The sequence below is a fragment of the Microvirga sp. TS319 genome, assembly GCF_041276405.1.
In the GTDB taxonomy this organism is placed as follows: Bacteria; Pseudomonadota; Alphaproteobacteria; order Rhizobiales; family Beijerinckiaceae; genus Microvirga.
On record NZ_JBGGGT010000002.1, the window covers coordinates 595001 to 710343 of the forward strand.

General features: G+C 64.9%; 96 protein-coding genes, 1 tRNA gene, 1 rRNA gene, 2 pseudogenes and 1 riboswitch (2 of these 101 running past the window's edge). Of the genes and pseudogenes, 52 read left to right on the forward strand and 48 right to left on the reverse strand.

Translation table 11 applies throughout. The annotated features are described in order from the left end of the window. Positions 1-997: ribosomal RNA gene (locus tag AB8841_RS12220) — 16S ribosomal RNA — on the reverse strand (it extends 490 nt beyond the left edge of the window). Between the two features lie 2180 nt (positions 998-3177). On the opposite strand from AB8841_RS12220, the pseudogene AB8841_RS12225 reads away from it, so the two are divergent. Beyond that, positions 3178-4692: pseudogene (locus AB8841_RS12225) on the forward strand (DNA translocase FtsK); the annotation flags it as partial. 503 nt (positions 4693-5195) lie between these two features. On the opposite strand, the pseudogene AB8841_RS12230 reads toward AB8841_RS12225, so the two are convergent. Further along, positions 5196-5706 (reverse strand): annotated as a pseudogene (locus AB8841_RS12230) (chemotaxis protein CheB); the annotation flags it as partial. 155 nt (positions 5707-5861) lie between these two features. Here AB8841_RS12230 and AB8841_RS12235 point away from each other — a divergent pair. Together AB8841_RS12235 and AB8841_RS12240 are read left to right on the forward strand one after the other, a co-directional pair. Continuing rightward, positions 5862-6011 (forward strand): hypothetical protein, encoded by a 150-nt coding sequence (locus AB8841_RS12235; protein WP_370436117.1) that lies wholly within the window; start codon positions 5862-5864, stop codon positions 6009-6011. A gap of 317 nt (positions 6012-6328) precedes the next feature. Next, complete coding sequence (locus AB8841_RS12240) at positions 6329-7066, forward strand: Crp/Fnr family transcriptional regulator (protein ID WP_370436118.1); 738 nt, start codon at positions 6329-6331, stop codon at positions 7064-7066. A 237-nt stretch (positions 7067-7303) separates the two neighbouring features. Here AB8841_RS12240 and AB8841_RS12245 read toward each other — a convergent pair whose 3' ends face one another. Both AB8841_RS12245 and AB8841_RS12250 read right to left on the reverse strand, forming a co-directional pair. After that, on the reverse strand, positions 7304-7522 hold the full coding sequence (locus tag AB8841_RS12245) for a hypothetical protein (RefSeq protein ID WP_370436119.1): 219 nt from the start codon (positions 7520-7522) through the stop codon (positions 7304-7306). A gap of 150 nt (positions 7523-7672) precedes the next feature. Further along, positions 7673-8029 (reverse strand): lysozyme inhibitor LprI family protein, encoded by a 357-nt coding sequence (locus AB8841_RS12250; RefSeq protein ID WP_370436120.1) that lies wholly within the window; start codon positions 8027-8029, stop codon positions 7673-7675. A gap of 234 nt (positions 8030-8263) precedes the next feature. Here AB8841_RS12250 and AB8841_RS12255 point away from each other — a divergent pair, with 234 nt between their 5' ends. From AB8841_RS12255 to AB8841_RS12310, 12 genes are all read left to right on the forward strand, one after another. Continuing rightward, positions 8264-9496: a 3-methyl-2-oxobutanoate dehydrogenase (2-methylpropanoyl-transferring) subunit alpha gene (locus tag AB8841_RS12255; protein WP_370436121.1), complete on the forward strand. Its 1233-nt coding sequence runs from the start codon at positions 8264-8266 to the stop codon at positions 9494-9496. A gap of 3 nt (positions 9497-9499) precedes the next feature. Next, positions 9500-10513, forward strand: coding sequence for an alpha-ketoacid dehydrogenase subunit beta (locus AB8841_RS12260; RefSeq protein ID WP_370436122.1), 1014 nt, complete (start codon positions 9500-9502; stop codon positions 10511-10513). Further along, entirely contained in the window at positions 10514-11824 is a 1311-nt protein-coding gene (locus AB8841_RS12265) for a dihydrolipoamide acetyltransferase family protein (protein WP_370436123.1), read from the forward strand. A 5-nt stretch (positions 11825-11829) separates the two neighbouring features. After that, positions 11830-13227 (forward strand): dihydrolipoyl dehydrogenase, encoded by a 1398-nt coding sequence (lpdA, locus tag AB8841_RS12270; RefSeq protein ID WP_370436124.1) that lies wholly within the window; start codon positions 11830-11832, stop codon positions 13225-13227. A gap of 120 nt (positions 13228-13347) precedes the next feature. Then, positions 13348-14724: an ABC transporter substrate-binding protein gene (locus AB8841_RS12275; protein WP_370436125.1), complete on the forward strand. Its 1377-nt coding sequence runs from the start codon at positions 13348-13350 to the stop codon at positions 14722-14724. Beyond that, positions 14721-16625 (forward strand): ATP-binding protein, encoded by a 1905-nt coding sequence (locus tag AB8841_RS12280; protein WP_370436126.1) that lies wholly within the window; start codon positions 14721-14723, stop codon positions 16623-16625. The genes AB8841_RS12275 and AB8841_RS12280 overlap by 4 nt, the downstream gene beginning before the upstream one ends. Next, positions 16622-17968 (forward strand): sigma-54-dependent transcriptional regulator, encoded by a 1347-nt coding sequence (locus AB8841_RS12285; protein WP_370436127.1) that lies wholly within the window; start codon positions 16622-16624, stop codon positions 17966-17968. The genes AB8841_RS12280 and AB8841_RS12285 overlap by 4 nt, the downstream gene beginning before the upstream one ends. Positions 17969-18170: 202 nt before the next feature. Then, entirely contained in the window at positions 18171-19493 is a 1323-nt protein-coding gene (locus tag AB8841_RS12290) for an ABC transporter substrate-binding protein (RefSeq protein ID WP_370436128.1), read from the forward strand. Positions 19494-19564: 71 nt separating this feature from the next. Continuing rightward, positions 19565-21307, forward strand: coding sequence for an ABC transporter permease (locus tag AB8841_RS12295; protein WP_370436129.1), 1743 nt, complete (start codon positions 19565-19567; stop codon positions 21305-21307). A 29-nt stretch (positions 21308-21336) separates the two neighbouring features. After that, a complete protein-coding gene (locus AB8841_RS12300; protein WP_370436130.1) occupies positions 21337-22434 on the forward strand; it encodes an ABC transporter ATP-binding protein in 1098 nt (365 codons plus the stop codon). Between the two features lie 187 nt (positions 22435-22621). After that, positions 22622-23290, forward strand: a complete 669-nt coding sequence (gene gph, locus AB8841_RS12305) for a phosphoglycolate phosphatase (RefSeq protein ID WP_370436131.1) — start codon at positions 22622-22624, stop codon at positions 23288-23290. Between the two features lie 59 nt (positions 23291-23349). After that, a complete protein-coding gene (locus AB8841_RS12310; RefSeq protein WP_370436132.1) occupies positions 23350-23979 on the forward strand; it encodes a histidine phosphatase family protein in 630 nt (209 codons plus the stop codon). A 218-nt stretch (positions 23980-24197) separates the two neighbouring features. Here AB8841_RS12310 and AB8841_RS12315 read toward each other — a convergent pair whose 3' ends face one another. The 7 genes from AB8841_RS12315 to AB8841_RS12345 are packed head-to-tail and all read right to left on the reverse strand — an operon-like array spanning position 24198 to position 30828. After that, positions 24198-25250 carry a polyamine ABC transporter substrate-binding protein gene (locus AB8841_RS12315; RefSeq protein WP_370436133.1) on the reverse strand — a complete coding sequence of 351 codons (1053 nt, stop codon included), beginning with the start codon at positions 25248-25250 and terminating at the stop codon, positions 24198-24200. Next, the gene (locus tag AB8841_RS12320) at positions 25247-26422 is read right to left on the reverse strand and encodes an NAD(P)/FAD-dependent oxidoreductase (RefSeq protein ID WP_370436134.1); all 1176 of its coding nucleotides are present in this window, start codon (positions 26420-26422) and stop codon (positions 25247-25249) included. Before AB8841_RS12320 ends, AB8841_RS12315 begins: the two co-directional genes overlap by 4 nt. After that, positions 26419-27795: an NAD(P)/FAD-dependent oxidoreductase gene (locus tag AB8841_RS12325; protein WP_370436135.1), complete on the reverse strand. Its 1377-nt coding sequence runs from the start codon at positions 27793-27795 to the stop codon at positions 26419-26421. The genes AB8841_RS12320 and AB8841_RS12325 overlap by 4 nt, the downstream gene beginning before the upstream one ends. Next, positions 27792-28082 (reverse strand): (2Fe-2S)-binding protein, encoded by a 291-nt coding sequence (locus tag AB8841_RS12330; RefSeq protein WP_370436136.1) that lies wholly within the window; start codon positions 28080-28082, stop codon positions 27792-27794. The genes AB8841_RS12325 and AB8841_RS12330 overlap by 4 nt, the downstream gene beginning before the upstream one ends. An 11-nt stretch (positions 28083-28093) precedes the next feature. Then, on the reverse strand, positions 28094-28888 hold the full coding sequence (locus AB8841_RS12335) for an ABC transporter permease (protein WP_370436137.1): 795 nt from the start codon (positions 28886-28888) through the stop codon (positions 28094-28096). 5 nt (positions 28889-28893) lie between these two features. Next, positions 28894-29754 carry an ABC transporter permease gene (locus AB8841_RS12340; protein ID WP_370436138.1) on the reverse strand — a complete coding sequence of 287 codons (861 nt, stop codon included), beginning with the start codon at positions 29752-29754 and terminating at the stop codon, positions 28894-28896. Between the two features lie 9 nt (positions 29755-29763). Further along, positions 29764-30828: an ABC transporter ATP-binding protein gene (locus AB8841_RS12345; RefSeq protein WP_370436139.1), complete on the reverse strand. Its 1065-nt coding sequence runs from the start codon at positions 30826-30828 to the stop codon at positions 29764-29766. 177 nt (positions 30829-31005) lie between these two features. On the opposite strand from AB8841_RS12345, the gene AB8841_RS12350 reads away from it, so the two are divergent. Continuing rightward, positions 31006-31818, forward strand: a complete 813-nt coding sequence (locus AB8841_RS12350) for an IclR family transcriptional regulator (RefSeq protein ID WP_370436140.1) — start codon at positions 31006-31008, stop codon at positions 31816-31818. A 153-nt stretch (positions 31819-31971) separates the two neighbouring features. Here AB8841_RS12350 and AB8841_RS12355 read toward each other — a convergent pair whose 3' ends face one another. Then, positions 31972-33510: a sulfatase gene (locus tag AB8841_RS12355; protein ID WP_370436141.1), complete on the reverse strand. Its 1539-nt coding sequence runs from the start codon at positions 33508-33510 to the stop codon at positions 31972-31974. 292 nt (positions 33511-33802) lie between these two features. On the opposite strand from AB8841_RS12355, the gene AB8841_RS12360 reads away from it, so the two are divergent. The 6 genes from AB8841_RS12360 to AB8841_RS12385 all read left to right on the forward strand — a co-directional run bounded on the left by AB8841_RS12360 (position 33803) and on the right by AB8841_RS12385 (position 39090). After that, complete coding sequence (locus AB8841_RS12360; RefSeq protein WP_370436142.1) at positions 33803-34582, forward strand: helix-turn-helix domain-containing protein; 780 nt, start codon at positions 33803-33805, stop codon at positions 34580-34582. A 193-nt stretch (positions 34583-34775) separates the two neighbouring features. Continuing rightward, on the forward strand, positions 34776-35510 hold the full coding sequence (locus AB8841_RS12365; protein ID WP_370439256.1) for an ABC transporter permease: 735 nt from the start codon (positions 34776-34778) through the stop codon (positions 35508-35510). Continuing rightward, positions 35507-36292 carry an ABC transporter ATP-binding protein gene (locus AB8841_RS12370; protein ID WP_370436143.1) on the forward strand — a complete coding sequence of 262 codons (786 nt, stop codon included), beginning with the start codon at positions 35507-35509 and terminating at the stop codon, positions 36290-36292. Before AB8841_RS12365 ends, AB8841_RS12370 begins: the two co-directional genes overlap by 4 nt. Before the next feature lie 34 nt (positions 36293-36326). Then, positions 36327-37298 carry an aliphatic sulfonate ABC transporter substrate-binding protein gene (locus AB8841_RS12375; protein ID WP_370436144.1) on the forward strand — a complete coding sequence of 324 codons (972 nt, stop codon included), beginning with the start codon at positions 36327-36329 and terminating at the stop codon, positions 37296-37298. 104 nt (positions 37299-37402) lie between these two features. Next, the gene (locus tag AB8841_RS12380; protein WP_370436145.1) at positions 37403-38332 is read left to right on the forward strand and encodes a sulfite exporter TauE/SafE family protein; all 930 of its coding nucleotides are present in this window, start codon (positions 37403-37405) and stop codon (positions 38330-38332) included. Then, complete coding sequence (locus tag AB8841_RS12385; RefSeq protein WP_370436146.1) at positions 38329-39090, forward strand: TIGR02186 family protein; 762 nt, start codon at positions 38329-38331, stop codon at positions 39088-39090. Before AB8841_RS12380 ends, AB8841_RS12385 begins: the two co-directional genes overlap by 4 nt. Positions 39091-39148: 58 nt before the next feature. On the opposite strand, the gene AB8841_RS12390 is transcribed toward AB8841_RS12385, so the two are convergent. Then, a complete protein-coding gene (locus AB8841_RS12390) occupies positions 39149-40675 on the reverse strand; it encodes a DHA2 family efflux MFS transporter permease subunit (protein ID WP_370436147.1) in 1527 nt (508 codons plus the stop codon). Positions 40676-40684: 9 nt separating this feature from the next. Continuing rightward, positions 40685-41851: an efflux RND transporter periplasmic adaptor subunit gene (locus AB8841_RS12395; protein WP_370436148.1), complete on the reverse strand. Its 1167-nt coding sequence runs from the start codon at positions 41849-41851 to the stop codon at positions 40685-40687. Between the two features lie 494 nt (positions 41852-42345). Here AB8841_RS12395 and AB8841_RS12400 point away from each other — a divergent pair, with 494 nt between their 5' ends. The 5 genes from AB8841_RS12400 to AB8841_RS12420 all read left to right on the forward strand — a co-directional run bounded on the left by AB8841_RS12400 (position 42346) and on the right by AB8841_RS12420 (position 62006). After that, complete coding sequence (locus AB8841_RS12400) at positions 42346-44739, forward strand: EAL domain-containing protein (protein ID WP_370436149.1); 2394 nt, start codon at positions 42346-42348, stop codon at positions 44737-44739. Positions 44740-45154: 415 nt separating this feature from the next. Continuing rightward, the gene (locus tag AB8841_RS12405) at positions 45155-46852 is read left to right on the forward strand and encodes a peptidase domain-containing ABC transporter (RefSeq protein ID WP_370436150.1); all 1698 of its coding nucleotides are present in this window, start codon (positions 45155-45157) and stop codon (positions 46850-46852) included. Continuing rightward, on the forward strand, positions 46849-49038 hold the full coding sequence (locus tag AB8841_RS12410; protein ID WP_370436151.1) for a peptidase domain-containing ABC transporter: 2190 nt from the start codon (positions 46849-46851) through the stop codon (positions 49036-49038). Before AB8841_RS12405 ends, AB8841_RS12410 begins: the two co-directional genes overlap by 4 nt. Continuing rightward, on the forward strand, positions 49035-50459 hold the full coding sequence (locus AB8841_RS12415) for an HlyD family type I secretion periplasmic adaptor subunit (RefSeq protein WP_370436152.1): 1425 nt from the start codon (positions 49035-49037) through the stop codon (positions 50457-50459). The genes AB8841_RS12410 and AB8841_RS12415 overlap by 4 nt, the downstream gene beginning before the upstream one ends. Positions 50460-50468: 9 nt before the next feature. Further along, positions 50469-62006 (forward strand): Ig-like domain-containing protein, encoded by an 11538-nt coding sequence (locus AB8841_RS12420; protein ID WP_370436153.1) that lies wholly within the window; start codon positions 50469-50471, stop codon positions 62004-62006. Positions 62007-62133: 127 nt separating this feature from the next. Here AB8841_RS12420 and AB8841_RS12425 read toward each other — a convergent pair. Next, a tRNA-Ser gene (locus AB8841_RS12425) sits at positions 62134-62223 on the reverse strand. Positions 62224-62440: 217 nt separating this feature from the next. On the opposite strand from AB8841_RS12425, the gene AB8841_RS12430 reads away from it, so the two are divergent. Continuing rightward, positions 62441-62740, forward strand: coding sequence for a PetM family of cytochrome b6f complex subunit 7 (locus tag AB8841_RS12430; RefSeq protein ID WP_370436154.1), 300 nt, complete (start codon positions 62441-62443; stop codon positions 62738-62740). A gap of 87 nt (positions 62741-62827) precedes the next feature. After that, positions 62828-63487 (forward strand): peptide-methionine (S)-S-oxide reductase MsrA, encoded by a 660-nt coding sequence (gene msrA, locus AB8841_RS12435; protein ID WP_370436155.1) that lies wholly within the window; start codon positions 62828-62830, stop codon positions 63485-63487. Between the two features lie 43 nt (positions 63488-63530). On the opposite strand, the gene mepA is transcribed toward msrA, so the two are convergent. Both mepA and AB8841_RS12445 read right to left on the reverse strand, forming a co-directional pair. Beyond that, the gene (gene mepA / locus AB8841_RS12440) at positions 63531-64457 is read right to left on the reverse strand and encodes a penicillin-insensitive murein endopeptidase (protein ID WP_370436156.1); all 927 of its coding nucleotides are present in this window, start codon (positions 64455-64457) and stop codon (positions 63531-63533) included. Positions 64458-64611: 154 nt separating this feature from the next. Next, positions 64612-65784 (reverse strand): SDR family oxidoreductase, encoded by a 1173-nt coding sequence (locus AB8841_RS12445; protein ID WP_370436157.1) that lies wholly within the window; start codon positions 65782-65784, stop codon positions 64612-64614. Positions 65785-66267: 483 nt separating this feature from the next. On the opposite strand from AB8841_RS12445, the gene AB8841_RS12450 reads away from it, so the two are divergent. The 6 genes from AB8841_RS12450 (at position 66268) to AB8841_RS12475 (ending at position 71618) form a co-directional block, all read left to right on the forward strand. Next, on the forward strand, positions 66268-66678 hold the full coding sequence (locus AB8841_RS12450) for a PRC-barrel domain-containing protein (protein ID WP_370436158.1): 411 nt from the start codon (positions 66268-66270) through the stop codon (positions 66676-66678). A 120-nt stretch (positions 66679-66798) separates the two neighbouring features. After that, on the forward strand, positions 66799-67608 hold the full coding sequence (locus tag AB8841_RS12455) for a hypothetical protein (RefSeq protein WP_370436159.1): 810 nt from the start codon (positions 66799-66801) through the stop codon (positions 67606-67608). A 515-nt stretch (positions 67609-68123) separates the two neighbouring features. Beyond that, complete coding sequence (locus tag AB8841_RS12460) at positions 68124-68990, forward strand: DMT family transporter (protein ID WP_370436160.1); 867 nt, start codon at positions 68124-68126, stop codon at positions 68988-68990. Beyond that, the gene (locus tag AB8841_RS12465; RefSeq protein WP_370436161.1) at positions 68987-70078 is read left to right on the forward strand and encodes an ATP-dependent RecD-like DNA helicase; all 1092 of its coding nucleotides are present in this window, start codon (positions 68987-68989) and stop codon (positions 70076-70078) included. Before AB8841_RS12460 ends, AB8841_RS12465 begins: the two co-directional genes overlap by 4 nt. A 94-nt stretch (positions 70079-70172) precedes the next feature. After that, entirely contained in the window at positions 70173-70346 is a 174-nt protein-coding gene (locus tag AB8841_RS12470; protein WP_370436162.1) for a DUF1328 domain-containing protein, read from the forward strand. Positions 70347-70529: 183 nt separating this feature from the next. Then, complete coding sequence (locus AB8841_RS12475) at positions 70530-71618, forward strand: TRAP transporter substrate-binding protein (RefSeq protein ID WP_370436163.1); 1089 nt, start codon at positions 70530-70532, stop codon at positions 71616-71618. A 68-nt stretch (positions 71619-71686) separates the two neighbouring features. Here AB8841_RS12475 and AB8841_RS12480 read toward each other — a convergent pair whose 3' ends face one another. Beyond that, positions 71687-72520 (reverse strand): lytic transglycosylase domain-containing protein, encoded by an 834-nt coding sequence (locus tag AB8841_RS12480; RefSeq protein ID WP_370436164.1) that lies wholly within the window; start codon positions 72518-72520, stop codon positions 71687-71689. Positions 72521-72658: 138 nt separating this feature from the next. On the opposite strand from AB8841_RS12480, the gene AB8841_RS12485 reads away from it, so the two are divergent. From AB8841_RS12485 to AB8841_RS12500, 4 genes are all read left to right on the forward strand, one after another. Then, a complete protein-coding gene (locus AB8841_RS12485) occupies positions 72659-73315 on the forward strand; it encodes a hypothetical protein (protein WP_370436165.1) in 657 nt (218 codons plus the stop codon). A 299-nt stretch (positions 73316-73614) separates the two neighbouring features. Next, the gene (locus tag AB8841_RS12490; RefSeq protein ID WP_370436166.1) at positions 73615-74970 is read left to right on the forward strand and encodes a sensor histidine kinase; all 1356 of its coding nucleotides are present in this window, start codon (positions 73615-73617) and stop codon (positions 74968-74970) included. After that, positions 74961-75386, forward strand: coding sequence for an arsenate reductase (glutaredoxin) (arsC, locus tag AB8841_RS12495; protein WP_370436167.1), 426 nt, complete (start codon positions 74961-74963; stop codon positions 75384-75386). Before AB8841_RS12490 ends, arsC begins: the two co-directional genes overlap by 10 nt. A 70-nt stretch (positions 75387-75456) precedes the next feature. Further along, on the forward strand, positions 75457-76236 hold the full coding sequence (locus tag AB8841_RS12500; protein WP_370439257.1) for an SDR family oxidoreductase: 780 nt from the start codon (positions 75457-75459) through the stop codon (positions 76234-76236). Positions 76237-76247: 11 nt separating this feature from the next. On the opposite strand, the gene AB8841_RS12505 is transcribed toward AB8841_RS12500, so the two are convergent. The 4 genes from AB8841_RS12505 to hrcA form a co-directional block, all read right to left on the reverse strand. Continuing rightward, positions 76248-77498 carry an MFS transporter gene (locus AB8841_RS12505; protein ID WP_370436168.1) on the reverse strand — a complete coding sequence of 417 codons (1251 nt, stop codon included), beginning with the start codon at positions 77496-77498 and terminating at the stop codon, positions 76248-76250. Positions 77499-77746: 248 nt separating this feature from the next. Continuing rightward, positions 77747-79552, reverse strand: coding sequence for a translation elongation factor 4 (lepA, locus tag AB8841_RS12510; protein ID WP_370436169.1), 1806 nt, complete (start codon positions 79550-79552; stop codon positions 77747-77749). Positions 79553-80035: 483 nt separating this feature from the next. Beyond that, complete coding sequence (locus AB8841_RS12515) at positions 80036-80440, reverse strand: hypothetical protein (RefSeq protein ID WP_370436170.1); 405 nt, start codon at positions 80438-80440, stop codon at positions 80036-80038. 205 nt (positions 80441-80645) lie between these two features. After that, positions 80646-81737, reverse strand: coding sequence for a heat-inducible transcriptional repressor HrcA (gene hrcA / locus AB8841_RS12520; RefSeq protein ID WP_370436171.1), 1092 nt, complete (start codon positions 81735-81737; stop codon positions 80646-80648). 145 nt (positions 81738-81882) lie between these two features. Between hrcA and rph the strand changes: the two genes are divergently transcribed. Beyond that, positions 81883-82596, forward strand: coding sequence for a ribonuclease PH (gene rph, locus AB8841_RS12525; protein ID WP_370436172.1), 714 nt, complete (start codon positions 81883-81885; stop codon positions 82594-82596). Then, a complete protein-coding gene (gene rdgB / locus AB8841_RS12530; RefSeq protein ID WP_370436173.1) occupies positions 82593-83240 on the forward strand; it encodes an RdgB/HAM1 family non-canonical purine NTP pyrophosphatase in 648 nt (215 codons plus the stop codon). Before rph ends, rdgB begins: the two co-directional genes overlap by 4 nt. A 285-nt stretch (positions 83241-83525) precedes the next feature. Here rdgB and AB8841_RS12535 read toward each other — a convergent pair whose 3' ends face one another. Together AB8841_RS12535 and AB8841_RS12540 are read right to left on the reverse strand one after the other, a co-directional pair. Next, the gene (locus tag AB8841_RS12535) at positions 83526-84002 is read right to left on the reverse strand and encodes a DUF2852 domain-containing protein (RefSeq protein WP_370436174.1); all 477 of its coding nucleotides are present in this window, start codon (positions 84000-84002) and stop codon (positions 83526-83528) included. A gap of 133 nt (positions 84003-84135) precedes the next feature. Further along, the gene (locus tag AB8841_RS12540) at positions 84136-84801 is read right to left on the reverse strand and encodes a TetR/AcrR family transcriptional regulator (protein WP_370436175.1); all 666 of its coding nucleotides are present in this window, start codon (positions 84799-84801) and stop codon (positions 84136-84138) included. Between the two features lie 204 nt (positions 84802-85005). Here AB8841_RS12540 and hemW point away from each other — a divergent pair, with 204 nt between their 5' ends. Further along, positions 85006-86166 (forward strand): radical SAM family heme chaperone HemW, encoded by a 1161-nt coding sequence (gene hemW / locus AB8841_RS12545; protein WP_370439258.1) that lies wholly within the window; start codon positions 85006-85008, stop codon positions 86164-86166. Between the two features lie 87 nt (positions 86167-86253). On the opposite strand, the gene gshB is transcribed toward hemW, so the two are convergent. Further along, the gene (gshB, locus tag AB8841_RS12550) at positions 86254-87201 is read right to left on the reverse strand and encodes a glutathione synthase (RefSeq protein ID WP_370436176.1); all 948 of its coding nucleotides are present in this window, start codon (positions 87199-87201) and stop codon (positions 86254-86256) included. A 3-nt stretch (positions 87202-87204) separates the two neighbouring features. Next, complete coding sequence (locus AB8841_RS12555) at positions 87205-87456, reverse strand: hypothetical protein (RefSeq protein ID WP_370436177.1); 252 nt, start codon at positions 87454-87456, stop codon at positions 87205-87207. Between AB8841_RS12555 and AB8841_RS12560 the strand changes: the two genes are divergently transcribed. After that, complete coding sequence (locus AB8841_RS12560) at positions 87455-88324, forward strand: lipid kinase (RefSeq protein WP_370436178.1); 870 nt, start codon at positions 87455-87457, stop codon at positions 88322-88324. The two genes, AB8841_RS12555 and AB8841_RS12560, sit on opposite strands and share 2 nt — an antisense overlap. A gap of 111 nt (positions 88325-88435) precedes the next feature. On the opposite strand, the gene AB8841_RS12565 is transcribed toward AB8841_RS12560, so the two are convergent. Continuing rightward, entirely contained in the window at positions 88436-88654 is a 219-nt protein-coding gene (locus tag AB8841_RS12565; RefSeq protein ID WP_370436179.1) for a DUF1127 domain-containing protein, read from the reverse strand. 103 nt (positions 88655-88757) lie between these two features. Between AB8841_RS12565 and AB8841_RS12570 the strand changes: the two genes are divergently transcribed. Next, positions 88758-89630 carry a LysR family transcriptional regulator gene (locus AB8841_RS12570; protein ID WP_370436180.1) on the forward strand — a complete coding sequence of 291 codons (873 nt, stop codon included), beginning with the start codon at positions 88758-88760 and terminating at the stop codon, positions 89628-89630. A gap of 125 nt (positions 89631-89755) precedes the next feature. Here AB8841_RS12570 and AB8841_RS12575 read toward each other — a convergent pair whose 3' ends face one another. Both AB8841_RS12575 and rsmI read right to left on the reverse strand, forming a co-directional pair. Then, positions 89756-90133: a YraN family protein gene (locus tag AB8841_RS12575; RefSeq protein ID WP_370436181.1), complete on the reverse strand. Its 378-nt coding sequence runs from the start codon at positions 90131-90133 to the stop codon at positions 89756-89758. 89 nt (positions 90134-90222) lie between these two features. Further along, entirely contained in the window at positions 90223-91161 is a 939-nt protein-coding gene (gene rsmI, locus AB8841_RS12580; RefSeq protein ID WP_370436182.1) for a 16S rRNA (cytidine(1402)-2'-O)-methyltransferase, read from the reverse strand. Positions 91162-91298: 137 nt separating this feature from the next. On the opposite strand from rsmI, the gene AB8841_RS12585 reads away from it, so the two are divergent. Next, on the forward strand, positions 91299-92615 hold the full coding sequence (locus AB8841_RS12585; protein ID WP_370436183.1) for a penicillin-binding protein activator: 1317 nt from the start codon (positions 91299-91301) through the stop codon (positions 92613-92615). A gap of 9 nt (positions 92616-92624) precedes the next feature. On the opposite strand, the gene AB8841_RS12590 is transcribed toward AB8841_RS12585, so the two are convergent. From AB8841_RS12590 to AB8841_RS12605, 4 genes are all read right to left on the reverse strand, one after another. After that, positions 92625-93134 (reverse strand): OsmC family protein, encoded by a 510-nt coding sequence (locus AB8841_RS12590; protein ID WP_370436184.1) that lies wholly within the window; start codon positions 93132-93134, stop codon positions 92625-92627. A gap of 15 nt (positions 93135-93149) precedes the next feature. Further along, entirely contained in the window at positions 93150-93938 is a 789-nt protein-coding gene (locus tag AB8841_RS12595; protein ID WP_370436185.1) for an ABC transporter ATP-binding protein, read from the reverse strand. Then, positions 93938-94690 carry an ABC transporter permease gene (locus AB8841_RS12600; protein ID WP_370439259.1) on the reverse strand — a complete coding sequence of 251 codons (753 nt, stop codon included), beginning with the start codon at positions 94688-94690 and terminating at the stop codon, positions 93938-93940. Before AB8841_RS12600 ends, AB8841_RS12595 begins: the two co-directional genes overlap by 1 nt. A gap of 125 nt (positions 94691-94815) precedes the next feature. Next, positions 94816-95784 carry an aliphatic sulfonate ABC transporter substrate-binding protein gene (locus AB8841_RS12605; RefSeq protein ID WP_370436186.1) on the reverse strand — a complete coding sequence of 323 codons (969 nt, stop codon included), beginning with the start codon at positions 95782-95784 and terminating at the stop codon, positions 94816-94818. Between the two features lie 42 nt (positions 95785-95826). Beyond that, positions 95827-95904, reverse strand: a riboswitch (SAM riboswitch). Positions 95905-96043: 139 nt separating this feature from the next. Here AB8841_RS12605 and AB8841_RS12610 point away from each other — a divergent pair. Then, entirely contained in the window at positions 96044-98791 is a 2748-nt protein-coding gene (locus tag AB8841_RS12610) for a [protein-PII] uridylyltransferase (protein WP_370436187.1), read from the forward strand. 62 nt (positions 98792-98853) lie between these two features. Next, positions 98854-99477: a nucleotide exchange factor GrpE gene (grpE, locus tag AB8841_RS12615; RefSeq protein WP_370436188.1), complete on the forward strand. Its 624-nt coding sequence runs from the start codon at positions 98854-98856 to the stop codon at positions 99475-99477. 150 nt (positions 99478-99627) lie between these two features. Here the strand turns inward: grpE and AB8841_RS12620 are convergent, their stop codons facing one another. The 11 genes from AB8841_RS12620 to AB8841_RS12670 all read right to left on the reverse strand — a co-directional run bounded on the left by AB8841_RS12620 (position 99628) and on the right by AB8841_RS12670 (position 109022). Then, positions 99628-100569 (reverse strand): hypothetical protein, encoded by a 942-nt coding sequence (locus AB8841_RS12620; protein ID WP_370436189.1) that lies wholly within the window; start codon positions 100567-100569, stop codon positions 99628-99630. 250 nt (positions 100570-100819) lie between these two features. Next, positions 100820-101485: an alpha-ketoglutarate-dependent dioxygenase AlkB gene (locus AB8841_RS12625; RefSeq protein WP_370436190.1), complete on the reverse strand. Its 666-nt coding sequence runs from the start codon at positions 101483-101485 to the stop codon at positions 100820-100822. A 115-nt stretch (positions 101486-101600) separates the two neighbouring features. Beyond that, the gene (locus AB8841_RS12630) at positions 101601-102221 is read right to left on the reverse strand and encodes a 2,3-bisphosphoglycerate-dependent phosphoglycerate mutase (RefSeq protein ID WP_370436191.1); all 621 of its coding nucleotides are present in this window, start codon (positions 102219-102221) and stop codon (positions 101601-101603) included. Positions 102222-102270: 49 nt separating this feature from the next. Beyond that, positions 102271-103077, reverse strand: a complete 807-nt coding sequence (dapB, locus tag AB8841_RS12635) for a 4-hydroxy-tetrahydrodipicolinate reductase (protein ID WP_370439260.1) — start codon at positions 103075-103077, stop codon at positions 102271-102273. Between the two features lie 113 nt (positions 103078-103190). Then, on the reverse strand, positions 103191-103496 hold the full coding sequence (locus tag AB8841_RS12640; RefSeq protein ID WP_370436192.1) for a DUF1330 domain-containing protein: 306 nt from the start codon (positions 103494-103496) through the stop codon (positions 103191-103193). 3 nt (positions 103497-103499) lie between these two features. Further along, positions 103500-103787, reverse strand: coding sequence for a DUF1330 domain-containing protein (locus tag AB8841_RS12645; RefSeq protein WP_370436193.1), 288 nt, complete (start codon positions 103785-103787; stop codon positions 103500-103502). Between the two features lie 55 nt (positions 103788-103842). Further along, entirely contained in the window at positions 103843-104577 is a 735-nt protein-coding gene (gene pyrF / locus AB8841_RS12650) for an orotidine-5'-phosphate decarboxylase (RefSeq protein ID WP_370436194.1), read from the reverse strand. Next, entirely contained in the window at positions 104574-105197 is a 624-nt protein-coding gene (locus AB8841_RS12655; protein WP_370436195.1) for a class I SAM-dependent methyltransferase, read from the reverse strand. Before AB8841_RS12655 ends, pyrF begins: the two co-directional genes overlap by 4 nt. 66 nt (positions 105198-105263) lie before the next feature. After that, the gene (gene dnaJ, locus AB8841_RS12660) at positions 105264-106409 is read right to left on the reverse strand and encodes a molecular chaperone DnaJ (RefSeq protein ID WP_370436196.1); all 1146 of its coding nucleotides are present in this window, start codon (positions 106407-106409) and stop codon (positions 105264-105266) included. 212 nt (positions 106410-106621) lie between these two features. After that, entirely contained in the window at positions 106622-108544 is a 1923-nt protein-coding gene (dnaK, locus tag AB8841_RS12665; RefSeq protein ID WP_370436197.1) for a molecular chaperone DnaK, read from the reverse strand. 232 nt (positions 108545-108776) lie between these two features. After that, positions 108777-109022, reverse strand: coding sequence for a hypothetical protein (locus AB8841_RS12670; RefSeq protein WP_370436198.1), 246 nt, complete (start codon positions 109020-109022; stop codon positions 108777-108779). A 43-nt stretch (positions 109023-109065) separates the two neighbouring features. Here AB8841_RS12670 and AB8841_RS12675 point away from each other — a divergent pair, with 43 nt between their 5' ends. Both AB8841_RS12675 and AB8841_RS12680 read left to right on the forward strand, forming a co-directional pair. Continuing rightward, positions 109066-109356 (forward strand): helix-turn-helix domain-containing protein, encoded by a 291-nt coding sequence (locus AB8841_RS12675; protein ID WP_370436199.1) that lies wholly within the window; start codon positions 109066-109068, stop codon positions 109354-109356. A gap of 300 nt (positions 109357-109656) precedes the next feature. Next, positions 109657-109914: a helix-turn-helix domain-containing protein gene (locus AB8841_RS12680; RefSeq protein WP_370436200.1), complete on the forward strand. Its 258-nt coding sequence runs from the start codon at positions 109657-109659 to the stop codon at positions 109912-109914. Between the two features lie 155 nt (positions 109915-110069). Here the strand turns inward: AB8841_RS12680 and AB8841_RS12685 are convergent, their stop codons facing one another. Both AB8841_RS12685 and AB8841_RS12690 read right to left on the reverse strand, forming a co-directional pair. Beyond that, on the reverse strand, positions 110070-110978 hold the full coding sequence (locus tag AB8841_RS12685; protein ID WP_370436201.1) for a methylated-DNA--[protein]-cysteine S-methyltransferase: 909 nt from the start codon (positions 110976-110978) through the stop codon (positions 110070-110072). A 146-nt stretch (positions 110979-111124) separates the two neighbouring features. After that, positions 111125-111637 (reverse strand): DUF2244 domain-containing protein, encoded by a 513-nt coding sequence (locus AB8841_RS12690; protein ID WP_370436202.1) that lies wholly within the window; start codon positions 111635-111637, stop codon positions 111125-111127. A gap of 20 nt (positions 111638-111657) precedes the next feature. On the opposite strand from AB8841_RS12690, the gene nth reads away from it, so the two are divergent. Then, positions 111658-112401, forward strand: a complete 744-nt coding sequence (gene nth / locus AB8841_RS12695) for an endonuclease III (protein WP_370436203.1) — start codon at positions 111658-111660, stop codon at positions 112399-112401. A 64-nt stretch (positions 112402-112465) separates the two neighbouring features. Here nth and AB8841_RS12700 read toward each other — a convergent pair whose 3' ends face one another. Both AB8841_RS12700 and AB8841_RS12705 read right to left on the reverse strand, forming a co-directional pair. Next, a complete protein-coding gene (locus AB8841_RS12700; protein WP_370436204.1) occupies positions 112466-112723 on the reverse strand; it encodes a hypothetical protein in 258 nt (85 codons plus the stop codon). A gap of 3 nt (positions 112724-112726) precedes the next feature. Beyond that, positions 112727-113524 (reverse strand): undecaprenyl-diphosphate phosphatase, encoded by a 798-nt coding sequence (locus AB8841_RS12705; protein WP_370436205.1) that lies wholly within the window; start codon positions 113522-113524, stop codon positions 112727-112729. A 177-nt stretch (positions 113525-113701) separates the two neighbouring features. Between AB8841_RS12705 and AB8841_RS12710 the strand changes: the two genes are divergently transcribed. Together AB8841_RS12710 and queG are read left to right on the forward strand one after the other, a co-directional pair. Then, positions 113702-114394 carry a glutathione S-transferase family protein gene (locus AB8841_RS12710; protein ID WP_370436206.1) on the forward strand — a complete coding sequence of 231 codons (693 nt, stop codon included), beginning with the start codon at positions 113702-113704 and terminating at the stop codon, positions 114392-114394. A gap of 11 nt (positions 114395-114405) precedes the next feature. Continuing rightward, positions 114406-115343 carry the 5' portion of a tRNA epoxyqueuosine(34) reductase QueG gene (gene queG / locus AB8841_RS12715; protein ID WP_370436207.1) on the forward strand. 190 nt of this gene lie beyond the right edge of the window, so only the first 938 of its 1128 coding nucleotides appear in the window; the start codon lies at positions 114406-114408; the stop codon falls past the right edge of the window.

Here is a 115343-nt window from a genome sequence, read left to right on the forward strand (position 1 = left end):
GCACCTGTGTTCCGGCCAGCCGAACTGAAGGAGAATGTCTCCACTCCCCACACCGGACATGTCAAAGGCTGGTAAGGTTCTGCGCGTTGCTTCGAATTAAACCACATGCTCCACCGCTTGTGCGGGCCCCCGTCAATTCCTTTGAGTTTTAATCTTGCGACCGTACTCCCCAGGCGGAATGCTTAAAGCGTTAGCTGCGCCACTGACGAGCAAGCTCGCCAACGGCTGGCATTCATCGTTTACGGCGTGGACTACCAGGGTATCTAATCCTGTTTGCTCCCCACGCTTTCGCGCCTCAGCGTCAGATCCGGACCAGTCAGCCGCCTTCGCCACTGGTGTTCTTGCGAATATCTACGAATTTCACCTCTACACTCGCAGTTCCACTAACCTCTTCCGGTCTCAAGCCTTGCAGTATCGAAGGCAATTCTGTGGTTGAGCCACAGGCTTTCACCCCCGACTTACAAAGCCGCCTACGCGCCCTTTACGCCCAGTGATTCCGAACAACGCTAGCCCCCTTCGTATTACCGCGGCTGCTGGCACGAAGTTAGCCGGGGCTTCTTCTGCGGGTACCGTCATTATCGTCCCCGCCGAAAGAGCTTTACAACCCTAAGGCCGTCATCACTCACGCGGCATGGCTGGATCAGGGTTGCCCCCATTGTCCAATATTCCCCACTGCTGCCTCCCGTAGGAGTTTGGGCCGTGTCTCAGTCCCAATGTGGCTGATCATCCTCTCAGACCAGCTACTGATCGTCGCCTTGGTGGGCCATTACCCCACCAACCAGCTAATCAGACGCGGGCCGATCCTTCAGCGATAAATCTTTCTGCTCTCGCACGTATCCGGTATTAGCCCAAGTTTCCCTGGGTTATTCCGAACTGAAGGGCACGTTCCCACGCGTTACTCACCCGTCTGCCACTCACCCCGAAGGATGCGTTCGACTTGCATGTGTTAAGCCTGCCGCCAGCGTTCGTTCTGAGCCAGGATCAAACTCTCAAGTTGAACTTCAGAATTCGATCTCGACTGTTCGTCTTGAAAACGCAAAATTGACAGAGCACCTCTCACTCCGGCCAAAGCCAGAGCGGTGTACTCACCAAAAGCGCAAGACCATGGTCGATGTCTTGTTCAAAGCAGCCCCAAAGGGCCGCCGCAAGGACACCGCCGCCTGCGCTTCTTCTTCCTTCTTCACTTGTCAAAGAGCAAAACCCAACCCGAAGGCCGGAAGCGACCCGCCCCGAAGAGCGCCCGCCCGGGCAGCGCCCCCAGGGCCGCCGCCGATGAACAGGTGTCTAACCGATCGTCCCGCTTGCGTCAACCGGCATTCGCAAAGAAAGTCGAAAGCCGTTTGCAGTGTTCGTCGGGCCCGTCATCGCACAGGCCAAGCAAAACCGCGCCCGGACACCGCAGGGCGCCCAGGCTGCACCGTCGAACGTCCCACGAGACCTCGACCAATACTCGGGATTTGCCGCCAGAGGAGCCGCAAGGCCCGCAGATCAACCCGCGGACACTCAGGGCTCATGGTTCACCTCGAACACGCCATCTCGGGCGAGCCGCTCCAACCTGCGACGGCAGGAGGCGCTTCGCCCGACACCATGACGTCGCTCCCGGGCAAGGGCTCAGGAACGGACGGTCAGCATCGTCGAAAAAAGCCGCTCGCCAGCTGTCCTGGCGGCGCGGGGAGGCGACACATAGTCGAATTCCCCCACTTTGCAAGCAGAAACCATCAAGCGACGCAAGGTCTCCCGGGGCAGAGCGCGCGCCTGAGACACCAAACGAACCGACAATAGGAGAGGGGGCCTCAAGGGTCGCTGATACGGCGCCCCTCCGGAGAATATTTAATGACGGCCATCTGCGATCCAAGGGCAGGGCGGGCAATTGCTTTCTCGTCGGACCGGGAATGCGCATCATCGCGCGGCTTACTAACGGTGTCTTTACCCGTGTTGGCCAAAGTCCGGCTGACCGCACCGACGGTGTGCCGATTTCCAGTTCCAGCAGATTTGTCAGCTCTCATGCGTAAGCCATTTAAGCCCAACGACTTCGTTGCAACGACAGCCCGTCCAGAAGGCAGAATCCCCGAGATGCGAGCGGAGATTCATGAGCGGGCCGATTCGACGCAGGCGGGAAATGATCGAACCATGTGGGAGGCCCCCTGGTCGTCCACCGGGGAGACCGAGCCCGGCTGGTGGAAGGCCTTCGCGCTCGACAAGGATGTGAGAGCGACGCGCACCCCCGACCGCTACATCAGAAAGCAGCCGGAGACCAATGTCGTGGCTCTTCCGGCCAGCGAGGCCATGAACGCCGTTCGCCTTGCGCGGGCCGCGGACCGGTCGTGCGAAGAGGCGATCCGGACGCGGCTGGAGCGGCTGCGGGCGGCCATGGAAACCAAGTCGACCATTTTTTCTCCATCCCCGTCCAAAGCCGAACCTTCCATCGTTGCCGGACAGGCTGCTGCGATGCCCAGGACGGAAAAGGCGGATGCGCCGGCGTCAGGCCCTGAAACGGCCGAAGTGCCGACGAATGAGGCGACAGCCGAGGCCTCTGAAGTGGAGATCGTGCCCGAGAGCCCGGAACGATGCCCGGCCCCTCTCGATGCCATGAACGATGAGCTGTCGGCGGATCATCTGGAAGCCGAGGCGCCGGCTCCTGATCACGCGATCGGGCCCGAGCTGCGGCTGCCGGTGCCGGTCGAAACCTGGCGGCTGGGCTTTTCCGCCTTCGCGTTCCAGTCCGGCCTCTACAGGACCACAGTTTCTTTGAAGCTCGGATCGATCGCGGACCTGCCGGTGGAGGACATCGTTGCCGAAGAGGGTCTCGCCGACGAGGACGAGGATGCGCCCGCCCGGTTCGAGGACGTTCAGGGGCAGGATCTCCCGGAGCAGGATCTCCCGGAGCAGGATCTCCCGGAGGATGTGTCCGAATGGAGCGAGCTTGAGGAAACGCCTGTGCCCGATGCGGCGGAGCTCGCAGCTGAACCTCCCGCGGACGCATTCGATCCGGGCTATCTGGCCCTCTATGGGGAGGAGGTCGCACCTGCTGCAACGCCGCGGCCGGTTGTGGAAGAGATCCTGAAGGCAGGGGAGGATGCTGGCTACGGCGCTGCCGAGGTCGCAGCAGTGCCTGCATCTGCCCCCGTTGCGCGGGTCATCGAGTTTCCCGCACCGGATCGCGTGAGAAGCGCAGGCTACGAACTTCCCGATGTCGCGCTGCTGGCCGAGCCGCCCGAGACGGAAGGCGACGTTCTCACCGAGGACATCCTCGAGCAGAGGGCGGGTCGGGTCGAGAAGGTCATCCGCGACTTTGGCGTGAAGGGCGAGGTGATCCATGTTCGGCCGGGGCCCGTCGTCACGCTCTACGAGCTCGAGCCCGCCCCGGGTGTCAAGTCGTCGCGCGTGATCGCTCTCTCCGAGGATATTGCCCGCTCCATGAGCGCGGTCTCGGCCCGCGTGGCGGTGATCCCCGGCCGCAATGCCATTGGCGTCGAGCTGCCGAACGAGGCTCGCGAGACCGTGTACCTGCGCGAGATCCTGGAGTCGGAGGCGTTCACAGGCTCGACGCAGAAAATGCCCTTGTGCCTCGGCAAGACGATCGGGGGCGAGCCGGTGATCGCGGACCTCGCCCGCATGCCGCATCTGCTGGTGGCCGGCACGACCGGCTCGGGCAAGTCGGTGGCGATCAACACCATGATTCTGTCGCTGCTCTACCGCTTCACCCCGGAGCAGTGCCGCCTGATCATGGTCGATCCGAAGATGCTCGAATTGTCCGTCTATGACGGCATCCCGCACCTGCTCACCCCCGTGGTGACCGACCCGAAGAAGGCGATCATCGCCTTGCGCTGGGCGGTGCGCGAGATGGAGGACCGCTACAAGAAGATGGCGCGCCTGGGCGTGCGCAACATCGACGGCTTCAACGCCCGCGTGAACGAGGCGCGCGAGAAGGGAGAGGTCATCACGAGAACCGTTCAGACGGGCTTCGACAAGGACACCGGCGAGCTGACGTACACGGAAGAGGTCATGGACCTTACGTCTCTTCCCTACATCGTGGTGATCGTGGACGAGATGGCCGACCTGATGATGGTGGCCGGCAAGGAGATCGAAGGCGCGATCCAGCGCCTGGCCCAGATGGCGCGCGCCGCCGGCATCCACGTGATCCTGGCGACCCAGCGCCCCTCGGTCGACGTGATCACCGGCACGATCAAGGCGAACTTCCCGACCCGCATCTCGTTCCAGGTCACGTCCAAGATCGACAGCCGCACGATCTTGGGGGAAATGGGCGCCGAACAGCTCCTGGGCCAGGGCGACATGCTCTACATGGCCGGCGGCGGACGCATCACCCGTGTCCACGGCCCCTTCTGCTCCGACGAGGAAGTGGAAAAGGTGGTCAACCACCTCAAGCGCCAGGGCGAGCCGGTCTACCTCGATGCCGTGACGGCGGATGACGAGGAGGCCGAGGACCTCGAAGCGCCGGAGCTTCCTGCAGAGGATGACGATGTGGGCTTGGGAGCGTCGGACATCTACGAGCAGGCTGTCGGAATTGTGCTCCGGCACAAGAAGGCGTCGACGAGCTACATCCAGCGCCGGCTGCAGATCGGCTACAACCGCGCCGCATCGCTCATGGAGCGCATGGAGCAGGAAGGCATCGTCGGGCCCGCCAATCACGCCGGAAAACGCGAAATCCTGCGTGGAATAGGCGAGGACTAGAGCATCGGACGTGAAAAGTGGAATTCACTTTTGGGATTGGATCCGATGCTCCCTTCTAGAGGAGCGCAGCGTGCGTCCATGACGGCGACACGCGCAGATGAGGTGAGCCGCCAGCGTCATGCCCGGCCTTGAGCCGGGCATCCACGTCTTTGGCTTGGTGCGGCGCATGGAGACGTGGATGGCCGTAAACCAAGTGCGGCCACGACGATGAACGGTTACGGTGTCAGACGTGACATCGAACCCACATCCGATGCAATAAATCTATCGCTTTGAGCATCTTTTCACGCAAAACCGGTTCCCACTTCCCGCGTTCGATGCGCTAGCCGCGAAAAACCAAAGCGGCCGGCCAGAGCCATCAGCCTTGAAGGCTCCGGTCCTGCGCGTGAAGTTCCTCCCCTCCGGCGAACTCATCCGACTCCGCCACGAGGCGCAGCACGGCCGTTTGCTCGTTGAGCGGCAATTCGATAACGCAGCGGACGCCGTCCGCCGTGACACCGCGCACGATCGACCGTCACGGCTTCAAGGGCGCTCCGGGGCATCTCATCGGCGATGGCGTCGGCCGGATCCTGGACGATGGCGACGCCGCCGCAGCGCTTGACGGCCTCCAGGCCGGAGGCTCCGTCCGTGAGAACGCCGCTCAGGATCACTCCGATGACCCGGGAGCCATAGGCCGCCGCCGCCGACCGGAAGAGGGGATCGATGGCCGGTCTCGCCATGTTCTCCCGCGGTCCGCGGCCGAGCCTCATGTGGCCCTTGGTCGGAATGAGGTGATGGCCGGGGCCGCGAGGTAGACGTTTCCCTGCTCGATGGGCATCCCGTCCGTCGCCTGGCGGACCGGCAGGGGGCCCGCGGCGGACGCGACGGTCGACAGGACGCCGATGCTGCGGGCCGGGATGTGCCGGACGATGAAGACGGCGGCCGGCAGGTCCGCCGGGAGCGCGCCGAGAATGGCCTTGAGGGGGGCCGTCCCCCCGAGGAGCCTCCAGTGACGATGATGTCCCGATTGCTGCTCATGGATGGCTCTCGCTGCAAACTGTCGCGGAGGCAACATCGGGCTGCTGCCTCAGTTCCGCCGAAAGTCCCGGACGGCATCCATTCGGGCTAAGCTGGAATACGGGCCGCTGGAAAGCGTCTTCCCTTCAGGGTCTGGGGCCCAGAATGAGCAGGTCATGGCTGATCCCGTCGCCGAAAGAGAGCACCTTGCCAGGGCTGAGCGGGATATCGCCGAGGGCGAGAGGCGCGTCACGCGCCAGATGCTCCTGGTCGAGGAACTGCGCCGCGACGGGCATGATACCACCGAGGCGGAGGATACCTACTGACCCTGCAAGAGACCCTTGCATCGTGGTATAGTCACACAGACCTGATCCTGCAGGAGCTGGAGCGGCATGAAACGTTCCATCCCCACCGCCAGCGCATCATGCGAAAAAGTGGCCCCGGTTTTTCGCCAGAACGATGCGCTCTTTCCAGGAACGGAGCATCGGCCCCAAAAGTGCAAATCCACTTTAGGGGCCGATCCTCTAGCCGGCTGCAATGATGCTACAGTGAAGGGTGATGGATGCGATATCGAGAGAACGACCGGATCCGTCGTGAGCGATGCCTGTCGCTCGGCGACGCTTGAGGGGGTTGGAGGCGCTCGATGAATCTCGCGCCGAACATGCAGGTGACGCAACATCCGTTCCTCCGGAAGCTGGAATCGATCGGAAGGCTGTCGGACGAGGAGAAACAGGCAATCCTTGACCTGCCTCAGGTGACCAAGGTGTTCGAGGCCGATACCGACATCGTTCAGGACGGCGACTGTCCCTCCGATTGCTGCCTCGTCCTCGATGGCTTCGTCTGCCGCTACAAGATCCTTCCCGACGGCAAACGGCAGATCATGGGATTCTACATTCCGGGCGACTTCCCGGACCTCCAGAGCCTTCACCTCAAGGTGATGGACCACAGTGTCGGCACTCTTGTGACGAGCCACGTGGTTCTGATCTCCCATCAGAATCTGCAGCAGCTCCTGAGGCGCTACCCCAATCTCGCCGATCTCTTCTGGCGCGACACCCTGGTCGATGCCGCCATGTTCCGCGAGTGGATGATCTCCATCGGACGCCGAACCGCTTTTCAGCGCATGGCCCATCTCCTGTGCGAGCTACAGATGCGCTTGAGCGTCGTCGACCTGACCAGGGACAAGGGATACAACCTGCCGGTGACCCAGAACGAACTGGCCGACGCCCTGGGCCTGTCGACCGTCCACGTCAACCGTGTGCTGCAGGATCTCAGGGCCGAGGGACTGATCGTCCTGCGGGGAGGCGCCTTGGCCATTCCGGATTGGGAGGCGCTCCAAAATGCCGGTGAGTTCGATCCTGCCTATCTCCACCAGACAAGGTGACATGGATGGGCTCTTTGGAGCATCGAACGCAAAAGTGGGAACCGGTTTTGCGGGAAAAGATGCTCAAACCAAAATGTTCGAGCATCGAACGCAAGAGCGGAAACCGGCTTCGTGGGAAAAGATGCTCAAGATCACAGACTGACGGCATCGGATGTGGATTCGATGTTACGTCCGATGCTGTAGACGTTCCGCAAGGGCAGGGAACAGGCATCGAGGCGGATTTCCGGAAACGCGCGGTCAGTCCACCTCTCCCGTCCAGGCTTCGATAGCTTCCTTGAGGCCGTCCGGCAAGTCGATCGGAGCTTCCGCCATCGAGGCCGTGCTCGATGACGCCAGCTCGGAAAGGAACGTGCGATATCTCTCCACCTTCGGCTCCTGCGAGGCGTCGAAACTTTCCGCAGCGGCATCGTCGGGCGAGCCGCAGAACAGACAGAGAAGTGCGAAAATGGCGCGCATGTTGCCTCCCTTGGGCCGGAGAGTAGGGCCCGGCACCGTGGCATTTTCGCGGCTCGAGGGGCGTGCGCCACGGCACGCCCGAATAGAAGATCCGTTATAACGGCTGCTCCCCCATCGCCTGGCGCTCACCTTTTCGAGCGGGACCTTCACTCAGAAGGGGCCTCTTCTGGCAAGGGCCTCGAAGCCTCCTCTCAACTGGCGGAGCCGATCCTCATAGGCGTTGCTCAGGCAGACGCGGTCGTCCTTGCAGGCCGCGCGGCGCTTGAGCCAGGCGACCTGTTCATCCTCAAGATCTCCGCGAGCCCCCATGCCAAGAAGGGGCTTGAGCTGCGTGTAGAGAACAGACATCTCGACATCGTCGTCGTTCAACCTGCGGTCCGCGCAGATGGCCTTCTCATCGAGCGTTTCGGCCTTGGCGCAGTCGAAGCTTGCCGCCCGCGCCGGCGCTCCGGCCGTCATGACGATCAGGAGGGCGAGGACGGCAAGGGGGAGGGCGTTTCTGAACATCGGCGTCTCCTCGAACGAGTTCCAGCTGTCAGAGAACCGTCTCGGACGCCTCGGGCTCCATGAAGGATCGCTGAAGTCCGGGGCATGGTTAACGGGATGCCGTGTCCCTGGCGGTCATGGAGGCGAAAGGATTGACGCTATTCGCCACGCTCATCTGTCCGCCGCGCATGAGCGGCCTATATCGACAGGAAGGACCTGCCACAGGGCAGGAACGATCAGGGGCTGCGCAACGTCATGGTCGAAACCGAACCACTGAGCCTTCACGTGCCTGAACCGGCGGTCCGTCCGGGAGGAACTCCAGACTTCTCGAATGTGAAGATCCCCAAGGCCGGAGCGGTTCCGCGTCCTGAGATAGACGTGGATCCTGAAACCATCCGCGATCTCGCCTTCTCCATCATTCGCGTTCTCAATCGAAACGGCGAGGCGGTCGGCCCCTGGGCGGGACTGCTCAGCGACGACGACCTCATCGAGGGCATGCGCCACATGATGACGCTGCGCACCTTCGATGCGCGCATGCTGATCGCTCAGCGCCAGGGCAAGACGTCGTTCTACATGCAGCATCTGGGCGAGGAAGCCATCAGTTGCGCCTTCCGCAAGGCGCTTTCGCCGGGCGACATGAACTTTCCGACCTACCGGCAGGCGGGATTGCTGATCGCGGACGGCTATTCCATGGTCGACATGATGTGCCAGGTCTATTCGAATGCGCGCGATCCCCTGAAGGGCCGCCAGCTGCCCGTCATGTACGCGTCCAAGGAACACGGCTTCTTCACGATCTCGGGCAATCTCGCAACGCAATACGTGCAGGCCGTCGGATGGGCGATGGCCTCCGCGATCAGCAACGACACCAAGATCGCAGCGGCCTGGATCGGAGACGGTTCGACGGCGGAATCGGATTTTCACGCCGCTCTCGTTTTTGCCTCGACCTACAAGGCGCCGGTGGTTCTCAACATCGTCAACAACCAATGGGCGATCTCGACCTTTCAGGGCATCGCCCGCGGCGGCGCCGGCACTTTCGCGGCGCGTGGCCTCGGCTTCGGCATTCCCTCCCTCCGGGTCGACGGCAACGACTATCTGGCCGTTTACGCAGTGGCGAAATGGGCCATCGAGCGCGCCCGGCGTAACCTCGGCCCGACCCTCGTCGAATACGTGACCTACCGGGCCGGCGCGCATTCGACGTCGGACGATCCCTCGGCCTACCGTCCGAAAACGGAATCCGACGCCTGGCCCCTCGGCGATCCGGTCATCCGCCTCAAAAACCATCTGATCCTGCGCGGCGCCTGGTCGGAGGAGCGGCACAAGCAGGCAGAGGCCGAGATCCTCGATACGGTGATCTCCGCCCAGAAGGAGGCGGAGAGCTACGGCACGCTTCATGCAGGCGGGAAACCCTCCGCCCGGGACATGTTCGACGGCGTCTATGCCGATATGCCGCCGCATCTGCGCCGTCAGCGTCAGCAGGCGGGAGTGTAAGCCATGGCGCGGATGACGATGATCGAGGCGATCCGTGACGCGATGGACGTGATGATGGCGCGCGACGAGAAGGTCGTGGTCTTCGGCGAGGACGTCGGCTATTTCGGCGGCGTCTTCCGCTGCACGGCGGGCCTTCAGCAGAAATACGGAAAGAGCCGCTGCTTCGATGCGCCGATCAGCGAATCCGGCATCGTCGGTACAGCCATCGGCATGGCGGCCTACGGCCTGCGGCCCTGCATCGAGATCCAGTTCGCCGATTACATGTATCCGGCCTACGATCAGATCGTGTCCGAGGCGGCGCGGCTGCGCTATCGCTCGAACGGCGAGTTCACGTGTCCTCTCGTCATTCGCATGCCGACCGGCGGCGGCATCTTCGGCGGGCAGACCCACAGCCAGAGTCCCGAGGCGCTGTTCACGCACGTGGCGGGTCTCAAGACGGTCGTCCCGTCGAATCCGCATGACGCCAAGGGGCTCCTGATCGCCGCCATCGAAGATCCGGACCCCGTGATCTTCCTGGAGCCGAAGCGCCTCTATAACGGCCCCTTCGACGGCCATTACGAGCGTCCCGTCACACCCTGGTCGAAGCACGAGCTCAGCGAAGTGCCGGGCGGCCACTTCACCCTGCCGCTCGGCAAGGCCTCAATCGTCCGCACGGGATCGGCGGTGACCATGCTGGCCTATGGAACGATGGTCTACGTCGCTCAGGCCGCGGCGGCCGAAACCGGCATCGACGCCGAGATCATCGATCTGCGGACGCTGATCCCGCTCGATCTGGAAACGATTGCTGCGTCCGTCAGGAAGACCGGCCGTTGCGTGATCGTCCATGAGGCGACCCTCACCTCCGGCTTCGGGGCCGAGCTCGCCGCGCTCGTTCAGGAGGCCTGCTTCTTCCATCTGGAAGCGCCGATCTCCCGGGTGACCGGATGGGACACGCCCTATCCGCACGCGCAGGAGTGGGATTACTTCCCGGGCCCCGTCCGCGTCGGACGCGCCCTGGTCGAGGCGATGGAGGCCTGAATGGGCGAGCACCTGATCAAGATGCCCGATGTCGGCGAAGGCATCGCCGAGGCCGAACTCGTCGAATGGCACGTGAATGTCGGCGACATCGTTCGCGAGGACGACCTGCTTGCGGCCGTCATGACGGACAAGGCGACGGTCGAGATCCCATCGCCCGTCGAAGGCGAGGTCGTCTGGCTCGGCGCCGGAATCGGAGACGTGGTGGCCATTGGCTCCCCGCTGATCCGCCTGAAGGTGGGGAGCGACGATGCCGTGTCGACGGGCAGCGGCGACACGCAGACGACGTCGGCGGCGCTACCCGTCCGGCCCGCGCCCCAGGAAGCGGGCGAGCCCACGAAAGCCGTCATCGAGAAGAAGGAGCAGGTCCCGGCAGGATCCATCGCGCAGATGCAAGGCGCCGCCGAGAGAATACAGCGCCCGCTGGTTCCGCGCGGCGAGGGCGCCAAGCCGATTGCCTCGCCGGCCGTCCGGCTGCGGGCCGGCGAGGCCGGAATCGATTTGCGGCAGGTACCGGGCACCGGTCCCGCCGGCCGGATCACTCACGAGGATCTGGATGCGTTCCTCACCCATGGCCCGAAGGTCGCGAGAGCCCCGGGTCTCGCTCCGGACACGTCGGTCCAGCACATCAAGGTGGTCGGCCTGCGCCGGAAGATCGCCGAGAAGATGGCGATCGCGAAATCGCGCATTCCGCACATCACCTATGTGGAGGAAGTCGACGTGACAGCGCTCGAGGATCTCCGCTCGGCGCTCAACGCGAACAAGCGGGCCGACCGGCCCAAGCTCACTCTCTTGCCTTTCCTGATGCGCGCCATGGTCAAAGCCATTGCCGAACAGCCGCACCTGAACGCGATCTATGACGACGAGGCCGGCATGGTTCATCAGCATGGCGGCGTTCACATCGGCATCGCGACGCAGACCGGGGCAGGCCTCATGGTGCCGGTCGTCCGGCACGCGGAAGCGCACGATCTCTGGGGCTGCGCCATGGAGCTGAACCGTCTCGCCGAGGCCGCGAAGGCGGGGCTTGCCACCCGCGAGGAGCTGAGCGGCTCGACCATCACCATCACGTCGTTGGGCTCCATGGGCGGCATCGTCACCACGCCGGTGATCAACTACCCGGAGGTCGCCATCGTCGGCGTCAACAAGATCGCGGTCCGCCCCGTCTGGGACGGGTCGACCTTCATTCCCCGCAAGATGATGAACCTGTCGTCGGCGTTCGATCACCGCATCATCGACGGATGGGATGCGGCCGTCTTCGTGCAGCGCATCAAGACGCTGCTCGAGACGCCCGCAATGATCTTCGTGGAGGCCTGACACCGATGAAGGACATCTCCTGCAAGCTCCTCGTCATCGGGGCCGGTCCCGGCGGCTATGTCTGCGCCATCCGGGCCGGGCAGCTCGGACTCGACACGGTGATCGTCGATGCGAACAAACCCGGCGGAACCTGCCTCAACGTGGGCTGCATTCCGTCGAAGGCGCTCATCCACGCGGCGGAGGAATACGACAGGATCGCTCATCTCGCCTCCGGGCGAAATGCCCTGGGCATCACGGCGGCGAAGCCTGCGATCGATATGGCTCAGACCGTCGCCTGGAAGGACACGGTCGTCGGCCGTCTCACCAACGGCGTTTCCGGCCTGCTCAAGCGGGCCAAGGTCAAGATGGTCCACGGACAGGCGCGCTTTCGCGACGGCAAGACGGTCGAGGTGGATACCGAAACCGGCCGCCAGATCATCCGTGCCGAGACGATCGTGATCGCGACGGGATCGGCCCCCGTGGAGCTTCCGGGACTTCCCTTCGGCGGTGCCGTCATCTCGTCCACGGAGGCGCTCTCCCTGACAGACGTTCCGGACCGGCTCGTCGTCATCGGGGGCGGGTATATCGGGCTGGAACTGGGAACGGCCTTTTCCAAACTCGGCGCGAAGGTCACCATCGTCGAGGCGCAGGCCCGCATCCTGCCGCAATACGACGGCGAGCTCACGCGGCCCGTGAGCAAGCGGCTGCAGGCGCTCGGCATCGAGGTGATGACGGGCGCGAAAGCGAAGGGGCTGATGAAAGCGGGCGGCACGCTGCTGGTCGAAACGGAGAGTGGTTCCGAGGTGTCGCTCGCAGCCGACCGGGTTCTCGTGACGGTCGGCCGCAGGCCGGTGACGCAAGGCTGGGGCATGGAAGAGCTTGTCCTCGACATGGACGGGCCCTTCATTCGCATCGATGAAAAGTGTCAGACCTCGATGCGCGGCATCTATGCGATCGGCGACGTGACCGGCGAGCCGATGCTGGCTCACCGCGCGAGCGCGCAGGGCGAGATGGTGGCCGAGATCGTTGCCGGGCACCGGCGCGTCTGGGACAAGCGGGCCATTCCGGCCGTCTGCTTCACCGACCCCGAAATCGTTGCGGTCGGCATGTCCCCGGACGAGGCTCAGACGTCCGGAGCCGACATTCGGGTCGGGCTTTTCCCATTCTCGGCGAACGGACGGGCCATGACGACATCCGCCGAAGATGGTTTCGTGCGGGTGGTCGCACGGGCCGACAACCATCTGGTGCTCGGTATCCAGGCGGTCGGTCAGGGCATCTCCGAACTTTCCGCGGCCTTCGGTCTTGCGATCGAGATGGGCGCGCGCCTGGAGGATGTCGCGGGCACGATCCACGCTCACCCGACCAGGAGCGAAGCGTTCCAGGAAGCCACCTTCAAGGCGCTCGGACTGCCGCTTCACATGTAGCAACGGCTGCGCTGGCCGTTCCATCGGTTGCGTCGTGTGTCGATGCAACGATGGGCGAATTGATCCTCCGGCGAGGCTGGGGCCTATGGTGCGGATCGATCCCCACCGCTGCGGCCCTTCATGCTTCGACTTCTAACCATTGCTCTTGCCGCATTTCTTGCCCTTTCGGCCCATGCAGCGGCAGCCGCCGCGGGCGAGACGGTTCATGCGGTGCGCATTCTCACGTCGTTCCCGCCGCAGTTCTTCGAGCCGTTCCGCAGGGCCTTCACGGAGCGCCACCGGGCGATTTCCCTCGAATTCGTGCAGCGCAAGACGACGACGGCGCTGGCGGATCTCATCGGCGGGAGGGACAGGGCGGACATCTTCTGGGCCTCGGCTCCGGATGCTTTCGAGATCCTGAAGAGGTCCGGCAGGCTGGCGGCATTGAAGCCGCGCCCCACGGAGGCGCCGGAGCGCATCGCCGGATATCCCGTGAACGATCCGGACCTGACCTATCTCGGTTTCGCGCTGTCGGGCTACGGGTTCGCCTATAATCCCGCCTATCTCGAGGCCAGGGGGCTGCCGGTGCCCAGGGGCTGGAGCGACCTGGCAGCGCCGATCTATGCCGGGCATATCGGCATCAGCTCCCCGTCCCGGTCGGGCACGATGCATCTCATGGTGGAGGCCATTCTCCAGGCTTACGGCTGGGACCGGGGATGGGGAATCTGGTCCGAGATCGGGGGCAATCTTGCGACAGTGACCGCCCGCAGCTTCGGCGTGTCGGCGGGGGTCGCCCGTGGGCGCTTCGGGCTCGGGCCCTCCATCGACTTCCTGGCGAACCCGGAGGGCTTTCCCACGGGCTCGACCCGGTTCGCCCTGCCCGAGGAGACGCTTTTCGTGCCCGCCAGCATCGCGGTCCTGGCCGATGCCGCCAATCGCGAGGGGGCCGAGCGCTTCGTCGATTTCGTGCTCTCGCCGGAGGGGCAGAGCCTTCTGCTGGACCCCGCCATCGCGCGATTGCCGATCTCTCCCTCCGTTTATCCGCCCGGCGGGGCTCCGGACGCCAATCCTTTTCTGCGCGAGGGCCTCTTCGCACGAGGCCTGTTCGATGCCGGCCTCTCGGCGGCCCGCTACGAGCTCGTCAACATCATCTTCGACGAGATGATCACGTTCCGCAGATCCGAGCTCGGACGCCTGTGGCGATCGGTACGGGCGCTGGAGGCGGCCTTGTCCGAGAGCACCGATGCGGAGCTCGCGAGGCTGGTGAGCGAGGCGCGGCAGGCTCTGACGCAGCCGCCTCTGAGCGGCGCCGACGCCATGGAGCTGGAGCGCTGGAGGAGCCTGGTCCGTATCCCGCGGGGACTTCCCACACCGGAGCCCCAGGCGCGTCTCGAAGCCGACATCAAGGCGAGAATCGAGGAGGGCATGCAGCGGGCCACCCGGGCGCTGGCCGTCGCGGCCGCGACGCTGGAAGATGCGGAGCGCGGCCGGCGTGGAGCGGGGGCCGGAGAGCCATGATGCGGCGGACACGGCTTGGAATCGGCGGGCGCCTCATCATGGCGTTTCTCGGGGTCGGCGGGCTCGCGGTTGGCGCATGCATCGTCGGATGGCTGTCCTATGCCCGCCTCAGCGAGGAGCTGAACTCCGTTGCGACGGCTCATCTCCCGGCTCTCGCGTTCTCGGCGCGCCTGGCGGAATCGGGCGCGAACGTGATCGCCAGCACGCCCGATCTGGCGGTCGCCGAGCGTCGCGAAACCTATGACCGCATCCGTGAGACGCTGGTCGAGCGCCTGGCCGCGCTCCGGTCGGTTCTCAACGAGCGGAGCGACCAGCATTCCCTGTCGCCGGAGCTTCTCGTCGTCGCCGATGCGATCGAAACGAACCTCAAGGCGATCGACCGGGTCGCCGAAAGGCGCTTTCCCCTGCATGAGCGCTCGCGGAAGATTGGCGAGGAGCTGCGTTGGCTGCAGGCCGATCTGATCGAGGAAATCGAGCCGCTCATCGACGACGCCAGGTTCAACATGGAAACGGCCATCGGGCGGACCGCGCCCGGAGAAGCGGCCGGGGCCGGGCGCAGGACGCTCCTGGAGGAGAGCCGCAAGAGCGAGGCTCTGCTGACGGTCAACGCGCAGGCCAATCTCGTCGTCGGCCTGCTGGGGCGGCTCGGGACCGTGCCGACGATCGAGGATCTTCAGGAAACGAGCAACTTTCTCGGCGAGATCACGGACCAGCTCGACATCGAAATCAAGGCGTTGGCGAACTGGACCGACACGATTACCGTCAGTCAGATCGCCGCGCGTCTTCTCACCGTGTCCGATCCGGCCTCGGGGCTCGCATCCGTGAAGCGGGCCGAACTCCAGGCGGTGGCCGAGGCGCAGGCGCTTCTCGCCGAGAACCGGCGCATCGTCACGCAGCTCGGCGCATTGATTTCGCAGGAAGTCAGCCGGACGGAGGCGATCGCACGGCGGGCGGCGGAGCGCTCCGCCGAGGCCATCGTGATCGGACGAAATCTCCTTCTGGCGATCGCCGCAGCCTCGCTCGCCGCCACGATCGCCGTCGGCTGGTTCTACGTCCGCAGGAACCTCGTCGTGCGCCTTCAGGCCCTGACGCTGGCGGCGACGACGATCGCAAGCGGTCCCACGACGCCGGCCCTGCCTCCGCCGACCGACGACGAACTCGGCGATCTCGCGAAGGCGCTCGCGGTTTTCCGGCAGACGCGGGACGATCTCGTCCAGGCCGCGAAGCTCGCGGCGCTCGGCCAGATGGCGGCGGGCATCAGCCATGAGCTCAATCAGCCTCTCGCGGCGATCCGCTCGCATGCGCATAACGGGGCCGTCCTGCTGGAACGGGGGCGCGCGGAGGAGGCGAGGGCGAGCCTCGATCGCATTCAGGGATTGACGGCCCGCATGGCGGAGCTGATCAGGCATCTGAAACGTTTCGCCCGCCGTCCGGCGGCGACGCTCGACGCGGTCGATCTGCGCGCGGTCGTCGATGGGGCCTTGAGCCTGTTCGAGCAGCGTCTCGACGAGGAGAATGTCGCCGTGCGGATGCACTTTCCGGATTCCTCCCTGAAGGTCCTGGCGGAGGAGATTCGTCTGGAGCAGGTCGTCGTCAACCTGATCTCGAATGCCCTCGACGAGCTCGCCGCGCAGGCGGAGCGGCGCATCGAGATCCGGGCGCAGGCACGGGGACGGCGCGTCCGCCTGGAGGTTGCCGACAACGGGTCAGGCATCGAGGAGCAGCACCGCAAGGCCGTCTTCGACCCGTTCTTCACCACGAAGCCCGCGGGCCTGGGGCTCGGACTCGGCCTGTCGATGTCCTACAACATCGTGAAGGATTTCGGAGGAGACTTGATTTTGGCGACCACGGGCAAAGAGGGAACGACCTTCGTGATCGATCTGGCGGCGAGCGCGTCATGAGCGCCGTCATGAAGGTCGTTCTGGTCGACGACGATTCGGAAGTGCGCGATGCCTACAGGCAGACGCTCGAACTCGATGGCTTCGACGTCACGGCCGTCGCCTCGGCCAAGGCCGGGCTCGCGATCCTGTCGCCCGATCTTCCGGCCGTCGTCGTGAGCGATGTCCGCATGCCCGGGCTCGACGGCTTCGGGCTTCTCGAGGCCGTTCGTACCGTCGATCCGGACATCCCGGTCGTTCTGGTGACCGGGCACGGAGACGTGCCGATGGCCATCAAGGCGGTTCGGGCGGGCGCCTGGGATTTCATCGAGAAGCCGGCGGATCCCGTGCGGCTCGTCGAGACGGTCAGGCGGGCTTTCGCACATCGCAGCCTGATCCTGGAAAACCGGGCTCTCAAGGCGAGAGCCGCCGATCGGGACCCGCTTGCCGGAAGGCTCGTCGGCCATTCCTCCGCGATCGAGCGCCTGCGGCGCACCCTTCGCACGCTTGCGGGGGCCGAGGCCGATGTTCTCCTCCTCGGCGAGACCGGCACCGGCAAGGAAGTCGCCGCCCGCGCGCTCCACGATTTCGGGCTCCGGCAGAATGGGCGGTTCGTGGCGGTCAATTGCGGCGCGATGCCGGAGACCATGATCGAGAGCGAGCTTTTCGGCCATGAGTCCGGCGCCTTCACGGGAGCCCGCGAGAGGCGCATCGGCAAGATCGAGCATGCGAGCGGCGGCACGCTCTTTCTCGACGAGATCGAATCCATGCCCATGGCGGCGCAGATCCGGCTGCTGCGCGTGCTTCAGGAGAGAACCATCGAACGGCTCGGATCGAACAAGGAGATTCCCGTCGATATCCGGGTCATCGCCGCGACCAAGGCCGACCTGACGGAGCTTGCGGGCAAGGGCGCGTTCCGCGAGGATCTGGTCTACCGGCTGAACGTCGTCACGGTTCGCCTTCCGCCCCTTCGCGAGCGGCGGGACGACGTGGCGGTTCTGTTTACCCACTTTCTCGATCTCGCCGCCGCCCGCCAGGCGAGGGCTGCACCCGCGCTGGAGACGCCCTTCCTGGAAAAGCTCCAGCAGCAGGAATGGCCCGGAAACGTGCGTGAACTGCGCAACGCAGCCGAACGCTACCTTCTCGGCCTCGACGAGGACGAGCCGCAGACGGCGACGAACCTCCATGGCGCCCTGACGCTGGAACAGCAGATGGAGATCGCCGAGCGTCGGGTCATCGAGGAAACCCTCGGCCGTTGCGGCGGCCGCATCGGCGCCACCGCGGAGGCGCTCGGGATCACTCGCAAGACCCTCTACCTGAAAATGAAGAAGCACGATCTCGGCCGGACCGGAGCAATCGAAGCGTGATGTTACGCGGATGACCCATCGCGCCGGGAGACGTTACCGTCTTTTCCCGTGATGGCGATCCGCCGGAGGATTTCGCCTGAAAACGGCGTTCTGAAACAGAGAGCGGAGCGATACGGCCCAGTTTGGCATGAATGTTGCATGAGGCTCGTCGGCCGCCCTCGTGGCGGACCCAAGTCCATAGACATCATGTTGGAGGAAACTGATGCTTCGCCATTCTGCCGCCGCGGCGGCCCTGGCCGGTGTCGCCCTGTTTACGGGTGCCGCCTTCGCCCAATCCGGCAAGGTCACCGTCGTGACCTCGTTCTCGAAGGACGTCACCGATCCGTTCAAGCAGGCTTTCGAGAAGGCCCATCCGGGCGTGACCCTCGATGTGCAGAACCGGAACACCAACGCGGGCGTCAAGTTCGTCGACGAAACGAAGGCCAACAACCAGGTCGACGTCTTCTGGGCCTCCGCGCCGGACGCGTTCGAGGTTCTCAAGGGCAAGGGCCTGCTTCAGAAGTACAAGCCGAAGGCCGAGGGCATTCCGGAGAAGATCGGCTCCTATCCCATCAACGATCCCGAGAACTTCTATTCGGGCTTCGCGGCCTCGGGCTACGGCGTCATGTGGAACGACCGCTACGCCAAGGCGAACAAGCTGCCCGAGCCCAAGGATTGGCAGGATCTCGCCAAGCCGGTCTATTTCGACCACGTGGCCATGGCGGCGCCGTCCCGCTCGGGCACGACGCACCTCACCATCGAGACGATCCTTCAGGGCGAAGGCTGGGATCAGGGCTGGCGCACGCTCAAGGAAGTGTCCGGCAACTTCAGCCAGATCACGGAGCGCTCCTTCGGCGTGCCCGAGGCGGTCAATTCCGGACAGGTCGGCTTCGGCATCGTGATCGACTTCTTCGCCTTCTCGTCCCAGGCCTCGGGCTTCCCGGTGAAGTTCGTCTATCCGACCGTGACGACCATCGTGCCGGCGAATGTGGGCGTGATCGCCAATGCGCCCAACAAGGCCGGGGCCGAGGCCTTCGTCGATTACCTCGTCTCTCCCGCCGGCCAGGAGGTTCTGCTCGAGCCGAGCATCCGCCGTCTGCCCGTGAACCCGGCCGTCTACGCCAAGGCTCCTGCCGATTACCCGAACCCCTTCAAGGACTCGTCTCTGGGAGCCCGGGTGAAGTTCGACGTGGACGTGTCGGAGAAGCGCACGAACGTCGTCGACGTCCTGTACGACCAGACCGTTACGTTCCAGCTCGACGCTCTCAAGGCCGCCACCAAGGCCATCCACGCTGCCGAGGCCGCGATCGCCAAGAAGGACAATGCCGAGGCCAAGGCCCTGGTGAATGAGGCGCGCGATCTCGTGGCCGCCATGCCGGTCACCGAGCAGCAGGCTTCGTCGCCTGAAATCGCCGGCGCCTTCACGGGCGGCAAGGAGAAGGGCGCGCGTCAGGCCGAGCTCGAACAGAAATGGGCGGCCTTCGCCAAGGAGCGCTACCAGCAGGCTCAGGCCAAGGCCGAGCAGGCGCAGAAGCTGGCGCGCTGATCGTCGATCGGGCGGCTCGCTTCATCGAGCCGCCCGTCAAAGGCCCTTTTTGACTTTTGAGGAGTGCGTCCATGGCTGGCGCCACCACCGCGGGGCGAGCGCGACTGCCGTTCGCGTCGTCCACGTCTTTCCTGAAATCGTCGGCATCGCCGGGCCAGATCGCCCTGGCCTTCGGGATTGTCCTTTTTCTCGTCCTTTTCCTCATCGTGCCTGTCGGAACGGTGATCTACGTCGCCTTCACCGAGAAGGGGACGGGTGAATTCACCCTCGTCAATTTCCTCGATTTCGCCCGGACGGACCTGTTCATCCGCTCGTTCTGGAATTCCGTCTACGTGTCCGCGATGGCGGTGGTCGTCGCGTCGGTCTTCGCGCTGCCGCTAGCCTACATCACCACGCGCTTCGAATTCCGCGGCGCGATGCTGATCCAGACGCTGGGCTTCCTGCCGCTGATCATGCCGCCTTTCGTCGGCGCGGTGGCGATGCTTCTGCTATTCGGCCGCAACGGGACGGTGAACCTGCTCCTCGACGATTGGTTCGGCATCAAGATCCCCTTCATGGAAGGGCTGAACGGCGTCATCTTCGTGCAGGCCGTGCATTATTTCCCCTTCATCCTGATCAACCTCTCGGCGGCCCTGCGCAACATCGACCGGGCGATGGAGGAGGCGGCGCAGAATCTCGGCAGCTCCGGCTTCCGCCTGTTCCGCCGCATCGTGTTTCCGCTCGCCATGCCGGGCTACATCGCAGGCGCGTCGCTCGTCTTCGTCAAGGTCTTCGACGATCTGGCGACGCCGCTGCTCCTGAACGTCAAGGACATGCTCGCGCCGCAGGCCTATCTGCGCGTCACCTCCATCGGCATCGCGGATCCGATGGGATACGTGATCTCCGTCGTGCTGATCTGCATGTCGATCCTGGCCATGTGGATCTCGGCGCGGGCCATGCGTGGCAAGGATTACGCCACCGTGCAGCGGGGCGGCGGCGGCCTGGCGAAGCGCCGGATGCGGCCGTGGGAAAGCGCCATCGCGTATGGGGCCGTCCTGCTCATCCTGTTCCTGGTGCTCGCACCACATATCGGGCTTCTGCTGCTCTCCTTCGCGACTGTCTGGTCCTTCAGTCCGCTGCCCGACGCCTACACTCTTGCGCATTACGGGCGCGTGTTCGGCGAGAGCTTCGTCTACGTCAAGAACACGATGATCTATGCCTCCATCGCGGGCCTGATCGACGTCGTTCTCGGCACGGCCATCGCCTATCTGGTGCTCAGGACGAAGCTCATCGGCCGCGAATGGCTCGACTGGGCGGCGACCGCCGCGCTGGCGATTCCAGGCGTCGTGCTCGGCATCGGCTACTTACGCACCTTCTACGGCGTGCGGCTGCCCGACGGCACTCCGCTCGCGGCGCTGTGGATCATGATCGTGCTGGCTCTGGCGATCAGGCGCCTGCCTTACGCTCTGCGTGCCTGCTATGCGGCCCTGCAGCAGATCTCGGTCTCGCTCGAGGAAGCGGCCGAGAATCTCGGCGCCACCAAGCTGCGCACGATCCGGCGCATCGTGCTGCCGCTGATGGCGGGCGGTATCCTGGCGGGCTTCGTCACGAGCTTCGCCACTGCCGCCGTTGAGCTCTCGGCGACGCTGATGCTCGTTCAGTCGAATGCGGACGCGCCTCTCGCCTATGGCCTCTACGTCTTCATGCAGTCGGCGGCGGGCCGCGGTCCCGGTGCGGCTTTGGGCGTCATCGCGGTCCTGCTCGTCGCCCTGTGCACCTTCGCGTCCCATCTGATCATCGAAAAAAGTCAAAAGGCCAAAGCGGCCGGGCGCTGACCGCGTCCGGACCTGAGGAAACGACACCCATGAACCAGCCTTTTCCCATCTCGTCGCTCGGGGCGAACGCCGTCGACGTCGACATCCGAAACGTCGACCTGTCCTATGGCTCCAATCATGTTCTCAAGGGCATCAACCTGCATATCCGACCGGGCGAGTTCTTCGCCTTTCTCGGACCCTCCGGCTGCGGAAAGACGACGCTGCTGCGCCTCATCGCCGGGTTCAACCAGGCCGACGGAGGCGAGGTCCTGGTCGGCGGCCGCGACGTGTCGCGCCTTCCACCCTGGAAGCGCGACGTCGGCATGGTCTTCCAGTCCTATGCCCTGTGGCCGCACATGACGGTGAGGCGCAACGTCGCGTTCGGACTCGAGGAGCGGAAGGTCCCGAAAGCCGAGATCGACAGGCGCGTCATGGCCGCGCTGGAACTCGTCGGTCTCGCGCACCTCGCCGACCGGCGTCCTTCCCAATTGTCTGGAGGCCAGCAGCAGCGCGTCGCCGTTGCCCGGACGATCGCCATCGAGCCGAAGGTGCTTCTCCTCGACGAGCCCCTGTCCAATCTCGATGCGAAGATGCGCGTGCAGGTGCGGCGGGAATTGCGCGATCTCCAGCAGAGGCTCGGGCTGACGACGATCTTCGTCACGCACGACCAGGAGGAAGCCAACACGATCTGCGACCGGATCGCCGTCATGAACGACGGCATCGTGCAGCAGGTGGGAACCCCCATGGAGCTCTATGAGAAGCCCGCCAATCTGTTCGTGGCGAATTTCCTCGGCACGGCCAACATTCTGCCGGGCCGCGTGGTCCGGGAGGGGGGCGAGCGCTTCTTCGACATCGAGGGCGGCGTGCGCCTGCCGATCCCGGCGCAGGTGGTCGTGCCGGAGGGGGCCAAGCTGGTCTTCCGGCCCCAGCATGCGTCTTTGGGCAAGGACCGGGCGAGCGATGTCTTGCTGCCGGGCACCATCGTGCACAGCGAGTTTCTCGGTTCGACGCTCCGCTACGGAGTGAGAATCGGAGCCGCGGAGGTATCCATCGACACGCCGTTCCATTCGGGCGAGGCGCTCCACGAGCCGGGTTCCCCGGTGGAGATCGGCCTGTCCCTGCGCTCGGCCCTCTGGCTCGCGTCCTGAGACGACCGATGCGGAAGGGGGCGCCCCCTTCCGCTCTGGCTATCCTGTTCCATCCACATCAGTGCATCGTGCGAAAAAGTGGCCCCGGTTTTTCGCCAGAACGATGTGCTCTTTCCAGGAAGGAAGCATCGGATGGAATCCCAAAAGTGGATTCCACTTTTGGGTCCGATGCTCTAGTACCCAAGGCATGTCCAAGCTGAAAGCCATCATCTTCGATCTCGACGGAACCCTCGTCGACAGCGCGCGCGACCTTCAGGACGCGACGAACGCCCTCTTGGCGGAAGAGGGACTGCGGCAGATCAGTCTCGACGAGACCAAGTCCATGATCGGGGACGGAGCCGCCAAGCTCGTGGAGCGCGCCGTCCTGGCGACGGGAGGCGATGTGACGCGCATTTCGGCGTTTGTTGCCCGCTTCCTCGAGATCTACCAGGCGAATGCCTCCCGGCATACCGAGGCCTATCCCGGCGTGGCGGACACGCTGGTGGGCCTGCGGCGTCTGGGGCTTCCCCTGGCGGTCGTCACCAACAAGCCCCATGCGGCCACCATGGACATCCTGGAGGCGCTCGGACTGCGCGGCTATTTCGACGCGGTGATCGGGGGCGATACGCTGCCTGAGCGCAAGCCGCATCCGGCGCCGGTCCTGATGGCCCTCGGACAGCTCGGCGTGGCGCCCGAGGCGGCTCTCATGGTCGGAGACAATTATCACGACGTGCAGGCGGCCCGCGCGGCGGGCGTGCGTGCCTTCGCGGTCACCTACGGCTACAGCCACAAGCCGCACGCGGAGCTGGGCGCCGATCGTCTCATCGCGACCATGGCCGAGTTGCTCCCCATCGTGGAAGGCGGCCTCGCGGCCTGACTTTTCCGAACGATTGCGTCCCACGGCAGGCTCGCCGATCTGATCAGGAAACGCGCATCATGAGATTGACCCTGGTTCGCCACGGCGAGACCATCTGGAATGCCGAGCGACGCCTGCAGGGGCACGCGGATGCTCCCCTGTCGGAGCGCGGGATCGGTCAGGCCCGGCGCGCGGCCGAATTCTTCGCGGGCGCGCCTGCTCCGAGCCTCGTCGTATCGTCGGATCTGAGCCGGGCGCGTCACACGGCCGAGCTTCTCGGCTTCTCGGCCTTCGCCACCGACCGCCGTCTGCGAGAGATGGATCTCGGCGACTGGACGGGCCTGTGGATCGAGGACATCGAGGCGTCCGACAAGGGGGCCTATCGCGACTGGCGGCTCGGGGCCTCGACGCCCCCTCGCGGCGAGGAATGGGAGCCGTTCTGCGCAAGGGTCGGGGATGCGCTCCGGGACGCGATCGGTCGGTCCGAGGGCGACATCGTGATCGTCACTCACGAAGGCGTGGTGCGCGCGGCCTGCGCGATCCTGGTCGGCCTGCCGCCGTCCCGGCTCGCACCCATTCCCCCGGCGGCCCTCACGATCTTCGACATCGACCGCGCGGCGCCATCATACCCGGCGCGCCTCGTGGCGTTCAACATCGCGCCGTCTCCGGTCGATCTGAGAACGCAGGGCCTCGATCACGCGCCGGTCTGATGCTCCAGCGCATCGTGCGAAAAAGTGGCCCCGGTTTCTCGCAAGAACGATGCGCTCATCTCAGAAGGGAGCATCGGATGGAATCCCAAAAGTGGATTCCACTTTTGGGTCCGATGCTCTCGGCCAAAGAAAAGAGCTGATTCCACTCCGGTGAAATCAGCTCTGGCCTATCCGGTGAAAGCGGACGCGTGACGCGTCCGCTCGTTCTCACGCGAGCATCAGCGCTCGATGGTCTTGTTCCAGCGGTTGTTCCATTCCGGCCGCTTTTCGTTGATCGCGTCCCAATCGAGGGTGACCGCGGTCTTCATGTCCTCGTGGAACTTCTTGAGCTTGGCTTCCGCTGCCGGCGTGGGCGCCTTGGCGTTCACGTTGGAGGGAATGATGTTGCCGTGCTCGAGCGCCTTGCTCTGGGCCTCGGGCGACAGGAGATAGGCGGCCAGCTTCTGCGCCAGCTCGGGCTCGCTGTTGTTGGCGATGACGCACTCGGTCACCATCAGGACGACGGAGCCTTCCTTGGGCTGCGCGTACTCGACCGGGATGTTCTTCTCCTGATGCGCCGCGACGGCGGTGGGCGTCAGGGGGAAGATCGCGGCCTCGCCGGTCTGCACCATTTCGGAGATCTTGGCCGAGCTCGGAATGTATTCGAGCACGTTCTTGCCGATGGTGTCCTTGAACTTCGAGAAGCCGGGCTCGACGTTCTGCTCGTTGCCGCCCTGGATCCGGTTGAACATCAGGAATGCGTGAAGGCCGAAGGAGGACGCTGCCGCCGACTGGAAGACGACCTTGCCCTTGTACTTCGGATCGGCGAGATCCATCCAGGAGGTCGGAGGCGCCCAGCCGTTCTCGTCGAACATCTTCTTGTTGTAGGCAAGGCCCGTCATGCCGAGGTCGATGCCGATCGCCATGTCGTTCTTCAGCCGGGCGCCCGGGGCGAGATCGGCCAGAACCGGAGAATCCTTGACCTTCTCGCAGAGCCCGGCGCCGATCGCGCGCACCATGACGCCGTCGTCGAGGAACATGATGTGCATCTGGGGATTGCCCTTGGATGCCGTGGCCTTCGCCAGGATGTCGGAGGACGTGCCCGGGACGACGACGATCTTCACGTCGTTCGCCTTCTCGAAATCAGGGAAGACGTGCTGCGTATAGGTTCGTTCGAAATTGCCGCCGTTCATGCCGACATAGAGCGTCTTGGTCTGCGCCTGGGCGGCTCCGGTCGCGGTGGTCGCGAGTGCCGCGAAGGCGACAGCCTGCAGAAGTCTGGTCCTAGTCACTTGGATGTTCCCCTTGTCGTTGGCTCTGAAACGCTCCCCGGGCGGAGATCCATCTCCGCTGGGGCGAAACGATCGATGGCGAAAGATTGGATCGGCGTGCGGCTTTCGCCGTCACGGACGAGTTCGGCCAGGACTTCGCCAACTCCCGGCGCGATTTGGAATCCGGCTCCGGAGAAGCCGAATGCGTGAATGAGGTTCGGTGTCGTGCGGCTGAAGCCGATCACCGGGTTCCGGTCCGCCGTCTCACCTTCCGTTCCGCTCCAGAACCGGATCGCATGAGCATGGCGCAACGCGGGAAAAAGCGCTGCGGCGCGGCTCATGATGGTCATGGCGCCGGCACTCGTCGGACGCGAGAAATCCATGTCGGCATTCGCTTCGCCGCGCATGCCGCCGACGATGCAGTTGCCGCGCTCCACCTGGCGCGCATAGATGCCGCCGCCTTCCGCTCCGATATTCACGCTCATGAACGATCCCATGGGTTCGGTGACGATCATGCTCGGGTAGATCTTCTTGAGCGGAACCTGATCCCCGAACGCTTCCGCGAAGCGTCCTGCCCAGGCGCCGGCGCTGTTGATGACGAAGCGCGCCCTGATGTCGATTCCCCTCTCGGCTGACAGGTGGAAGCCTTCCCGTGCCGTCTCGACATGCAGCACGGGCGTCTGTTCGAGAACGTCGGCTCCGGCCCGCCGGGCCGCATGCGCGAAGGCTGCGGACACTAGGCGCGGATTGGCGTGCCCGTCGCCCGGACAGAGCGACGCACCGGCGATGTCGCCTGCGATCCAGGGGAAGCGCTCACGCAGCCGGTTATGCCCGATGAGTTCCAGATCGAGGCCTAGTCCCGCAACCCGGGCGGCATAGGCCTCGAGAGACGCCATCTCGGCTTCGGTCCTCGCCAGCTTGAGATGACCGGAGCGCACGAACTCTCCGTCGATGCCGATGACGTCCTTCAGACGCGGCCAGATCGCATGGGCACGCTGCGACAGGGCGATCTGCTCGGGCGGGCGGCCCTGGCGGCGCACGCCGCCATAGTTCACGCCGCTCGCCTGCGCGCCGCAGAAGCCCTTGTCGAGGAGCACGACGGAGAGCCCCATGCGCCGAAGGGCCAGCGCCGCCGAGCTGCCGACGAGGCCGCCGCCGATGATGGCTACATCCTTGTCGAGGCGGAGGCTCATGCGGTCTCTCCTTCGCTCACGATCGCGAGGGGAAGCGGCTTCACCGGTGGCTGGGCGCGCAGACGGCCCACGGCCGCCACGGGCCGGCCTCCGGCGGCCGCCAGAACTTCGGCGGCGGCGGTTGAACACATGCGCCCCTGGCACCGTCCCATGCCGATTCGCGTGAGCGCCTTGAGACGATTGAGCTCGGATACGCCCTGGTCGCGTGCGGCGTGACGCACCTGGCCCACCGAAATCTCTTCGCAGCGACACAGGAGAACGTCGTCCTCGACGCTGCTCGCCCAGGCGGTCGGGAACGGGAAGGCCGCCTCGAGCACGTCCCGGAACCGGCGAATGCCTTCGAGCCTGCGCTCCAGGTCCGCAACCCGCGCGCGGTCGACGGCCAAACCGGCATCCTCGAGGAGTGCGAGAGCCGCGCGTTCGCCGGCGAGTTCCGCGGCGTCCGCGCCGGCGATGCCGGCACCGTCGCCCGCAATGTAGATGCCGGCCATACTGGTGCGCCCCGCGGCGTCGCGCTCAGGCCGCCAGGCGCGATCCCGTTCGTCGAAAACGAAGCGGCAGCCGGCGAGGTCCGCCAGTTGCGTCTCGGACCGGAGAGCGAAGCCGTAGCCGACGGCATCGCAGGCGAGACGGCGCTCACGTCCGTTCTCGCGCCAGACGACCGCGCCGACGCGGCCCTCACCCTCGATCCGGGCAGGCTCGACGCCGAAGCGGACCGGAACGCCGCGCGCCATGAGTTCGGCCACATAGCGCAGGCCGCGGACGACGACGCCCGGCTGCGACAGCGCACCGCGTGCAAGATGCAGTTTCGCCAGGAACGGTGCCGTATCGAGGACGGCGGCAACCTTGGCTCCGGCTTTCATGTATTGCCAGGCGACGAGATAGAGCAGGGGCCCCGAGCCGAGGAAGACGACATTCTCACCGATGGCGCAGCCCTGTGACTTCAAGGCAATCTGCGCGCCTCCGAGGGTAAAGACGCCCGGCGTCGTCCAGCCCCGGAAGGGAACCACGCGATCGGTCGCGCCCGTGGCGAGGATGAGATGCGTGAACGGAAGACGGCGGTTGCGGCCGCCCTTCATGGTATCGGCTGTCCTGTCGCGGATGTGCCAGACCAGGCTTTCGGGGAAGTAGTCGATCTTGTCCCGGATCCGGTCGAAGGCATGATGGAGAGCAGTCGCCTTGCCGGCTTCGGACCCGTAGAGATCGCGAGGACCGCGTTCGTCCGGAACGAGCCGCTGCCGGTAGATCTGGCCGCCCGCGGACGGCGCCTCGTCGACGACGGCCGGCCTGATGGCGGCGGCCACGAGAGCCTGCGCGGCGCGGATGCCCGCGGGCCCGGAGCCGACGATCAGCGGTTGAAGGGCATCGCTCACGATCGCGGCTCCGAAACGGTTTGGAGATTCATTCCTTCCTCCAGGGGCGTGCTGCAGGCCCGGATGCGACTGCCGTCGGCCGTCAGAACCCAGCAATCCTGACAGGCTCCCATCTGACAGAAGCCCGCGCGCGGCTCCCGCGAGAAGTCGCTGGAGCGCAGGCGGTCGGACTGGGTGAGGATGGCGGTCAAAACCGTGTCGCCCGCTCGTCCGGTGCAGGGCTCGCCGTTCAGCGAGAAGGCGATGGCAGGCAGGTTGTGTCGAGCGAGGCGCTTGAGGAGAGCCATGGTCGTTTCCTTCAGCGCTGTCCGACGAGGATGCGGTCGAGACCGAACGCACGGTCGAGGACGATCATCGCGGTCGCCGTCAGGGCGATCATGAGAGCCGAGACGGCTGCCATCATCGGATCGATGGATTCCGTCGCATACATGTACATGCGCACGGGCAACGTGATCGTCGCCGGCGACGTGACGAAGATCGACATCGTGAGTTCGTCGAAGCTGTTGATGAAGGCCAGCAGCCAGCCGCCGGTGATGCCGGGCAGGATCATGGGAGCGGTGATGCGGCGGAACGTCGTCCACTGGTTCGCGCCGAGCGTCAGGGCCGCCTGTTCGGCGCTGCGGTCGAGCCCCGACAGCGCGGACAGCACGAGGCGCAGCACATAGGGCGTCACGATGATGATGTGCGTCGCGACGAGCCACGCGAAGCTGCCCGTCGCGCCGATGAGCGCGAAGAGGCGAAGGAACGCGACGCCGAGCACGAGATGGGGAATGATCAGCGGCGACAGGAAGAGGGCATTCAGGAAGTCTCTGCCCGGGAACGTGTAGCGGCTGATCGCCAGGCCCGCCGGCACGGCGAGCGCGACCGCCAGCGTCGCGGAGAATGCCGCGAGCCAGATGCTGTTCCAGAACGAGGTCACGAAATCCGGATGCTCGAAGATGGCCTTGAACCAGCGCAGCGACAGGCCGGCGGTCGGCAGGCTCAAGGTGTTCTCGGGCGTGAAGGCGACCAGACAGATGACGACGAGCGGGGCCAGGACGAAAGCCACCACGAGCGTGTGAAAGATGAGGGCGACGGGACCGTTCTTTTGCATGGGGATCACCCGAGTGTCCGGCGCGCGCGAGCTTCGACCATGCGGTTGTAGGCCAGCATGATGCATAGATTCGCGACGAGCACGATGATCGCGATCGTGGCTCCGAGGGGCCAGTTCAGCTCCTGCAGGTATTCGTCGTAGACCAGCGTCGCCGCCATCTTGAGACGGCGCCCGCCGAGCAGGGCCGGAACCGCGAAGGCGCTTGCCGACAATCCGAACACGATGAGGCTGCCGGACAGCATGCCGAGCGAGACCTGGGGCAGAACGATCCGGCGAAGAGCCGTGAAGCGCGAGGCGCCGAGCGTCCAGGCGGCGGCTTCGACCATGGGATCGAGCTTCTGCAGGGCCGTCCAGACGGGAATGACCATGAAGGGCAGCATCACGTGGACGAGAGCGATGACAATGGCGGTTTCGGTGTAGAGGATCTTGGCCGGCGCCAATCCGAGGGCCGCGAGGGCCTGATTGACGAGCCCCTGCGAGCCGAGGAGCATGCTCCACCCGAACGTGCGCACGACGACGGAGACGAGCAGCGGACCGATGATGACGAGCAGGAAGATCGACCGCCACGGATCGCGCATCCGCGACAGGATGTAGGATTCAGGGACCCCGATCACGGCGCAGATGAGCGTCGTCAGGAACGCGATCCGCAGGGTTCTCCAGAAGACGCTGAGATAATACTCGTCCGTGACGACGGCGGCGTAATGGGAGAGCGTGAAGCTGTTCTGGATGCCGGTGGAATAGTCGTAGACGTGAAACGACAGGATCACGGTCAGCGCGAGCGGCAGCAGCACCAGCCCGGTGAAGAACAGGGCGCCGGGGCCAGCGAGCAGCCACGGAACAGATATGAGAGGGGAGCGCCGGGTCATCTTGACACCTCACGCGGCCACGGCATTGCCGGGCATGATGCGCAGATTGGAGGGCGCCCAGTCGAGACCGACGGGAGAACCTTCCTTCGGTGGTTCGTCCCCCTGGTTTGGCGTGGAGACGGTCATCGTGCCGAGAGGGGTCTCGACCGTGAAGAGCCACTGGCTGCCGAGGAAGAAGCGGCTCGCGATGCGGCCGTCGAGACGGCCCGCGCCGGCCGTGCGGAGCAGGATCTTCTCGGGACGGATCGACAGTGTGACCGGCTCTCCGGCCACAATCTCCGGCGCGGCTGCCTCCAGAAGAAAGCCGTTGACGTCCACGGCGCCGGACGCACCGTCGCGGCGCCAGGTTCCGGCGATGAGATTGGTCTTGCCGACGAAGGACGAGATAAAGGCGTTCGAAGGCTGCTCGTAGAGACGGTAGGGCGCGTCCACCTGCGTCATTCGCCCGGTTTCCATGACGACCACCCGGTCGCTGATGGAAAGGGCTTCGGCCTGGTCGTGAGTGACCATGATGGTCGTCGTGCCGACCTTGCGCTGGATCCGCCGCAGCTCGAACTGCATCTCCTCCCGCAGCTTGGCGTCGAGATTGGAGAGAGGCTCGTCGAGCAGCAGGACGGGTGGCGCGATGACAAGGGCGCGGGCGATGGCGACGCGCTGTCTCTGGCCCCCCGACAATTGGCGGGGAAAGCGATCGGCGAAGGAGGAAAGCTGCACGAGCGAAAGCGCGTCGCGCACGCGCTCCGTGCGCTGTGCCTGCGGCACCCGCCGCATTTCGAGGCCGAAGGCGACGTTCTGCGCAACCGTCATGTGGGGAAAGAGGGCATAGCTCTGGAAGACCACGCCCAGGCCGCGCCGGTTGGGCTTTTCATGGGTGATGTCGCGACCGTCGAGCGAGATCCGTCCCCGGGTCGGTTCGACCAGCCCGGCGACCATCTGGAGCGTCGTCGTCTTTCCGCAGCCCGAGGGGCCGAGAAGGGAAACGAACTCGCCCTTGTCGATCTCCAGATTGAAGTCTCGCACGGCAGTGAACGGGCCGAATTCCTTGGAAACCCCTTCGAGTGTCAGGAACGCCATACAATCCTCCGATCATTGCAGCGCCTCAGACCGCAGCCCCTTTCAGCGCAATGCCCAGGCCCAAATCACGGACATGCGCCGGAGCAAGTCAACACTTCGGTTCCGCTTCGCGAAATTTTTTTGAAATTTATTTCAGGTAGCGTAAGAGTGATTTGATATAGAGGTAAGGAATTTCAGTTGGCGGAAGATACTGTATCCGGAGTGAGGCGTTCGCTGAACCTTCTGAAGGTTCTCGGGGCCGGGGATCCCCAAGGCATGCGCCTGACCGACATCGCCGTTGAAGGCGACATGAGCCAGCCCAGCGCCCATCGCGCCCTGAAGGCTCTGATGGCCGAAGGGTTCGTCGAGCAGGTCGAGGCAAGCCGCCGGTACAGGCTCGCCCTCGACTTCTTCGTGCTGGCGGCGCGTGCGGCCCATGCCGGCGGCCTGCGCGGCACGGCGCGACCAGCGCTCCTGCGCCTGTCCTCGACCTTGAGCGACAGCGTCTTTCTGCTGGTCCGCAACGGCTTCGACGCCGTCTGCCTGGATCGCGTGGAGGGTCCGTTCCCAATCCGGACCTTCACGGGCGATATCGGCGGCAAGGTGCCGCTCGGGATCGGGCAGGGCAGCCTCGCCATCCTGTCCTATCTGCCGGAGGACGAGCGCGAGACGATCATCCGCTTCAACGTCCCGCGTCTCCTCGACCGGGGCAGTTTTGACGAGGTCGGCCTGCGGATGGAGATCGAAACCGTGCGCAGGACCGGATTTGCCGGCCTCAATACGGGCCTCATCCCCGGCATGGCCGGTGTCGGGGTGCCTATCCTCGACACGGAGGGTCGCGCCGTGGCGGCGTTGAGCATCGGAACGCTCTCCAACCGCCTGGAGGGGGATCGTCTGCCGCTGGTGGTCGCGCTGCTGCAGAAGGAGGCGCGCGAGATCGGCCGCCAGCTCAACCCGTTCGATCCGACCCTACGCTACCCTGCCCGAAGCCTCGGAACGGGAGCGGCATGACCGCTCGGGCGGGCCGACGGAGGATTGAGCGGGAGGAAACGGGATGCGGGGCGCTGAGAGCGCCCTGTCTTCCTGCCCGGCCGGGGCCGACGGAGGCTCCGGACGATCTCGCGCATCGCGCCGTGGCAGGCTGCTGCAGCACGACAAGTGACGCTATCTCCTGCCTTGCAGGACCGCCGCGCTGTCGTGGGCGGGAAGATCGCCGATCTCCGCCATCTTGTCGTCCAGCTTCTGCAGCATCCGCTCGAACACGTCCGCATAAGCCGGGTCGTCGGCGCGGTTGTAGAGTTCGAACGGATCCTCATCGCAGTCGAACAATTCCCATTCCGGCGGCTCGCTGCTCCCGTGGGCGCCCTCCTGGCCGAGCGGATCGTTGTACCAGTAGATCAGCTTGTAGCGCGCGTCGCGCACGCCGTAATGGGCATAGGCGTTGTGGAATTCGTCCTTGTGCATCCAGTAGCGGTGATAGGCGACCTCCTGCCAATCGGGGCCCGTGGCCTCCTCGAAGAGCGGCTTCAGGCTCGTGCCCTGCATGTAGCTCGGAATGCGCACGCCCGCGTAGTCGAGGAAGGTCGGGGCGAAATCCACGTTGGTGGCGATCTGTCTGGAAATGGCGCCTGCCGCGATGCCTTTCGGATAGCGGACGAGGAAGGGCATCTGGAGCGATTCCTCGTACATGAACCGCTTGTCGAACCAGCCGTGCTCGCCCAAAAAGAAGCCCTGGTCCGACGTGTAGATGACGATCGTGTTCTCGGCCAGGCCGGTCTCGTCGAGATAATCCAGGAGACGGCCGACATTCTCGTCGATCGACGCGACGGTGCGAAGATACCGCTTGATGTAGCGCTGATACTTGAACCCGGCGAGCGCGGCCGGGTCCCGGAACGTGAAACTCCGGCCGGTCTCGGCGTCGATCAGGGTGAGTTCTTCCCCCTCCGTGAGTTCGGGAACCTTGCGGCCGGTCCAGCCCTCCAGAATGAGCTCGCCGACCTCCGATCCGCCTTCCGGCTGGACCAGGCCGAGATCGTCGTAGGTCATGTCCTGGCGGATCCGCATCTTCGCGGCCGCCGCGGCCGCCGCCCGGTTCGCGTAATCGTCCGTGAAGGTCTCCGGGATCGGAAGGTCCTCATCGGCCCAGAGCGAGCGGTGTTTCGGATGCGGCGCGAAGTTGCGGTGCGGTGCCTTGTGGTGGCACATCAGGAGGAAGGGGCGCTCGGTGTCGCGGTCGCGAAGGAAGTCCAGGCATTTGTCCGTGATGATGTCCGTGACGTAGCCGCGTTCGGTGCGCCGCTGTCCCATCTCGATCATCACGGGATCGAAATAGGCTCCCTGGCCCGGCACGACGGACCAGCGGTCGAAACCGGTCGGCTCGTGGGCGGGGCCTTCGCCGAGATGCCACTTCCCGAAGATGCCCGTCTGATAGCCGGCGGCGCGCAAGTGCTTGGCGACGTTGGGCAGGCGGTTGTCGATATGGGTGTCGAGGGTCGTGACGGCGTTCACGTGGTTGTAGGTGCCGGTGAGGATCGCGGCCCGGCTCGGCGTGCAGATCGAGTTCGTCACGTAGCAGCGGTCGAGCCGCATGCCCTCCTGGGCGAGCCTGTCGATGTTCGGCGTCTGATTCAAGCTCTGGCCATAGCTCGAGATCGCTCGCGCCGCATGATCGTCGGACATGATGAAGAGAATGTTGGGTCGCATGGTGTGGTTCACGGCTTTGTGGGTGGCGGTCACAGGAGGAGAGGCAGGACGGGACGACGGACGCGCCGATACGGGCCCGCCCGTTGCAGGCACGGAAGCTGCGGGCCAGCGGCGTTCGCCTCGCGGTCTTGGCGGGACATGGCGTGCAACCTTCAGGGCCCGTTGCAGCGAATGTGCGATCGGCTCAACGGCCGCAACCCGGGCATGGCGGCTTCAAAGGACGTTTCTTGACCCCTGCTGATACTTCATATATGAAAACTAATCAACCACATTTGGAAGATGCTTCCGTCACATGTCCGAACCTGTCCGCAGAACGCTGAGCGTCCTGGAGTTCTTCGCTGGCAGCCCTGGGGAGGCCTTCACCCAGGCTCAGATTGCGGATGCTTGCGGTATCTCGGGCGCCACGCTGCACCGGATCATCAAGACCCTGGAGGATGGCGGCTACATTTTTCGCGACAGCTCCAAGCGCTATCGCTGCAATCTCGTGTTCCGGAAACTGATCGGACTTCCCCCCGAATATTCCGAGGCCCTCGCCAAGGTCGTGTCGTCGATCGTGAAGGAGACGAAGCAGTCGTGCGAGGCCATCGTCGTGCGCGGAAACGAGTTCGAGTGGTATCACAAGGAGGAGCACGCCGAGCTGTCGGTGCAGATCCGCGCGCGCACCGGTTACCGGCGCGGCATGAACGAGCTCGACTCCCTGTCCCGTCTCTATCTGAGCGGCCTCGGATGGGCGGAGGTCGAGCGCCGTTTCGATGTCGATGCGTTCTACCGGACCGGGATCCGTCATGAACTCGTCACATCCGCCGAAGCGCGCAGGATCGTCGAGGCCGCCGATCCACAGGGCGTCGAATACGATATCGAGGGCAACCGGCGCATCGTGCGCCGCTTCGCGACGAGCGTACGAGGGCCGCACGGTGAATGGCTTCACATCCTCAGCATCGCCGAGGCCGCATACCCGCTCACCGACGAGGCGGGTCACGTTCAAAAGAACATCGCCATCCTGAACAAGGGGCGCCAAGACCTCGAGCGATACGCCCGCCAGCTTTCGGAAATCCCGCATGCGGCCCAATAGACAATTCCAAGCACGGTGGCCGCGATGGCCTTGACGCGACGGACCGGTGCCGGTCTCGACCATGTCCGGGCGTGCGCGAAGCCACGTCGGAAACAACAATGATGTTTGCCTGCGGGGGAGGACGCACGTGATGAGCAGATCGATGAGAAACCTGCCGCGGCCTCGGCCCATCCGGCGGTTCGCACCGCCGACGATGGTGGTGTTGAACGTTCTGGCCGTATGCGGCGGGATTCTCGCCTGGGGCGCAGTCGTCACGTTCGGCAAGGTCGTTCTGCCCGGGCCGCTGCAGGTGCTCGGCCGCGCGGGAGAGCTTCTGGCAAGCGGCCAGCTTCCGAAAGATCTGCTCGCCAGCCTCCAGCGGGTTCTGACCGGTTTCGCGCTGGGCGTCCTGCTCGCCATTCCGGTCGGATTCCTGATGGGGTGGTATAAGGTCGCGCGCGGCCTGATCGAGCCCTTCGTCCAGTTTTTCCGGATGATTCCACCCTTGGCCGTCATCCCACTCGCGATCGTCACGATGGGCATCGGCGAGACGCCAAAGGTGTTCGTGATCTTTCTCGCGTCGTTCCTGTCGAGCGTCGTCGCCACCTATCAGGGAGTGGTGAGCGTCGACAGGACCCTCATCAACGCCGCTCGCGTGCTCGGTGCGAGCGACGCGACGATCTTCAGGCGCGTCATTATCCCGGCATCGACGCCCTTCATTCTCGTGGGCATGCGGATCGGCCTCGGATCGGCCTGGGCGACCGTCGTTGCGGCGGAGCTGATCGCGGCGCAATCGGGTCTCGGCTTCCGCATGCAGCAGGCGCAGCTCTTCTACGATCTTCCGACGATCTTCGTCAGCCTCGTGACGATCGGGGCGATCGGCCTCCTCATGGATCGTCTGCTCCTCGGCGTGGAGAAGCGGCTCACCCAGTGGCAGGAGAGACTATGAACACCAAGATCTCTTTCAGGAACGTGTCGCGCCGGTTCGATCTCGCCGGAAGCTCGTTCCTGGCGCTCGACCGGCTGTCCCTGGACGTCGCCGATGGCGAGTTCGTGACGGTCGTCGGGCCGTCGGGGTGCGGAAAGTCCACGGCGTTGAACATCGCCGCCGGCCTCGTCGAGCCCAGCAGCGGCGAGGTCCTCGTCGACGGCCGCAGCGTTCGCGGCCCCGGGCCCGAGCGGGGCGTGATCTTTCAGCAATACGCCCTGTTTCCCTGGCTGACGGTCAGAGAGAATGTCGAATTCGGGCTCCGGATCGCCAGGAAGGGGGCCAGGGAGCGGCGGGAGATCGCGGACCATTTCATCAAACTGGTCGGTCTCGAGCGCTTCGCGGATGCTCTTCCCAAGACGCTCTCGGGCGGAATGCGACAGCGCTGCGCCATCGCGCGCGCCTATGCGGTCAATCCGACGATCCTTTTGATGGACGAGCCGTTCGGTGCGCTCGATGCGCTGACCCGCGTCCAGATGCAGGTTCAGCTGCTTCAGACATGGAGCCGCGAGCGCCGGACGATCATGTTCATCACCCATGATGTGGACGAGGCCGTGTATCTCGCGAACAGGGTCATCGTGATGGCCGCGCGTCCGGGGCGGCTCTACGAGATCATTCCCGTCGATCTGCCCTATCCGCGCACCGAAGAGATCCGGCTCTCGCCGGAATTCACTGCCATCCGCAACCGCGTATGGCATGCCGTTTATCACCAGCCGGCGATGACGGCGGAGGCAAACGTATAAATGCAAATGTACAAATGAAGGAGGAAAGAGGGACATGACCAGCCTATCACGCCGCAAATTCGTCGCAGCTGCCGGTGTCTCGGCCGCGGTGCTCTGGAGTGGAAGCCCGAGGCGGGCTCTCGCGGCCGAGACCGTCCGGATGGGATACATCGCCGATTTCAACGGGGCCAGCCTCGCGGCGATCGCCACCGATCAGGACCTCTGGTCGCAGCAGGGTCTGACACCGGACCTGAAGGTCTTCACCAACGGCCCGATTCAGATCCAGGCCCTCGGCGCAGGGAGCCTCGATTTCGGCTATATCGGCCCAGGGGCCCTGTGGCTGCCGGCCAGCGGCCGCGCCAAGGTGATCTCGATCAACACGCTCGGATTCAGCGACCGTGTCATCGCCCAGGCCGGCATCAAGACCATCGCCGACCTGAAGGGCAAGAAGGTCGGTGTGCCGGAGGGAACGTCGGGCGACATGCTGCTGCGTCTCGCGCTGCAGAAGCAGGGCATGAGGCCCGATGACGTCGAACTCGTGCGCATGGATCCCAGCACGGTGGTCGCGGCCTTCGCCAGCAAGCAGGTCGATGCGGCCGGCATCTGGTACCCGCTCGTGGACGTCATCAAGGACCGCGTTCCAGATCTGAACGAACTCGCCAAGAACGGTGACTTCTATCCTGCGCTCGCCTTCCCGAGCGCCTTCGTGGCGCGGAACGAGGTCGCCGACGATCTGACGAAGAAAGTCGTCGCCGTCCTGAAGAAAGCCAACGATTTCCGGGCGAGCAATCTCGACAAGGCCATCGAGATCACGTCGAAGTTCATCAGCATCCCGGCCGACAAGCTCGCGGTGGAGGCGAAGAACTCCAAGTTCCTCACCACGGCGGACCTCAACGCCCAGACCAAGGACGGAACCGCCGCCGGCTGGCTCACGAAGATGAACGAGATGTTCAAGGATTTCGGCCGCGTGTCGAGCCCGCTGGATCCGAAGGAATATTTCCGGGCCGATCTGTATACCTCCGTCTGATACGGCATCGGAGCGGATCGACGATCCGCTCCGGACGCCGGCTCGAACGGCGCGGCCGAGGGCCAATCGTTACGAAGACGCCAAGAGCTGGAACAAGGAAGACCGTGACCCTATACCTCCCGATCGCCGAGATGCCGGTGAGCATCCTGCTCATCTTGGGGATGAGCGCAGCGGTGGGCTTCATCTCCGGTCTGTTCGGCATCGGAGGCGGCTTCCTGATGACGCCCCTCCTCATCTTCCTCGGCATCCCTCCCGCAGTCGCGGTCGCCACCCAATCGGCCCAGATCGTCGCGTCCTCGACCACCAGCGTTCTCGGGGCGCTCCGGCGCAACGCGCTCGATCACAAGCTCGGCGCCATCCTGGTCGCCGGGGGGCTTGTCGGATCGGCACTCGGCGTCTGGTTCTTCGCCGCCGTCCGGCGGGCAGGTCAGCTCGATCTCGTGATTGTCCTTTCCTACGTGACGCTGTTCACGGTCGTCGGCAGCCTCATGCTGAAGGAAAGCATCCGCGAATTCTGGCACAAGCGGAATGGCGGCGCCGTGCGCCTGAGGCGGCAGGCTGGCCGGCATGCCGCCTATCTCGGCTGGCCGCTGCGGATGCGCTTTTATCGCTCCAAGCTCTACGTGAGCGTCATCCCGATTCTCGGGCTCTCGCTCTTCATCGGCTTCGCCGGGGCTCTGCTCGGCATCGGCGGCGGCTTCATCGTCGTGCCGGCGCTCCTTTACATCTTCCGCGTGCCGACGAATGTGGTCGTAGGCACATCCCAGTTCCAGATCGTCTGCACGACCCTCGTCGCCCTTATCCTGCATGCAATCACCAACCAGGCGGTCGATCTGGTTCTCGCGATCCTGCTCATCGTGGGCGGCGTCTTCGGGGCCCAGTTCGGCGCGCGCATGGGGCGTCATCTGCGGGCGGAGCTGTTCCGCTTCCTTCTCGCTATCCTGCTGCTCGCCGTGGGCCTGCGCTTCGGCCTCGAACTCGTGCTCCGGCCGGACGAGCCCTTCTCGATCACCGTGCAGGAGGTGCGCACATGAGGGCGCTCGGCCTCCTCCTGATGTTCATGTTCGCTGCCGTCCCCGCCGCGGCCGAGACCCTGATCACGTCGCTGTCGAGCCACCGGGTCCTGATCAACTCGAATTATACCGGCACGCAGATCGCGGTTTTCGGAGCCATCGAGCGCGATGCCCAGACAGTCGCCCGGGCGACGGGCTTCGACGTGGTCGTCACCGTCCGCGGCCCCCGGCAATTTCTCACCGTGCGCGAGAGAGAGCGGCTCGGGCCGATCTGGATCAATCAGGACCAGCAGAAATTTCCCTCCGTTCCGGCCTATATCGGCGTGCTGAGCTCCAGGCCCGTTGCGGAGATCACCAGCGATCAGCTGCGCGAGCGGCAGAAGATCGGCCTTCAGGCGATCGTCAACGCCAACGATTTCACCTATTCGGCGGATGGCACGGACAAGCCTTTCCGCGAGGCGCTCCTGCGTCTCAAAATGCAGGAGGGATTGTATCTCGAAGACGAGCGGGGGGTGACCTTCCTCACGCCGGACATCTTCCGGGCCAGCATCCCGCTGCCGGCGATCGCCCCTCCGGGCAATTACGAGGTCGAGGTCACTCTGTTTGCCGACACGGTCATTCTCGCCCGGACTCATACCGATTTCGAGCTGGTGAAGACCGGTTTCGAGGAGCAGGTGGGCGTCGTCGCCCGGGACTGGTCGCTGCTCTACGGCCTGGCGACAGCCGCGATCGCCATCTTCTTCGGCTGGCTCGCCAGCGTCATCTTCCGGCGGGACTGAGGGGTCCGGGCTGACCAAGGGCGGCCGGAGAGCATCGCGGTTCAAGCGATCCGACGCTCTAGCTGCCGCGGCCGGTGGGATTCCTCCGCATCAGGAAGACGAGCGGGATGATGACGATGGCGGCGTACATCATCAGGAGGAAGTTGTCCGCATAGGCGATGCTCGACGCCTGGAGCTGGACCATGCTGTCGAGGTTGGCGCGGCCCGTGGGCGTCTGGAGCTGAAGCAGTGAGCCGTATTCGCGCACGCCGGGGCTGAACGGAGTGAGGTTCGTGACGATTTCCGCATGCATGATCGTCGTGTTCCGGGTGAGCAGGAACGACGTGAAGCTGATGCCGATGCTCGACCCGATGTTGCGCATCAGGCTGAAGAAGGCCGTCCCCTGGGTGCGCAAGGCGGGCGCAAGGGTCGTAAACGTCAGCGTGCTCAGCGGCACGAAGACGAGCCCGAGGCCGAAGCCCTGGATCATGCCGGTGCGGATGATTGCGCCCTGCGAGACGTCGGGCGTGAAGGCGGACATTTCGTAAAGTGCGAAAGCGGTCAGAACGAGCCCGAAGACGATGAGCCAGCGGGCGTCGAGATAACGGATGAGCTGGCCCACGAGCACCATGGAGACCATGGTGCCGATCCCGCGCGGCGCGAGCACGAGGCCTGCGGTCAGCACGGGATAGTTCATGAGGCGTTCGAGGTAGGGCGTCAGCAGCGCCAGCGTTGCGAGCAGGATCGCGCCGATGCAGAAGATGAGGAGCTGGCCGACGACGAAATTCCGGTCCTGGAACATGCGGGGTTCCAGAAACGGCCGCCGCGCCGTGGTGAGATGCACCACGAACATGTAGGCGGCCAGCACCGCCAGGGTCGCTTCGATCCAGATCTCGGTCGCCTCGAACCAGTCGATCTGCTCGCCCCTGTCGAGAAACATCTGCAGCGATCCGATCGCGAGGCTCAGAAGCGCGAAGCCGAAGAGGTCGAAGGGTTGCGGTGCGGCCCGCGGCGGCTCGGGCAGGAAGATGTAAAGGCCCGCCACGGCCAGGAGCCCGATCGGCAGGTTCACGTAGAAGGTCCAGCGCCAGTTATAGGCCTCCGTGAGCCAGCCGCCCAGGGACGGGCCGATGATGGGCCCCAGCATGACGCCGAGCCCGAAGATCGCCATGGCCTGGCCCCGGCGCTCGACCGGATAGGTGTCGAGCAGCACGGCCTGAGCCAGGGGCACCATGGGGGCGCCGAAGATCCCCTGCAGCAGCCGGAACAAGACCATCTGGTCGAGCGACTGCGCCGCGCCGCAAAGGACGGATGCGGAAATGAAGCCCGCCACCGAAATCAGGAACAGCCGCCGTCGCCCCAGGCGGTTCTCCAGGAATCCGGTGGTCGGGGTTACGATGGCGGCGGCGACGATGTAGGACGTGAGCACCCAGTTGATCTGATCCTGAGTCGCCGCCAGGGTGCCCTGCATGTAAGGCAGGGCGACATTGGCGATCGTGGTGTCGAGCGCCTGCATCAGGGCGGCCAGCATGACGCAGGCCGTGATGGCGAGCCGGTTGCTGCCGGCGGAGGCGGCGGTTGGTGCGGGCGCTGCCGTGTCGGTCATGGCCCGCTCCTAAACGCTTTGCCAGATATCACGCCACAACCCGGACAGGGAGCGCTCCTGGCCGGTATCGATCGACACGGTGGCGCTCATGCCCGCACGCAGCTGAGGACCGTCGTCGAGCTGCCGCACGCTGATCTGCACCGGAATACGCTGAACCACCTTCACCCAGTTGCCGCTTGCGTTCTGCGGAGGGAGCAGCGCGAAAGTCGCCCCGCTCGCGGGATTGATGCTCTGAACCTGCCCCTGGAACGTAACGTTGGGATAGGCATCCACTTCGATGGTCACGGGATTGCCGACGCGGACATTCGTCAGGTCGGTTTCCTTGATGTTGGCTTCCACCCAGACGGATGTGGTGGAGACCAGGCTGACCGCCTGCTGTCCGGAACTGAGGAACATGCCCACCTGAATGGTATCAACGTTGGTGACGATGCCGGCGAAAGGCGCGCGCACTTCGGTCAGCCGCAGGTTGCGCTGCGCCGTATCCACATTGGCTTGCGCCTGCCGGTATTGCGGCCTCTGGTCCAGGGGTTCGTCTCCGTCGCCTCCGAGCTGCGCGAGGATCGTCGCCGCCTCCTCGCGCGCCGTCGCGAGGGCGGCCTGCGCGACCGAGAGGTTGCGCTGAGCCTCGTCGAGCTGTGCCTGCGAGGACACCCCCCGCCGTACGAGATCGTGAATGCGGTTGAAGTCGGTCTGGGCGTAATCCAGATTGGCCTGCGCCTGTTTGACCTGCGCCTGCCGGCTGCGATAGGTCTCGATCATCCCGGACAGCTGATCGCGTGTCACGCCAAGCTGCGCCTGCGCGCCCGCCAAGGCAATCCGATACGGTTCCTGGTCGATAGTGAAGAGCAGGTCTCCCTCCCGGACCCGTTGATTGTTGTGCACCGAGATCTGGGCCACGAGCCCCGTGACCTGGGGCGAGATCGATACCGTATTCGCCTGAACATAGGCGTTCTCCTCGGACACGTATCGCCCGCCCGAGAGATAGAACGCCAGGGCAGCCACCGCGACCACCAAAGGTCCGAGGACGAGAAGAACCCGCCGCAGCCACGGGCGACGCTTGCCCTCGGCCGGGGGAGGCGCGGCGTCCTGGGCAGGTTCGGGCGCGACCCGAGGTTCCGGCGGTGGGGCGCCCTCGGGCGCGCGCCGGGCGTAGGAAGCAGTCTGCGCATCGGTCATCAGGCCTTACTCCTGGACATTCGGAAGAGCGGCATGGCCTTAACGCCGGAGAACGGCAATGGATCGTGCCCGCCCGGCCGAATGGGGGAGAGGTGGTTTGGTCCGCACTTCGGGGTGGGACACGAGGGATGGGCCGGGAGGGGAGGGCCGGGAGGGGAGGACCGGCAGGGCCGGCAGGACCGGGAAACGGCCAAGCCTCGCATGAGCGCCCACAAGGGCCAATAGGCTTGGCGTTAACCTTCCCGACAAGGAAACGCCCGGGGAGACGCGAGACGGGTTGATTTGGCGACGCTGACACAGAATTCTGGAGAGGCTGGCGTTATACCAGCGATGGCGGATTGGACGCTGCACGGTCAGTGGCAGTTCAAGGCATGATGCCGCTCCGCCATACCGGTGCGAACCCGGTATGTTCCCCACATTTCATTCTGGAGTAAAGCCTCTGGGCAACCCGCCATGGCTGCGGTTGCTCCGGCGAAGGGAGATTCGGGTTTGCTATGCTGACGGTCTACACGTGCATCGTCTCAAACCACGATCTCCGCCTTGTCGCGCTCGCGGCTCTGGTGTGTGGTCTTGCATCGCTCACGGCCGTCCATCTCCTGCATCACGTCCGGCGGGCGGAGAGTTCCCGGTACAGCCTGTGGCTCAACGTCGCCGCGGTATCGACCGGCTTCGGGATCTGGGCCACGCATTTCATCGCCATGCTGGCCTTCTCTCCCTCCGTGCCGGCTGCCTACGATGTCCCCTTGACCGTCTTGTCCCTGTTCGTCGCTGTTATCGTCACGGGCATGGGCTTTCGCATGGCTTTCGCGCTGGGGGGCATGGGCGCAGGGTGGTTCGGGGGAGCGCTCGTCGGATTCGGCATCGGCGGCATGCATTTTACCGGGATGGCGGCTTTCGATGTCGCCGGCACCGTCTCGTGGGACTGGCCATTGGTCGTCGCCTCCATCGTGCTCGGCTCAATTTTCGCGGGCGCCGCGCTCTCGGTTGGGCTCAGAAGCGATGCGGCGCCATGGAAGCTCTCCGGCGGATTGCTTCTGACGCTGGCGATCTGCAGCCATCATTTCACTGCCATGGCGGCTGCGACCATCACGCCCGACGGCACGATCGAGCCTTCGCCCCTGGCGATTGCGCCCCATTGGCTGGCCGTTGGCGTTGCCGCCGTCAGCCTGGTCATCCTTCTGCTCGCCTGCGCCGCGCTGAGCCTCGATCTGAGAGCGCGCCGACGCGCCGCTCTCGAGATGGAACGGATGCGGGATCTCACTGATGCGGCGGTTGAGGGGCTTGTTCTTTGCGACGGTGAAACCATCGTTTCCGTCAACCGCAGCTTCGCCCGGCTGGTAAACCTGACGCCTGATCAGATCTGCGGAAAGACATTGAGCGCATGCGTGCCCGACGCCGAGAAGCGCAACGCGCTCTTCGACGCCATGGGCCAGGCGATCGAGGGCGATCTGTCGAATGGCGAGGGCGATCTCGTTCCGGTCGAGCTGATCGCCCATCAGATCTCCTATAACGGGCGGCCCCATAATGTGGTGGCTTTCCGCGACCTGCGCGACCGCAGGAATGCCGAGGCTCAGATCCGGTATCTGGCGCATCACGACCCGCTGACCGGGCTCAACAATCGGACGAGTTTCGAGGAGCGCCTGGATCGCGAGATCAAGCTGCATCAGAGAACCGGGCAGAAGCTGGCGCTCCTGTGTCTCGACCTCGACGGGTTCAAGGAAGTGAACGATCTCTACGGCCACGCGGCCGGAGACCGGCTGCTCCGGGACACCGCTGAACTGTTCTCCGCAGCCCTCGCGGAGGACGACATGCTGGCCCGCCTGGGCGGTGACGAATTCGCCGTCATCGCTCCCCACATAACGGACCCGGCTCAAGTCGGGGCCCTGGCCGAGAGGCTGCTGCAGCGCCTCAAGAGCGCCGATCCGTCAAGGGTGCCGGCCGGCCTGCTTTCGGTCAGCGTCGGCATCGCGATCTACCCGTCCGACGCGCCGGACCGCACGGAGCTTCTCTCCAGCGCGGACGCGGCGTTGTACCGCGCCAAGCTGGAAGGCAAGGGCACATACCGCTTCTTCGAAGCCGCCATGGGGGCGCAGATCCGTGAACGTCGCAGCATCGAGAGCGATCTGCGCAATGCCATCGCCAATGGCGAGCTGCATCTCGTGTATCAGCCGCAGGCGCAGATCGAAACCTGCGAGGTGCTCGGCTTCGAGGTTCTGCTGCGTTGGCGGCATCCTGTTCGCGGCACCGTGCTGCCGTCGGTCTTCATTCCGATCGCCGAGGGGAGCGGTCTGATCCTCCAGATCGGTGAATGGGTCCTGCGGCAAGCCTGCCGGGAAGCCGCAGGCTGGCAGCGTCCGCTGAACATCGCCGTCAACGTGTCACCCTTGCAACTGGGCAGTGACGGTTTCTTCCAGGCGGTCCAGGCCATTCTGGACGAGACCGGATTGCCGCCCGAGCGACTGGAAATCGAGATTACCGAATCGGCTCTCATCCGCGACCCTGATCGTGCTCTCGCGGTTCTGCAGAAACTCAAGACGCTCGGCGTCAACATCGCCATGGACGATTTCGGCACCGGCTATTCGTCGCTGTCGAACCTGCAGCTCTTTCCGTTCGACAAGATCAAGATCGATCGGTCCTTCATTCAATCGGTCCACACGAAACCGCAGGCCGCCGCCATCGTGCGCGCCGTGCTGGGGCTCGGGCGAGGCCTGGGGCTTCCCGTCATCGCCGAAGGCGTGGAGACCTCCGAGGAGCTCAGTTTCCTCGGCCAGGAAGGATGCAGCGAGGCCCAAGGCTATCTGCTCGGGCGGCCGGAGCCCATCTCCGCCTTGACGTCGCTCATCCTCGGCGCGGCGGCCGTATCACCCTCGGCCGCGGTGAAGGCGTAAGGGCCCCGCTTGCGCGCCGCAACCCGGTTCCGGATGACCCCGCCGGGCGGATCTGAGCAGGCGGGCTGATCATCAACAACGGTATCGAAATCGCAACATTCCATGCGGGAATGTTGGTGCGCGGGCATCAGGCCTAGCGCATCGTGCGGCCCGCCGGATCTGCACGATGCGCTAAAGGCTGTTAACCCTTCCGAGAAGTCGTCTGCCGCTCTGAGAAAAATCGCTATCTCGGAATGCATCGGTTCCTTATCCTGCAAGCAGACTTTAGATCTGACTATGGCAGATTGGAGCGCTCACCTGAGGTGATGCTTGTCCAAAGGCATGATGCCGACCTGCCGTGCCGGTTAGAGCCCGGTATTCCCCGTGAAAATCCCATTCGTATTCCTCCTGCGACCGAAAGGTACAAGGTGGCGTCATGGACCGGTTTGCCGGCTCTGCTGAAACATCGTTTGCGTCGAACGCATCATGGCTGACTCGTCCCTTCGCAAGCCTGCTCGGCCGCCACGGGGTGGCCTTCCTGGTGCTGGTTCTCGAAGCGTCCCTGGTGCTGACCTTGCTGGCCCTGGCTCTGCCGGCGGCCCTTCTGCAGGTCTACGACCGGATTCTGCCGAACAAGTCCGTGGGCACTCTTGTCGTCCTCGCGACGGTCGTGACGGCTGCCATCGTACTGGAGGCCTTGGTCCGACATGTCCGCGGGCGGATTCTGGCGCGCGTGGCGGCCACGTCCGAGGCGCAGGCGCATCGTCAAGCCATGGAGCGCCTTCTCAGCGCTCCCCTTTCTGCCCTCGAGGCCCACGGCAACGGCTATTATGCCGAGCGCCTGTCCGCGATCGGCGCATTGCGCGAAGCCTGGTCGGGACCCGCTCTGCAGGCCATGCTCGATCTCCCCTTCGCGCTGCTCTACCTGATCGGCATCTGGTATCTGGCCGGACCGCTGGTGCTTGTGCCGCTGACGCTTCTCGGCTGCGTCGGCCTGCTCGCCGCGGTAACCGGACACCGGGTGCGTGGCGCGGCATATGACTTCGCTCAGGCCGAGGAGCGCCGCTTCAACTTTCTCTTCGATGCGCTGAATTGCATCCATGCCATGAAGGGCCTGGGCGCCGAGCCCCTCCTGGAGCGCCGCTACGAGCGCCTGCAGGGGAGCTCCGCCCAAATGCGTCGGGCGTTGAGTCATACGATCTCGACGGGGCAGGAGGCCGGCATGTTGCTGGCCCAGGCGGCGACAGTCGGGGTTGCGGCCTTCGGCTGCCATATGGTGCTCAACGGTCAGCTGAGCGTCGGCGGGCTTGGGGCATGCACGATGCTGGTCGGCCGCACGATGCAGCCTCTGCTCGGCGGCGTGGCGCTATGGTCGCGCCTGCAATCCTTGGCGGAGAGCCGGCGGCGCGTGGCGGAGATCGGAGCCCTTCCGCGGGAGCACCAGGTTGGTCTTCCGGCGCTGAAGGTTCATGCCGGACACATCCTGCTTCGGGACGTCCGGTTCCGGTCGCGCGGTTATTCCAGCAGATTGTTCGAGAACGTCTCGCTGGAGGCCCATCCGGGCGAGGTCATTGGCATCACGGGCGCCAACGGCTCCGGCCGTTCGACATTGCTGCGGCTGATCGCCGGCGATCTCCGCCCGGAGGGCGGCGGTGTCTTCATCGACGGGCAGGACCTCGGCAAGGTCGACATCGGGCCTGCCCGTCAGTCGGTCGCCCTGGTTCAACCCAATCCCGCTTTGGTCCGCGGCACGCTGCTGCAGAACCTCACCCTGTATCAGCCCGAGCTGGAGAGCGATGCCCTGCATTTCGCCACTGAGCTCGGGCTCGATCAGGTGGCGAGCGCGATGCCCGGAGGATGGCATACCCCGGTCGGTGTCGCCGCGACGCCGCTGCCGCGCGGTGCCGAGCAGAGGATCGGCATCGTTCGCGCTCTGGTGGAGAAGCCGCGCATTCTTCTGTTCGATGACACCACGACGCAGCTCGATGCGGACAGCGATACGAAGCTCGCCAGGCTCCTGGCGCAGCTACGGGGAAAGGTGACGGTCGTCATCGTCACGCACCGGCCGTCCACGCTCGCTATCGCCGACCGGGTCTACACCATACGGAACGGATATCTGGAGTCCGAGTCATGATCGAGCACGGGGAACAGCACATGGGCAGCCCCTTGCATATTCCCGAGGATCTGCTGACCCCGTCCGATCTGGCATTCTGCCTTCCCGTCATGCTGTGGGCCCTGGGATGGTCGGGCGGGCCCGACGATCTGCTGGCGGCGCTTCCGCACGCCAAACCGGACGTGGATATCACCGATCTGCGCAACACGTTGGCCGTTCTCGGCTACCCGACCCGAACGGTCCGTTTGAAGCGAGGGGGCCTGGATGCGCGGGGCCTGCCCGCCATGCTTCTGACGCCGGGCAAGGCAGCGGCCGTCCTGTACCGCGACGAGGCCGGGCAGGTCCTGCGATACGATGCCGCCTCCGGAGAGGCGGTGCCTTGCGGGCCGGAGAAATTGCATGGGACCCTGTTGCTCGTGGAAGACGCGCAGGTCCCATCGGCAAGGCAGGGCTGGTTCGCGGGTATGGCGCGGCGCTTCCGCGGCGAGCTGCCGACGCTTCTGAGCATCGGTGGATTGATGGCGCTCCTGGGTCTGGCCGTGCCCGCGTTCACCATGTCGGTCTTCGACACCGTCATCGCCGGCCATAGCCCCGACACGCTGCCCATGCTGGTCGCGGGCGCGGTCGGCGCGATCCTCATGGAGACGGCATTCCGCGTGGTCCGACAGCGCACTCTGCTGCGCATCGCAGAGCGACTCGACCGGCTGGTTACGAATGCCGTCTTCACGCAGCTCATGTCTCTTCCGGCAGCGCTCGTGGAGAGGGCAGGGACCGCCTCACAGGTTTCGCGCCTGCGCGATTTCGCAGCAATCCGCGAATTCCTCACGGGCAGCTTCGCCATCGCCGTTCTGGACATGCCGTTCACGCTCCTCGTCATCGTGCTCATGGTGGCGCTGGGCGGTTGGATCGCTCTCGTACCGGTCGGAACGGCGCTCGGTTTCGCTCTCCTGTTCCTGATCTCCCGCGCGCCGATGCGCCTGGCGATCGAGCGGGCGGCCCGTGCCGCGCAAGTGCGCGAGGCTCTGGCCGTCGAGGCCCTAGAAGCTGTCAGGACCCTGAAGCTCGGGCGGGCCGAGGAGCGCTGGACGGAACGCTACGCGGCCGCTGCGGCCGCTGCCGCGGTCGCATCGGCGCGGGTCGGCACGCTGGCAGGATCCGTGCTCGCCGCAAGCCAGGCGCTCGTTGCCCTGTCGGGACTTGCGGCCATGGTCACGGGCGTGCTCTCGGTTCTCAACGGCGCCATGAGCGCCGGTGCCTTGATCGCCGGCATGATGTTGATCTGGCGTGTGCTCGGTCCGATGCAGGCCTTCTTCATGATGCTCTCGCGATGGGAGCAGACCCAGGCGTCCATCCGGCAGGTCGACGGGCTGATGGCGCTGGAAACCGAGCGGCCGAATCCTCTCGAGGCGCGGATGGCGCCGCCCGAGCACGGCGCGATCACCTTCCACCGCGTCACCCTGCGCTACCTCCCGCAATCCGAGCCCGTGCTCGCCGGCGCGAGCTTTTCGGTGCAGCCGGGGCAGGTCGTCGCAATCACCGGGGCGGAGGGCACGGGCAAGTCCACGCTCCTGCAGCTGATCGCGGGCCTCTATCGGCCTCAAGGCGGATTGATTCGCATCGACGGACACGACGTTCGCTCCTTCAATCCCGCCGTGCTCAGGCGCAGCATCGGCTGGGTCCCGCAGTCGCCGGGGCTGCTCTACGGCACCGTTGCGCAGAACCTCCGCCTTGCGCGCCCCAGCGCCACGGATGCCGAACTGCGGGCCGCCGCCGCCGAAGCCGGCGTCCTCGAAGCGATCGAGGCGTTGCCGCATGGTTTCGACACGCGTGTCGGCGATAATTACAGCGGCAGGCTGCCCCGCAGCATTTTGCTGCGGATCGCCCTTGCGGGCGCATTGCTTCGCGATGCTCCCATTCTGCTCCTGGACGAGCCGGTCGCCGGTCTCGACGACGCGTGCGCGAAGGCATTCACCGACGTGATCGCTTCGCGGCGCGGCCGCTGCACCATTCTCATGGCGACGCACCGGCCGAGCCACATTCGTCTGGCTGATCGCGTTCTGCGCATTCGCGAGGGAGTGGTGGAGGAGGTCGAACCGCAGATGCCGCCCGTCGCTCCGCGCCCGGCGAGAGCCGCCATCGGCGCATCGGTCGCGGGCGCAGCCTTCGCCCATTCAACAGCATCGAACGGCACGAGAGGCAGCCGATGACTCTGACGACATCAAGCGCCGATACGCGCGCCTCGACGTTACTCCTGCCGCAGGCAAGCCGTGTGTCCCGCCCCGATAGTCACGTGCTGGCGCTGGAAGAGCTGCGCATCCACGGATTGGAGCGGGCAGTCGTGCTGGGAGCGGGACTGCTCGTCGCGGCGACCCTGGTTTGGGCGTCGCTGACCCGCATTCCCGAAGTCGCCGTCGGCTTGGGCGAGATCGCGCCCGCGATGGCACTTGCGCCGGTGCAGCACTTGGAAGGCGGCATCGTCCACGAGGTGCTCGTCACCGAAGGGGAGATGGTCGAGGCGGGAGAGCCGATCCTGCGCATGAACGATGCAGCCGCGCAGGCTGAGTTGTCTCAGGCGAGACTTCGCCTCGAATCCCTGCAAATGCAGTCGCAGCGCCTGATGGCGGCGGCGGACGGAAACGGCAGCGCCCTGGAGTTCGGCAGCCTTCGCAGAACCTCCGTCGCCGCAGCGACTTTCAGTGGGGGGGCGAGCGATGCTCCGATGCTCACCTCCGGCCCCTTCGCGGCGCCACAGCGGGCCGCACTGGACTCGCGGCTGCGCTCGCTGTCCGATCGCATTGCGGTTCTGACGGAGCAGGCGGCTCAGCGGCGCAGCGACCTCGCAACCCTTTCCGGGCAGATCGCGTCCATTCAGGAGCAGATGGATCTGCACGCCCGGGAACTCGGCATCCGCGAAGAACTGGCCGGCAACGGACTGACGACCCGCCTGTCCGTGCTCGAGGCGCAGCGTCTCTTCATGAGTGCGAAGGCCGAGCATGAGCGACTGAACGGGCAGCATGTCTCGGCTCAGCGCGGTCTTGCGGAGGCGGAGGCGCGGATCCACGAAGCACAGTCCGCCGCTGTCGACGAGGCGCGGCAGGAGGCGGCCCGCGTCGCGCTCGAGATCGCCGAGACGGCGGAGGTCGTTCGCAAGCTCGAAGATCGCGCCGAGCGCACCCTGGTGCGCGCGCCCATCGATGGAATCGTGCGCGGGCTGACCGTGCACCGCCCGGGCACCGTGCTGCCGCCCGGCGGCCTTGTCGCCGAGATCATGCCGCAGGATACGCCGCTGGTGGTGGACGTACGGCTGATGCCGCGCGACGTCGGCTTCATCAAGGTCGGGCAGACCGTGCAGGTGAAGGTGCAGGCCTTCGACTATTCTCGCTTCGGCTCCGTCGAAGGTGTCGTGGAGCGGGTTTCCGCAGGCACGTTCCTCGACGAGCAACGCCAGCCTCACTACCGCGCGCGGATCTCGCTGAAGCAGCCATATGTCGGCCACGATCCGCACCTGGCTCGCCTTGCAGCGGGCATGACGGCTCAGGCGGACATCACGACAGGCCACAAGACTGTGCTGCAATATCTGCTCAAGCCGATCTATTCAGCGATGGCCGGATCGTTTCACGAGCGCTGAGAGCCTCCCATGACCCAGCAGATCGACCCGACCATCCCCTTCGACGCCAGCGTCATCGACGAGGAAATGCTGCGTGCGCTGCGCGCCGTGCAGCGCTCGCTCTCGCAGGGAGACGGCGGCGCCAGCGGCATTCTCGTGAGCGGCATCGCCACGGCCGCGATGGTCGCAACGGTGCAGGGTGGCGCGCAGGGCGGTTTCGTCCTCGGACCGGATGGCGCCCCCGCGCCCGAGGCATTGCCGACATACGCACGGCAGGACGAACCCCTGAAGCCCCTGGACCCCGCGCTGTCGAACCCGTTGTCGATCCCGCAGGATTTCGCACTCCTCGAGCTCCTCGCGCCGAACGTGTCGGCGCCTGCATCCGCGATCACGATGCTCAGGGGCGCCGGCCCCCACGGCTCCTCCGACGCCGTTTCGCTCGATCAACCCAGCGCGCCCGCGGCTGTGCCGGTGATACCCGCCGCCCCGGGCGTATCGCCCAAGCCTCCCGTGGTGACGCCGCCGCCCGTGGTCCGTCCCCCCCAGGATCAGCCCGACGTCACGGCCGAAACGCCGATCGCGCAGGCGGCCGATGCGGAAGGCGACGAGGACCAGGCGATCGCTCTCCACTTGACGGTTGCCCTGACCGATACGGACGGTTCGGAGACGTTGACGGTCAGGATCCTGGGTGTTCCCGACGGAGCGGTTCTGTCGCACGGTCACCGGGAGCCGGATGGCAGCTGGAGCGTCGATCCGCGCGATGTCGCAGACCTGACCCTCACGCCGCCGCACGACTTCTCCGGCCGCATCGAACTGACGATGCGGGTCACCTCGCACGAGCGCAGCGGCAGCACGGCGGTCTCCGAGGCATCCTTCGCGGTTCATGTGGCTCCGGTTGCCGATGCTCCCGGCGTGAGTGTCGCCGATGCTCATGGCCGTGAGGACGAGGTGGTGTCCCTGGCCGGCCTCGGCGGCAGGCTGAGCGACATCGACGGCTCGGAAACCTTGAGCTTCGTGCTCAGCGGCGTGCCCACCGGCGCGACCCTGAGCGCCGGGACGAATCTCGGCGGCGGCCGCTGGGCACTCACCGAAGGGCAGCTCTCCGGCCTGACCCTGACGCCTCCGGAAAACGCCTCCGGCACTTTCACCATGACGCTCACCGCCGTGGCCACCGAACGCGTCGGTGGCTCCAGCGCCAAGACCTCCGCCACGTTCACCCTCATTCTCGATCCGGTCGTGGACGATGGCACCATCGGCGGCTCCAGTGTCGGCGACGAGGATCAATGGATCGCCCTGAAACCCACCTTCGCCATGACCGACAGGGACGGTTCGGAGACATGGTCCGAAACCACGATGGTCTCGGGCGTGCCTGCCGGCGCCCTGCTCAGCCAGGGTAGGGAAGTCGCCCCGGGCGTCTGGGAGGTATCGACCGCCGCGCTGCAGGCGGGGCTCGTGTCGATCAAGCCGCCGGCGGACAGCGACAATGATTTCAACCTGACGCTCAAAGCGACCCTGACGGACACGGCGAACGGAGTGAGCGCAAGCCGTGAGGTGAGCGGCCGATACGGGATCGAGGTGACGGCGGTCGCGGACGCACCGAGCGCCACGGCGAGCGACGTGGACGGGAAAGAGGATCAGGCGATCGCCCTCAAGCTGACGGCGGCGCTGACGGACACCGACGGCTCGGAGACCCTGTCGGTGGTCATTCTGGGCGTGCCGGATGGCGCTTCGCTCTCGGCCGGCCACCGGGCCGCCGACGGCAGCTGGCATGTCGATCCGGCCGATCTCGCGGGCCTCACGCTCACGCCGCCACGGGATTTCTCCGGCACCCTCGATCTCACCCTGCAGGCGACCTCCCGCGAGACTGCCAACGGAGCAATCGCCACCACGCGCTCCCCCTTCCAGGTCCATGTGGATGGTGAGGCCGATGCGCCTCGCGTCGACGCGCGCGAGGTCACCGGACAGGAGGATGAGCCGATCGCCCTGAACCTCGCGGCCGCGCTCGTCGACACCGACGGGTCGGAACAGCTTTCGTCCGTGACGATCACGGGCGTTCCGCCGGGAGCATCCCTGTCCCGCGGCAGCCGGTCGCCCGACGGCACCTGGGTGCTCGATCCCTCCGACCTGCCGCACCTCGTTCTGACGCCGCCCGAAAACTACTCCGGCACGCTGAGCCTCACCGTGCACGTGACGTCGCGGGAAACGGCGAACGGCTCCCTCGCCACGACGGATGTGCCCTTCAAGGTGCATGTCAACGCCGTGGCCGACGAGCCTGAGCTGCGAGCGGACGGTGTCGCGGGAAAGGAAGACGAGGCCATTGCGCTGAAGCTCGAGGCGAAACTGACGGATACCGACGGATCGGAAGTGCTGTCGATCAGGATCCTGGGCATTCCCGACGGAGCGTCTCTCGATCACGGAACGCGCATGGCCGACGGCACATGGGTGGTCGATCCGGCCGATCTCGGGAGCCTGAAGATCACGCCGCCGAAAGATTTTTCCGGCACGATCGACCTGACCTTGGAGGCGACGGCGCGGGAGGGTTCGAACGGCTCCGTCGCGACGAGCCGCACGCCTTTCCAGGTTCAGGTGGAAGCGGTCGCCGATGCGCCCGAGATCACGGCCAACGGTGCATCCGGCCAGGAAGACGAGAGCATTCCGCTGAACCTGTCGACGCGGGTGGCCGACAGAGACGGATCGGAAGAGATCGCGTCCGTGGTCATTCTGGGCGTTCCGGACGGCGCTTCGCTCTCCGCCGGCCACCGGGCCGCCGACGGCAGCTGGCATGTCGATCCGGCTGATCTCGGGAGCCTGAAGATCACGCCGCCGAAAGATTTTTCCGGCACGATCGACCTGACCTTGGAGGCGACGGCGCGGGAGGGTTCGAACGGCTCCGTCGCGACGAGCCGCACGCCTTTCCAGGTTCAAGTGGAAGCGGTCGCCGATGCGCCCGAGATCACGGCCAACGGTGCATCCGGCCAGGAAGACGAGAGCATTCCGCTGAACCTGTCGACGCGGGTGGCCGACAGAGACGGATCGGAAGAGATCGCGTCCGTGGTCATTTCCGGCGTTCCGGACGGCTTCTCCCTGACCCATGGCACGCCTGTCGGACACGGCGCGTGGCGCATCGATCCCGCGGAGCTGTCGCAGGTCGCCATCGTTCCGCCGAAAGACTATTCGGGCACGTTCAACCTGACCATCGAGACGACGTCCCGCGAAATCTCCAATGGCTCGCAGGCGTCGTCGACGAGAACGTTCCCGGTTCGCGTGGAAGCCGTTCCGGACCAGCCGACCGTGGGCGCCCATGATGCCTCGGGCAAGGAAGACACGCCGATCGCCCTCAAGCTGACGGCGGCGCTGACGGACACCGACGGCTCGGAGACCCTGTCGGTGGTCATTCTGGGCGTGCCGGACGGCGCCTCGCTCTCGGCCGGCCACCGGGCCGCCGACGGCAGCTGGCATGTCGATCCGGCCGATCTCGCGGGCCTCACGCTCACGCCGCCACGGGATTTTTCCGGCACCCTCGATCTCACCCTGCAGGCAACCTCCCGCGAGACCGCCAACGGAGCAATCGCCACCACGCGCTCCTCCTTCCAGGTCCATGTAGACGGAGTGGCCGATGCCCCGTCCGTCACGCTCAAGGACGTGTCCGGCGACGAGGACACGTCGATCTCCCTCAGGCTGATGGCGGCGCTGACCGACACGGATGGCTCGGAGACCCTGTCGGTGGTCATTCTAGGCGTTCCGCCGGGAGCATCCCTGTCTCACGGCGCCCGCCAGCCGGACGGTACCTGGGTGCTCAATCCCTCCGACCTGCCGCACCTCGTTCTGACGCCGCCCGAAAACTATTCTGGCGACATCCGGCTCACCGTTCACGCCACATCCCGCGAGAGCGACGGCGATACGGCCTCGACCGAAAAATCGTTCACCGTCACGGTAAATCCCGTCGCGGACGCACCGAGCGCCACGGCGAGCGACGTGGACGGGAAAGAGGATCAGGCGATCGCCCTCAAGCTGACGGCGGCGCTGACCGACACCGACGGCTCGGAGACGCTGTCGGTGGTCATTCTGGGCGTGCCGGATGGCGCCTCGCTCTCGGCCGGCCACCGGGCCGCCGACGGCAGCTGGCATGTCGATCCGGCCGATCTCGCGGGTCTCACGCTCACGCCGCCACGGGATTTTTCCGGCACCCTCGATCTCACCCTGCAGGCGACCTCCCGCGAGAAAGCGAACGGCCACGAAGCGACGACCGAAGTCGAGTTCCAGGTGGATGTCGATGCGGTGGCCGATGCGCCTCGCGTCGACGCGCGCGAGGTCACCGGACAGGAGGATGAGCCGATCGCCCTGAACCTCGCGGCCGCGCTCGTCGACACCGACGGGTCGGAACAGCTTTCGTCCGTGACGATCACGGGCGTTCCGCCGGGAGCATCCCTGTCCCGCGGCAGCCGGTCGCCCGACGGCACCTGGGTGCTCGATCCCTCCGACCTGCCGCACCTCGTTCTGACGCCGCCCGAAAACTACTCCGGCACGCTGAGCCTCACCGTGCACGTGACGTCGCGGGAAACGGCGAACGGCTCCCTCGCCACGACGGATGTGCCCTTCAAGGTGCATGTCAACGCCGTGGCCGACGAGCCTGAGCTGCGAGCGGACGGTGTCGCGGGAAAGGAAGACGAGGCCATTGCGCTGAAGCTCGAGGCGAAACTGACGGATACCGACGGATCGGAAGTGCTGTCGATCAGGATCCTGGGCATTCCCGACGGAGCGTCTCTCGATCACGGAACGCGCATGGCCGACGGCACATGGGTGGTCGATCCGGCCGATCTCGGGAGCCTGAAGATCACGCCGCCGAAAGATTTTTCCGGCACGATCGACCTGACCTTGGAGGCGACGGCGCGGGAGGGTTCGAACGGCTCCGTCGCGACGAGCCGCACGCCTTTCCAGGTTCAGGTGGAAGCGGTCGCCGATGCGCCCGAGATCACGGCCAACGGTGCATCCGGCCAGGAAGACGAGAGCATTCCGCTGAACCTGTCGACGCGGGTGGCCGACAGAGACGGATCGGAAGAGATCGCGTCCGTGGTCATTTCCGGCGTTCCGGACGGCTTCTCTCTGACCCATGGCACGCCTGTCGGACACGGCGCGTGGCGCATCGATCCCGCGGAGCTGTCGCAGGTCGCCATCGTTCCGCCGAAAGACTATTCGGGCACGTTCAACCTGACCATCGAGACGACGTCCCGCGAAATCTCCAATGGCTCGCAGGCGTCGTCGACGAGAACGTTCCCGGTTCGCGTGGAAGCCGTTCCGGATCAGCCGACCGTGGGCGCCCATGATGCCTCGGGCAAGGAAGACACGCGGATCACCCTCGACATCTCGGCCGGGCTGACGGACACCGACGGATCCGAGGTTCTCTCCATCGTGATCCAGGGGCTGCCCGCCGGGACCAGGCTTTCGGCCGGCGTGGAGAACGCCGACGGCAGCTGGACGCTGACGCCCGCGCAACTGCCCGGCCTGACGATGACCCCGCCCACGAATTGGAGCGGCACCCGCACCATCACGGTGGTGGCTCATTCCCGCGAGACATCGAGCAATCTGGAGGCCACCAACAGCACCACGTTCCAGCTTGATGTGGATGGAGTGGCCGATGCCCCGTCCGTCATACTCAAGAACGTGTCCGGTGACGAGGATACGGCGATCTCCCTCAACCTCAAGGTCAGTCTGGTCGATACGGACGGCTCGGAGACGCTGTCGGTGGTCATCTCGGGCGTCCCCCACGACGCGGTGCTGTCTCATGGCACCCGCCAGCCGGACGGCACCTGGAGCGTCAATGCGTCGGACGTGTCCAAGCTGAAGCTGACGCCGCCGCACGACTTCTCCGGTGACATCCGGCTCACCGTTCACGCCACATCCCGCGAGAGCGACGGCGATACGGCCTCGACCGAAAAATCGTTCACCGTCACGGTAAATCCCGTCGCGGACGCACCGAGCGCCACGGCGAGCGACGTGGACGGGAAAGAGGATCAGGCGATCGCCCTCAAGCTGACGGCGGCGCTGACCGACACCGACGGCTCGGAGACGCTGTCGGTGGTCATTCTGGGCGTGCCGGATGGCGCTTCGCTCTCGGCCGGCCACCGGGCCGCCGACGGCAGCTGGCATGTCGATCCGGCCGATCTCGCGGGCCTCACGCTCACGCCGCCACGGGATTTCTCCGGCACCCTCGATCTCACCCTGCAGGCGACCTCCCGCGAGAAAGCGAACGGCCACGAAGCGACGACCGAAGTCGAGTTCCAGGTGGATGTCGATGCGGTGGCCGATGCGCCGGGATTGCGCGTGAGCCCGGCCGTCGGTGACGAGGATATGGCGATCCCGCTTCACGTGTCGGCATGGGCGACGGATCGCGACAATTCCGAGCGCATCGTCGGTTTCCATCTGATGGATGTGCCCGAGGGAGCCGTCGTAATGGCCGGGGGCGTTGTTCTGGAGAGAGACGCTAACGGCACGATTCTGGTGCCGCCGGGCGCGATCGATACACTCACCATCACGCCGCCTCCGCAATCCGATGTCGATTTCACCTTGCGCGTTTCCGCCATATCGGAGGAGCCGAACGGCAGTCGCGCGGAAAGCGCTCCGATGGATCTTCCGGTCACGGTTCGCGCCGTGGCCGACATGCCGACGATGCTCACCCCCGGCGCCAGCGGCTTCGAGGATACCGAGATACCCCTCGACCTGAGGGCCGCGACGGTCGACACCGACGGATCGGAGACAATCACCTTCGTCATCTCCAATCTTCCGGCCGGCGCCATCCTGTCCGAAGGCACGTATCGCGGTTCCGGGATCTGGTCCTTGACGGCTGAGGAGGCCGCACGCGTCACGCTTCTTCCGCCTCCGGATTTCTCCGGCTCCATCCCGCTGACCGTCACGATGATTGCGCAGGAGCGCAATGGCGGTGACCAGAAGGTGAGCACGATCGTCTTCCCGGTCCAGGTGGACGCCGTGGTGGATCGTCCCGCGGTCGGCGGACTCGACGGCAAGACCGGCGACTGGGGAACCATGCACGGCACGGAGGACAAGCCGATCCCCCTCGATCTCGATCCGGGCCTGTCCGACAGGGACGGATCGGAGAAGGTCGTGGGCGACATCATCGTCAGCGGGATCCCCGAGAGCGCGGTTCTGAAGCTCGCCGACGGAACGGTGATCCTTCCCGACACGGAAGGGCGCTACCGGATTCCCTCCGACCACATGGAAGGCGTGACGCTGACCATGCCCCTCAACAGCGACAAGAGGGAAACGCTGACGATCGAAATGACCATCGAGGACCACGGCGGCGTCCGGGCGACGATCGGCGGTCACATGGTGGTCGATCCGCTCGGCGATGCCGATCCTCCGAAACTCGAGGTCGGTCCGTCAAGCGGGAACGGCCATGTCAGCATCGACGCGGAGCAGGGCTGGATCCCGCTTCACATCGCGGCGGAGCTCACCGACAAGGACGACTCCGAGACCCTCTACATGATGGTGCAGAACGTGCCTCGCGGAGCTTCGCTCTCCGACGGTAGTCCTGTCGGCAACGGAATATGGCTGGTGCCGGTGGCGTCTCTCCCCACCCTCGCCATTCGACCCGGCGCCCGCCAGTATGGCAACTTCGACCTGCAGGTGACCGCCATCGCGGTCGAGCGGGAAGGCGATCGGGAGGCTTCGACGAAGCCTCTGACCGTCACCGTCACCGTGCCCGAAGGCGCAGGCGACGGTGGAGGCGGCGAGGGCGGCGGCAGCGATGGTGGAGGCGATGTTGGGGGCGGCGGAACAGATCCAGCATCCAAAATCGCGCAACCGCCGACATTGACGATCGGGCACGCGACCACGACGGAAGACAATGCGGTCGCATTGTCGATCAAGGCCGAACTCGCGGATTCCGATCACGGCAGAGAAGCGCTCGGCATCCGCATTCAGGGGGTGCCGGAGAACGCACGCCTCTCGGTCGGCCTTCAGGACCCCAAAACGGGCGACTGGCTGCTGAGGCCCGAGGATCTCGCGAAGGTGGAGCTCGTTCCTCCGCCCGATTTCGCCGGCACGATCACGCTGATGGTCACGGCGGTCTCTCAGGAGGCGACAGGGAGCCAGGCGTGCACGACGAGCCCGCTTGAGATCGTGGTCACGCCCGTTGCCGATGCGGCCGTCATCAAGGCCGCGCCCGCCAGGGGCTTCGAGGATCAGCCGGTCGATCTCAATCTCGACATCCGGACCGGCGACAGCGATGACAGCGAGACCATCACATCCATCATCCTGTCCGGTCTGACCGGAGGCGCGCGGATCGCGGACGGTCCCGGCATCACGAACAACGGCGACGGCACATGGACCGTGCACCCTGACCATCTGTCGGGCGTTCAGGTGATCCCGCCTCCCAACGGCCATGGCCATTTCGAAGTGACAGTCCGGGTCACGACACAGGAGACCGCGAACGGACACGCGACCACCACGACGAAGACGGTCGCCTTCGATGTCGCGCCCGTGGCCGATGCACCGACGGTGATCGTGAACGACGCGTCCGGCAGGGAAGACGGTTCGATCGATCTGCATCTCTCCGCGCGGCTCAACGACACCGATGGCTCGGAAGTGCTCTCCGTCGTGATCGAAGGCCTGCCTCCAGGCGCACGGCTGACCGCAGGCGTGAACAACGGCGACGGCAGCTGGACGCTGACGCCCGCTCAGCTCTCGGGCCTCAAGCTGATCCCGCCCGCCGATTGGAGCGGCACGATGGATCTGACCATGCATGCCCATGCCCGCGAGCGTTCGAACGGCTCAGTCGAGTCCCGCAGTGCTCCGTTCCAGGTGCAGGTCGAGGCCGTGGCCGACGCGCCCCTCGCGAGCGCCCGCGACGTGTTCGGTGACGAGGACACGGATATTCCGCTCAACCTCTCGGCCTCCCTGGTGGACCGCGACGGCTCGGAGACGCTGTCGGTCGTCATCACGGGGATTCCCGATGGGGCGGTGCTGTCCCACGGCGAGCCGCTGGGCAACAACAGCTGGAGCGTTCCGCCGTCCGCGCTGTCGCATCTGACGATCACGCCGCCGCACGACTTCTCCGGCCGGATCGAGCTGTCGCTGCAGGTGACGGCTCGCGAGAAGAACGGCAGCACGGCGACCTCGGAGGCCTCCTTCGTGGTTCAGGTGGGCGGTGTCGCAGATGCGCCGAGCGTGACCGTGGTGGATGCTCACGGGCGGGAGGACACGCCGGTGTCTCTCGATGGGCTCGGCGGCGCCTTGAGCGACATCGACGGCTCGGAGAGCCTCGCCTTCATCCTCAGCGGCGTGCCCGAGGGCGCCACGCTCAGCGCCGGCACCGATCTCGGCGGCGGCCGCTGGGCGCTCACGGAAGCCCAGCTGTCCGGCCTCACCCTGAACCCGCCGACGAACGCTTCGGGCAGCTACACGCTGACCCTCACGGGAATCGCGACGGAAAAGGCAGGCGGTCCCGGCGCCTCGACTTCGGCCACCTTCACCGTGACGGTCGATCCGGTGGCGGACAAGCCGGTCGTCACGGCAAGCAACGTGGTGGGGCAGGAGGACGAACCGATTGCCCTCAGGCTGACGGCCGCTCTGACCGACACCGATGGTTCGGAAACTCTGTCGATCCTTTTGACGGGCGTGCCCGAGGGTTTCACGCTGTCGGCGGGCGTGAGAAACGCCGATGGCAGCTGGAGCCTGTCCGCGTCGCAGCTCGCGGGGCTCACCCTGAACCCGCCGGATGATTTCTCCGGGTCGCTCAATCTGACGCTGCATGCGACGGCAACGGAAAGCGCAACGGGCGATGCGATCACGACCGAGGCACGGTTCCAGGTGCAGGTCGAGGCCGTGGCCGACGCGCCCCTCGCGAGCGCCCGCGACGTGTTCGGTGACGAGGACACGGATATTCCGCTCAACCTCTCGGCCTCCCTGGTGGACCGCGACGGCTCGGAGACGCTGTCGGTCGTCATCACGGGGATTCCCGATGGGGCGGTGCTGTCCCACGGCGAGCCGCTGGGCAACAACAGCTGGAGCGTTCCGCCGTCCGCGCTGTCGCATCTGACGATCACGCCGCCGCACGACTTCTCCGGCCGGATCGAGCTGTCGCTGCAGGTGACGGCTCGCGAGAAGAACGGCAGCACGGCGACCTCGGAGGCCTCCTTCGTGGTTCAGGTGGGCGGTGTCGCAGATGCGCCGAGCGTGACCGTGGTGGATGCTCACGGGCGGGAGGACACGCCGGTGTCTCTCGATGGGCTCGGCGGCGCCTTGAGCGACATCGACGGCTCGGAGAGCCTCGCCTTCATCCTCAGCGGCGTGCCCGAGGGCGCCACGCTCAGCGCCGGCACCGATCTCGGCGGCGGCCGCTGGGCGCTCACGGAAGCCCAGCTGTCCGGCCTCACCCTGAACCCGCCGCATGATTTCTCCGGAACGCTCAATCTGACGCTGCACGCGACGGCAACGGAAAGCGCAACGGGCGATGCGATCACGACCGAGGCGCGGTTCCAGGTGCAGGTTCAAGGCGTGGCGGATGCGCCGCTGCTTCAGGCCAACGACGTCACCGGCGAGGAGGATCATGCGATTGCGCTGAATCTCTCGGCGGCGCTGAGCGATACGGATGGGTCGGAACAGCTGTCCTCCGTCACAATCTCCGGATTGCCGGACGGCTTCGTCCTTTCGCAAGGCACGATGAGCGCGAACGGCACGTGGCGGGTGTCTGCGGACATGCTGTCGGATGTGCGGCTGATCCCGCCTCAGAACTGGAACGGAACGCTGCACCTGACGCTTCATGCCACGAGCCTGGAGACCGCATCGGGCAGCACCGCGACGTCATCGGCTCCCTTCACGGTCACCGTGGCGCCCGTCAATGACGCACCTGAAGTCTCGCTCACGGCCCCCGGCCATTCGGATGCGGGCTCTCATGCCGTCAGCGCGATCGGCGGCGTGCAGGCGGAGGATGTCGACAGCACCCATCTTTCCGGGGCGACCGTCACTCTCTCAGGAGGACATCCGGGCGACAGGCTCGATTTCGAAGGGTTCGCGCTCCATCACGAGAGCGGCCATGTGATGATCGGCGATACCGGCATCGAGCTGGTCGGGGGCGGCTACGACCCCGCGACCGGAAGCCTATCTCTCAGCGGCAGCGCCCCGCCGGACACCTATGCGGCGGTGCTGCGCGCGCTGGTGCTGGAGAACCCGGACGGAACGGGCCTTGCTGCCGGCACCCGGAGCATCGGGGTGACGCTTGTGGATCAGGAAGGGGCCGCTTCGGTTCCGAAGACGGTTGACGTGATCGTGGACGACATGGTGCCAGATCCCGTCGGGACGGGCGAGCAGGGCTTTGCCGCGGCCTCGCTCGAACCCGCGCAGGATCACCTCGGGTCCGATGTCCTTTTGCTGATCGCAGAGAGCGGAGGTGAAACGACCGATACCGGCAGCCTGTGGACGGAGCATCTCGATCAAGGTCCCGATCACGCCGCCGTGCCGCATGCACCGGCCGATCTCGATCATCTGGGATCCGATCAGATTCAGCCGATCAACGATTTTCACGTGGAGATCGGGCGTGTGAACTGGTCCTGACGGGAGCGCGAAGGGGCCGCGCGTTCCCGCCGCCGGATCAGGCGGCGCCATATGGCTTGAGCTCAATGGGAGAGGTGGAACCGGCTCTTCGCGCGTCCGGAGGCGATTACTGGTCAGCGGCAGATAATGGCGGAGGGAGCGGGATTCGAACCCGCGATACGGTTTCCCGTATACACACTTTCCAGGCGTGCGCCTTCAACCACTCGGCCACCCCTCCGACGTGGAACTCTCCCGAAGGCGAAACCTTGTTCGCACCCTGTGCGAACCGGCGAGTTCCCTGCATCTCTGCGGAGCGCTCCTGTAGCTCCAAAACGGTCCCGATGGCAAGACCGAAGTGAAGAAAGTTTCTGCGGGGTGACTTTGCGGCACCTAAAAAACGCTCTAGATAGTTCCCTCTGTTTAGGGGGGCTCTTGTGAAATTCCTGGCGCGTAGTGTGGGGCTTCTATTGGTCGCGGCCGGTTTCATCGGCTTGGTGATCGATGGAACGCGATCCATCGTCAATCACACGATCTCCTTCGTCTCCATCTCGAGCGCTGCGGGAACCCTGTTCCCGGACGGGGCGGCAGGCTTCGAGGGGCAGGTGGCGGCGCGCACCTATCCGTGGCTGTGGGATCCCTTCGTGAGCCAGCTGCTCCAGCTTCCCGCCTCGGTCACAGGCTTTGTCGTCGGCGTTCTGCTCCTCTGGCTCGGCCAGAAGCCGCTCGAGCCGATCGGACATTTCGCGGGCCGCTGATACGGGTTCGCGGCAGGGTGAGGGACCAAGCCCCTCGCGCCGGGGCTAGGGAAGGCCTACATAAGGCGGGTCACAGGAGAGGTCTCCATGTTCCGCTTCCGCAAACCCCTCGATCTTCCCACGCGCGAAGAGGCCTTGCCGGGCCGCGCCACTGAGATTCCCACCGCCGAAACCCATTTCATCAACGGCCATCCCCTGAAGCCGCCCTATCCCGAGGGAATGCAGAAGGCGCTGTTCGGGCTCGGCTGCTTCTGGGGCGCCGAGCGCAAATTCTGGCAGATGGGAGACGGCATCTGGGTGACGGCCGCGGGCTATTCCGCCGGCATCACACCCAATCCCACCTATGAGGAAGTGTGCACCGGCATGACCGGGCACAACGAGGTGGTGCTCGTCGTCTTCGATCCCAAGAAGACGTCCTACGAGGCGCTTCTGAAGTCCTTCTGGGAGAACCACGATCCGACCCAGGGCATGCGCCAGGGCAACGATGTGGGCACGCAGTACCGCTCGGGGATCTACGTCTTCGACGATGCCCAGCGCAGGGCCGCCGAAGCCTCGAAGGCGGCCTATGCGGAGGCCCTTGCGGAGCGCGGCTACGGCCCCCCCACCACCGAGATCCTGGATGCCGGGCCATTCTACTTCGCCGAGGATTATCACCAGCAGTATCTGGCGAAGAACCCGAACGGCTATTGCGGCCTTGGCGGCACCGGCGTGTCCTGCCAGATCGGGACCGGCGTCGCGGCCGAATAGGGCGCAAGCCCGGACAAGGAGGGCGAGCGCCTCCGGGCGCCCGTCAGGGCGCCGCAAGGACGCGGCGGCATTCCTCGGGGAGCTGCGCCATCGTCAAGGGCGGGCGCGGCTTGCCGGGCTTCGGGTGCAGCATCTCCGGCGTGAACCAGGCGGCGAGATCCGCCCCGCACCCGTCGCCGCTCGGCGGCGGATCCTGATCGGAGCAGGCGGCGTCTCCCGCCGGGCAGGCGATCCGGATGTGGAAATGGTAGTTGTGGCCCCATGTGGGACGCACTTTTCTCAGCCAGCCTCGGTCCTCTCCGGCCTCGCGGCACAGCGCTTTCTTGATGGCCGGGTTCACGAAGACGCGCGCGACGTCCTTCTCCTTCGCGGCCGCGCGGATGAGGGCCGTGTGCTGCGGCGTCCAGGTCGCCGGATCCACGTCGAGCCAGTCGCCGCGCACGACATTGGTGGCGGACATCTCCTCCCGCTCGACCCGCGACAGGCGGCGATCGGGCATGGGGGTGAGCCACACATCCGCATCGAGACCGATCTGGTGGGAGGCGTGGCCCGTGATCATCGGCCCGCCGCGCGGCTGTGACATGTCGCCGACGAGAAGGCCGGGCCATCCGTTGACGTCGGGCATGCGCGCAGAGAGGCGCTGCAGAAGTGCGACGAGCCGCGGATGACCCCAGTTGCGGTTGCGGGACAGGCGCATCACCTGCCAGGTCTCCCCATCGACCGGGAGCGCAGCGGCCCCGGCCATGCAGCCGCGCGCATAGCTGCCGATGGACTCGGATTGAAGAGAGGCCGGGACCGTGCTGCGCCCGAACAGTTCCTTGGCGGCGAGCTTCGGATCGCTGGGGTTGGCGAGCGGCGGCAGCGGCTTCGGGGACAGCGTGCCCTTGTCCTGGGCGAAGGCACTGTGAGCGAGGCCTGAGGCCCCGAGGACGAGGGCCGCCGTGAAGGCGAGAGAGCGAATCGGGTTCATGCGGGGAGGCTAGCGCATCATGGTGGGAAAATGGATGTGGCTTCGTCGCGACCGATGCACCACGGGACGCGCCCCTTGATGCGCCTCTCCCGCAATTACCGGTCTTATGCCGGTGATTGCGGTTGATTGAAGCGCCGCGCTTTCGCTGCCGGGATCAGTGACGCGGCTGCGGCCGGCCTTCGCCAAGAGCGCGCTGACTGATATGGCCGGGCCCCAGGGTGCGCTTGTCGTGACCGTTGCCGGTGCGCCGCATGGTTGGCTGGTAGCGCGGCATCGGCCGCTTGGCGCGTGGCGCGCGGCGCGCGCGCCCCGCGAAAGGCGCGAAAGGCGCAAGCACGAGACCTGCCACCGCCGCGCCGATGCCGGCCAGAACGGCCGCTGTCGCGAAGGGGTGGAGCTGCGCTTCGAGCAGCAGGCTCGTCTTGCGCGGCTCGCCGGGCAGGGACGAATACATGTCGCCGTCCTCGCGGGCGCGATAAAGGTTATCGCGCATCTGACGGCGCTCGGGTTGGTTGGTGGTCTGGGAGCCGTAGCCCGTCACCTCCATCGCCTTATCGAGCAGGCGCGGTGCGACCTTGCCCATGGCGCCGATCATCCAGCCGCCGAAGCCGATGGTGAGTTCGCGCCGCTGGTGCTCGGACGCGAAGACGATCGCCTTGGCGACCAGGTGAGGGTCGTATGTCGGAGGGGGAACGGCCGTCTCCTTGTCGAGATAGTTGCGGGCATGCTCCACGTAAGGCGTGTCGATGGAGGAGGGCTTGATGAGGGTCACCGCAATCGGCGCACCCTGATCCTCCAACTCCATGCGCAGCCCGTCGGTGAAGGCCTTCACGGCATGTTTCGACGCCGAGTATGGGGTCTGCAGGATCATGGTGCGCTCGGACAGGACGCTGCCGACATTGATGATGGTGCCGCCGCGATTGCGCAGGTGCTCCGCCGCGATCAGCGAGCCGTTGACCACGCCCCAGTAATTCACCTCGAAGAGCTGCCGCTGATCGTCCAGAGGGATCTTGTCGACGGTGCCGTAGAGAGCGACTGCCGCGTCGTTCACCCAGGTGTCGAACCCGCCGAACGTGTCGATCGCAGTGCTGGCGATCCGTTCGAGATCCTCGCGCTTGCTCACATCCGCCGGCACCGCGACGGCGCGGGTGCCGTTGCGGCCGAGTTCATCGGCGACCTTGCGCAGGGCCTCCTCGTTGCGGGCTGCCAGCACGAGGCCCTTGGCGCCGCGCGATGCAAAGTGGTGCGCTGTCGCGAGGCCGATGCCGCTGGACGCGCCCGTGATGACGATCACTTGCTCCTCGACCGGCTTCTGGCGAACGGGCATGGCGATCTCCTTCGTTGTCCCGGGCAAAGCGAAGGTCAACGTGAGGGTCTTGGCGCGGTTCCTATGGCAGCGCTTGAGGAAACAGGCGTTCACGGATGCGGAAAGCGGTGGCCGGTCACGGTTCATTCCCGCCGTGATCATCGTTCATGCCGCCATGAGGGACAGGAGCTCTGACGTCATTCCCGTCATCGCCGCGCAGGCGGGGGGCCGTCAGCACGACCTGCGGAGGATGAGCACAACGATCCTTCGCAGTCCCATTCTGCACCGTCAGCGATGATGGATCCCGAACTCCGCTGCGCGACCACGGGATGACAGGGGTGCGTCAGATGTGGGTGGTCGTGACGAGCGCGGCCGTGACGAGAGAGTGGCTCAAAGCCTTGCGGTGCTTGGAAAAGCGCTTTCGAAAGGCTCAATGCCGCCAACCGGAACGGCTTCTGTGCGGGAGCGTTGCCTTTAGACTTTACCGATGAAGGGAGCGAAAGAATGGAGACGACGGTACAAAGCAGTGATGTCCGCGAAACCCATAACCTGATCGCCAGCGACAAGGTGGAGGGGACCCCGGTACGCCGCTCGGATGGCGAGAAGATCGGGACGATCGAGCGCGTGATGATCGAGAAGCGGTCCGGCAAGGTCGCCTATGCCGTCATGAGCTTCGGCGGCTTCATGGGGCTGGGCGAGGAGTACTACACGCTGCCCTGGAGTGTTCTGAAATACAACGTCGAGCTCGACGCCTATGAGCTCAATCTGTCGGAAGATCAGCTGCGCGGGGCTCCGCGCCGGACGGCCGAGGGGCATGATGCTTCCTACGACCGGGAGTGGGAGGAACACGTCCACCGCTACTACAATGCCACGCCCTATTGGGGCGACAGCGATCCCATGAGCACCGGGCGCTGAGTTCGAGATTGAGCTTCCCATAAGAAAAATCGCCCGGCTTTCACCGGGCGATTTTTATGCCTCTGCGTCGGGCGGCGAGGAGACCCCTCTCCCGACGCATGGGGCTGTTTGGCTTAGCGCTTGCGGGCCTTCGAAGGGCTCTTGCGGGCGCTGGTCGAACGCTTGGCCACCTTGCCGGACTTCTTCGTCGCGGAGGTGCGGCTGGACGCGGCGGCTGCGCGCTTCGTCGTCTTGGGGGCGGCCTTCTTGGCAGAAGACTTCGCCGTGCTGCGAGCCGTGGACTTCGCGGTGCCGCGGGCCGTGGACTTTGCCGTGCCGCGGGTAGCGGACTTGCGAGCCGGAGCCGAACGGGCCGTCGAGGCGCGAGCGGTGGTCTTGCGAGCGGTGGTCTTGCGAGCCGTGGACGTGCGAGCGGCCGACTTCTTGGCGGCCGACTTGGGAGCCGACTTCGCAGCGGTCTTCTTCGCAGCGGTCTTCGTCGCGGTGGACTTCTTGGCCGCCGTCTTCTTGGCCGCAGACTTCACGGCCGACTTGGCCGAAGTCCTCTTAGCCGCGGTCTTCTTGGCAGCGGTCTTCGTGGCAGAAGACTTCGCAGCCGACCTCGTCGAGGTCTTCTTGGCTGCCGTCTTCTTGGCAGCGCCCGTCGTGCCGGCCTTCTTCGTGCTCTTGCGAGCCGACGAGGTGCTGGCCTTCTTCGCGCTGGTCTTGGAGCCTTTCTTGGCTCCGCTTCTTTTCGTGGTGCTGGTCGCACCGGTGTCACCCGTGAACAACGCTGTCAGCGGGTTCTTGTTGTCTGTCGGCATAGCCGCCTCCTTCAAGGGCCTTCGCGTGCAACCGTCACGCTTGCAAGGCAACGTCGTTATACCAAGCGGGTTCCGAATAACGGAAAGTGTAGAAAGTAGAATCCGTACTTTTTCTGTGGATACTTAGGTCGCGCGAACACCCTGAACTTGCGCGCCCAGGAGGCGATAGAAGGCGTGCGATCCGACATGAAGCGTCTCTTCTTTCGACTCTTCAAGATCACTTCGGATCTAACAGACTAGTTTTCATCGCTACTTTAAATGCTAGTTAAATCAATTACTTAAAGGTGCGATGGTCGGCATCTTCGCGCCTCCGCGGCATCGTCCGCGCAAGCGGAACGATTCTTCTCGAAGACGTGCGAGGGTCGCATCGGCGAGCTGTCGTGACGCCGTTTCTCGAGGGTGAAAATTTTTTCGGCGGACGGCGCAAAAATGTGCATCGCAGAGGTGACGAAGATGCGCGTCGATGCGTCATGTGCGCAGAGAATCACCTCGCGCTCGCCCTAACGTTGGGAGAGGACGCGGAAGCCATCGGCGCAATTCATGCGCGGCGCAGACGCGGCAACCTGACTCCCACCCGACCCTTCACGCGGTGCGCGAGGCGCGGTAAGCGAGAGAGCATCCTTCAGCTCTCCGTGGTTCGCCTTGTCTCATCGTCATCTCATTGCCGTCATCGCCTGGATGACCGGCGCACTCCTCGCCTTCTCCGCAACGGCCGTCGCGGTTCGCGCGCTCGCGCCGGACTTCTCGGTTTTCGAGATGCTGGCGGTCCGCAACCTCGCGGGCGTCGCGATCCTGCTCGCCCTCGCAGGAATCAAACCGGAGCTGAGGCACGGCCTCAAACCGCGCCGCTTTCCACTTCATCTCGCGCGCAACGTCCTGCATTTCGCGGGGACCGACGGATGGACTTTCAGCCTCACGCTTCTGCCGCTGGCGACCGTCTTCGCGCTCGAGTTCACGTCGCCCGCTTGGGTCGCGCTGCTGGCGATCCCGCTGCTTCAGGAGCGAATGACCTTGGGGCGTTTCGTGGCCGTGATCCTGGGTTTCGCCGGTGTTCTCGTCATCCTACGCCCCGGTCTGGAAACCTTGCAGCCGGCCAGTTTTCTGATGCTGGGCGTCGCCTTCTCGTTCGCGCTCGTCGCCATCATGACGAAGCGCCTGACCCGAACCGAGAGCACCTTCTCGATCCTCTTCTTCATGAACCTTCTGCAACTGCCCATGAACCTCGCGGGAGTCGGCCGCGCCTTCTGGCTCGCGGTCACGCCTGCTCATATCCTGCCGCTCGTCGGCATCTGCCTGGGTGGTCTCCTGTCGCATTACTGCCTGACCAACGCCTATCGCCGCGGGGATGCGAGCATGGTCGTGCCTCTCGACTTCATGCGTATTCCCCTGATCGCCTTCGTCGGTTGGCAGCTCTATGGTGAGCCGCTCGATCCTTATGTGTTTCTCGGCAGCGCCTGCATCATCGTCGGCCTGCTCTACAATCTGAACCGCGAGGCGAAATCGTCATGACCTGGTCGCCCCAGCAGGATGCCGCTTTGAAGGCCGTCGCCGATTGGCTGCGGCGGGGCGATCGCCCCGTGTTCCGTCTCTTCGGTTATGCGGGCACCGGCAAGACGACGCTTGCGCGTCACGTCGCCGAGGGCGTCGACGGAGAGGTGACCTTCGGCGCCTATACGGGCAAGGCGGCGCTCGTGCTGCGCAACAAGGGCTGCGCCGATGCCTCCACCATCCATTCCATGATCTATCGCTCGCGGGAGGGAGATGAGAACGGGCCGCAATTCGTCATCAACCGCCAGAGCCAGGCCGCCAAATCCGACCTCATCGTGATCGACGAATGCTCCATGGTCGACGAGGAATTGGGGCGCGATCTTCTGTCCTTCGGCAAGCCGGTCCTCGTACTCGGCGATCCGGCGCAATTGCCGCCCGTGAAGGGCGGGGGCTTCTTCACGGAAGCCGAGCCGGACGTGATGCTGACGGAGGTGCACCGCCAGGCCACGGACAACCCCATCGTCCACCTGTCCATGAAGGTGCGGGAAGGCGGCAGGCTCGAACCCGGGACCTATGGCGCGAGCCGCATCATCCGCCGTCGCGAGATCGATGCCGACACGGTCATGGCGGCCGATCAGGTGCTCGTGGGTCTCAACAAGACGCGCCGTCTCTACAACACGCGTCTGCGCGAGCTGAACGGCTATCGCGATCCGATGCCGGCCGCAGGCGAGAAGCTCGTATGCCTGCGCAACGACAAGACCAAGGGCCTGCTCAACGGCGGCACGTGGAGCATCCACGCCCTGCGCGGCATCCGCAACGACTTCATCCGCATGGACGTGGTGTCCGACGACGATGCGCGCCGCAGATCCGTGGAGGTGGCCGTTCACAAGGCCTTCTTCGAAGGGACCGAGGAGGAGGTGCCGTTTCCCCTGAGACGGGAATCCGATGAGTTCACCTACGGCTACGCGCTGACCGTCCACAAGGCTCAGGGCTCGCAATGGGACGACCTCGTGCTCTTCGACGAATCCTATGCCTTCCGGGAGCATCGCAGCCGGTGGCTCTACACGGGCCTGACCCGCGCCGCCGACAAGGTGACCGTCGTGATGTGAGGCAAGCCCGGGTGCGGATCCGGACTCAAAGGGAACCCGCACCAAGCTGAGCGCTTATATGTCAAGCTGAACCGTAAACGACGAGGCTTCGACGATGCTGAAATGGGCGCTGATCTTCCTTGTGGTGTCTCTGATCGCCGGAGCATTGGGCTTTACGGGCGTTGCCTCCGGAGCCAAGACGATCGCCAAGATCCTGTTCGGCCTTTTCCTTCTCGTCTTCATCATCCTCCTGCTTCTGGCCTGGAGCGCGGGACAGCTTATCCTTTAAGCTAAGGACGGCGCTCCGCGCAGGGAGCATATGCGCCGAGCGCATGAGGCCCTTGCTTCCAAAGCAGTACTTTCCGCTCGTCGGGGCCTTATGAGAGTGTCTCCTTTTTTACATTTCGTTGTGCCGGGTTGAAACTTTATGTCTCGCTGGCGCACTGAAATCTTCTTTCGTGAAAGAGACGCCATGAAACGCCGTGCATTCCTCCAGGCAGCCGCCATCGGCGCGGCTGCCGGAACCATCGCCAAACCGGCTATCGCGCAATCGGCTCCCGAGATCCGCTGGCGCATGACCTCCGCCTTCCCCAAATCTCTCGACACGCTGTTCGGCGGCGGCGAGACCTTCGCAAAGCTCGTGGCCGAGGCGACGGACGGCAAGTTCCAGATCCAGCCCTTCGCGCCCGGCGAGATCGTCGGTGCTCCGCAGGCGGCCGATGCGATCGCGGCGGGCACGGTCGAGATGGGCCACACCTGCTCCTACTATTACGTCGGCAAGGACCCGACCTTCGCGATCGGCACCAATCTGCCCTTCGGACTGAACTCCCGTCAGACCAATGCCTGGCTCTATCACGGCGGCGGCAACGACCTGCTCAACGAGTTCTATGCGAAGCATAATCTCTACGCTCTGCCGGCCGGCAATACCGGTGCCCAAATGGGCGGCTGGTTCCGCAAGGAGATCAAGACCGTCGAGGACCTCAAGGGCCTCAAGATGCGCATCGCAGGGCTCGCCGGCCAGATCGTGGCGAAGCTCGGCGTCATTCCGCAGCAGATCGCGGGCGGCGACCTCTACCCGTCGCTCGAGCGCGGCACCATCGACGCGGCCGAGTGGGTGGCGCCCTACGACGACGACAAGCTCGGTCTGAACAAGGTCGCGCCGTTCTACTACTATCCGGGCTTCTGGGAAGGCGGACCGGCGATCCATATGTTCATCAACCTGCAGAAGTGGAAGGAGCTGCCGAAGCCCTACCAGGCCGCCATCCAGGCCGCCGCGGGCTACGTGAACGTGGACACGCAGGCCAAGTACGACGCCAAGAATCCGGCGGGCCTGCGCAACCTCATCGGCAACGGCGCGCAGCTTCGTCCGTTCTCGCAGGAGATCATGGAAGCCGCCTACAAGGCCGCCAACGAGATCTATGACGATATTTCGGCCAAGAACCCGGACTTCAAGAAGATCTACGAGAGCTACAAGGCTTTCCGCGGCGAGGAATATCTCTGGTTCCAGGTGGCCGAATACGCCTACGACACCTTCATGATCCGCGCCCGCGCCCGGGGCTGATCGCGAGCCTCATCCGTGAGGACGAAAGGGCGGGCCGCCGGTGCCCGCCCTTTCTTTTTGGGGAGGGCTCACTGCCCCTGGAAGGCGGACGTGTCTCCGCCCGCGAGCTTGGTGGCGTAATAGGCAATAGTCTGCGAGTAGACTTGCGACTTGTTCCAGGCGCGAATGGCTTCGAAATTCGGTGTGCCCGGCGACCAGTCGCCGCCTCTCGCCCAGCCGTGCGCCTTCAGGTAGTTCGCTGTCGAGGCCAGCACATCGGCAGGGCTGTGGAGCAGGTCGGCGCGTCCGTCGCCGTCGAAATCGACGGCGTACTTCACGTAGTTCGAGGGCATGAACTGCGTCTGTCCCATCTCGCCCGCCCAGGCGCCCCGCATCTCGTCGGGCGTCAGATCGCCCCGGTCGACGATGCGCAAGGCATCGAAGAGATGCGCCTGGAAGAATTCCGAGCGGCGGCAATCGTAGGCCAGAGTCGCGACGGAACGGATGACGGGGAGCTTGCCCTTCACCGCGCCGAAATCGGTTTCCAATCCCCAGATCGCGATGAGGACGGGCGCCGGCACGCCATAACGCTGTTCGATCCGCGAGAGCGTGCCCGCATGTCTCTTCAACATGGCGGCGCCGCCTTTCAGGCGGGCAGGAGACACCATGCGCCCGGCAAACTGTGCAAAACTCTGCTTGAACACACCCTGACCACGATCCCGGTTGATGATGCTTTGATCGAATGTCACACCCGATAGGCCTTGCCTGACCGCTTGGGGCGAGATGCCTCGCGCGACCGCTTCCTGCTGGATGTCGCCGAGCCACTTCTCGAAACCTGCGGGATCGCGGCAGGTGGCCGCGAAAGCCTGCCCTGCTGCAAGAAGAAGGGTTGCAATGACAGAGACGCGCGCCAAAGCCCTCATGTGCTCTCTCCCAGATTCGTTCGGTTCCTGAGCGAGGTAGGGCCATTGGCGGGCAACTCAAGGCCACGGCTCGACAGGCAACCTGCGCAGTTCTCAGGCGTTGCTATCTGCAGGACGAAGTTTGAGGATCATCGGGATATGGGCAAGAAGCTTGCGCTGCTTTCCGGAGCCGCAGTTCTGGCGGTGCTCTCCGGGATTCCGGACGCGTATGCCGCAAAGACCCGCGTCGAGACCTCTGCTCATCCAGCGGATGAGATCCAGGTGCGGTTCGATCCTCAGGCGCGTCAGACCCGCGTGGCCGGCTCCGTCGGTTCGGACCAGTGTTTCGCGTTCGCATTGCCGCAGGAATGGCATTCCATGACGGGAGGATTGGACACGCGCCTGAAATCGACTCTGTCCGATGCGGAACTGCAGGTGAGCCTTCGTTCCTCGCATGAGCTCCGGGGCCTGCCGCAGCCGGATCTGACGAGCCGCGATGCGGCGCTGCTGCAGCAGGATTATGAGAATCTCCTCGGGCGTCCCGCGCAATCGGTATCCCTGGCTTCCCTGTCTCCGGGAGCGAGCCGGTGGTCCGCGACTTGGATCGATGCCAATCTTCCGGGCGGTCCCATGACCGTCGAAGCGTTCATCGTTCCCCTGTCGGAGGACTGGGTGCTCGAACTTTCCTTTTCCCACCTCAACGCCGAGGGAGAATACAATGCCCTCTCGCGGAGCCTGCTGACCGGCCTGAGCGTGCATGAAGGAGGGCGATGCGCCGGCCATGCGGCCTTCCGAACGGACCGGGCGACCGAATGAGAACCGGCCTTCGTGGAAAAGACCGGAAAGACGACGGGCGGCGTCCGTAGGAACGCATTTTCCGCTTGTGCTCCTGCACGCCAGCGCATCGTGCGGATCCGGCGGTCCGCGCGAGCGAAAAGTGGACCCGGTTTTCGCTGACGCGGCCCTCCGGGTCCGCTCGCAACGATGCGCCGTTTGCGCCGTTTAAGGAGTGGAGCATCGGATTGGATCCCAAAAGTGGGTCCACTTTTGGGTCCGATGCTCTATGGTGAAGCCTCCCTTTCTCCTCTCATTCTCCTCCCGTAAAAGCTCGTTTCTTGCTCACTCGCTATACAAAGCTCGTCCCGGCCAATTCTCCGCTTGCGATGGGGATCGCGGTCGGGTGCGTCGCCGCAGCGACGGGTGTGCGCCTTGCCCTGTCGGCGGTCATCGGCCCCACGGCTCCCTTCATCACCATGTTCCCGGCCGTTCTGATGGCAACGGTCGTCGGAGGGCTCGGGCCGGGGCTGCTGGCCATCGCCTTGAGCATCGCGGTGGCCTGGTTCTTCTTCTTTCCCCCGGGTTTGGGCTTCGGTTCATTTTCGGCGCCCGACGTGACGAGCGTCCTTTTCTTCACCTTGGGAGCCCTGCTGATGGTTCTCGTGGCCACGGCCATGCGGCGCGCAGTCCGGCGGCTCGAGGAGGCTCAAGAGAAGTTGCTGGCGGCCTTGGACGCTTCGAGCACGGGCACGTGGCGCTGGGATATCCAGAAGGATGTCGTCGAATGGGATCCGGCGATGGTCAATGTGTTCGGCCTCCCGATCCGGAAGATGCCGCGGAACGTGGAGGAGTTTTCCGCTCTCATTCACCCCGACGATCGCGCCTATGCGAATAGTGTGATCGCGGAGGCCGTCAAGGATGGGCGGACCATCGAATACGAGTTCCGCGCCAAGCTCCCCGGCGGCGAGGAGCGATGGATCTACGATCGCAGCCGCGTCATCTACGATACTGAGGGAACGCCGCTCTACATGATCGGCGCCTGTCTGGACATCACCGGGCGCAAGCGGGCCGAAGAGCGCCAGTCGCTTTTGATCCACGAGCTCAATCACCGGGTCAAGAACACGCTGGCGACAGTCCAATCCCTTGCGGTCCAGACCATACGCAGCAGCCCCGATCCGGAAGCGTTCCGGTCCAATTTCATGGCGCGCCTGATGGCGCTTTCCGCCACTCATGATCTGCTGACCCGGACCTATTGGGAGAGTGCCTCGCTCCGCGAGGTGCTCGAGGTCGAATTGCGGCCACACGGAGGAATCGACCATCGCCGCATCACGGTGCGGGGAGAGCCCGTGAAGCTCAGGCCTCAACAGGCTCTCAGCCTCGGCATGGCTTTCCATGAACTGGCGACCAACGCCACGAAATATGGTGCTCTCTCGTCGCCCGACGGAAACCTCACGATTGCCTGGCGCGTCGAAACTCCTGACGCTGGTTCACGGCGGCTCCTCATCGACTGGCGGGAGCAGGGTGGGCCTCCCGTGACGAAGCCCAAGCGCCAAGGCTTCGGAACGCGGCTCATCGATCGCAGCATCGCGCACGAACTCGGCGGCTGCGTCGAAGCGAATTATGCGCCGACCGGCCTCGAATGCCGGATCGGTCTTCCTTTGGCGGATTCATCAGGAGACGGATCATGGACGTGATCATCTATCACAATCCTCAATGCAGCACCTCCCGCAACACGTTGGGCCTGATCCGCAATGCCGGCATCGAGCCCCACATCATCGAGTACCTGAAGACGCCCCCGACGCGTCTCCTCCTGCGGCAGCTCATTGCCCGAATGGGCGCGAGCGTGCGCGACATCGTCCGCGAAAAGGAAGCGCCCTTTCACGACCTCGGTCTCGGCGATCCCTCCGTCACCGACGACGAATTGCTCGATGCGATGATCGCGCATCCCATTCTGATCAATCGCCCCATCGTCGTGACGCCGATGGGCGTGCGCCTCTGCCGTCCTTCCGAGCTTGCTCTCGATATTCTGCCGCCGCAGCTCGGCGAGTTCCGCAAGGAAGACGGGGAACTCGTGGTCGACGCGTCCGGACGGCGCGCCGGGACAGCCTGAGGATCGAGGAACAAGCCGCTTCTCCCCCGGTTCAGCCTGTGACGGTTCGATCATGGAAGGAGACATCGGCATGGAGCTTCAGGGCAAGGTTGCGCTCGTGACAGGCGCAGGATCCGGCATCGGCAAGGCGACGGCCCTGCGTTTTGCGCGAGAGGGCGCGATGGTGGGGGTGCTGAGCCATACGGAGAGCGAGATCCGCGAGACGGCGGAGGAGATCGTCCGCGCCGGCGGAAAAGCCATTCCGCTCGTGGCGGATGTGGCGGACGAAGCCCAGATGAGGGTCGCCGTGACGGGCCTGATCGAGACCTTCGGCCGGCTCGACATCGTCTTCGCCAATGCGGGCATCAACGGCATGTGGGCGCCCATCGACGAATTGCAGCCGGAGGAATGGGACCGCACCATCAACACGAATCTGCGCGGAACCTACCTGACGCTCCATTATGCCGTTCCGCATCTGAAGCGGGCCGGCGGTTCGATCGTCATCACGGCGTCCATCAACGGCTCGCGCACCTTCACGAGCGCAGGGGCCACCGCCTATTCGGCCACCAAGGCCGCGCAAGTGGCGATGGCCCAGATGCTGGCGGTCGAACTGGCCAAGCACAGGATCCGGGTCAACGTGGTCTGCCCGGGCAGGATCGATACCGAGATCCAGGACAACACCCAGCGGCGGAATACCGAGGAGGCCAAGGTGCCGGCCGAATATCCCGAAGGCCCGATTCCGCTCACGGGAAGCGAGGCGGGGACAAGCGAGGAAGTGGCCGAGCTCGTGCTCTTTCTCGCCTCCGACCGCGCCCGGCACATCACGGGAACGCCGGTCTGGATCGACGGCGGGCAGTCGCTGGTGGTATGACCGCGCCTTTCTCAGCGCGCGCTCTCGTGGGCCGGCAGCAGCGCCGTGCCCACGGGAATCGCAGGTTCCGGAACGAAGTCTTCCTTGTCCTCGTCGGCCGGGGCAGGGCGCTGCAGGCTTCGATAGGCCCCCCAGAGGGCCATCAGGGCCTGGGCCACGATGACGACGTAGGGAAGTCCGAGCCTCCCGAACTGCGACATGGCCATGCCCGCGATGATCGGTCCCGATGCGGCGCCCAATCCTTGAAGAATGAGAAGGCCGCCTGAGGCCGAGACGAATTCGCCCGGCTTGACCATGTCGTTCACGTGCGCGGCGACGATGCTGTAGGTGGGAATGACGCTGCCGCCGAAGATCGCCCCATAGATGAAGAGCAGCCAAACGTCCACGTCCTCCGGCACGAAATGGACGAGCGCCGCCAGAATCGTCGCCGCCATCGCCGATGCACCGATGATGACGTAGCGCCGGTCCATGCGGTCGGAGAGCCAGCCGAGCGGCCAGGTGGTCAGGAAGCCGCCGAGCGTTCCGCAGGCCATGAAGACGGCGATCTCCGTCGTGCTCAGTCCCCGTTGCTGAGCCCAGACGGGGCCGAGAGCGAAAAACGAACTCGTCGTCATGCCGCAGAGAACGGCTCCGACGACGCCGAAGGGGGATTGGCGGTAGAGACGCCTCAGGTCGATCGAGACCTCCCCGATCGCATGCGCGGGAGCGCTTGCGCGAGAAAGGGCCATGGGCACCAAGGCGAGAGAGATGAGAATGGCGGCGAAACAGAACAATCTGAAGCCGGCGGGATCGCTCGTCGGCAGGAGCATCTGTCCGCCGATTCCCGCGATCAGGCCCGTCATGCCATAGAGGCCGAGGATCTGGCCCCGGTTCCGAGGCGTCGCGGCGGCGTTGAGCCAGCTCTCCACGACGATGAACAATCCCGCGAAACAGAAGCCGGTGAGCCCCCTTGCCGCAATCCAGACCATCGGCGTGATCACCAGAAGATGCAGCAGGGCGACGGACGAGGCGACGGCCGCAAGAGCCGCGAAGGTGCGGGCATGCCCGACCTGCTTGATCACCCGGCCGGCCCAGAGGGAGCCGATCACGATGCCGACCCAGAATGCGGCGCCGACGGCGCCGATCTGCGTCGGCGAGAAATGCTCGAGGCTCCCGCGCACGCTCAGCAAGGTGCCTTGCAGCGTGTTGCCGATCTGCATGAGGGCGTAACCGAACAGGAGCGCGAAGAGGGTCGGAAGCGTGTTCCGCAGTGAAGAAGGCATGACTCTCCCTAGTCGGGGCCTGGTGGTCCCGCGCACGGTTTGCGAACGGCCTCAAGCCCCCGACCGACGTGCCAAAGCCCGGCGTCGAGAGACCCCGTGCTGCGGACAAGGAAGGTTGACGGCTTTAAGCCCTGTGCGGGAGTTGAACTCTGCCCGTGGTGCGAGGTTCCGAGGGTTATTCGCCACAGCAAAAGGCCCGGCTTGGGATCAAGCCGGGCCTTTCGGGAAGACGTACGCTTTGCGGGACCTCAGGAATCCATCTTCAGCGCGGCGATGAAGGCTTCCTGCGGGATGTCGACCTTGCCGTACTGGCGCATCCGCTTCTTGCCTTCTTTCTGCTTGTCGAGAAGCTTGCGCTTGCGGCTGGCGTCGCCGCCGTAGCACTTGGCGGTCACGTCCTTGCGGAGCGCCCGGATGGTTTCGCGCGCGATGATCTTGCCGCCGATGGCCGCCTGCACGGGGATCTGGAACATATGCGGCGGGATCAGTTCCTTGAGCTTCTCGCACATGGCGCGTCCGCGGCCCTCGGCGCGGGTGCGGTGCACCAGCATCGAGAGCGCATCCACCGGCTCTCCGTTCACCAGCACCGACATCTTCACGAGATCACCCTCGCGATAGTCGGAGATGTGGTAGTCGAACGAGGCGTAACCCTTCGAGACCGACTTCAGGCGGTCGTAGAAATCGAACACCACCTCGTTGAGCGGCAGGTCGTAGACCACCATGGCGCGCTTGCCGACATAGTTGAGGTCGATCTGCACGCCGCGGCGGTCCTGGCAGAGCTTGAGCACGGAGCCGAGGTAATCATCCGGCGTGAGGATCGTGGCGCGGATCCACGGCTCCTCGATGGTCTCGATCTGCATCACGTCGGGCATGTCGGCCGGGTTGTGCAGCTCCTTCAACGTGCCGTCGGTCATGCGCAGGTGATAGACCACGGACGGTGCGGTGGAGATGAGGTCGAGATTGAACTCGCGCTCCAGGCGCTCCTGGATGATTTCGAGATGCAGAAGTCCCAGGAAGCCGCAGCGGAAGCCGAAGCCGAGGGCCGCCGAGGTCTCCATCTCGTAGGTGAAGCTCGCGTCGTTCAGGCGCAGCTTGCCCATGGCGGCGCGCAGGTTCTCAAAGTCGGCCGCGTCCACGGGAAAGAGGCCGCAGAACACCACCGGCTGCACGGGCTTGAAGCCGGGAAGCGCTTCCGCCGTGGGCTTGCGGTCGTCGGTGATGGTGTCGCCGACGCGGGTATCGGCCACTTCCTTGATCGAGGCGGTCAGGAACCCGACCTCGCCGGGGCCGAGCACGTCCACATCGGTCATCTTGGGCCGGAACACGCCGACTTTGTCGATGCCGTAGGTGGCTCCGGTTCCCATCATCTTGATGGCCTGCCCCTTCTTCAGCGTGCCGTCGATGATGCGCACGAGCACGACCACGCCGAGATAGGCATCGTACCAGGAATCGACGAGCATCGCCTTCAGGGGCGCTTCCTTGTCGCCCTTGGGCGGCGGCAGCTTCTGAACGATGGCCTCCAGCACGCCCTCGATGTTCAGTCCGGTCTTCGCCGAGATCGGAACCGCGTCCGAGGCGTCGATGCCGATCACCTCCTCGATCTGCTCCTTGATCCGGTCCGGATCGGCAGCGGGCAAATCGATCTTGTTGAGGACGGGCACGATGTCGTGATTGGCGTCGATGGCCTGGTAGACGTTGGCGAGCGTCTGGGCCTCGACGCCCTGGGAGGCGTCGACCACCAGAAGGGAGCCCTCGCAGGCGGCGAGCGAGCGGGACACCTCGTAGGCGAAGTCCACGTGGCCGGGGGTGTCCATGAGGTTCAGGATATAGGTCTGGCCGTCCTGCGCCTTGTATTCCAGGCGGACGGTCTGCGCCTTGATGGTGATGCCGCGCTCGCGCTCGATGTCCATGTTGTCGAGCACCTGCTCCGTCATCTCACGGGCGGTAAGCGCCCCCGTGGCCTGGATCAGGCGGTCGGCCAAGGTCGACTTGCCGTGGTCGATATGCGCCACGATGGAGAAATTCCGGATATTGTCGAACGTACGTACGGTCATCGCTAAACTCGGGCGGGCAGGAAACCCCGCTGGCCGGGCAATAGCAGCCCGGCCCCATAATGCCAAGGGAAGGCGATGACGCGCCGATATTTTGGCCGCTCGCCTCATTCGGGGCCACGATCTCAGCCGGAATATCGTGGTGAGAGACCTTCGGCACAACCCGGCCGAGACAGGAATGCCCGTTCCGTCACGGAGAAGCGGGAGCCATGACTGCCGATGCCGCAATGTCTCGCCGACACGATGGCGAGGTTCTGTTCGAGGCTGATATGGGGGCGCAAGGGGCGTGGGGTCTGGAGGGGAGGAGAGGCTTACGCCGACAGCAGCGCACGGGGATGGGGCCGTTCATGAGCGACGCCTTGAATCCGAGGCTGGGTCAGTTCCCGGACGCGTTCCGCGGGATCTTTGCCGCGGGATCCTTGCCCTGGATCGGACCAAGGCACGACAAGGCTCAGGGGCTCTTGTCGTGCCTTGGAGCAAGGCCCGTTAGCGGGCGCACTCGACAGGAACGCGCTCGTTCGTGCCCTGGACGAGGACCGTGCGGCACGGGACGCCGTTGATCACGCGGATCTCATGCGGCGCGGCATTCGGGAAGGCGGAAGCCGGAGTTCCGGAGACCACAGCGCCGGCCGAAGGGGCGACGAGAATGCTGCCGGTTGCCATCGGGTCGAGGCCGACCATGCCGGTCGGGACAGCGCACTGCACCGGAACGCGCTGGCCGCTCTCGCGGTCCAGAACGGTGCGGCACGGCACGCCATTGATCGTCCGGATTTCATGGGGCGCAGCGTTCGGGAAAGGAGAGTTGGGCGTTCCGCTGACCTGAGCCTGCGCAAGGCCGATGGTACCGAGCATCATGAGACCGGTGCTGGCGATAATCGAAAGCGTCTTCACAGAAACCTCCAGGGTAGATGAGAGAAGTCGGCCGCTTTCACGGTCCGGAGGTTTAACGCTCGGCGAGGAGAAGGTTCCCTTCATGGGACGGTATGCTGCGGGCCGACCAGCGTGCCGGAGGCCGATTTCGCGCACGCATCCGTTCCGCCATGTCGAGCCGGATTTCCGTCTCGATGGCGCTTTTAGACGGCGACAAGCTCGGCTTTCAGCGGCCCTGTTCAAGAATTCGTGAGATGACCTTGGCCGTGTAATCGACCATCGGGACGATCCGGGCGTAATTGAGCCGCGTCGGGCCGATCACGCCGAGAACGCCGACGATCTTCTGGCTCGCGTCCCTGAAGGGAGCCGCGATCATCGAGGAGCCGGAGAGCGAGAAGAGCTTGTTCTCGGAGCCGATGAAGATGCGGACCCCTTCGCCGCCTTCCGCGCGGCTGAGCAGGTCGATGACGTCGGTTTGCGTTTCGAGATCGGAGAAGAGCAGGCGGATGCGCTCCAGATCCTCGACGGCCTTCAGGTCGTCGAGCAGGTTCGCCTGGCCGCGCACGATGAGCTGGCGTGAGTCCGCCGGACCGACCGTGGTGGCGATCCCGGCCTCCACAAGCCTGGCGGTCAAACCGTCCAGTTCCCGCTCCATGTCCGCGCGCCGCGCCTCGACCTCGGTCCTGATGTCGCCCAGGGTCTTGCCCTGGATCCGGGCGTTGAGGAAATTGCCCGCTTCGACCAGCGCACCCGCCGGCAGACCGGCCGGCAGGTCGAGGAGGCGGTTCTCGACGGAGCCGTCCTCGGATACCAGCACCACGAGCGCACGGGTGGGATCGAGCCGGACGAATTCGATATGCTTCAGGCGCGCATTGGATTTCGACGTGACCACGACGCCCGCGCCACGCGAGACCCCCGACAGGAGCGCAGAGGCCTCGGCCAAGGCGGTTTCCATGGTGTGCCCGCTGGCCGCCGCCCGCATCTGCGCCTCGATGCGGGCCCGCTCGTCGGCCGTCACGTCGCCGATCTCCAGCATGGCGTCCACGAAGAAGCGGAGGCCGATCTCCGTCGGGAGGCGTCCGGCGCTGGTGTGGGGCGCGAAGATCAGACCCGCCGCCTCCAGATCCGCCATGACGTTGCGGATCGAGGCCGGGGAGAGCGTCATCGGGAGGAGGCGCGAGAGATGGCGCGAGCCGACCGGTTCGCCGGTCATAAGATAGCTCTCGACGATCTGGCGGAAGATCTCGCGGGAACGGTCGTTCAGCTCCGCGATGGCGCGGGCATCCGAGAGATTCGAGAAGGAACCGGTTGCATGCATGTAAAGGGTTCTACCCGTTCACAATTCCACCCTGCAAGTGAACATTATGTGCGGATGGTCGATGCTTTAGGCAAGGCTCGCGCTTGCTTAATGGTCGCCATGGCCTCAAACAGGCTTTCACACAAGGCTTATGGAGATCCCGAACATGCGTCCGTCCAAACGCGCCCCCGACGAACTGCGTCCCGTCACTTTGGAGCGTAGCGTCGCGCGCTATGCGGAGGGTTCCTGTCTCGTGTCCTTCGGCAATACCAAGGTGCTTTGCACCGCCTCGCTGGAGGAAAAAGGTCCCCCGTGGCTGCGCGGCACCGGCAGAGGCTGGGTGACGGCGGAATATTCCATGCTGCCGCGTGCCACGCATGAACGCACCAAGCGCGAGGTCAATTCCGGCAAGCCGTCCGGCCGGACACAGGAAATCCAGCGCCTCATCGGCCGGTCGCTCCGCGCCGTAGTGAACCTGCCGGCCATCGGCGAGCGTCAGATCGTGCTCGATTGCGATGTGATCCAGGCCGATGGCGGGACCCGCACGGCATCCATCACCGGAGCCTGGATCGCCCTGCACGAGTGCTTCACCTGGATGCAGAGCCGTTCGATCATCTCCATCAACCCGCTGCGCGAGCCTGTCGCGGCCATATCCTGCGGGATCTATCAGGGTCAGCCGGTCCTCGATCTGGATTACGCAGAGGATTCCGCTGCCGAAACCGATGCGAATTTCGTCATCACGGGCTCGGGCGGCATCGTCGAAGTGCAGGGCACAGCGGAAGGAAAGCCCTTCTCGGAAGAGGAGTTCCTGAACCTTCTGCGACTTGCCAAGGCAGGCGTGGCGCAGCTCGTCGACCTTCAGAAGAAGGCGGTGGCATGATGCAGCATCGTCCTCTCAGCGGTAAGGTCGTCATCGCGACCCACAATGCGGGCAAGCTGCGCGAGATGCAGGAGCTCCTGGCTCCCTTCGGCATCGAAGCCGTATCGGCGGGCGAGCTTAATCTGCCCGTTCCCGACGAGACGGGTCATATGTTCGCCGAGAACGCCGCCATCAAGGCTCACGCTGCGGCCAAAGCGACGGGCCTGCCGGCCTTTTCGGACGATTCCGGCCTGTGCGTCCATGCGCTGGACGGCGCGCCCGGATTGTTCACGGCGGACTGGGCCGGCCCGAACCGGGATTTTTCCGCCGCCATGGCGCGGGTGCACCGCGAGCTTGAGAAGCGCGAGGCGACAGATACGCGCGCCCACTTCGTCTCCGCCCTCGTCATTGCCTGGCCCGACGGCCACGAGGAGCTGTTCGAGGGCCGCGTGTTCGGAAACGTCGTGTGGCCGCCGCGCGGCGACAAAGGGTTCGGTTACGATCCGATGTTCCAGCCGGACGGGTTCGACCAGACCTTCGGCGAGCTATCGTCGGACGAGAAACACGGCATCGACTGGTCGAAGCCGGAGCCGGAAGGGCTCTCGCACCGGGCGCGGGCCTTCCTGAAGCTCGCGGCGGGGTGCTTGAAGAAGGCTCCTGCTTGATAGTGTCGATCCTTCAGAAAGCGCCGCCGATCCTTTAGAAGTGCCGAACATACGAACCATGGTTGGTGACGCTATAGACGATATCGGGGACATCGCTCGCGATCTCAGGGAAATCTGTTGGCGTTGGCACAACCTTGGGGCAGATGACGCTTACGGGTATTTCCGTTTTGGATACCAGACCCATTGGGGGCGCCATTTGCATGGCCTACGCTTCTATCTTCATGCAAAGCAGTTCTAAGCCCAAACGAAGAAGCGCCCCGTAGGGCGCTTCACTTGTTTTAAGCCTTAAACGCTCGTCGGGCCGTTGCCGCGGCGCTTGGCCATGAAGGCGTCGAATTCCTCGCGGTCCTTGGCGCGCTTCAGCTCCTCTACGAAGTCGCGGAAGGCGCTGGCTTCCTCGTCGAGCTTGCGGCGCTCTTCCTCGAGGCGCTCCAGTTCACTGCGGCGGTAATCGTCGAAGGCCGCATTGCCCGAGCTCGAATACCCGAAGCCGCCGGTGGGCCCGCGCGCGCCGAAGAGGTCGTCCTTGGCCCGGCCGAGGGTGTCGCGGAAGAAGGCTTTCGCCTCGTCGTATTTCGGGTATCCACACATTTTCCACACCAGATAGGCCAGCGCGAGCGGCCAGAACCAAATGAAGCCCAGAACGATTCCGGCGATCTCCAGACCGCGTCGGGGGGAGCGCCCGCAGCGACGGTGAGCACCGGCATTCCAAGGTCCCGCATGCGGGCCCTGATTCCAGGCGGTTGAAGCAGTGTCAGACATCGTAGGGTCTCGCTATGTTAATGCTAACAACATTAACATGCGGATCGATTTCGGCGCTTTCAAGGGAGGTTTTCGCGATTTTTTGGAGAAGGCGTGGAGCGAGGGGCGCGAGGCCCACCCGCGGGATTGGGTCTCAGCCGGATGCCGCCCCTCGCTGGTCCTTCAAGGCGCCGTGGACAAGGGCCAGGACGCCCGCCCGGAGAAGCTCGTACTTGTCCGGCAGGTTTGGGCCTTTCGGGAGCTGGCCGGCGGCATCGAGCGTGGCGATGCCGTGGGAGAGGGCCCAGACTTCGAGGGCGATGAAGCGGACATCCACGCTCTGGAACCCTTCCGGGTACGTTTTCGTGAGCGCTTCGACCAGATAGTCGAAGGCACCATTGGTCCGCTTGGGGCCTTCCGGGGCGCTTGCCCCCCACGGGCCGCAGCCTTCGCTCTCAAGAGGCTTGGCCGAGAACATGGCGGCATAAAAGCCCGGCTCCTGCTCGGCAAAGGCCAGATAGGCCTCCCCCATGCGGGTGAAGCGTTCCCGAGGCGAGCCTTCGCTTTGCAGGGCTTTCCCAAGCCGCTTGGCGAGCTCGTCGAAGCCCCGGAAGGCCACCTCCGCCACGAGAGCCTCGCGTCCGCGGAAGTGGCGATAAAGGGCCGCCGGAGTGACGCCGACGAGCTTGGCGGCATCCGCGAGAGTAAAGCCGCCGAGGCCGCGCTCTGCGATAAAGCGCTGCGCCGCCTCGATCAGCGCCTCCTTCAGATTGCCGTGGTGATAACCCTGCCGGTCGAACGGGCCGCGCCAGTGCCGCATGATGGGTCCTTCTAAACTCAACCTCTGCCGATCTTAAGCGCCCGCCTTCGGGGAGGCTAGGGCAGAGGTCGCATGAAGGGTGAACAAACGCCGGGGCAAGAGGTTCAGAAATGCTCGCGCATCCCGCCTGTTCGCTCGTCGGGCAGCAAACAACGCGACAACGCCACCCGTGACGAGAAGGGCAAGAGCTGCCATATACGCCCCATGATCGATCATCCGACGCGCGATGTGGGTTTCGGCGTTTACGTCCATTGGCCCTTTTGCGCCTCCAAATGCCCTTATTGCGATTTCAACAGCCATGTCCGCCACCAGCCGGTGGATCAGGACCGCTTTCTGGCGGCCTTCAGGCGCGAGATCGCCCATACGGCGGCGCGCATTCCCGGGCGCACGGTCACCAGCATCTTCTTCGGGGGCGGCACGCCCTCGCTCATGAAGCCGGGCACGGTCGGAGCGATCCTGGATGCCATCGGTGGCGCATGGGCGATCGATCCCAAGGCCGAGGTGACGCTCGAGGCGAACCCCACCAGCGTCGAGGCGGAGCGGTTCCGCGGCTATCGCCAGGCCGGGATCAATCGCGTCTCGTTGGGCGTGCAGGCTCTCAACGATCCGGATCTGCGGCGCCTCGGCAGGATGCATTCCGTCGACGAAGCCCTGGCGGCCGTGAAGATCGCGGCTTCCATCTTCGAGCGCTATTCGTTCGACCTGATCTATGCCCGCCCAGGGCATACGCCCGAGGCCTGGGCGGCTGAGCTCGAACAGGCCATCGGCTATGCCGTGGAGCATCTCTCGCTTTACCAGCTCACCATCGAGCCCGGGACTTGGTTCCAGCGTCTCTACGATGCGGGCAAGATCACGGTCCCGGACGAGGAAACGGGCCGCGCGCTTTACGACATCACCCAGGAGACCTGCGAAAAGCATGGTCTTCCGGCCTATGAGATCTCGAATCACGCCAGGCCCGGTGCCGAATCCCGGCACAATCTGCTCTACTGGCGCTATGGCGAATATGCGGGCATCGGCCCCGGCGCCCATGGCCGGCTCGTCACCGGCAATGCGCGGCTCGCCACATCCACCGAGAAGCATCCCGAGACATGGCTCGCGCGGGTGGAGCGCGACGGTCACGGCGTGATCGAGGAGGAGGTTCTGACCTCCGAAGCGGAGGGCGACGAATTCCTCCTTATGGGCCTGCGCCTCAAAGAGGGCATCGACCCGCGCCGTTACGAGGCCTTTACGGGAAAGACGCTCAACCGGCGCGGCCTGCGGATCCTGGAAGACGAAGGCCTGATCCGCGTCGATGGCTCACGCCTTGCCGTGACCGGGAAGGGCTTTCCCGTGCTCAATGCGGTGATTGCGGAACTGGCCGCCTGAACAGGCCGTCCCGGATCGGGTCCGGGGAGGCGTGACGAAGAGAAGTTCAGTTTCTGAGGCAGACCGCGCCTTGCCCGGATCGTCTCCTCAACCCCGCTTCACCTTGTTCTCGATGACATCCCATACGGTGACCGCGAGGTCCGGGCCGCCGAGGCGCTTGATGGCGCGGATGCCTGTCGGGGCCGTCACGTTGATCTCGGTGAGGTTCCCGTCGATCACGTCGATGCCGACCAGGATGAGGCCCATGCGCTTCAGGTCGGGCCCGATCGTCTCGCAGATTTCACGCTCGCGCGGCGTGAGATCCGTGGGCTTCGCGGCGCCGCCCCGCACCATGTTCGAGCGGATGTCGTTGGCCGCCGGAACGCGGTTGATCGCACCTGCGGCCTCGCCGTCGATGAGGATGATGCGCTTGTCGCCCTCCGTGATCTTCGGCAGGAAGCGCTGGGTCACCCAGGGCTCGCGGAACAGGTTGGAGAAGAGGTCGTAGAGCGAGCCGAAATTCGGGTCTTCGCGCCCGACCTTGAACACGCTCGCGCCGCCATGGCCATAGAGCGGCTTCATCACCACGTCGCCGTGCTCGCGGCGAAACTCCTCGATCTCCGCCTTGTCGCGGGAGATCAGCGTCGGCGGCATGAGGTGCGGAAACTGGGTGACGAAGATCTTTTCCGGCGCATTGCGCACATGGGATGGGTCGTTGACCACCAGGGTCTTCGGATGGATGCGCTCCAGAAAGTGCGTGGCGGTGATGTAGGCAAGGTCGAAGGGCGGGTCCTGGCGCATCAGCACCACGTCCACTTCCGAGAGGTCGACACGTTCCTGCGCGCCGAGCGTGAAGTGGTTTCCTTCCTCGTCGCGCACCGTGATCGGATCCACCATCGCGACCACTTTGCCGTCGCGGAGCGACAGGCGGTCGGGGGTGTAGTGCAGGATCCGGTGGCCTCGCCGTTGCGCCTCGAGCAGCAGCCCAAAACCCGTGTCGCCCGCGATCTTGATGCTGTTGATGTGATCCATCTGGATCGCCACGGTGAGGGTCATCGGTCAGGCCTCCTGGAGCATTTCGCCGGCGACGGTTCCCGCTCGGAAATGCGGCGCTGCAAGGAACGGAGCCGATTTCATGGCTTGTGAAATCGGCTCCGGCAAAGCGGGTTTATTGGACTGTTTTTCGAGGAAGGCAACTCTCGTGAGCCCCGGAATGAACGAAAAAGGTGGAGGGGTGTTGTCGAACAGCCTCGCTTCAAGCGTTCCTGGCCCCTTGCCGATAAGCCCCAGCTTCCACATCTGATAGGCCATGTCACGCCGCGCTCTCCTCATCATCAATGCCAAAAGCCGCAGCGGAGAAACCCAGGCGCAGGCAGCCATCGCGGCTCTTCAATCCCACGGAATCGAGCCCGTTCACGTGGAATGCAGCCGGCGGGAGGATCTGTCGCCTCTCATCGTGAAGCATCGGGACGGAGTGGAATGCGCCGTTGTCGGCGGGGGGGACGGAACCTTGAATGCGGCAGCCCTCGGCGTGATCGAGGCCGGGCTGCCGCTCGGCATCCTGCCGCTCGGCACGGCCAACGACCTGGCGCGAACGCTCGACATCCCGTTCGATCTCGGCGGCGCGGCACAGGTCATCGCCGATGGGCGCACCCGCCGGATCGACCTCGGTCTCGTGAATGGCGAGCCCTTCTTCAACGTGGCGAGCCTCGGTCTCTCCGCGGAACTGGCGCAGAAGCTGACACGGGACATCAAGCGCCGGTTCGGACGGCTCGGCTATGCACTCATCGCCATGAAGGTTCTGGCTCAGGCCAAGCCCTTTCGAGCGACAATAACGAGTGAAGCCGAGTCCGTCCGGGTGCGAACGCTGCAGATCGCGGTCGGAAACGGGCGTTTCTACGGTGGCGGGAATGCGGTGGAGAAGAATGCCGCCATCGACGATCAGCATCTCGATCTCTACAGTCTCGAATTCGAGCGGGCGTGGAAGCTCGCCTTCATGGCGCGTTCCTTTCGTTACGGCGAGCATGGCGCCTGGAGCGAGGTGCGGGCGATCCGAGCCAGGGAATTCGACATCCGCACGAGGAGGCCGAGGCCCATCAATGCAGATGGCGAGATCGTGACCCAGACGCCTGCCCATTTCTCCATCAGGCCCGGTGCGGTCACCGTGTTCGCGCCTTAGAGCATCGGTCCCAAAAGTGGATTTGCACTTTTGGGACCGAATCGGAGGCCCTCTTCTTGGAAAGAGCACATCGTTCTTGCGAAGAACCGGAGCCACTCTTCGCACGAGGCGCTAGCAGTCGCGCCCGTGGCGGACGGCACCCTCGATGGCGCCGTGGCTCGGGCCGAGGCCGATATCCTGGAGGATCGCATCATCCAGGGCGCTCACCTCCCTCAGGGCGCGCCGGATGCGGATCTCACGCATGACGGCCGAGAAGAAGCTCCTGAAGCCGGAGGCGCGGGTCGCGGAGGTCTCGTAGGCTTCGGTGCAGGTGTTCGAAAAGTCCGACATGACGCTCTCCTTAAGTTGATGAGGAGAGTATGAGGCCGCCTCTTGCATAATGGAAACGAATGTTCATTATATTCAAAATAACGATCCATTATGGAGTCGGTCCATGCCTCACAACCTGGACGTTAGCCTTCTCAGAGCTTTCGTGGCGGTGGCGGATACCGGCGGCATGACGGCCGCCTCGGGCGTTCTCAACCTGACCCAGGCGGCGGTGAGCCAGCAGATCAAGCGGCTCGAGGAGATCCTGGGCGAGGAGCTGATCACCCGCGACCGGCGGGGAATGACCCTGACGCACGCGGGCGAGCGGTTGTTCGGACGCGCCAAACGCCTGCTTGCCATGAATGACGAAATCTGGACCGAGATGACGACGCCCGAATTCGAGGGCGAGATCCGCCTCGGCATTCCGAGCGACATCATCACGACCTATCTGCCCACTTTCCTGAAGGATTTCGCGCGCAACTACCCCCGCGTGCAGATCACACTCGACAGCGGTTCGAGCGTCGACCTTCGCGCGAGGCTCGGTGCTGGAAAGATCGACGTCGTGATGGCAACCGAACTCGTATGCGATGCGGATGGCGAGAATCTGGTGATGGATCGTCTCGTCTGGGTCGGCGCGCGGGGAGGGGAGGCTGCGTGGCAGCGTCCCCTCCCTGTTTCCATCGGATGCTCGGATTGCGCCTTCCGCGTGCCGATCCGCGAGGTCCTGCAGAAGGCAGGGATCGAGTGGCGCTCGGTTTCCGAAGTCACGAACACGTCCGCGCAGGTGGCGACCGTTGCCGCCGACATCGCCGTGATGGCCTGGATGGCGTCGACGGTGCCGACCAATCTGGCGGTGCTCGGCCCCGAAACGGGCCTGCCGCTACTTCCGCCTTTCATGGTCAATCTCTACCTGCCGAAAGACGGCGGTAATCACATCGTTCAGGAAATGGCGCGCATGATCCGCGACGCCGTGAGAGATCCGCGGAAGATCGCTGCCTAGAGCATCGCACGCAAAGGTGGGAACCGGTTTTGCGTGAAAAGATGCTCGAACACAGAGGCTTACAGCATTGGATGTGGGTTCGATGTCACGTCCAGTGCTGTAACCAAAACGGCGAGAGGTCCATGTCAGGACATCTCCAGCTCGAAGGCCGATACCCTGTGTTGCGGCCATCGCCCCGGCGCGATGAATACCGCGTCGGCGCGCCATGTTTTTCCTTGCGCATGGGGATGGCGCGCGAGCCATGCCAGCGCCGCGCGGGAGAAGCGTCGGCGCTTGGTGGCCGTGATGGCGGAAAGCGCATCGTCCATCGATCCACGCGCCTTCACCTCGACGAAGGCGATCGTGTCGCCGCGCATCATGATGAGATCGATCTCGCCGCCTGCGGCGGAATAGCGGCGTGCAAGCGGTCTATAGCCCTTGGCGAGGAGGAACAGCAGCGCGATCCACTCGGCGCGATGTCCGCGCAGGAATGTGATGCGCCGCCGCTCGAGAGCTGATTCCATGCCGGTGGGATCAGCCCTCTTCTTTGTCGTCCGGCATTGTCTAGCGGCGAATCGTAGCCACTTCGCCGGAAAATGCTTTGGCGCCGTCTTCATGCACCCCGTTTCGCGAGTTCGAGCGCGCGGGCGTAAACTTCCCGCTTCGGCAGGCCGAGATCCGATGCGACGAGTGCCGCCGCATCTTTGATCGAATGGCTCCTGAGCGCCGCTTCGAGCTTGCCGTCGAGCGCCGCATCGGCCTCGACGGCCTGCATCTCCTTCGTCGCCTCGCCGATCAGCACCACGATTTCGCCTTTCGGCGGGCCTTCCTCGGCGAATTGCGCCGCGAGTTCCGGCAGGGTGCCGCGCCGGATCGTTTCGAACATCTTGGTGAGCTCGCGTGCGACCACGGCCTGCCGCTCGCCGAGAACCGCTGCGGCATCGGCCAGCATCTCGGGCAGGCGGTGCGGGCCCTCGAAGAGCATGAGTGTTCCGGGAATCGGGGCGAGCTCGGCGAGGCGGGTGCGTCGAGCCGCGCTCTTGGGCGGCAGGAACCCTTCGAAGAAGAAGCGGTCGGTCGGCAGGCCCGAGGCGACGAGTGCGGTGAGCACGGCGGAGGGGCCGGGAATGGGCGTCACCGGCAGGCCCTCCTCGATGGCGGCCTGCACCAGCTTGTAGCCGGGATCCGAGACGAGCGGCGTGCCCGCATCGGATACGAGCGCCAAGGCCTGTCCCTCGCGAATGCGGTGAACCATGCGGTCGCGCACCGCGTCGTTGGAATGCTCGTGATAGGCCACCAGCGGCGTGGTGATGCCGTAATGGGCGAGCAGCGTCTTCGTCACGCGCGTGTCCTCGGCCAGGATCGCATCCGCCGCGGCCAGAACGTTCAGGGCGCGGAAGGACACGTCCTGCAGGTTGCCGATGGGGGTTGCGACCACGTAGAGGCCGGGCGTCAGGGGCTTGGCCTCGGCGGCAAGGCCGAAGGCGGTGAAGGTCGCGGTCCGTTCGCCCGGCTCGCGCCGTCGGGTCCGGTTGTCGATTCTCTGTGTCATTGCCGTCCACTCTCGCACAAACGCCCCGCCGGGCGGAAGCAGTCTCGTTCTCGCCGATGCCGCCTTTGGAAACAATGTTTACCATTTAAGGCCAAGATTGACGCATGTCCGATGACTGTTTCCATAAGGGGGCGGAGATGGCGTCGTTTTTCAAAATTCGGAAGACAGGCCTGGTCGAACGGGCGACCCTGGCCGTGCTGCTGACGGGCACGTTGGCTCTCTCGGGCTGCGTCGGATCCTCGCGTCAGGCCCAAAAGCCGACCAGGCCGGCGCAGAAAGCCGCCTCGTCCCAGCCTCTCTACGAGGCCGATCGCCCGCCGGAGGGCTCTTCCGCCCGCCCGATGGAGGCCGCTTCCGAACAGGGTTTTTCTGCCGGGACCGCTTCCATCCGAGCCGGCAGTTCGACCATCGGCACCGGTCCCGTGAAGATTGCGCTGCTCCTGCCGCTGTCCGGCTCCCCGCAGGGTGCAGCGGTGGCGCAGAGCATGCGGAACGCCGCAGAGCTTGCCATCGGCGAATTCCAGGGCTCGGACCTCACCCTTCTCGTGAAGGACGACGGCGGTACGCCGGAGGGTGCGCGGGAGGCCGCCCGGCAGGCTCTCGCGGAAGGGGCCGAGCTCATCCTGGGGCCGCTTTTCGCCGGATCCGTTCAGGCCGCGGGCCAAGTGGTGCGGCAGGCGGGCAAACCGCTCATCGGCTTTTCCTCCGACAGGGGGGCCGCGACGCGGGGCGTCTATCTCATGAGCTTCATGGTGCAATCGGAGGTCGACCGCATCATCGCCTACGCGGCCTCGCAGAACCGCCGCTCCGTTGCGGCCCTGATTCCGAATACGGCCTATGGTTCTGTCGCGGAAGCACAGCTGCGGGAGGCGGCGGCCGAAAACGGCGTGCGGATCGTCGCCATCGAGCGCTACCCTGCCGGACAGCCGCAGGATGCCGTGCAGCGGCTGGGGCCTGTGATCGGTGGCGTGTCGCCTCGGGTTGATGCGCTCTTCATTCCCGACAACGGCGATGGACTGCCCGCCGTGGCGCAGGCCCTGCAGGCGGCTCGCTTCGACGGGCAGCGGGTCAAGCCCCTCGGCACCGGCGTGTGGGACGAGGCGCGGGTGTTCGACCTGCCGGCGCTCCAGGGCGGCTGGTTCGCAGCTCCCGACAAGCGCGGCTTCATGGAGTTCGCTGCGCGCTACCGGGCGCGCTTCAACGGCGATCCGGTTCGCCTCGCGTCCCTGTCCTACGACGCGGTGACGCTGGCGGCCGCGCTTGCACGCATCCAGGGGCCGCAGGCCTTCAATGACAGCGTGCTCACGAGCGGAGCAGGCTTTGCCGGTGCCGATGGGGTGTTCCGCTTCAATCCCAACGGCACCAATGACCGCGCCCTGACTGTTCAGGAGGTCCGGGGCGGCGCGGCTGCCGTCATCAGCACCGCGCCGCGCAGCTTGATGGCGAGCAACTGACCGCACATCCTACTTGCGCGTCAGCGTCGCGCTCAGGTTCGGCTTGTTGTTGAGGGTCTGGAACACCACGCAATAGCGCTCGGTCAGCTTGAGCAGCTGATCGATCTTGTCCTGCGGCGCATCCGTGTCGATCTCGAAGGAGAGGCGGATATCCCTGAAGCCGACCGGCGCAGTCTTGTCGACGCCGAGCGTGCCGCGGAAATCGAGGTCGCCTTCCGCCTTCACGGCGCCGTGACGGAGATCGATCTCAAGCGCTGTCGCAACCGCCTTCAGGGTCACGCCCGCGCAGGCGACAAGCGCTTCGAGCAGCATGTCGCCGGAGCACAGTTCCGCACCCGAGCCGCCGGTGGCAGGATGGAGACCCGCCACCGCGAGGGCGCGGCCGGTCTCGACCTTGCAGGCGATGTGCTGGTCATCCAGCGTACCTTGAGCCTTGAGCGTGATGACGGCGGCTTCCGGGTTGCTGCGGTACTGGTCTTTCAGAGGCGCCTGGAGGGCGCGCAGTTCGGTCGAGTCCATGATGCCTGTCCTTGGTTACCACCACAAAGCAGCGGCCTGACGGTCGCGCTCGCGCTGCGGCTGCTGTGAAGGCGTGTTGAGGGAATGATCGAGCGCCGTCAAGACGCGGCGCACGGAGGTTTCAAAGGCCGGGCCCGTTTTGTCGCGCGGGCGGGAGAGGGTGAGCGGCAGCTCGTCGAAGATGCGGCCGGGCTTGGGCTGCATCACGACGGCGCGGTCGGCCAGCGTCACGGCCTCCTGCACATCGTGCGTCACGAGAACGACCGTGGGACGCGTCTCCTCCCACAAGCCCAGCAGATGCTCGTGCAGGCTCGCGCGGGTGAAGGCGTCGAGCGCCGAGAAGGGCTCGTCGAGGAGCAGGACCTTCGGGTTCGTCACGAAAGCGCGGGCAATCGCCACGCGCTGCTGCTGCCCGCCGGACAGATCGCGCGGCCAGCGGCCGGCATGTTCGGACAGGCTGATCTTCTCAAGGGCATGCCGGACGCGGGCATTGCGCTCGCCCGCAGTGAGATGATCGAGGCCGAAGGCGATGTTGTCGGCGACCGACAGCCACGGCAGGAGGCGCGGCTCCTGGAAAACGATGCCGACGGAAGGATGCGGGCCGGCGAGCGCCTCGCCGTCGAGACGGATCGCGCCCGCGCTCGTCCGATCAAGGCCCGCAACGAGGCGCAGCAGAGTCGTCTTGCCGCAGCCGGAGCCGCCGATGAGAGCGATGATCTCGCCAGGGCGAACGGAAAGATTGATGTCGGACAGCGCGCGCGTGCCGTCCGCATAGGTTTTGGAGAGGTGTTCGAGCTGAAGCATCAGAGTCTCTCCCGCACGGTGTCCTGCCAGCGCACGAGGGGCTTGGTCAGAAGGACGAGCAGGCTGTCGGCGATCTTGCCCAGGAGGGCGAAGGCGATGATGGCGGCGAGGATCTGGTCGGGCTTGCCCATCTGCTGTCCGTCGACGAGCAGATAGCCGAGGCCCTCCGAAGCGCCCATGAATTCGGCCGCGACCACGAACATGAAGCCGAGGCCGAGACCCGAGCGCAGCGCGATGACGGCTTCTGGCAGAACGGCGGGCAGCAGGATGCGTTTGGCGAGCTTGTAGCGCGAAAGGCGGAACACGTGGCCGACCTCGACGAGCTTGCGGTCGACAGAGAGGATCGCTCCCGCGATGCCGAGATAGACCGGGAAGAACACGCCCACGGCGATCAGCGCCACCTTCGAGGCCTCGAAGATGCCGAGCCAGAGGATGAAGAGCGGGACCCAGGCGATGGACGGAATGGCGCGCAGGGCCTGAAGGGTCGGATCGAGAATGCGGCGGATCGTGTCGCTGGCGCCTGACAGGGCTCCGAAGACGATGCCGGCGGCGGCTCCGAGCACGAAACCGGTGACGATGCGCCAGAGCGTGGCCCAGACATGGGTCCACAATTCGCCGGTTTCGGCGAGAGCCCAGAGCGCCGCGAAAATACGGCTCGGCGGCGGAACGAGGCGTCCCTGGGCGAGGCCGACGTGCACGGCGGCCTCCCAGAGGCCGGCGATCGCGACGGGGAGCAAAAAGCCGAGAAGCATGCGCCAGTCGAAGGCGCGACGCTTCTCGGCAAGGGAAGGGGCCGCGAGAGCGGCGGACCCCTGTTGGGAGGACCAGGCGGAAGTTGCAATTTCGCCTGACACGGCGCTCTCCCGTGATGAAGTCATTAGCGGGCGGCCGTGGCGTATTGACGGTCGATGAGACCATCGACGGCGGCGCGGACATCCGTATCGGCGGGAATGACGCCGGCCTGCTGGAGGGCGATGCCCGCAGCCACGATCGTGTCGGCCTGCGGCTGGCCGATGGCGGAATGGGTGAGCTCCGTGCGCTCCAGCTGGCGCTCGATCACCGCCTCCGGCAGCTTGGTATAGGTCACGAGGGCCTTTTTCAGCTCTTGCGGATTGGCGAGCGCATATTGGCGGGCCTGCTCATAGGCCTTCAGGACGCGGCCGACGAGAGCCGGGTTGTCCTTGGCGAAGCTCTCGGACACGTTCAGCACGCCCCAGGTGTTGGCCCCCGCATTGCGGTAGAAGAGCTGAGCGCCGCTTTCGACCTCCGCGGCGGCCATGAGCGGGTCGAGGCCGGCCCAGGCATCCACGTCGCCGCGCTCGAGGGCCGTGCGGCCGTCCGGATGCTGGAGCAGGACGAGCTTCACGTCCTTCTCGGTGAGCTTGGCGTCCTGGAGGGCGCGAACGAGGAAGATGTGCGGATCGGTGCCGCGGGTAACCGCGATGCGCTTGCCCTTCAGGTCCTCGACCTTGGTGATGCCCGTGTCCTTGCGGGTGACGAGGGCGGTCCATTCGGGGCGGGAATAGACGTAGATCGACTTGATCGGGTTGCCGTTGATCTTGGCGATCAGGGCTGCCGCGCCTGCCGTGGAGCCGAAATCGATCGAACCGGCATTGAGGAATTCAAGGGCCTTGTTGGAGCCGAGCGATTGCACCCAGCGGACGCCGATGCCGTCCTTTTCCAGTTCCTTTTCCAGGAAGCCCTTGTCCTTCAGGACGAGGCTCACCGGATTGTAGGTGGCGAAGTCGATCTTGATCTCCTTCGGCTGGGCGAGGGCGCCAGCGGCGAAGGAGGTCAGGCCCGTGGCGATGGAGGCTGCGAGGAGAAGGCGGCGGGTCAGGCTCATGTTGTCAGTCCCATGTTGTGCGCATGGGAGCTTGGGACCGTGATCCGGCAGCACCCGGCGCTTTAGCTGCACTTGTTTCGCGCCCGCAAGCTGCTTGCTCAAATCGGCGCGTGTTCTTTTTATGAAACCCAGGGTTCCTTATGTCAAACAAAATTTCATATAAAGAACACTCTATCCGTCTTAACGGATAAGTCCAGCCGGCTCTTGGGACAGGGCACGCGGAGTGGTAAGCCATGCGATCATCTGCGATGGTCGTGCCATGCCGCTTCAGTCTCTCGATGCCATCCTCACGTCCCTTGGCGACGCGCCGATCCGCGATTCGGGACAGTTGCGGACCCTGCTCGTGCCCGAGCTGAAGCTTTATCTCGAGGAGTGCCGCGCCAAGGCCGAGCAGCAACTGCTGGAGACGAAAGACGGCCTTCTCTGCGCCAAGTATCTCTCGGCCCGCATGGATGATCTTGTCCGCCTCGTCCACGACGCGGTGGTACGGCATCTCTATCCTGCGGTGAATCCGTCCTCGGGCGAGCGCATCGCTATCGTGGCCACGGGCGGATACGGGCGTGGGACCCTGGCTCCGGGTTCGGATGTCGACCTTCTGTTCCTTCTTCCCTACAAGCAGACCGCCTGGGGCGAGAGCGTCGTCGAGGCGATGCTGTATGTGCTGTGGGATCTCAAGCTGAAAGTCGGACATGCCACCCGCTCGGTGGACGACTGCCTGCGCGAGTCGTCCGCCGACATGACGATCCGCACCTCGCTTCTCGAGGCCCGGTTCCTGCTCGGGGATCGCGCACTCTACAACGATCTCGTGCAGCGGTTCGACAAGGAGATCGTCGCCGCGTCCGCTGCGGAATTCGTCGACGCGAAGCTGAAGGAGCGCGATGCGCGCGTCGCCAAGGCGGGAGCGTCGCGCTATCTCGTCGAGCCCAACGTGAAGGACGGCAAGGGCGGCCTGCGCGATCTCAACACGCTCTTCTGGATCGGCAAATACGTCTACCAGGTGAAGAGGCCGAGGGACCTCGTGAAGGCGGGGCTCTTCACGCCGGAGGAGTTCAAGCTCTTCCAGCGATGCGAGGAGTTCCTCTGGCGCGTGCGCTGCCACATGCATTTCGCGACTGGCCGCGCGGAAGAGCGCCTCACCTTCGATCTGCAGCGCGTCATCGCCGAGCGCATCGGCTTTGCGCCCCGAGGCGGCCTGTCCGGGGTCGAACGTTTCATGAAGTCCTATTTCCTCATCGCCAAGGATGTGGGAGATCTGACGGCCATCGTCTGCGCAGAACTCGAAGCGAGGCAGACCAAGAAGCGGCCCATGCTCGATCGCGTGTTCGGGCGCTTTCGCCGGCGGCGCGGCGGCGCGCTCGCAGGCAACGATTTCGTCATCGACAATAACCGCATCAACGTGAACAACGACGAGGTCTTCGCGCGCGATCCCGTCAATCTCATCCGTCTCTTCTGGCTCGCGGACAAGCACAACCTCGCAATTCATCCCGATGCGACCCGGTTGGCGACCCGCTCGATCAAGCTGATCGGACCGCACCTTCGTCGCGATTCGGAGGCAAACCGGCTCTTCCTCGACATCATCACGTCGAAGAACGCGCCCGAGGTGGTGCTGCGGCGCATGAACGAGGCCGGCGTGCTCGGCCGCTTCGTCCCCGATTTCGGACGCATCGTCGCGATGATGCAGTTCAACATGTATCATCACTACACGGTCGACGAGCACCTCATCCGCTCCATCGGCGTGCTGACGGAAATCGAGGCGGGCCAGCTCGGCAACGATCATCCGCTCGCCAACCAGATCTTCGGTACGATCCAGAACCGAAGAGCGCTCTATGTGGCGGTCTTCCTGCACGACATCGCCAAGGGACGGCCGCAGGATCACTCGATCGCAGGCGCGGCGATCGTGCGCAAGCTCGGACCCCGGTTCGGATTGACCGAAGCGGAAACGAATACGGTCGCCTGGCTCGTCGAGCACCACCTGCTCATGTCCAACACGGCCCAGAGCCGCGACCTGTCGGATCCCGCCACCATCAAGAGCTTCGCGGATGTGGTTCAGACCATGGAGCGCCTGAAGCTCCTGCTCGTGCTCACCATCGCGGACATCAAGGCCGTGGGCCCCGGCACCTGGACGGGCTGGAAAGGTCAGCTCCTACGCACGCTCTATTACGAAACCGAAATGCTGCTCGGTGGAGGCGTCGCGGATGTGGCACGTTCGGATCGCGTCCGTCTCGCGCAGGAGCAGCTGCGTGCGGCGCTTCCCGATTGGCCGGACGAGGAATTCGAGGCCTACGCAGCCCGCCACATGCCGGCCTATTGGCTGAAGACGGACGAGGAGCGGCGCGTGAAGCAGGCGCATTTCGTGCGCGATGCGGAAAGGGCAGGGCGCACGGTCACGACAACCTGCGAGACCGATCATTTCCGCGGCGTCACGGAACTCACCATCCTGTCGCCCGACCATCCGCGCCTGCTTGCCATCGTGACCGGCGCCTGTGCGGCGGCAGGCGGAAACATCGTCGATGCGCAGATCTTCACGACGACCGACGGCATGGCGCTCGACACGATCGTGCTGTCGCGGGCTTTCGACCGGGACGAGGACGAGCTGCGCCGGGCGGAGCGGGTCGCAAAGGCCATCGAGCGTGCCCTGAAGGGTGAAGTCAAGATCGCAGACCTCGTGGAGAGCCGGCGGCCGTCGAAGCCCGCGAAGGCGTTCCATGTGCCCCCGGAGGTCAATATCGACAACTCGCTGTCGAGCCGCCAGACCGTCATCGAGATCTCGGGGCTGGACCGGACGGGCCTGCTCTACGATCTCACCACGGCCCTCGGCAAACTCAACCTCAATATCGCTTCCGCTCACATCGCGACTTTCGGCGAAAAAGCCGTGGACGTGTTCTACGTGACGGATCTGACGGGCACGAAGGTGACCCATGCAGGCCGCCAGTCCACGATCCGCCGCTCCCTGCTCGATGTGTTCAAGGCGGAGGAAGCTGAGCCGTTCCAGCGGCGAAGCGCTTGATTTGTGAGCGCTTCGACCTGATATGTGCCCTGACCCTTTCTCCTATCGGTAGTTGATCGACCATGAACCCGAACGACACGGACAATCAGAACATCAATCCTCAGGCCGAGAGCCCCAGCGGCGCCGAGAACGAGGCCGCCGCTGCATCTCAGCCCGATCCGGTGGCTGTTCTCGAGGCCGAGAAAGCCGATCTGAAGGACAAGCTCCTGCGCTTGATGGCCGACATGGAAAACCTGCGTCGCCGCACGGAGCGCGAGATCGCCGACGCCCGAACCTACGCGGTGGCGAATTTCGCCCGTGACATGCTCACCGTGGCCGACAACGTGCGGCGCGCCATCGAGAGCGTGCCGGGCGAGGCCCGCGCCGGCGCCGAGGGGGCCTTCAAGGGCCTCATCGAGGGGATCGACCTCACGGAGCGTGACCTTCTCAACACGCTGGAGCGTCACGGGGTGAAAAAGCTCGATCCGGAGGGCCAGAAGTTCGACCCGAACGTCCATCAGGCCATGTTCGAGGTGCCCAATCCCGACGTGCCGAACGGCACGGTGGTGCAGGTGGTTCAGTCGGGCTACGTGATCGGCGAACGGGTGCTGCGCCCGGCCCTCGTCGGCGTTGCCAAGGGTGGCCCCAAGGCCCCATCCAACGGAGCAGGTTCCGAGACCGCCGAGAACCCTTCCTCCGCTTCGTAGAGCATCCTTGGCGAATTGGATCCGGTTCGCCGTCTAGAGCAGGCATTCTGATCCCGTCAGAATGCCTGCTCTATCTCGTTCGATGCTTTAACATTTTGATCTTGAACATCTTTTCACGCAAAACCGGTTCCCACTTTTGCGTTCGATGCCTTAAAATTTCGGCTCGACGCTGTCGGCGATCGCACGGAAGCGCGGCAGGTTCTGGTCCCGCTGCTCCTCGCGAGTCAGGCCGACCATGCGCACATAGCGATCCCCCGCGAAACGGATCGATTGCATGACCACGATCGGTTGACCCGAATCCGCCTCGACCGCTCTCGCGACGATCTCGTGCCAGTCCTGGCCACGGAGGCGGAAGGAATCGGAGCGCTCGATCCTGACGTTCTTGATCACCTGGTTGGCATAGAGGGCGGCCTGCGCGAATTGTTTGCGCTGCTCGTCGGAATTGGGTGGGGTCTGACGGGAGGCTCCGACGATCATCATCGGCTGCTCGACGGCCTTGATCATATCCTTCGGTCCATCGGTGTACAGCACGGACGTTCCGGCGATCACGCGAACGGGCCTGAACCCGGCCGTCTCGGCGACCCGGAAGGGCAGAGCGGCGACCTTCTCCTCCAGGGTCACGTCATGGCGCAGGGCGACGCTCTTCAAGGCGGTCCGGATCTGCGCGTCGCTGTAGCCGTCCCGGCCGCCGATCACCTGCGCCACGACGAGGCCGGTCAGGGCCTCGTCCTTGACCAGGAGAAGCCATTTCCGGCCCATATCGGGCTTCGTCATGGTGCTGCTGACGAGAACGCCGGAGCTACCGGTTCCGAGCTTCACGTTCTCCCGGGATATCAGCTCCAGGCCCTGTTTCCTGAGCGCATCCTTGTTCAGTCCGGAGGCGAGCTGCTCGAATGCGCCGGGCGGCAGCTCCGTGAAGGTGATCACGGCCGCCCGCTCCTCGTTCTCGAAGCCGCTGACGCGCTTCGACAGGATCATGTCGGGCGGAGGAACCAGGCCGAGGCGCGATGCCGGCGGGAAGACGGGGTCCGCGGCGAAAGCCGCCTGGAGCGACAGGACGAGGCCGAATGCTGCAGCGGTCAGAATTTTCATGGTCACCCCTCGAGCGCTCTTGGACTTTAAGGCTTAGAGCATCGGACGCAAAAGTGGGAACCGGTTTTGCGTGGAAAGATACTCAAGAACAGCATCGGACGCAAAAGTGGGAACCGGTTTTGCGTGGAAAGATGCTCAAGAACACTATCGGACGCAAAAGTGGGAACCGGTTTTGCGTGGAAAGATGCTCAAGAACACTATCGGACGCAAAAGTGGGAACCGGTTTTGCGTGGAAAGATGCTCAAAACCATCAACTTACAGCATCGGATGTGGGTCCGATTTCACGTCCGATGCTGTAAAGCGGCTTTTCCACCTTGCGCAAGGTGAGATTGAGCCGTCCTCCCTGCGGCAGCAGGTCCGAATGGCCGGGGATCAGCCGGTCGATGCCATGATGGATCAGGCGGGCCGGCCCGCCGAACACGATCGCGTCACCGGATTTGAGGCGGATCGACCGGGTCGGGTCCTTCCGCTCGATGCCGCCATAGCGGAACAGGGCCGTATCGCCCAAGGAGAGCGAAACGACCGGCGCGCCGAACTCCTCCTCGTCCTTGTCCTGATGCAGGCCCATGCGGGCTTCTGGAGCGTAGAAGTTGATCAGGCAGGCATCGGCCGGGTGAGGATAGCCGCTCAAATGCTCCCAAGCCTGCCGTGCCTGCTCGGGCATCGCGGGCCAGGGCTCCCCGGTCTCGGGATGGGTCGGCTGATAGCGATAGCCGTCGATGTCGGAGACCCAGCCGAGCCTTCCGCAATTGGTCATGCGCACGGAGAAGGGCTTGCCGGTGCGCGGCATGCACGGGGCGAAGAGAGGGGCGGCTCGCGTGATGGCGCGCAGGGACTGGAGAAGCCGCTCCTGCGCCGCGCGGTCGAGATAGTCCGGGTAGTAGACGAGGCCGGGAGCAAGGATGAGAGAGGACATGGGCTGATTCTGACGGATTGGTCCTCATTCGTCATCCCCGGGTGTGCCCCGGGGATCCTGTCGTTCGATGCGGCGCCGCTCCTCGAAACGGGGATGGCCCGCAATCAGGCCTGGCTTACCCCTCCAGAACCTTCTTGTCGGCCACGGTGGTGTCGTCGTTGAGCCGATAGACCAGCGGGATGCCGGTCGCGAGCTCCAGGCTCGGGATCGTCTCGGCGGTCAGGCCGTCGAGCACCATCACGAGCGCGCGCAGCGAGTTGCCGTGGGCGGCCACGAGGACGCGCTCGCCGCGCATCACGCGGGGCAGGATCTCGCGGATGTAATAGGGCAGGACGCGGGCTACCGTGTCCTTCAGGCTCTCGCCGCCGGGCGGGGGCACATCGTAGGAGCGGCGCCAGACGTGGACCTGCTCCTCACCCCAGCGGGCGCGGGCATCGTCCTTGTTGAGGCCGGAGAGATCGCCGTAATCGCGCTCGTTGAGCGCCTGGTCGGCGATGGTCTTGAGGTCGGGCTGGCCGATTTCTTCCAGGATCAGCTTGCAGGTGCGCTGGGCGCGGCCCAGAGCGGAGGTGTAGGCGACGTCGAACTGCACGCCCATCTCCTTCAGGCGGCGGCCCGCATTGCGCGCCTCTTCGATCCCGAGATCGGTCAGGCCCGGGTCCTTCCAGCCGGTGAACAGGTTCTTGAGGTTCCATTCGCTCTGGCCGTGGCGGGCAAGCACAAGAAGGCGATCCATCTCTTTAGCGTCTCCGTAGTCCTGGCAAGGATGTATTAGCAGGGGTGTTTTAGAGGTCTTGGAGGCCGAGCACATCGGCCATCGTGTAATAACCGGGTTTTTTGTCGAAGCCCCAGAGCGCGGCTTTCACCGCGCCGCGCGCGAAAATGCTGCGATCCTCCGCGCGATGCGACAGCTCCAGTCGCTCGCCGGCGCCTGCGAAGATTACCGTATGGTCGCCGACCACCGAGCCGCCGCGAAGGGTCGCAAAGCCGATATCGCCCGCATTGCGTGCCCCCGTGTGCCCGTCGCGGCTGCGCACCGAGCGCTCCTTGAGTGAAATGTCGCGCCCCGTCGCGGCAGCCTCTCCGAGGAGCAGGGCGGTGCCGGAGGGCGCATCGACCTTCATGCGGTGGTGCATTTCGAGGATCTCGATATCGAAATCCTCGTCCAGGGTCGCAGCCACCTTGCGCACGAGACCGGCGAGCAGGTTGACCCCGAGGGACATGTTGCCGGACTGGATGATCCGCGCGTGGCGGGCCGCGGCTTCGAGCTTCGTGAAATCGTCATCCCTCAGGCCCGTGGTGCCGATCACATGGACGATGCGGGCCTGGGCGGCCAAGCCCGCGAAGGATACCGTGGCGGCCGGGGAGGTGAAGTCGAGAACGCCGTCGGCCTTGGCGAAGACCGGCAGAGGATCGGCGGTGACGCTCACGCCGAGAGGGGCGAGCCCTGCGAGCGTGCCCGCATCCTGTCCGAGGGCTTGGGAGCCCTCGCGCTCGATGGCGCCGACGAGACGGCAGCCTTCCGTCTCGGCCACGGTGTGGATGAGCATGCGCCCCATGCGCCCGGCCGCTCCGACCACGACAAGTCGCATTTCGCTCATGCTCGATCTCCTGTTGTCCGAGCCGCTGGATATAGCGGCCTCAATGACCGTCGAGAATGCCCTTTCTCGTCATGGCCGGACTTGTCCCAGCCACGGCAGGGGCCTCAACCCGGCTGCGGGCCTTCGTAGCCCTCGATGATGATGATATCCGCCACCGCGTGGCCGTCCCGTTCGGCCTTCGCGGCCTGATACTCGGGCGAGTCCCAGCACTCCAGGGCGGCCTGATAGGTCGGGAACTCGATCACCACGTTGCGGTCGCGCGAGCCGCCTTCCGCGACGCGGAAGCCGCCGCCTCGCACCAGGAAGCGGGCGCCGTACTTGGAGAATGCGGCGGCATTGGCCGTCACGTAATTCTTGTAGGCGTCCGGGTTGTGCACATCGACCCGGCCGATCCAATAGCCCTTCGCCATGGTTCAGGCTCCTTCCACCAGAACGAATTCAGCCACGCATGCGCCCTCGCGCTTGGCCTTCGCGGCCTGATATTCGGGGGAGTGGTAATAGCTGCGGGCCTGCTCAACGGAGTCGAATTCGATCACCACGTTGCGCGCCCGGGCCTCGCCTTCCAGCGCCTCATAGGCGCCGCCGCGTACGAGCGGGCGTCCGCCGTACTGCTTGATCGCCTCCGTCGCGCCCTTGGCGTATTCGGCATAGGCCTCCGGGTTCGTGACGGTGATGCGGGCGATGACATAGCCCTTGGGCATGGTGGTCTCCTCCTCTTGAAGCGAATGAACAGCGAAGGCTGGGCGGCGCGGGGCATCAAGCCTCCGCCATCTCCCGCACGATGGCCTCTGCCGCCGCGCGCGGATCCTCGGCCTTGACGATGGGTCGCGCCACCACGAGGTGGGTCGCGCCGTTGCGGATCGCGTCGCCCGGAGTGACGATGCGCTTCTGGTCGCCGGCCTCGGCCCCCGCAGGGCGAATGCCGGGGGTGACGATGAAGCGGTCGGGGCCGACGATGCCGCGAACGCGCGCGGCTTCGGTGGCGGCGCAGACGAGGCCGTCGATGCCGATCTCGCGCGCCTGGGCCGCCCTGCGGGCGACGAGCTCGGCCGCCGATACGGGTGCATAGCCGGCTTCGACGAGATCGTTGTCGTCATAGGAGGTCAGCACGGTCACGGCGAGGATCTTTAAGGAAGAGCCGGCCTTTCCGGCGACCGCCGCGCGCATGGTCTGCGGATAGGCGTGGACGGTCAGGAAGGTGACGCCCATGCGGGCGATGGAGCGCACGCCTTCCTCGACCGTGTTGCCGATGTCATGCAGCTTGAGATCGAGGAAGATCTTCTTGCCCTGGCCGATCAGCTCGCGCGCGAACTCGAAGCCGCCCGCATAGGCGAGCTGGTAGCCGATCTTGTAGAAGCTGCCCGCATCGCCGATGCGCGTCACGACGGAGCGCGCCTCCTCGACGCTCGGAACGTCGAGGCCGATGATCAATCTGTCGCGCATGTCTCCCTTCGGAATGGGATTCGCTGAAGGAGACATAGGCTGGCTCATGGATGGGAGACCTTGTTGTAGACCCAGACGCGGGCGGGGGGCAGGTTGCGCCAGATCCGGTTGGAGGCTCTGGCCTTGTGCGATTGCGAGCGCGCCGGGATCGGCGGCACGACCGCATAGGTGAACTGGATGAAGGGAGCGCTCGGATGCATCAGCCCCTGCGCCGTTTCGAGAAGGGTCAGGCGCTGGTCCATGGGCTTGGTGAAGAGCGGCAGGCTCGACACGGTGGCGGCCGCGGGCTCCTTCAGGACGCCTGACAATGTTTCGTTGAGATCGTAGGCATCGCCCTGGACGATGGTCGCCTTCGGGAAGCGACGCCTCAGGAGCTGGCAGAATTCGGGGTTGAATTCGACGAGGATCAGGCGTTCCTGTTCCACGCCGCGCCGGATCAGGGCATCGGTGACCGGGCCGGTGCCGGGACCCAGCTCGACGATGGGGCCCGGAATGCGGGGGTCGACATAGGATGCCATGGTCCGCGCCAGGATCTTGCCCGAGGGCGTCACCGCGCCGACGACGAGGGGGCGTTCGAGCCAGGACCGGAGGAACCGGGCCTCGTCCTGAAAGCGATCCTTCTTGAAGGGCAGTTTCCGGATCGTGGGCCGTTGGGACGACTGAAGCACTGGGAAGACCCCTCGAGCGGGCGGATCACAAAGGCTGTTTAGAACTCAAAGGAAACGACCGTCAAGTTAACTTGATCCGCCCAAGCCATCGAGAAATTCCCGGAAGCGCGAGAAGAAACCCGAGCTCTCGGGGTGGTTTTCCTTCGAGCATTCCCTGTCGAATTCCTCCAGAAGCTCGCGCTGACGCTTGGTAAGCTTTTGCGGGGTTTCCACAACAACCTGAATATAGAGGTCGCCCACGTCCCGCGAGCGAAGGACCGGCATGCCCTTGCCGCGCAAGCGGAACTGCTTGCCGGTCTGAGTCCCCTCGGGAACCTTGACCAGCGCCTCGGTGCCGCCGAGCGTCGGCACACTGAACTCGCCGCCGAGCGCCGCCGCCACCATGGAGATCGGCACGCGGCAGAACAGGTCCGCGCCGTCCCGCTGGAAGAAGGGATGCGGCTTGAGGGACAGGAAAATATAGAGGTCGCCCGCCGGCCCGCCGCGCAGGCCCGCTTCGCCTTCGCCCGCCAGGCGAATGCGCGTGCCGTCCTCGACGCCGGCCGGGATGTTGACCGAGAGCGTGCGCTCGCGCGTGACGCGGCCGGCGCCGCCGCAGGAAGCGCAGGGGTCGTCGATCACCTCGCCGCGCCCATGGCAGTTCGGGCAGGTACGCTCGATGGAGAAGAAGCCCTGCGTGGCCCGAACGCGGCCTGCGCCGCCGCAGGTGGGGCAGGCCTTCGGCTTCGAACCGGGCTTCGCGCCGGAGCCTGAGCAGGCCTCGCAGGTGACGGAAGTCGGGATCTTCAGCTCGGCCGTTTTGCCGTGGAAGGCCTCGTCGAGAGAGATCTCGAGGTTGTAGCGCATATCCGCGCCGCGCTCGCGTCCGCCCGTGCTGCGTCCGCCGCGTCCGCCGCGTCCGCCGGCATCGCCGAAGAAATTCTCGAAAATGTCCGACATGAAGTCGGAGAAATCGCCTCCGAAGCCCGGTCCGCCCGCGCCGCCATTGGCGAAGGCCGCGTGACCGTAGCGGTCGTAGGCCGCGCGCTTCTGCCCATCGGAGAGGGTCTGATAGGCCTCGTTGAGTTCCTTGAACTTGACCTCGGCTTCATGGTCGCCCGGGTTCCGGTCCGGGTGATACTGCATAGCGAGCTTGCGGAAGGCGGATTTCATCTCCGCTTCGCTGGCGGTCTTCGCGACGCCGAGAACCTCGTAGTAATCGCGCTTGGACATGTCAGGCGCCCCAGGGAGCGGAGAAACGCTCCGTTATGCTGCCGATCTCCGGGCCCGAGCGCTTGGATCGGCCCGCTCCAGCGGGTCCGGCGGCCGAGGCATCGTGATGATAGGTCGAAGGATCGGTCATTGTTGTTTCTAGCCGTTTCACGAAAACGGCACCCGGCGATGAAACCGGGTGCCGAATTCTGTCAAGATGCACGCATGGTTGATTAAGCGCGCTTCTTCTTGTCGCCTTCGTCGACCTCCTGGAAGTCGGCGTCGATGACGTCGTCCTTCTGGGCGTTCTCGCCGCCTTCCGGCTGCTCTGCGCTGGCCTCGCCAGTGTTGGCTTGAGCCTGGTACATGGCCTCGCCGAGCTTCATGGAAGCCTGCATCAGGTCCGTGGTGCGGGCCTTGATGACCTCGGCATCCTCGCCGGCGAGAGCCTGCTTGAGTGCATCGATAGCGGTCTGGATGCCCTGCTTGTCGGACTCCGAAACCTTGTCGCCGTACTCGCTGAGCGACTTCTCGGTGGCGTGGACCAGGCTTTCGCCCTGGTTCTTGGCCTCGACGACCTCACGGCGCTTCTTGTCTTCCTCGGCGTGAGCCTCGGCGTCCTTCACCATCTTCTCGATATCGGCGTCCGACAGGCCGCCGGAGGCCTGGATGCGGATCTGGTGCTCCTTGGCCGTAGCCTTGTCCTTCGCCGTGACGTTCACGATGCCGTTCGCGTCGATGTCGAAGGTTACCTCGATCTGCGGCACGCCGCGCGGGGCGGGCGGAATGCCCATGAGGTCGAACTGGCCGAGCAGCTTGTTGTCCGCCGCCATTTCGCGCTCGCCCTGGAAGACCCGGATGGTCACCGCGTTCTGGTTGTCCTCGGCGGTCGAGAAGACCTGGCTCTTCTTCGTCGGGATCGTGGTGTTGCGCTCGATCAGACGGGTGAACACGCCGCCGAGCGTCTCGATGCCCAGCGAGAGCGGGGTCACGTCGAGGAGCAGAACGTCCTTCACGTCGCCCTGGAGCACGCCCGCCTGGATCGCAGCGCCGATGGCCACGACCTCGTCCGGGTTCACGCCCTTGTGGGGCTCCTTGCCGAAGAAGGTCTTCACCACTTCCTGGATCTTGGGCATGCGGGTCATGCCGCCGACCAGGACGACCTCGTCGATGTCGCCGGGCGAGATGCCGGCATCCTTGAGGGCCTTCCGGCAGGGCTCGATGGTCTTCTGCACCAGATCGTCCACGAGCTGCTCGAACTTGGCGCGCGAGAGCTTGAGGGCGAGGTGCTTCGGACCGGAGGCATCCGCCGTGATGTAGGGCAGGTTGATCTCGGTCTGAGCGGCCGAGGACAGCTCGATCTTCGCCTTCTCGGCGGCTTCCTTCAGGCGCTGAAGGGCGAGCTTGTCCTTGGTCAGGTCGATGCCCTGCTCCTTCTTGAATTCGGCCGCGAGATACTCGACCAGGCGCATGTCGAAGTCTTCACCGCCGAGGAAGGTATCGCCGTTGGTGGACTTCACTTCGAACACGCCGTCGCCGATCTCGAGGACCGACACGTCGAAGGTGCCGCCGCCGAGGTCGTAGACCGCGATCATGCCGGTCTGCTTCTTGTCGAGGCCGTAGGCCAGGGCAGCAGCGGTCGGCTCGTTGATGATGCGCAGAACCTCGAGGCCGGCGATCTTGCCCGCGTCCTTGGTGGCCTGGCGCTGGGCGTCGTTGAAATAGGCCGGAACCGTGATGACGGCCTGGGTCACAGGCTGCCCGAGATAGGCCTCCGCGGTTTCCTTCATCTTCTGCAGCGTGAAGGCGGAGATCTGCGACGGCGAATACTGCTTGCCGTCGGCTTCGACCCAGGCGTCGCCGTTCGGACCCTTGATGATGTGGTACGGAACGAGGCCCATGTCCTTCTGGGTCATGGGGTCGTTGAAGGTGCGCCCGATCAGGCGCTTGATGGCGAAGAAGGTGCGCGACGGGTTCGTGACCGCCTGGCGCTTGGCCGGCTGGCCGACGAGGCGCTCGCCTTCGTCCGTGAAGGCGACGATGGACGGAGTCGTCCGGGTGCCTTCCGAGTTTTCGATAACTTTGGGCGTCGTGCCTTCCATGACAGCGACGCAGGAATTGGTGGTGCCGAGGTCGATACCAATGACCTTACCCATGGCGGGATCCCTCACTTTCAAGCAGACCGCCGCACCCCGAAGCGGCACGGCCCATGGCTTATGTTGACTGACGTAACAGGTCCGCATCTGTCGAGGCGAACCCTGCTGGCGCTGATATAAGAAGGGGTTTCAAGCGCTGCAAGACGATCTTGATAGCTAGTTGGCCTGATTGCATCGGAGTCGGGTGCTGTTGCAGGGCTGCAATAGCGATAAGAGGCTGACGCTCCTGGCCTTATTCGCCTGCGCCAGCCTGGGCCGGAGTGGAGGAGGCAGTCTGCCTCGTGGTCAGAGCCCCGTAGACTTCGAGCCAGAACCGCACGGCGGACGGGTTCATGTCGCGCTCAGCCAGGAAAGCTCGCAGCAGCACCTCCGCTCCGGCCCCGTCTCCATGGCAATCCACCATGATACGGGTGGCCTGGACAGGATCGAGCCGATGCCAGAGCCGGGCTTCACGAGAGCGTTTCCAAGAGGTCGTCATCGTTCGATTATGAGAAAACTAGCCAGAATAGCAAATAGCCATTTTGGCTAATTGGCTGAAACAGCATATTTCATCCGTCCGCAAAAGCGGGCTGGGCATGCAAAAATCCATTCATAGCAAACGGCAGGAGCGCCTGCGCGTATTGTTGAAGGCGGCACGAAAGAAAGCCGGTCTGACGCAGGACGAACTGGCTGAGCAAATGGGAGCCTATAAGACGTTCGTCAGCAAATATGAAAGAGGCGAGCGGCAACTCGACCTGATCGAGTTCTTGGCTGTCGCCGAGGCTTTGCGATTGGAGCCTAAAACGCTGATCGACCAGCTTCTGCGCGAATAGCAGTCTCCGGTTACCGCTTCAAGGATGCTTCACTTTCATGCCGTCATGCCCGGCCTCGGGCCGGGCATGACGGCATGAATCCGCTGTTAGGACGTGGATGGCCGGAATGAACCCGACCATGATGCGCGTGGCCTGGACAGGATTGAGCCGATGCCAGAGGCTGGCTTCACGAGAGCGTTTTCAGGAAGTGGGCATGGGGTGGATAATCTATGGTCGATTAAAGGATGTCCTTAGCAAATATCCTATTTTAGGAGAAATTAGGCATTTTGGGAGAGTTCCCGAAAAGGGATACTTGGTCTGTTGCCCTTCAGCATCGGCGGCAACATGAAATCGCTCCATACGACACGGCAGGAAAAGTTCTGCATGCTTTTGCGCCATGCACGTAAGAAGACCGGGCTCACCCAAGAAGAGCTGGGAAAGCGGCTCGGCAAATACAAAACATTCGTCAGCAAATATGAAAGCGGTGAACGTGAGATCACCGTACTGGAGCTGATCGATATCGCCGAGGTTCTCAACGTCGATCCGCTCTCCATTTTGAAAGCCGTCATGGCAAAGTGATTGGGCCCCCGGCAGGAAGTGCCCACCTGCCGCCATGCCCGGCTTCGGGCCAGGCATCCACGCCTTGAAACCACTGTTCAGACGTGGATGGCCGGGACAAGCCCGGCCATGACGCGGAAAGCGGCAGCGTGAGTGATGCGGATCGATTCAAGCCTCTAAGTCGCGCTTTCACCCAAACCGCAGCCCGCTTCCCACCCCAGAATCGCTTGCTTGCGGGTCAGGCCCCAATGATAGCCCGTGAGCGCGCCGGAGCGGCCGAGCACCCGGTGGCAGGGGACTACGAAGGAGACGGGGTTCTTCCCCACCGCCGCGCCGACCGCCCGGCAGGCGGCGGGCTTGCCGATATGGCGGGCGATATCGGAATAGGTGGTAGCCTTGTCACGGGGGATGCGCAGCAGGGTCTGCCAGACCCGCACCTCGAAGTCCGTGCCGATGAGGACCACCCGCAGGGGCTGCTCCGCCTGCCATTGTGACGGGCTGAAGATGCGCCGGGCGAGCGGCGCCGTCGCGGCCTCGTCCTCCACATAGGACGCTTTCGGCCAGCGGCGGGTCATATCGGCCAGTGCGGCCGCCCGGTCGCCGTCGTCCACGAAGCCGAGCCCGGCCAGCCCTCGGTCGGTCGCCATCAGGATCGCCTCGCCGAAGGGGGAGGGGTGGAAGCCGTAGCGCATGGTCAGACCCGCGCCGCCCGTCTTGTAGTCGCCGGGCGTCATGGCCTCGTGGGTCACGAACAGATCGTGGAGACGGGCGGGTCCCGAAAGCCCGACCTCGTAGGTCGCGTCCAGGATGCTGGCCGAGGAGGCGAGCAGCACCTTGGCGTTGTCCAGGGTGATCGCCTGGAGAAAGGCCTTCGGCGACAAGCCCGCCCAGCGCCGGAAGAGATGATGCACATGGGTGGTGGAGAGCCCCACATGGTCCGCGATGGCCTCCAGAGAAGGCTGCTCGCGCCAGCGCTCGGAAATGAACGCTATGATCCGGCGCACCCGCTCGTAATCGGCCTGCGGCTCTTCCGGCGGGGTGAGATGACCGGGTTCGATGGTGATGTCGCGCAATGTATCGAGCATGACGTTTTCCTCTTGAGACTACTCTAAGCGGTCCCAGGAGGAGGGGACACCCGATTCCTGTGACGGGTTTGCCCAACCGGCCGAGGGGCGGAGATCTCCCAGCGGGGTAGGCTCGCGAACGGGTGCATTTATAGAAGGCGAGGGCTTCAATAGCCCCGCTTCACGGCCGAAAGAGCCTGGCTGAAGGCATCGGCGAAGGTTTCCCGTTCTTCCGGCGAGAGGTCGCGGGCGATCACGACATGCTGGTTGCGGGACGTGAGGGCGAGTTCCTGCAGGCCGAACTCGTCGTCGACCTCGCGGTCGAGGCGGGTCCAGAGCGGGTTGAACAGCCATTCATGCGCTTCGCCCCGCTCGCTGACTTTCCGGAGCAGCAGGCGGATCGGGGTCAGCTCCAGAAGCTCGAAGGCCTGTCCCTGCCTGTAGCTGATGCGGAATGCGATGAACAGGCCGAGGAAATCGAGGCCGAAGAAGCCCGCGACAGGCCAGAAGCCCATGATTACGAAGGGCAGGCTCGCGACGATGGAGGTCAGGCAGACCAGCACCATCACGATCCTGAAGCCGTGCGGGCTCAAGGATCTGTGCGGGCGGATGACGGCCGAGAACACCGGTTTCTCGAACCGGTCGGCTTCATCCTCAAATGTCGCCTTGCTGCCTGCCATGGTCTAGATATAACGCGGGAATGTCCGAACTGAAGCAGCCGGTCCGCCGCAAATCCGTGTCGAAATCGAAAGCCGCCGTCCCGGCGAAGGCCGTCGGGAAGGCTCTGCGCCAGCGCAGGCCCAAGCCCGTCGACCGAGCTACCATGATCGAAATCTTCCGTCGCCTCAAGGAGGCGAATCCGGAGCCCAAGGGCGAGCTGGACTATACCAACCCCTATACGCTTCTCGTGGCCGTGACGCTCTCGGCCCAGGCCACGGATGTGGGCGTCAACAAGGCCACGAAGGAGCTCTTTCGCGTCGCCGATACGCCGCAGAAGATGCTGGAACTGGGCGAGGACGGGCTTCGGCCGCACGTCAAGACCCTGAACTTCTTCAACACGAAGGCGAAGAATGTGATCGCCATGGCGAAGCGGCTCGTCGAGGAGTTCGGGGGCGGGGTGCCCAATTCCGTCGAGATCCTCGAGACCCTGCCGGGGGTCGGCCGCAAGACCGCGAGCGTCGTGGTGAACATCGCCTTCGGCGACCCGCGCATCGCGGTCGACACGCATATCTTCCGGGTCGCCAACCGCCTGCCGCTCGTGGTCACGAAGACGCCCCTGGAAACGCAAGTGGCGCTGGAGGCGCTGATTCCGAAGGAATACCTGCTCCACGCTCATCACTGGCTCATCCTACACGGGCGCTATATCTGCAAGGCCCGGCGGCCCGAATGCTGGCGCTGTCCCGTCAACGACCTCTGCCGCTATCCGGACAAGACGATTCCTTGAAGGCATTTCGGAAGCCGTTTCGCGTCATCCCCGGCACAGGGCTGGCGATGACTCGGGAGACGTTTCAAGGCTTCAGGCAGTGCGGGGTCTTGGGGATGCAGGCGATGCCGGGCGTCGAGCAGGCGAATCCCTGCGCGGTACGGGCGCAGACGATGCAGCCGTTCGTCCATTCGGAGCAGGCGGGTTCGGACGCGGCCTGCCCAGAAGCCCGTGAGGAGGCCTGTGACCCCGCGAGAGCGCCCACGAGCAGCGCCAGCACCGTCACCATCAAGGCGGTCACGATGGCGAGGGAAACGGCCAGGGCTTCGTCGCGCGCCGGCATGGCTCACCCGAAGGCGATGAGGCCGGCAAGCCCCGCCACGCCGACGATGATCCGCCAATAGGCGAACGGAGTGAAGCCGTGACGGGAGACATAGTCCAAGAGGGACCGTACGACGATCACCGCGGCGATGAAGGCGGCGATGAAGCCCACGACGATGGTGATCACATCGTCCGTCGAGAGGACCTTGTAGTTCTTCAGAAGGTCGTACGCGAAGGCGCCCGCCATGGTGGGCATGGCGAGGAAGAACGAGAACTCCGCCGCCGCCCGCTTCGAGGCGCCCATGAGCATGGCGCCCACGATGGTGGCACCCGAGCGGGACACGCCGGGGACCATCGCGAGGCACTGGAGAAAGCCGATCTTCAGATACATGGGAAGGGGGAAGCGGGTGGCGTCGTCCCGGGTGACTTCCAGGGGCATGCGATCGACCAGAAGCAGGACGAAGCCGCCCGCGATCAGGGTCATGCACACGATCCAGGGGTCGAAGAGCACCTCCTTGATGAAGCCGTGGAGCACGGCCCCGATGAGGGCTGCGGGCAGGAAGGCGATCACGACGCCGACCACGAAGCGCCGGGCGTCCGGGTCGCGGGGCAGGGCCTTGGCGATGGTCCAGAGTTTATGAAAATAAACCGAGAGGATCGCCAGGATCGCGCCCAGCTGGATTAGGACCTCGAAGGTCTGGCCCGTGGATTCAAATCCCAGGAAGTGCCCGACGAGAAGCAAGTGCCCCGTCGAGGAGACCGGCAGGAACTCGGTCAGCCCTTCGATGAGACCCAGGAAGAGCGCCTCGATGATGTTCGCCATCGTTGAAAATCCTAAAACCGGCGCCAGATGCAGGGGCGCCCCCGGACGTGTCAAGTAAGCTTTGCGCATGCAAGGCCGTCTTCATGCGTCTGGGACATGAGATTCACCAAAATTCCTTACCGCACGTTAACAAAGCGCAGCCTTATTCTCGCCGTCTGTTTGGCGCTCACATCACTCATGGCCACCCTACATTCGTATCCTTTTTGTCCGCACTCGCGGTTTGTGCGCCTTGCCCTGGCGGAAACGGGTCTCGAGGCGGACATCGTCGAGGAGAAACCGTGGGAGCGGCGAATTCCGTTTCTGGAAATGAATCCTGCCGGCAATCTCCCGCTGCTGGTGGCCGAGGACGGCTTGGCCGTTCCGGGCGCCCGGGGAATTGCGGATTATCTGGACGATGTGTGCGGGGGCGATCTAAGGGACCGCAGGCTCCTGCCGCAGGAGATCGCAGACCGGGTCGAGGTTCGCCGTCTGCTCGACTGGTTTCTGGGCAAGTTCCACGAGGAGGTCTCGGATTACCTTGCCACGGAAAAGATCTATAAGCGGTTCATGCCCGCGGAGCTGGGCGGCGGTCCGCCCGACATGGGCGCGATTCGCGCTGCGCGGACCAATGTGCGATATCACCTGAAATATATCGGGTTCCTGATTTCCAAGCGGAATTGGCTGGCCGGCGACCAGATGACCTATGCCGATCTGGCGGCGGCTGCCCATCTCTCGGTGGTGGATTATCTCGGCGACGTGCCATGGGAAGAGAACGAAACGGCAAAGGAATGGTACGCCCGGGTGAAATCCCGGCGGTCGTTTCGCGCGCTCCTGGCGGACCGGGTCCCGGGGATGGCTCCGGCGGATCACTACGACAATCTGGACTTTTGAGCGGGCAGGCCTTGAAGCGCGCCTTCGTGGAGCGCGCGCGGCAGATCGGCTTCGATACGGTCCGGATCGCCGCTCCCGATTCCATTCCGCTGGCGCCGGAGCGGCTGAAGGCCTGGCTTACGGCGGGCCATCACGCCTCCATGGATTGGATGGCGGATACGGCCGATCGCCGCGCCGATCCCCGCGCCCTCTGGCCGGAGGTGCGCAGCGTCGTTCTGCTCGGCGTCAATTACGGCCCTTCCGGCGATCCCCTGGCGGCGCTCTCGAAGAAGGATCACGGCTCGATCTCGATCTATGCCCGCAACCGCGATTATCACGACGTGATCAAGGGCAAGCTCAAGGAGATCGCAGGCTTCCTCGCCGCGAAGGCCGCGTCCGACGTGAAGGTGTTCGTGGATACGGCGCCGGTCATGGAAAAGCCCCTGGCGGAAGCCGCGGGCCTCGGATTCCAGGGCAAGCATACGGTCATCGTCTCACGCGAGTTCGGAAACTGGCTCTTCCTCGGCGCGATCTTCACCACGGCGGAACTGCCCGCAGACGAGCCGGAGCGCAATCATTGCGGCTCCTGCCGCCGCTGCCTCGACGTCTGTCCGACCGATGCATTTCCTGCCCCGTTTCAGCTCGATGCACGGCGCTGCATCTCGTATCTGACGATCGAGCATAAGGATCATATTCCCGAAGACCTTCGTCCCGGGATCGGCAACCGCATCTTCGGCTGCGACGATTGCCTTGCGGTCTGCCCCTGGAACAAATTCGCGCAGGTCGGTCGCGAGGCGAAGCTCATGCAGCGGGACGACCTGGCCGCCCTACCGCTCGCGGAACTGGCGCGCCTCGACGATCCCGCTTTCCGTACCCGGTTTTCCGGCACGCCGATCAAGCGCACGGGGCGCGACCGTTTCATCCGCAATGTGCTTATCGCCATCGGCAATTCCGGGGATGCCGCCTTGGC

Bases quoted from the DNA above. Each gene is read 5' to 3' on its own strand.
- AB8841_RS12375 (WP_370436144.1), top strand. From the start codon at position 36,327: ATGACCAGCCTATCACGCCGCAAATTCGTCGCAGCTGCCGGTGTCTCG.
- AB8841_RS12450 (WP_370436158.1), top strand. From the start codon at position 66,268: ATGGAGACGACGGTACAAAGCAGTGATGTCCGCGAAACCCATAACCTG.
- AB8841_RS12505 (WP_370436168.1), bottom strand. From the start codon at position 77,498: ATGCCTTCTTCACTGCGGAACACGCTTCCGACCCTCTTCGCGCTCCTG.
- AB8841_RS12645 (WP_370436193.1), bottom strand. From the start codon at position 103,787: ATGCCCAAGGGCTATGTCATCGCCCGCATCACCGTCACGAACCCGGAG.
- AB8841_RS12255 (WP_370436121.1), top strand. From the start codon at position 8,264: ATGGTCGAAACCGAACCACTGAGCCTTCACGTGCCTGAACCGGCGGTC.
- AB8841_RS12410 (WP_370436151.1), top strand. From the start codon at position 46,849: ATGATCGAGCACGGGGAACAGCACATGGGCAGCCCCTTGCATATTCCC.
- mepA (WP_370436156.1), bottom strand. From the start codon at position 64,457: ATGAACCCGATTCGCTCTCTCGCCTTCACGGCGGCCCTCGTCCTCGGG.
- nth (WP_370436203.1), top strand. From the start codon at position 111,658: ATGTCCGAACTGAAGCAGCCGGTCCGCCGCAAATCCGTGTCGAAATCG.
- AB8841_RS12585 (WP_370436183.1), top strand. From the start codon at position 91,299: ATGGCGTCGTTTTTCAAAATTCGGAAGACAGGCCTGGTCGAACGGGCG.
- AB8841_RS12570 (WP_370436180.1), top strand. From the start codon at position 88,758: ATGCCTCACAACCTGGACGTTAGCCTTCTCAGAGCTTTCGTGGCGGTG.
- AB8841_RS12250 (WP_370436120.1), bottom strand. From the start codon at position 8,029: ATGTTCAGAAACGCCCTCCCCCTTGCCGTCCTCGCCCTCCTGATCGTC.
- arsC (WP_370436167.1), top strand. From the start codon at position 74,961: ATGGACGTGATCATCTATCACAATCCTCAATGCAGCACCTCCCGCAAC.
- dapB (WP_370439260.1), bottom strand. From the start codon at position 103,077: ATGCGACTTGTCGTGGTCGGAGCGGCCGGGCGCATGGGGCGCATGCTC.
- AB8841_RS12700 (WP_370436204.1), bottom strand. From the start codon at position 112,723: ATGCCGGCGCGCGACGAAGCCCTGGCCGTTTCCCTCGCCATCGTGACC.
- AB8841_RS12565 (WP_370436179.1), bottom strand. From the start codon at position 88,654: ATGTCGGACTTTTCGAACACCTGCACCGAAGCCTACGAGACCTCCGCG.
- AB8841_RS12345 (WP_370436139.1), bottom strand. From the start codon at position 30,828: ATGGCGTTCCTGACACTCGAAGGGGTTTCCAAGGAATTCGGCCCGTTC.
- AB8841_RS12330 (WP_370436136.1), bottom strand. From the start codon at position 28,082: ATGGCTCTCCTCAAGCGCCTCGCTCGACACAACCTGCCTGCCATCGCC.
- AB8841_RS12275 (WP_370436125.1), top strand. From the start codon at position 13,348: ATGCTTCGACTTCTAACCATTGCTCTTGCCGCATTTCTTGCCCTTTCG.
- AB8841_RS12625 (WP_370436190.1), bottom strand. From the start codon at position 101,485: ATGTCCTCTCTCATCCTTGCTCCCGGCCTCGTCTACTACCCGGACTAT.
- AB8841_RS12370 (WP_370436143.1), top strand. From the start codon at position 35,507: ATGAACACCAAGATCTCTTTCAGGAACGTGTCGCGCCGGTTCGATCTC.
- AB8841_RS12630 (WP_370436191.1), bottom strand. From the start codon at position 102,221: ATGGATCGCCTTCTTGTGCTTGCCCGCCACGGCCAGAGCGAATGGAAC.
- AB8841_RS12340 (WP_370436138.1), bottom strand. From the start codon at position 29,754: ATGACCCGGCGCTCCCCTCTCATATCTGTTCCGTGGCTGCTCGCTGGC.
- AB8841_RS12415 (WP_370436152.1), top strand. From the start codon at position 49,035: ATGACTCTGACGACATCAAGCGCCGATACGCGCGCCTCGACGTTACTC.
- AB8841_RS12705 (WP_370436205.1), bottom strand. From the start codon at position 113,524: ATGGCGAACATCATCGAGGCGCTCTTCCTGGGTCTCATCGAAGGGCTG.
- AB8841_RS12480 (WP_370436164.1), bottom strand. From the start codon at position 72,520: ATGAGGGCTTTGGCGCGCGTCTCTGTCATTGCAACCCTTCTTCTTGCA.
- AB8841_RS12620 (WP_370436189.1), bottom strand. From the start codon at position 100,569: ATGAAAATTCTGACCGCTGCAGCATTCGGCCTCGTCCTGTCGCTCCAG.
- AB8841_RS12365 (WP_370439256.1), top strand. From the start codon at position 34,776: ATGGTGGTGTTGAACGTTCTGGCCGTATGCGGCGGGATTCTCGCCTGG.
- AB8841_RS12470 (WP_370436162.1), top strand. From the start codon at position 70,173: ATGCTGAAATGGGCGCTGATCTTCCTTGTGGTGTCTCTGATCGCCGGA.
- lpdA (WP_370436124.1), top strand. From the start codon at position 11,830: ATGAAGGACATCTCCTGCAAGCTCCTCGTCATCGGGGCCGGTCCCGGC.
- dnaK (WP_370436197.1), bottom strand. From the start codon at position 108,544: ATGGGTAAGGTCATTGGTATCGACCTCGGCACCACCAATTCCTGCGTC.
- AB8841_RS12445 (WP_370436157.1), bottom strand. From the start codon at position 65,784: ATGCCCGTTCGCCAGAAGCCGGTCGAGGAGCAAGTGATCGTCATCACG.
- AB8841_RS12640 (WP_370436192.1), bottom strand. From the start codon at position 103,496: ATGGCGAAGGGCTATTGGATCGGCCGGGTCGATGTGCACAACCCGGAC.
- AB8841_RS12300 (WP_370436130.1), top strand. From the start codon at position 21,337: ATGAACCAGCCTTTTCCCATCTCGTCGCTCGGGGCGAACGCCGTCGAC.
- rsmI (WP_370436182.1), bottom strand. From the start codon at position 91,161: ATGACACAGAGAATCGACAACCGGACCCGACGGCGCGAGCCGGGCGAA.
- AB8841_RS12535 (WP_370436174.1), bottom strand. From the start codon at position 84,002: ATGTCTGACACTGCTTCAACCGCCTGGAATCAGGGCCCGCATGCGGGA.
- AB8841_RS12400 (WP_370436149.1), top strand. From the start codon at position 42,346: ATGCTGACGGTCTACACGTGCATCGTCTCAAACCACGATCTCCGCCTT.
- lepA (WP_370436169.1), bottom strand. From the start codon at position 79,552: ATGACCGTACGTACGTTCGACAATATCCGGAATTTCTCCATCGTGGCG.
- pyrF (WP_370436194.1), bottom strand. From the start codon at position 104,577: ATGAGCCAGCCTATGTCTCCTTCAGCGAATCCCATTCCGAAGGGAGAC.
- dnaJ (WP_370436196.1), bottom strand. From the start codon at position 106,409: ATGTCCAAGCGCGATTACTACGAGGTTCTCGGCGTCGCGAAGACCGCC.
- AB8841_RS12685 (WP_370436201.1), bottom strand. From the start codon at position 110,978: ATGCTCGATACATTGCGCGACATCACCATCGAACCCGGTCATCTCACC.
- AB8841_RS12260 (WP_370436122.1), top strand. From the start codon at position 9,500: ATGGCGCGGATGACGATGATCGAGGCGATCCGTGACGCGATGGACGTG.
- AB8841_RS12360 (WP_370436142.1), top strand. From the start codon at position 33,803: ATGTCCGAACCTGTCCGCAGAACGCTGAGCGTCCTGGAGTTCTTCGCT.
- AB8841_RS12235 (WP_370436117.1), top strand. From the start codon at position 5,862: ATGGCTGATCCCGTCGCCGAAAGAGAGCACCTTGCCAGGGCTGAGCGG.
- AB8841_RS12475 (WP_370436163.1), top strand. From the start codon at position 70,530: ATGAAACGCCGTGCATTCCTCCAGGCAGCCGCCATCGGCGCGGCTGCC.
- msrA (WP_370436155.1), top strand. From the start codon at position 62,828: ATGTTCCGCTTCCGCAAACCCCTCGATCTTCCCACGCGCGAAGAGGCC.
- AB8841_RS12710 (WP_370436206.1), top strand. From the start codon at position 113,702: ATGGCCACCCTACATTCGTATCCTTTTTGTCCGCACTCGCGGTTTGTG.
- AB8841_RS12500 (WP_370439257.1), top strand. From the start codon at position 75,457: ATGGAGCTTCAGGGCAAGGTTGCGCTCGTGACAGGCGCAGGATCCGGC.
- AB8841_RS12395 (WP_370436148.1), bottom strand. From the start codon at position 41,851: ATGACCGATGCGCAGACTGCTTCCTACGCCCGGCGCGCGCCCGAGGGC.
- AB8841_RS12285 (WP_370436127.1), top strand. From the start codon at position 16,622: ATGAGCGCCGTCATGAAGGTCGTTCTGGTCGACGACGATTCGGAAGTG.
- AB8841_RS12245 (WP_370436119.1), bottom strand. From the start codon at position 7,522: ATGCGCGCCATTTTCGCACTTCTCTGTCTGTTCTGCGGCTCGCCCGAC.
- rdgB (WP_370436173.1), top strand. From the start codon at position 82,593: ATGATGCAGCATCGTCCTCTCAGCGGTAAGGTCGTCATCGCGACCCAC.
- AB8841_RS12670 (WP_370436198.1), bottom strand. From the start codon at position 109,022: ATGACGACCTCTTGGAAACGCTCTCGTGAAGCCCGGCTCTGGCATCGG.
- AB8841_RS12265 (WP_370436123.1), top strand. From the start codon at position 10,514: ATGGGCGAGCACCTGATCAAGATGCCCGATGTCGGCGAAGGCATCGCC.
- AB8841_RS12280 (WP_370436126.1), top strand. From the start codon at position 14,721: ATGATGCGGCGGACACGGCTTGGAATCGGCGGGCGCCTCATCATGGCG.
- AB8841_RS12540 (WP_370436175.1), bottom strand. From the start codon at position 84,801: ATGCGGCACTGGCGCGGCCCGTTCGACCGGCAGGGTTATCACCACGGC.
- AB8841_RS12290 (WP_370436128.1), top strand. From the start codon at position 18,171: ATGCTTCGCCATTCTGCCGCCGCGGCGGCCCTGGCCGGTGTCGCCCTG.
- AB8841_RS12420 (WP_370436153.1), top strand. From the start codon at position 50,469: ATGACCCAGCAGATCGACCCGACCATCCCCTTCGACGCCAGCGTCATC.
- AB8841_RS12335 (WP_370436137.1), bottom strand. From the start codon at position 28,888: ATGCAAAAGAACGGTCCCGTCGCCCTCATCTTTCACACGCTCGTGGTG.
- AB8841_RS12600 (WP_370439259.1), bottom strand. From the start codon at position 94,690: ATGCTTCTCGGCTTTTTGCTCCCCGTCGCGATCGCCGGCCTCTGGGAG.
- AB8841_RS12605 (WP_370436186.1), bottom strand. From the start codon at position 95,784: ATGAGCCTGACCCGCCGCCTTCTCCTCGCAGCCTCCATCGCCACGGGC.
- AB8841_RS12385 (WP_370436146.1), top strand. From the start codon at position 38,329: ATGAGGGCGCTCGGCCTCCTCCTGATGTTCATGTTCGCTGCCGTCCCC.
- AB8841_RS12690 (WP_370436202.1), bottom strand. From the start codon at position 111,637: ATGGCAGGCAGCAAGGCGACATTTGAGGATGAAGCCGACCGGTTCGAG.
- rph (WP_370436172.1), top strand. From the start codon at position 81,883: ATGCGTCCGTCCAAACGCGCCCCCGACGAACTGCGTCCCGTCACTTTG.
- AB8841_RS12595 (WP_370436185.1), bottom strand. From the start codon at position 93,938: ATGCTTCAGCTCGAACACCTCTCCAAAACCTATGCGGACGGCACGCGC.
- AB8841_RS12295 (WP_370436129.1), top strand. From the start codon at position 19,565: ATGGCTGGCGCCACCACCGCGGGGCGAGCGCGACTGCCGTTCGCGTCG.
- AB8841_RS12240 (WP_370436118.1), top strand. From the start codon at position 6,329: ATGAATCTCGCGCCGAACATGCAGGTGACGCAACATCCGTTCCTCCGG.
- AB8841_RS12465 (WP_370436161.1), top strand. From the start codon at position 68,987: ATGACCTGGTCGCCCCAGCAGGATGCCGCTTTGAAGGCCGTCGCCGAT.
- AB8841_RS12320 (WP_370436134.1), bottom strand. From the start codon at position 26,422: ATGAGCCTCCGCCTCGACAAGGATGTAGCCATCATCGGCGGCGGCCTC.
- AB8841_RS12485 (WP_370436165.1), top strand. From the start codon at position 72,659: ATGGGCAAGAAGCTTGCGCTGCTTTCCGGAGCCGCAGTTCTGGCGGTG.
- AB8841_RS12390 (WP_370436147.1), bottom strand. From the start codon at position 40,675: ATGACCGACACGGCAGCGCCCGCACCAACCGCCGCCTCCGCCGGCAGC.
- AB8841_RS12560 (WP_370436178.1), top strand. From the start codon at position 87,455: ATGTCACGCCGCGCTCTCCTCATCATCAATGCCAAAAGCCGCAGCGGA.
- hrcA (WP_370436171.1), bottom strand. From the start codon at position 81,737: ATGCATGCAACCGGTTCCTTCTCGAATCTCTCGGATGCCCGCGCCATC.
- gph (WP_370436131.1), top strand. From the start codon at position 22,622: ATGTCCAAGCTGAAAGCCATCATCTTCGATCTCGACGGAACCCTCGTC.
- AB8841_RS12555 (WP_370436177.1), bottom strand. From the start codon at position 87,456: ATGGCCTATCAGATGTGGAAGCTGGGGCTTATCGGCAAGGGGCCAGGA.
- AB8841_RS12610 (WP_370436187.1), top strand. From the start codon at position 96,044: ATGCCGCTTCAGTCTCTCGATGCCATCCTCACGTCCCTTGGCGACGCG.
- AB8841_RS12405 (WP_370436150.1), top strand. From the start codon at position 45,155: ATGGACCGGTTTGCCGGCTCTGCTGAAACATCGTTTGCGTCGAACGCA.
- AB8841_RS12310 (WP_370436132.1), top strand. From the start codon at position 23,350: ATGAGATTGACCCTGGTTCGCCACGGCGAGACCATCTGGAATGCCGAG.
- AB8841_RS12590 (WP_370436184.1), bottom strand. From the start codon at position 93,134: ATGGACTCGACCGAACTGCGCGCCCTCCAGGCGCCTCTGAAAGACCAG.
- gshB (WP_370436176.1), bottom strand. From the start codon at position 87,201: ATGACCCTCACCGTGGCGATCCAGATGGATCACATCAACAGCATCAAG.
- hemW (WP_370439258.1), top strand. From the start codon at position 85,006: ATGATCGATCATCCGACGCGCGATGTGGGTTTCGGCGTTTACGTCCAT.
- grpE (WP_370436188.1), top strand. From the start codon at position 98,854: ATGAACCCGAACGACACGGACAATCAGAACATCAATCCTCAGGCCGAG.
- AB8841_RS12355 (WP_370436141.1), bottom strand. From the start codon at position 33,510: ATGCGACCCAACATTCTCTTCATCATGTCCGACGATCATGCGGCGCGA.
- AB8841_RS12575 (WP_370436181.1), bottom strand. From the start codon at position 90,133: ATGGAATCAGCTCTCGAGCGGCGGCGCATCACATTCCTGCGCGGACAT.